Origin of the sequence: Akkermansia muciniphila (genome assembly GCF_030848305.1) — a bacterium.
In the GTDB taxonomy this organism is placed as follows: domain Bacteria; phylum Verrucomicrobiota; class Verrucomicrobiia; order Verrucomicrobiales; family Akkermansiaceae; genus Akkermansia; species Akkermansia muciniphila_A.
In genome coordinates, this window is sequence record NZ_CP114598.1 from 1,898,124 (window position 1) to 2,013,466 (window position 115,343).

Genomic DNA, 115,343 nt, shown 5'->3' on the forward strand with positions numbered 1-115,343 from the left:
CCGCGAAGGAGGAAGCTCCCAAAAAGCTGAGCGAAATTCTGGAAGAGGAACGCAAGAGGGCTGCCAGCCGCAAGATCACGAATCCGATTGACGCTCCGGAGATTCAGGAAAAAATCCGTGAACTTATCAAGCTCGCCAAGGAACAGGGGTATCTGACTTTTGACGACATTAATGACTCCCTTCCCAACGACATCGTTGATCAGCAGGATTACGAGGCCATCATGGACCGCCTGCGCAGCATGGCGTTTGACATCATTGACGCGTCCGACGTGGACAGCTACACGGACCGCACCCGCATCAGCACGGAAGAAGAGGATGAAGAGGAAAAGCTCGAAGCCAAGATGGACATTCTGGATGATCCCGTCCGCATGTACCTGAAGCAAATGGGCCAGGTTTCCCTGCTTACCCGTGAAGAGGAAGTAGCCATTTCCAAGAGAATTGAGGACGCGGAACAGAACGTCCAGCGCTGCGTGCACCGCTTCGGTTTCATTGCGAATGCTTATCTGGACGTAGCCTATCGCCTGCTCGACAATGAGGAACGCTTTGACCGCGTTATCCTTGACAAAAAGATAGACTCCCGCGAGCGCTACATGAAAGGGCTGGCCCAGCTCTGCGCCCAGATACAGCAGACCCATCAGGACGCCTCCGGTTCCTTCCGCAAGCTGTACCGCAGCAAGGAGGCTGCCAAGTCCGTCAAGGCCCGCCAGGCCGAGTTTGACAAGGTTGCCGGCGCTTTGGTGAAGTTTTTCGGCCGCCTGTATTTCAAGCACAAGGTGATTGAGGATTTCTGTTCCATGATTGACGAAGCCCGCGACCGCGTGCTCCGCATGCAGAAGAAGGTTGCCCTGGATCCGGACAACAAGGAACTCAAGGAACATCTGGCAGAGCTGGAGCTTCGCATGTGGATGACTGCGGATGAGATGGGAGAAGCCTACCAGGAACTCCGCAAATGGCTGCGTGAAGCCCGCAGGGCCAAGGATGAAATGGTGGAGGCCAACTTGCGCCTGGTTATTTCCATTGCCAAAAAATATACCAACCGCGGCCTCTCCTTCCTGGATCTCATTCAGGAAGGCAACATGGGCCTGATGAAGGCGGTGGAAAAATTTGAATACCGTCGCGGCTACAAATTCTCCACCTATGCCACCTGGTGGATTCGGCAGGCCATCACCCGTTCCATTGCGGACCAGGCCCGCACCATCCGCATTCCCGTGCACATGATTGAAACCATCAACAAATTGATGCGCGTGCAAAAGCAGCTGGTGCAGGAGTACGGGAGGGAACCCACGCCGGAAGAAATCGCGGAAGAAATCCATCTGCCTGTGGAACGCGTGCGTTCCGTGTTGAAAATGGCCCAGCAGCCTATTTCCCTGCAAGCCCCCGTGGGGGATTCCGACGATACTTCCTTTGGTGACTTTATTGAAGACAAGGCGGCGGAGAATCCCATGGAGGAAGCTTCCTTCTCTTTCCTGAAAGAAAAAATCAAGGATGTTCTGGACACCCTCACGGACCGTGAACGCGAAGTCATTGAACAGCGCTTCGGTCTCCGGGACGGCAGTCCCCGCACTCTGGAGGAAGTGGGCCGCCAGTTTAGCGTCACCCGCGAACGCATTCGCCAGATTGAAGCCAAAGCCCTCCGCAAGCTGCGCCATCCTACGCGCATCAGCAAGATCAAGGGATTCCTGGAAATGACGGAATCCTGACCGGATTTGCGCCGCATGCCGTGCTACGCTTCGTGGTCATGAAGACTTGCGTAGCTGCGGCATGCGGCATGTTTTTGTTACTGGTTTCCTGTTCCGGCAGCAGGGAATTCAAACCGGCGTTCAATCAGCCCCTTCAGCCCGTGATGCAGCCGGGCTTTGTGTATGTGGACCAGGTGGCTCCCCTGGTGAAGACTGATTTGAAATATGCAGGATATGACAATTTTGTAGGGCGTCCGCTGGACGGCTACCACGGCCGGCGCGCCATCCTGCGCATCCAGGCGGCGCAGGCGTTGAAAAAAGTCTCGGAAGATTTGTACAGGCAGGGTTACCTGCTGGAAATTGATGACGCCTACCGTCCCCATACCGCCGTGCTGGACATTTGCAAATGGGGAGCTGACGACGGGGATCAAAAGATGAAGTCCCGGTATTATCCCCATATTGACAAGGCCAAGGTGTTCGGAGACCACTATGTGCGCGATTTCTCGGAACATTCCCGGGGCGTGGCTGTGGATGTCTCCCTACTGTACGCCAGGACTGGCAAACCGGTGGACATGGGCGGCCATCATGACCTGCTGGATCCCAGTTCCGCCACGGACTCCACATTAGTGACTCCGTCCCAGCGCCGGAACAGGATGATTCTGAAAAAAGCTTTTGAAAAACAGGGGTTTGCCAATTATGCCCCGGAATGGTGGCATTACCGCCTGTTGAATGAGCCTGAACCTGCCCTGCATTATTACTTTCCCGTGTGGGACGGCATGGCTTCCGCAGGCCAACCGTAACATTTTCTGTTGCGAATGCGTCTTCCTCCTCTCTCCATTCCGGCGGGAGGAAGAGACTCCATGCGGGAAGATGAATTTCTACTCCTGGAAATAGCAGGGTGTTTTTAATGACAAACCGCCCTGCGGCGTTTCCAGATCAGGAATGCCATGCCGACTATTCCCAAAGAGGCAGAGGCCGGTTCCGGAATGGGGGCAAAGGCTGTTCCCATTTCCAGTGAAACGCCGTAGATGTTGGCATGGGTGGATTCGGAAGAAGTTCTTTTGGCCAACAGGATATCATTCTGGTAGTAATTGCCCAGGGTGGGGGTTCTGTTTTCCCCGATCAGCTGGCCGTCCAGCCATATCTGGAACAGGCCTTTGGAGCCGTCTTCCGTAGCGCCGCTGATGACAATCCTGAGATCATGAATTCCCTGGGTCATGAAGTGGCTGTTAGCGTCATCGTATGCGGCGCCATAAAGCAGAGTGCCGCTGGAGCCGTTGCCCCAGTAGATGCCGTCTTCCCCAATGGCCAGAAGTCCGGCCCCGTACAGTCCGTCTCCTAGGAATACTGTCAGGAAGTTGCTGCCGGGCGTCACTTCATCATGAACCATGCTCAGCTGAATGGAAAGGGTGATGGTTCGCGCTTCTCCGGCCGTATTTGCCGGCAGGGCCAACCGGAGCCAGTCAGAGGTGTTCTGAGGGGAGGAGAAGGAGAGGGTGGAGCCGTTGCTGCTCCACAGGTTGTCTGCTCCGGAGGATGCGTGTGTAAACGTGCCGAGAACGGCGCCAGAGGCGTTCTTGACTACGGGAGACGTTGTGGAGAGATCCGCGTGAAAGGTCAGATTTGCCCCGGAGCGTCTTTCAAGCCCCATGGTGCGTTGCCCCACGCCCAGAACGCGGGCGATGTTGCCGGCTACGATCAATTCCCCCTGCGCATTGGGATGCGCACCCCGGATGGTATCAATCATCGCTCCGTTGCTGGCGTAAAACCCCTGGGAAACGTCCGCGTACTGAACGCTGGATGTTGCGGTGGACCATCCGGAAACGGCTTGTTGAAGAAGGTTGTTATAGTTTGAAACGTTATTTACTCCCGCGCCAAGGGCTCCGTTGTTGCTGCCAACTGGCAGACAACCCATCACCACCACGTTCATATCCGGGTTGTATTCCTGGAGAGTGGTGACGATTCGTTGGATATTTTCCACGATTTGTTCATGAGTCTGGGCATATCCTTTCTGGCTCATGTCATAGAGATCGTTAATGCCTATCATGATGCAGGCGGTGGAAGCTTTGACGTCTCCGTACAGGGACTGGTAAGTGTCTCCCGTGTAGGTAACCAGCGAAGTGCCGTCATAAAACTGTTCGGAGGACTGGGTAAAGGGATTTTCAAGCCCCAGTTTAACAGAGAGCGGCCCCCTGTTTTTTTCAGGCATTACTGTTCCGGGATCCTGCCGGTACATGGCGTTAGCTTCATGGCCCGCGTATTGGTAGGAGCGCCCGCTGGCGGCGGATTCCGAGACATTGGAGAATTGTACGCCCATGTAGTCCGGCGTTTGGGATGAGACGTCCGTTCCCATGGCTGCTCCTTGCGTCGTCCCCATGGGGTTGTAACGGATTCCGTTGTCTACGAAGTTTTTAAACAGGGAATAACGGTAACTGGCGACTTTCCCGGCAAGAAAACTTCCTCCTTGGGTAATGGAATCGCCAATAAAAATGACGCCGCCCGGATCTGCGGCCGCGGCTGTTGAAAATATTCCGGAAGCAATGCAGGAAAGGAGGAAGAGAGAACGTTTCATGGTAAAACTTAAAAGAAAAAGAGAAAAACAGCCTTGGCTGGGCCAAGGCTGGAAATTAAAGATGAAGAGGATTTGTTTCCTTGTCCGGTTTAGGCCCGGCGGCGTCTGTTGAAGCACAGGATACCCAGTCCTAGCAGACCAAGGGTGGCCGTTGCCGGTTCCGGAACAATTTCAGCGTAGAAGTCGGCTACTTCCTCCGCTGTCAGCCTGGTATCATGAAGATACAGATTATGCAGCGTGAAGGAGGTTCCCTGGTTCCCGGAGCTGTTGTTGCCGATGCAGTACTGATTGGTATTCAGGCTCGACCCATAAAGGCCCGAAATAAACGCCTCCTCTTGGCCGTTAATGTAGAGCAATGTTCCATTCTGCCCGTTTTTTGTTCCCATGGTCACCGTCAGGGTGAAGGTCCCTTCCGGAATGCTGATGGCCCGGTTATTCGCGTTGCTCCACTGGACATTGTTCCACATGCCCGTCATTTTTGACTGGTCGCTGGAGCTGAGGCATAATCCCCATGTATTTGACGAAGTAAACAAGGCGTTCAGCGTATTGCCGGAGTTTCCTCCGGGCTGAAGGCCGGAGATGGTCATGGTCAGGGTTTGATTATTGGCAGCGAATGAAGAACCGTCGCTTTTCTTCAGATAAAGAACATCGGCTCCGTTTTGAAAAATGGCAGTGCCGTTTTCAAACAAAGGGTTAACAGCACTGTTGTTCAAGAACGCCCAATCCCCGGATGTCTGAGAGATTCCAGTCAGGGAATCAAAGGAGGCGACGAGCTCCGCATTTGCAACAGTAACCATCACGGCTGAAAATAAGACGGAGAAGATGTTGTTTTTTCTCATAACGGCGCGCTTTGTATCGGATTTAGAATCCGCGGTCAAGCTCTTAGTTTGAAGGGAAAGGATTTAAGAACAAATCCCGATGTTTTCCGAAGGGCTCCATGCCGGAGACGAAAACCTCTCAGCTTTTCATGTGAAGAAGAAGATTCCAGGGGAAGGAAAGAGCCATTTTTGTTATTTGTATCTTTTTGAAATACATAAATAATTTGCTTTCAATAATTTATTATCATCGCATTTATAATGAACGCACATTGCCTTTCAGAGAAGAAACGCTTTCTCCCCTGAAAATTTTTTACTATTAATGAAACCGCGGATTCTAAACCCGCGTAAGAAAAAGGATAAGACGGCTACCACGGCCGGCGCGCCATCCTGCGCATCCAGGCGACGCAGACGTTGAAAAAAGTCTCGGAAGATTTGTACAGGCAGGGTTACCTGCTGGAAATTGATGACGCCTACCGTCCCCATACCGCCGTGCTGGACATTTGCAAATGGGGAGCTGACGACGGGGATCAAAAGATGAAGTCCCGGTATTATCCCCATATTGACAAGGCCAAGGTGTTCGGAGACCACTATGTGCGCGATTTCTCGGAACATTCCCGGGGCGTGGCTGTGGATGTCTCCCTACTGTACGCCAGGACTGGCAAACCGGTGGACATGGGCGGCCATCATGACCTGCTGGATCCCAGTTCCGCCACGGACTCCACATTAGTGACTCCGTCCCAGCGCCGGAACAGGATGATTCTGAAAAAGGCTTTTGAAAAACAGGGTTTTGCCAATTATGCCCCGGAATGGTGGCATTACCGCCTGTTGAATGAGCCTGAACCTGCCCTGCATTATTACTTTCCCGTGTGGGACGGCGTGACTTCCGCGGTCAGGACATAAAAGAATTTTACACATCAATTTTTTTGTAAAAATTTGTTAGTTAGTTGATAGAATGATATTTTTTATATTTTGTGAAGGTTTTGTCCATGAGAATTTTCGTTCCAAGACAGAATGTGCCATTTCAGGGAATGAGCTCATAACGTGATACATTTCTTTGTTGAACGATAGAATGGTCGTATATCTCTGTAACGGGCTGTTCTTCATTTTTTATTAAAATGGGGAAAAGTTTCTGCGTTACAAAAAGTTAAAACATAACATAGAATAATATCATGTCAACTACAGTTGAATCCATTACTATTCCTTTCATTAAAATGAAAGAAAAGGAGGCCAAACCTGTTCCCGGCTATTTCATCTATGAAGATGAAACGGGAAATTCGCTTATGACCGCCCCTGTGCTAATTCCTATCAAGCAAAATGTCGAAGATCGTACTGAAACTTGGAAAGGTTATATTAAAGTAGAGAAATCTGAACGACATTATTTTCGTATCGACGGAGACGATATTTTGACCCTCAACATTCCTCATGCCAATGTTGATATCACAACTGGGGGAGGTTCTCTTTCCACCCAGACGGCAGAAGCCGTGCTGGAACGCGGTTTCTATTATTGCGAGTTGGTTTACCGTAATAATGCCTATACACCGACGGATAAGTCCTATGAAGGCTGCATCGCCATCATGAGTACCACGGGAATGCCGCCGGAAGGCAAGTATGTGAAGTACGATACCACCAAATCCGAACTTGCTTCAGGAACACCTATGACACTTCTGAAACTTGGAGAAGGATGCCGTATTGACTGGCCAGAACAAGCCGTACCTCTCGCTTATCCCATCACATGGTATGAATTGCGGCAAGATTCCAATGCTGTCCGATACCGTTACAATACGGGAACCATTTCTGAAATAACCGTTGATGAATTCAATGCAATGGCGCGAGTCATCTATGCGGAAGCCGATACGAAGGGTGCAGAAATGAAGGCTATTGCATCGGTGATGTTGAATCGTCTCGGCAACACGAAAGGGAATGCCTATCGAAATCCATTGTTGAGTATGTTGACGGAATTTGGCGAAATCAAAGACGGTAAGAATCCTAATTGGGCCTCTGTAACAGATCAGCAATATGCCAAGGTTGAAGGGGAGAAGTACAGGGATATTGACAGGCTGAGCTGTGAAAAACTGGAAGAAGCCAGAAAGGCGCTTCTTGAGGTTCTGAGCGGCGGCGTAACCGTTCCTTATGATGGATTTAGAACGGCAGGTACTACTCCCAAGCCTCATGTTACTATTGGAGGAACTGACTTTTTGACTGAAAAACAGTACCGGACCTGCACCGTCAAACCAGACGGATGGGATAATTTGTCTGTCTGGCCCGGTGGCCCTTTGGATAGATAAATCATTCTGAAGCATCATCAGGCGGATCAGGTGATTGAGACTTGATCCGTCTTTTTGATGAAGTAATATCTGGAAGATGAATGCCTCCTTGAAAACGTTTTTTTTCTCTTGCTGCACGGTTCCCCTTGTTGTGGCTTCTGACGCGCCTTCTCCTCTTGTCGATCATCCTCCGGTGGATGGCGCCGCCTTGCGTTTTCACAAGCAGGAGATGGCTTTTCTGGAAAACTGTTTCCGGGAGAATCCGGATAACAAAGTAATCTGGCAGGCGGACCATGAAGCCGCTTTAGTGTGGAGAACGCCCAGGGGCGCCAATTTCAACAGTTATGAATTTAAAGCCTTTCTGCGCCAGCAGGACGGTTCATTCAGAGAAATAGGAAGATATTCTGTTATGTCCGGTTATGGATATTGGGATGAAAAAAATATCCAGTTTTCCAATGAAGGTTTTAAGATTATTTTAATTGCGGATGGAGGGGCAACCCGTGCAAGCCATCAGTTCCATTATTCCCAACCTGCCGCTGTCTTTGTTTTCCGGTTGGGCCGTGAAGAGGGCAAATGTTCCAGCGAGGACGTGAGGATGAATAATGATTGTTGATTTCCAAACCGGTTTGTCCGTAATATAGGAGAGGAAAAGCGCAGTTTGGTCAATTCCTGGCTATTCCTTGACGAAGAGTTTTTTTGTTGCGGGCGTTTTGGCCGCCCGTATTTTTAATTAAAAGGCCGTTCCGCGGAAAAGGCGGAACGGCCTGAAAAGCGTTTATGCGCAGGAAATGTTAATGAGGCAGGCGGAAGTTGCGGTTGAACGCGGAAACTTCTTCCTTAAGCCGGGAGAAGCCGTCCGGATTCGGGCATACCTGGTCGCCTACGTACAGGGCCAGCGCACGGGCAATGAATTCGGCCACCTGTTCCACGTCTTTTTCCTTCATGCCGCGGGTGGTTACGGCAGGCGTGCCGATGCGGATGCCGGAGGGTTTCATGGGAGAACCCGTGTCAAACGGGATGGCGTTCTTGTTTACGGTGATGCCTACGCGGTCCAGGGCTTCCTGCGCGTCTGCGCCGTTAATGCCCTTGTTGCGGAGATCTACCATGAATACGTGGTTGTCCGTGCCGTTGGAGACGACGCGGAAGCCGAGTTCCGCCATTTTGGCCGCCATGGCCTTGGCGTTTTTGACAACCTGGGCCGCATAGTCCTTGAATTCGGGCTTCAGAGCTTCCCCGAAACAGGCCGCCTTGGCGGCAATGATGTGCATGAGGGGACCGCCCTGCATTCCGGGGAAGACGGCCGCATCCAGTTTTTTGGCGTATTCCTCCTTGCAGATGACGAAGCCGCCGCGGGGGCCGCGCAGGGATTTATGCGTGGTGGAGGAGACGAAGTCCGCATGGGGAACCGGATTCGGGTGCTGCCCCCCGGCCACCAGGCCCGCGATGTGGGCCATGTCCACGAACAGGTAGGCACCGCAGGCCCTGGCAATCTGGCCCATGCGTTCAAAGTCTATTGTGCGTGAGTAGGCGCTTGCTCCCGCCGTGATCATTTGCGGCTTCACCTCCAGAGCCAGTTTTTCCAAAGCGTCATAGTCAATAGCTTCTGTTTCCTGGGATACGCCGTAGTGAACCACATTGTACAGTTTGCCGGAGAAGTTGGCCCTGTGCCCGTGGGTGAGGTGGCCGCCGTGGGAGAGATCCATCGTGAGAATGGTGTCGCCCGGTTTCAGGACAGAGAAGTAAACGGCCATGTTGGCCTGGGAACCGGAGTGGGGCTGCACGTTGGCATGATCCCCGCCGAAAATTTTCAGCACGCGGTCAATGGCGAGCTGTTCCACTTTGTCCACCACCTCGCAGCCGCCATACCAGCGCTTGCCGGGATAGCCTTCCGCGTATTTGTTGGTCAGCAGGGAACCCTGGGCTTCCCGGACGGAGGGGGAAGTGAAGTTTTCGGAGGCAATCAGCTCAATGTTGTTGCTTTCCCGGCGCCCTTCCTCCTGGATGAGGGCCGCCAGTTCCGGATCCGTCCATTGCAGGGGGCTGCCGGAGGATTTAACGACGCGGCGTTCATGGCGTCCGCCTTCAAAGTCAGCATGCAGCCAGGCGTCCAGGACGTCTTCCACACTTTCATTGTCCACATAGGCGGAAGCCAGGCAGAGCAGGTTGGAATCATTGTGCTGGCGGGAGAGGGCCGCAGCAGGGGCCGTGCGGCAGAGGGCGGCGCGGACGCCCACCCAGCGGTTGGCGGCAATGCTCATGCCGATGCCGGACCGGCAGATAAGGATGCCGCGGTCATTGGTGCCGTCAGCAATGCTGCTTGCGACTGCATTGGCGTAGTCGGAATAATCACAGGAATTTTTGGTCATGGTTCCCATGTCGGTCACTTCATGACCCCATGCCTTGAGGAGTTCTGCTACGGTTTCCTTGAGATCGACTCCGGCGTGATCCGCGCCGATGGCAATTTTGTATGTCGTATTCATGGTGGTGCTCATTGCTGACGGGCAAAAATACTGCCTTATTTCCCTCCGGCTGGCAAGCCCCGGATTCATTCCAGGCCGTTCGGAGGGCTCGGCTTCCGGGATTGACCCCGGAAAAAAGAACCCCGGTCCCCTGAATGGGGCCGGGGCGGTAAGGGGGCAAGCGAGGAGCGTGCCGTTATTTTCCGGAGGATTCCAGCTTCAGCATATCCTGGACGATGTTGATGCCTTCCCGGAGTTCCGGATCAAGGCCGGAGGGGTATTCCGGGGAGTCGTCCAGTTCTGCCGTGGGGTCTTCCGCCAGGTGCATGAATTGTTCATTGTCCTTGTCCGGATCTGCCAGAGGCAGCTCCCTGGCGTTGACGTCGTCCAGCGTCAGGCGGTAAATTTTGTATTTGGTAGCGTCTTCCTTGGCCATTTCCGCGAAGCGGATTTTGCGTTCCTTGTTGATGGATTTGCGGCGTTCTTCCAGGGCGGAGTTTTCCTGTTCCCGGGTTTTTTTGTTCAGAGAAAGCTTGTTGTCCTTGATGCGCTGTTTCATCATGGCGATGTCTTCCCTGGCGATCTGGAGGTCGCGGTCTTTTTCCACGCGCTTCGCGCTGGCGTCTTTCAGCGTGGGCAGCATGGCCGCGATGGAGGAGTCCTTTTTGTAGTTGGTGCAGGGCGTGATCTGGTCATAGGGCATCGCGTAGTCCAGAATGTCTTCTCCCAGTTCAAATGCCGTCGTAGCGGTGGGAAGCTGGATGTCGCTTTCCACGCCTTTGAGCTGGGTGGAGCCGCCCGCCACCCGGTAGAATTTCTGGGTGGTGACTTTCAGCAGGCCCGCGCGGTCCCTGGCCGCGAAGAAAGGCAGGTACTGGCCGATGTCCACAGGCTGCTGCACGGACCCCTTCCCGAAGGTGGAGTCATCCCCCACGATTACGGCGCGGCCGTAATCCTGAAGGGCCGCAGCCAGAATTTCAGAGGCGGACGCGCTGAGTTTGTTGATGAGCACCACAATGGGGCCGTTGAAGAGTTTCTGGCGATTGTGGGCGGATTTAATATCCACGTTGCCGCGGGTGTCCTTGATTTGCACCACGGGGCCGTTTCCGGTAAAGAAACCCGTCATCAGGCGCACTTCTTCCAGGGAGCCGCCTCCGTTGCTGCGCAGGTCGATTACCAGGCCGTCCACATTTTCCTTGTTCATCCGTTCCAGGATTTTTTTGACGTCCTTGGCGCAGCGGCGGTCTCCGCCTTCCATGTCTGCATAGAAGGAGGGAAGGCTCAGCACGCCAATGCGGTTCCTGCCTTCCGGAGCTCCGGTAAGTTCAATGATTTCACCTTTGGCAAGTTCATCCTTCAGAGGAACCTTGGAGCGGGTCAAAGTAATGATTTTGGCCTGTCCGGGGGCGTCCGCAGGTTCTACCTTCAGGCGCATCCGGGTATTTTCGGCTCCGCGGATCATATCCACCACCTTGTCCAGCTTCATGAACAGGATATCCACCATTTCTCCGGAGTTGTCGGAGTCAATGGCAACGATACGGTCGTTCAGCTTCAGTTCTCCGGATTTGTCAGCCGGTCCGCCCACGACGATACCGGTAATTTTGGTGGAACCGTCGTCTTCACTTCCCAGCAGGGCGCCGATGCCGGTGAGTTCCGTTCCCATGGAAATCTTGAAGCGGTCCACCTGGCGCGCGCCCATGTAATCCGTATGCGGGTCATACGTCAGGGCTACGGCGCTGAGCAGTGTTTCCGCCACGTCTTCCAGATCCGTTTCCTGAATATTGCGCTGGATGCGTTCATAACGCATAAGCAGTTTTTCCTCCGCGGGCTTTTCATTGGCCAGGGGATCGGGCTTGTTCTGTTCCTTGGCCAGGCGCGCTACGGTTTCACGGCGCAGGATTTCAGACAGGAGCTGTTCTTCCACCATGTCTTTCCAGACCTGCTGCATTTCCGCCTCATTCCTGGGCCAGGAGGCTGTTTTGCGGCGGGAACGTTCGATAGACTTGTCTTTATCAAAGGTGAAGCCTCCCTTTTTCAGCAAATCCCGCGCATAGGAGATGCGCTGCATGGCGCGCTGGCGGTACAGGGCGTGCATGGCCTGGGCCGCATCCATCATCTGGCCGGACATCAGGTAGTCGTCCAGCTCCTTGCCGTATTTTCTTTTGAGGGCGTCTACGTCCTGCTGGGTGAAGAATATTTTGTTGGGGTCTACCTTGCGCAGGTAGGTTTCCAGGAATTTGGCGGATAGTTCATCGCTGAATTCCTTGCGGGAGAAGTGGAAGTTCTGGAGCAGAAGGGACATTTGCTTGCCCACCTGGTTGAAGTCCGTAGCCGCAGAGGCGCAGGAAGTGATGGCTGCTGCGGCCAGGGCCGAGAACGCGGTGAGTCTGATCCAACGGAATGAGTGCATGTTCATAACGGAAAAGGGTGCGTTTTTTCCCATTTGGGGAAAAGCTGGCGCTGGGATGTGAGTGTTACTGATTTGCAGGTGATTGTCTATCTTATAAAACGTCCACATGACGCTATTTTGCTCTCCTTGTTTCCGGAAGGGGGGCAGGAGTAAATGGAACCCGGTTCATCCGTAAATGTCTGACGGCGGCGGGAGCGGCCCTGCGCGGCGCAGGAGAAGGAAAGAAGAGAATTCATGGGTGGATAAATCCACCATAAAGTTTGAAATTTTGCGCGAAAGTCCGGCATTTGTCATATTGGAATTGCATGGAAATGGCTTTTTCCCCGCATGCCTGTCCGCTAATTGTTGTCGGGCGCTTTCGTTTGGTTTTCCGTTGCTGCATCCCTCCCGGAGAGGGAAAGGCGGCGGGATGATTGCTTTCCTGTTCGCGGCGGAAGGGGAGGGAGCGCGGACGTTTTCTGAAGAGCTGCCGCAGGAAAGGAAGCATTTCAGGATTGAGGTTGCAACGGTTTTCTGTACACTTCGCGTGATGATGAGCATACCGAATCGGGACAAGAATTTTTCCGGAAGCAAGATGGGGGTTCTGCTGCAGCGTTCATTCAGCACCGTGGTTTTGCTTGGGTTGCTGGCCGGGGCTCTGTGGTGGGACCGCGAATTTGGATATTACGGTCTGGTTTGCATCTTCTGTATTCTGGCCGCCTGGGAATGGCGGCACATGCTGCTGCGTTCCGGCAAAGCCTCCCAGCCTAACTTGGGCTTTTTTTTCGGGGTGGCGTATCCCGTGTTGCTGTCCTGGTCATGCTGCATCACCAAATTCCGGGAAAGCGCCCTGGCGGAACAGGTTACTTTCCTCATCCCCCTTCCTCTTCTGGTGGCGCTTGCCGCTCCGGTTCTCCTGGTAGTGGTTTCCTTTATCCGTGAGATGAAGCGCCCGGTGGACGGAAGCAGGGCGCTCCGTTCCGTGGGTACGACGCTGCTTTCCTTTATTTATCCCATCTGGCTGTTCTCTTTTGCCATTCTGGCCCTGCATCTGGCATATATGAGGGCGGGGTATGTTTATCCGGCCATTGTCATGTGTGTGCTGTGGGTCATTCTGGTAACGAAGATGGCGGACATTTTTGCCTATGTGAGCGGGTTTTTGTTGGGGGGCCGCATTTTTTCCCGCAGGCTTATTCCCCACATCAGCCCCAAGAAGACGTGGGAGGGCATCCTCGGTTCCTGGGCGCTGACGAATGCGGCGGCCATAGGGCTGGTTTTCCCGATGTTCGGAATTTCCTCCCTGTCCATCAACCAGGTGCTGATGCTGATGGGATGCACTTCCTTCATTTTTCTGCTTTCCGTTTACGGGGATCTGGCCGGCTCCCTGGTTAAACGCAGCCTGGCCATCAAGGATTCCGGTTCCCTGCTGCCGGGGATTGGCGGAATTTTTGATCTGATTGACAGCCCTTCCTTCACCGTGCCGTTTTTCTGGTTCCTGCTGGCCTGCATCGGCTGAATGTCCCCAGCGCGAACGGATTCCCTGTAACCCGGTATGGTTTTTTCTTCTCTCCCCATTGAGGAAATCCGCGGAGAATTGCTGGACGCTTTGCGGGTTCCTTCTCCGCGCATTTTGTTGAAAGCTCCTACCGGCTCCGGCAAGTCCACTGGCGTTCCTCCCATGATGGATGACGCCGGGCTGGGAGAGCGCGGCCTGATTGTCGTTGTGCAGCCCCGGCGGATGGCCGCTCGTCTGCTGGCGCAGCATGTGGCCCGGCTGCGCGGGGTGGAGCTGGGAAAAGAAGTGGGGTATGCGGTGCGTTTTGAACGGCATATTTCCTCCCGCACCCGTATCGCGTATGTGACGGACGGCATGCTGGAGCGCTGGCTGACGGAACGGCCCACCCTGGAAGGTGTGAGCGCCGTGGTGTTTGATGAGTTCCATGAACGGAGCCTTTCCGGGGATTTATCCCTGGGGCGTGTGCTGGATCTGCAGGAAGGGCCGCGCCGGGATCTGGCCGTGGCGGTGATGTCCGCCACACTGGAGATATCCGGCCTGCGGGAATATATGGGAAGTTCCTGCCGGGTTCTGGAAGCGCAAGGCAGGCAGTATCCTGTGGAAATCGTTTACCGGGCCCCCCGCCTGGTCAGTGACGGACGCGGCAGGGTGGCGCCTCCCCCCATATGGGAGCAGGCGGCGGATGTTGTGCGGGAGGCGGTGAGGGAGGACGGCTGCGGGGATGTGCTGGTATTTATGCCGGGCGTGTATGAAATACGGAAAACGGTGGAGCTGCTGGCAGGAAAGCCGTGGATGGGCGGCAGGGACGTTTTCCCCCTTTACGGGGCTCTGACGCCGGAGCAGCAGAATCGCGCCGTGGAGCGGGGGGAGATCCCCCGTGTTATTGTTTCCACCAATGTGGCGGAAACTTCCCTGACGATTGAGGGGGTGCGCACCGTGGTTGATTCCGGGCTGGTGCGCCGGTCCGGCTGGGATCCGTACCGGGGGATGGATACGCTGCATCTGGTGAAGATTTCCAAGGCGTCCGCCGCCCAGCGCGCGGGCCGTGCCGGGCGCGTGGCTCCGGGGCGCTGTTTCCGGCTGTGGAGTGAGGCGGAACAGGCCCGGAAGGAAGATTTTGACCCGCCCGAATGTTTCCGGGTAGATTTGGCCGGGGCCGTTTTGAATTTGGCTGCCTGGGGCGTCAACGTGCCGGAAAATTTCCGTTGGCTGGATGTTCCTGCCCCTCTGGTGATGCAGCGGGCAGTAAATTTGTTGGCTGCCCTGGGCGCTACGGAGGCGGACGGAAGCCTGACGGATACGGGAAAAAGGATGACCGCTTTTCCCCTGCCGCCCCGGCTGGCCCGCCTGATGGTGGCCGGGCAGGATGAGCAGTGCGCCGTGGAACTGGCCGCTATTGCTGCCCTGATGCAGGGAGAAGGTGTTGCGGTGAAGGGTGGGCTGAACGATCATTTGCGCGATTCCGCGGATTACACGGATTTTCAGGCGGAGTGGCGCGCGGTGGAGAAGGCTGTGGAGGCCGCTTTTGGGGCGGGGACGTGTACCCGCTGGGGCATTTCCGCCCGCGGGGCGCGGGAGGCATGGATGGCATACCGGCAGCTTCTGTCCGTCGGCAGCCGGGGAAAAGCCCGGGAAACGCCGGGACCGGATTTTACGGCGGCGCGTCCTGCCGTAGTCCGTGCGATGATTGAGAGTTTTGCGGACCATGTGGGTGTTCGAAATGGCGTGGCCGCCAATACATGCCGTATGGCCGGCGGTGTGGGCGGCAGGCTGGCGGAAGGAAGCGTGGTGTTTCATGGGGAGCATTTCGTGGCCGCAGAGGTGGCGGAATTGTCCGGGAAGGCGGTGGAAACCCGTGTGGGACGCTGTACGCTTGTTGCGCCGGAAGATTTGCGTTCCATTTGGCCGGAACGTTTTTCCTGCGGGGAGGAAGCCGTCTTCGATGCCGCTTTGCGCCGCGTGCGTCTGCGCCGGAGGCTGATGTATGGAGATCTGGTGCTGGAGGATCGTGACCGCGGAGATGCTTCTCCGGATCTGGCCGCCCCGGTTCTGGCGGAAAAGGTAGTGGACGGTACCCTGAAGCTGGTGAAATGGAATGATGCCGTGGAACAGTGGATACGCCGTCTTAATGGTTTGAGCGTTTGGATGCCGGAACTGGAGCTGCCCCGTTTTTCGGAGGAGGACAAGCTGGTCGCCATTTCCCTGGTCTGTGAAGGGGCCGTAGGTTATAAGGACATCAAGGAACGGGAGATTCTTCCCGTGCTGAGGGATTGGCTTTCCGGCTGGCAGGCGAAGGCGCTGGACGATTATGCGCCGGTAAGCCTCACGCTGCCCAACGGCCAGCATGCCAGGGTCAGGTACGGGGAGGATTCCTCCCCGGTGATCAGTCTGACGGTGCAGCGCCTGTTCGGCGTGGCTGTTTCCCCGCGCATTGCCAACGGGGCCGTCCCCGTGATTGTGGAGGTGCTGGCTCCCAGCCAGAGGCCGTGGCAGGTAACGGGTTCTCTGGAAAGTTTTTGGCGGAACGGCTACGGGCAAATGAAAAAGGACCTGGCGGGGCGTTATCCCCGGCACCGCTGGCCCGACCCCGGGGAGCTGGATTTCCTGCCACGCTCCCGTTGATAAGGAGAAAGGATTTTTCTGTAACAAAACAGTAGCAAAATAGACCGTTTCCGTGTAAAGAGGCGGTGGTGCAGCTCGCGGACGCCCTCCGCCCACCATTCACAAGAGACAGTTATGGACTCAATCTACTGGATTATCATCACGGCCCTGCTGCTTCTGGCGGCATTTGACTTGATCAACGGCGTAGCGAATGACGCCGTCAACTTCCTCAATTCCGCCATCGGTTCCAAGGCCGCTCCCGTGCGGGTGATCCTGACCGTAGCTTCCATCGGCGTGCTGGTGGGGGCCTGCTTCTCCGGAGGCATGATGGAAGTGGCCCGCAACGGCATTTTTCACCCGAACATGTTCAGTTATCATGAAGTGATGCTGCTCTTCCTGGGGGTGATGATCAGCGAGGTGATCCTGCTGGATACCTTCAATACGTTCGGATTGCCTACGTCCACCACCGTTTCCCTGGTGTTCGGTATTTTGGGGTCTTCCGTAGCGACGTCCCTGTTCAAGATTTCCAAACTCCGCCTGGTTCAATCCGTGTGGGATTTCATTAATACGGACAAGGCTTTTGAAATTGTCACCAGCATTCTTCTTTCCGTAGCCATCGCCTTTACGGTAGGCACCATCGTCATGTGGATTTCCCGCTTGGCGTTCACGTTTAAATACCAGTCCCGGTTCAAATGGTTCGGCTGCTTCTGGTGCGGCATGGCCATGACGGCGATCGCCTATTTCGCCGTTTTCAAGGGCCTGAAGGAATCTACCCTGATGGAACCCTCGTTTATCCAATACATTGACCAGAATCTGGGCATGGCCCTGCTCACGGCCTTTGGCGGTTTTTCCGTGCTCATGTTCCTGCTCCAGCATTTGTTCATGACGAATATCCTGCGCCTGACCGTTCTGGCGGGCACTTTTTCCCTGGCCCTGGCCTTTGCGGGCAACGACCTGGTGAATTTCATCGGCGTTTTCATGGGCGGCCTGGATTCCTTCCAGTACGCCAGAGGTGTGGCGGCGGCCGGAGGCTCTCCTTCATCCATCCTCTCCATGGAGTGTCTGATGCCGGGGCAGGGCATGCCGGTAAACCATTACATTCTGTTCGCCGCGGGTTGCATGATGATTTTTGCCCTGTGGTTCTCCAAAAAGGCAAAAACGGTGATCGCCACCGGCGTGGAACTTTCCAGACAGGGTGAAGGCGGTATTGAGCGTTTCGGCTCCGTTCCCCCCGCCCGCGCCATTGTTCGCAGCGCTATCGCCCTGGGACGCGGGGTAAAAAGGCTTATTCCCGCCCGCATGCTGGTACGCATGAACCACCAGTGGGATCCCGCCCCCCAGCCTTTGAATCCCAAGGACCGGGTAGCCTTTGACCTGATTCGAGCCACGGTGAACCTGACGGTCGCTTCCCTGCTGATCGCATGGGCTACGGGCAAGCAGCTTCCCCTTTCCACCACGTATGTGACATTCATGGTGGCCATGGGGTCTTCCCTGGCGGACAAGGCATGGGGCAGGGAGAGCGCAGTTTACCGCGTGACCGGCGTGCTGACGGTGATTTCCGGCTGGTTCATGACCGGGCTGGCTGCCTTTACGCTGGCCGCCATCATGGCTACCATCCTGCATTACGGGCAGGTTTACGCCATCTTCGGCCTGCTGTTCCTGGTCGTTGTCATTCTGGTGAAGTCCACTATCATGCACCGCAGGCGGGAGAGTAAGCTTTCCGTAGAGCGTTTTGACCAGATTACGGAAGAAAATATTCTGGATGTATGCAGCCACCAGATTGTGGACAGCACGCTCAAGCTGCGGGAGATTTACAATGACACCGTGGAAAACTTTTTCCAGGGAGACAGGAAGGCCCTGAAGGAACTGGCGGATGCCGCGGAACGGCTGGCCATGACCAGCAGCGAGCATCACAAGTACGATATTCTCCCTATCCTGTACAAGATGCAGTCCCGCTCCCTGGATATGGGTTACCACTTTGTGCAGGCCCTGGAGCATTTGAACGAAGCTACGCAGAGCCTGTCGCAATTTTCCGAGTCCATCTTTACGTACGTGGATAATAACCACACGCCGTTTACGATTGACCAGGTGGACGATCTGAAGGAGGTGCATGCCGCTCTCATCAAGCTGCTGGATGAATATTGCAAAATGCTCCAGACGGGGACGTACATTCAGTTCGATTACACGATGGTGGCCCAGGAACAGCTTCTTCAACTGGTGGCGAAGGCCACCAAGCGCCAGATCAAGCGGGCTCAGCGCAACCAGACGCGCACCCGTTCCTCCCTGCTTTATCTGAACATGCTTAATGAGATGAGGTTCATGGCCGTGCAGGTGCGGGCCCTGACCAATGACGAACGAAACTTTGTAGCGGCCTAACGCGGCGGTTCTCTGTTTTTTTCACGGGAGGTAAAAAATTCTTGAGCGTTTAGTTCATGAGGGTATGTTGAATGAACAGGGATGTTCGATAAGGGAGGAACGAGAGCTTCTCTTATCACCAAGAATAACCCTGATTTCATAGGTAGTTAGTTGGAGCGGCTACGGGAGAAATTCCGTAGCCGCTTTTTTGTTGCCCCAGGGCTTGTGTCATACAAAAGAAGTAATGTTTGAACATATTTGCCGGGCGTTTGTCTTACCCATAACGGTTATGATCCGGATGCAGTGAAAGAGAGAGCGCTTCATCCACTTAAGGACTCGACCGTCTTCATAGGTAGTTAGTTGAACAGCAGCCCCGGCGAAGGGATTCGCCGGGGTTTGTTCATTTCAGGAACATGTGTTCCGGGGACGTAAACAGCTGGGAGGGAGCGGGAAAGAAAAAATAGGCAGCGTTTTGCCACGGGGTTTGATTGACGTGCGGGACGCGTCAGGGCATAGTGGCAGGGTATGAAGAGAGCGTTTTGCGTGATAGCCGGTGCGTGCAGCCTGATTGGATGGGCTCCGGCGGACGAGACGGGCATGAACAGGGTGCTGGAGGATTGGCGGATGAGGCAGTCCGACTGGGAATCCGCATTGAAAACGGCTGAAAGTGCAGAAAAAAGGGCGGAATTAATGGAGAACCGTCCGGATGCCGTTCCGGTGGCTCGGGAATTATGGAGGCAGGCAGGGAGCGACCTTCAGAAGCCTGAAACTCAAAAACCCTGCCTTCTTCCGGCTGTCGTCTGGTTCCTGGATCATCCCCAGGCTGTAGCGCAGGCGTTCCCGAATGGAGATATGGCCAGAAAGATTGTCGTGTTTTGCCTGGATTCCCTGGAAAATACGCTGTTCCGGGAACAAGGGGCGGGGAAGGCTGCGTATGCCCTGAGCAATTCCCGCGACCTGCGCTGCCGCGTTATTCTGGAACAGATCAAGGATTACAACCAGTTCCCGGAGGACCAGGGCCTGGCTTCCCTGGGACTGGCCATGGTGATGAAGGAAACGACAGGGATGCTTCAGGATGACGTCAGGCTGGTGGCGGCCCGCGGAAAATTGCTGAAAGACGCCATTATCAAATGCTATGATTCCAGCTTCGGCCCCATTCCTGTTCAGGATATTGTGAAGGAGGAACTATACGAAATACGTAATCTCAATATCGGGCAGACCGGGCCTGGAATCAGCCTCCCTTCCACCGCGGCGGCCGGAAATGTGACGCTCCCTTCCGGGGATAAGCCCGTGCTGGTAGTTTTTTGGGATCCGCAGGATATGCGTTCCGTTCAGTTTTTGCAAAAAGCCGCGTCTCTCCGGAAAGAGTTTCCCGGTTTGACGGTGATGCCGGTGGCTCCCGGAAAGAGGGAGAACGTGGAAAAGGCCCTGTTGAACTTGAAAATGGATATGCCCTCCCTGGTGGATGAAAAGGCGGCGGCGTTTAAGGATTACCGGGTGAGGCTCACCCCGCGCGTGTATCTGCTGGACCCCGCGGGGAAAATCCTGATGCGCGGCACGCCGGATATGCTGTTTGACGCCAACCTGTACGCAGTCATGGGCAAACTGGAGGGAAAGAAGAAAGAAATGCCGGATGGGAAAAAGGTCCCCTCCACACCTGCTTCCTCCAAGCCTGTTTCTCTGCCGGCCAGGATTAATTCCCCGGATACGCGCGTTCCCTCCGCTTCCCGGCCTGACAGGCTGCGGCCCGCATTCCCTTCCGCCCCCTCCGGTGCGGAGGAAGATTCTCTTTCCGCCCCTCCTTTGAGGCCCATGCCTGAATGATCCGTTTCATGGAGAGGATTCTGTTGAGAAAGGCCGCGGAGGCCGTGGCCCGGGTTCTTTCCGGAGCAGGACACACCGTATATTTTGTGGGCGGCTGTGTCCGGGACAGGTTGCTGGGATATTCCGTGAAGGATATCGATATTGCCACCTCCGCCCGTCCGGATGAGGTGTTGCGCCTGTTTCCGGATGCCTGGGAAGTGGGCGCCGCCTTCGGAGTGGTGCTGGTCCGCCGAGAAGGTTTTTCCTTTGAAGTGGCCACCTTCCGCAGAGACGGCAGCTACAGGGATGGCCGGAGGCCGGAAGCCGTCTGCTTTACGGATGCGGAAGAAGATGCCCGGCGGCGTGATTTTACCATGAACGGCCTTTTTGAAGATCCGTTTTCTTCGCCTCCGGGCCGTGTGGTGGATTATGTAGGCGGCATGGAGGATATCCGGGCCCGCGTGTTGAGGTGCATCGGGGAGCCGGACCGCCGTTTTGAAGAAGATTCCCTGCGGCTGATGCGCGCCGTACGTTTTGCCGTTACCAGGGAAGTTCAGGTGGAGAAGGAAACTTGCTCCTCCATTTTCAGGAACGCGCCGCTGCTGGCCCGGATTGCCCCGGAACGCATCCGGGAGGAACTGGACAGGATTTTATTGTCTCCCGGAAGGAAACGGGGCGTGGAAATGCTGGTGGAAACGGGGTTAATGAAGCATATCATTCCGGAAATATACGATATGATAGGCTGTACGCAGCCTCCCCAATGGCATCCGGAAGGGGATGTATACACCCATACGCTGATGATGCTGGACGCGCTGGGAAGGGACGGTTCCCCCGTGTCTTTGGTGCTGGCCTTGGGGGTTCTGCTGCATGACATCGGAAAGCCCCCCTGCCGCCAGGTGGATGAAACGGGACGCATCCGTTTTTCCGGCCATGACAAGGAAGGCTCTTCCATGGTCAGGGTCATTTTAAGAAGGCTGAAATATTCCAATGCCGTGGTGGATGCGGTGTGTTCCATGGTGGAGCGCCATATGCGCTTCATCAACGTGAGGCAGATGAGGAAATCTACGCTGCGAATGTTCATGAACGCTCCTCATTTCCGGGAGGAACTGGAGCTCCACCGCCTGGATTGTCTTTCCTCCAACGGATTGATGGACAACTGGCAATTTGTCAGGGACTTCATGGATTCCTACCGGAATGCCCCTCTGGTGCCTCCCCCGTTGGTGACCGGGCGTGATCTGGTGAACCTGGGGCTGTCCCCGGGGCCTGGTTTCGGGAAATGGCTGTCCCGTCTGCAGGAGCTTCAGTTGGAGGGAACGCTCCGGACCAGGAAGGAAGCCCTGCTGCAGCTGGGACAAATTGCTCCGGTGGAACAGAATGCGCTTGCAGAATACCTGGAAAAGTTAGCATTATAAGCGTCAATATTTGATCATTTCAACTCATGCGTCCTGTCATTTATCAACTATTTGTTCGTCATTTTTCCAATATGGAGACCCACGGAGTTGACTGGGGGAGCCGGGAAACGAACGGGTGCGGAACTTTTAATGGAGTGACGGATAAAGCATTACGTGAAATAGCGCGGATGGGTTTTACGCACATCTGGCTGACCGGGGTGCTGAGGCACGCTACGCAGACGGCCCATCCCGGGCTGGCCGCTCAGCCGGAATCCATCGTAAAAGGCCTGGCCGGAAGTCCCTATGCGGTGGTGGATTATTTTGACGTGGATCCGGATCTGGCCTCCTCCCCGGAGAAGAGAATGGATGAGTTCAAGGCGCTGGTAAAGCGTTGCCGGACGGTGGGGCTGCTGCCGATGATCGATTTTATTCCCAACCATGTTTCCCGCGCCTACTTGGCGGACTGGGACGGGCATGACGATTTTGGGGAAGGGGATGATCCCCATACGTTTTTTTCTCCGGAGCAGGGGTACTTTTACCTGACCTCCAACAGCCCTGGGGACGGGCCTCCCCTGCGTCTGCCGGACGGCCTGTTTGAAGGGGAAATGACTTTCGGCCGCGTGACGGGCAATAATGCCGTTACATGGAATCCCGGCAAGTACGACTGGTATGAAACGGTCAAGCTCAACTACGGCTATAACTTTATGGCCGGTCTTCCGGCCCTCCGCCTGCTGCCGGGGTGGACCAGCCCCAAGCAGCATGTGCCCAAGACATGGTGCATCATGGACGATATCCTTTCCTTCTGGCAGAGCCTGGGCATTGGCGGGTTCAGGTGCGACATGGCCCAAATGATCCCCATGGCCTTCTGGAAGTGGGCCATTTCCCGTTCCCGGGTGCGTCTGCCGGATGTGTTTTTCATGGCGGAGGCATACAACGACCACATGAAAACCACACCCGGCGATCCTTGCGCCGCCCTTCTGGATGCCGGATTTAATGCCGTTTACGATTCCGACTGCTATCATCTGGCGCTCCATATGTACACGGGAAATAACTGGGCCAATGACTTCGACCGCCTTTTCCGAAGCAATCCCATCTACATGACCCACGGCGTCCGCTACGTGGAGAACCATGATGAAACGCGCGTGTGCTCCCCTCTTTCCTGGGGAGGCGTGGGCCCTGTCGTTCTGCCGGCAATCATGACGCTGGTGTATGCCTCCGGGAGCGGTCCCGTGCTGGTGTACAACGGGCAGGAAGTGGGGGAACGGGCGGAGGGGCCCGGCGGTTTTGGCGGCCATGACGGGCGCACCAGCATTTTTGACTATACCTGCCTCCCCAGGCTCCAGCCCTGGGTGGCGGATGGCCGGTTTGACTCCTCCCTGCTGCCGGAGGAATCCGCAGAGCTGAGAAACTTTCATCGGCGGCTTCTTCCCCTGATGCAGCATCCGGCGCTGGACCGGGGAGATTTCTATGGCCTGAACTGGGCTAATATGAAAAACACCACGTTCGGCAGGGAACCGGCGGAAGACACTTCCGGCCACTGGGTGTATGCCATGCTCCGGCATGATGCCCGCGCCAGGGCTACCGTGCTTGTGGTGGGAAATCTTTCTCCCAGCATTAATTTCTACAATCTGCGCATTTCCATTCCGCAGCATGCTTTCGGCTGGTGCGGCATCCAGACGGATCGTGTGCGCGTCAGAAACCTGATGGACGCGGAGGATGAGGACAGGATTTTTGAGCGGCGGGAATTGATGGACCGCGGGCTGTCTTACCCCCTGAAACCGGGGCATGTGGGCGTGCTGGAACTGTCTGCCGTTTAGAGAAGCATTTCCTCCGGAGGGAAGCTGTTGCCTTTACCGATATTTTTTGCTCTGCTGGGCGTTTTTATAATGACGGGCGGTTTTTAATTCGGTATAGTCCCGGAAATTCCTATGATTAGACGTTTCCCTCACTCCATGTCTGCCATTCAGCAAATTGCCATGGCGCTTGCCGTTGCCGGTATTGGAGCCGGCCAGGGGCTGGCCCAGGAAGGGGCAGGGGCCGCACGCCGGGCTGCAGCCCGGATGGAAGAGCAGGCTCAGGAATCCATGCTGCTGTTGGGTCAGGCGCGTCAGCAATATTCAGAGGGCAAGTACCAGGAAGCCCTGGACAATTACCGCAGAAGCCTGACTGCGCTGCCCAAATCCCCCAACATGGAGAAGCGCCGCCGTTTCCTGGAAACCAGCATCGCGGATGCCAGCGTGGCCGTGGCTCAGGAATATGTCAAAGCGGGGCGTTACGATGAGGCCGTCAAGCTGCTGGAAGATGCCTTGAAAGCCACTCCGGACCATGCCCTGGCCAGACGCACGTTGGAAATAGCCCGCGATCCGGTGCGTACGAATCCGGCCTTGTCCCCGGAACACGTCAAAAATGTGGGGGAAGTCAACCGTCTGCTCCACCTGGCTTTCGGTTATTATGAACTGGGCCAGTACGATGCGGCCCTGAAGGAATTCACGTCCGTCCTTAAGACGGACCCTTACAATACGGCGGCGCGGCGCGGCATGGAACTGGTTAACCGCGCCAGAACCGCTTATTTTGGCGCTGCCAGGGATGAAACCCGCAGCAGCGCCCTGGCGGACGTTTCCAAACAGTGGGAGATGCCCGTTCCTTTGACGGAAACTCCGGAGGAACCCGCTTCATTCTCCCGTCCGTTGGACAACCCGGTGGTGAATGTGGACCAGAAACTGGGTATGATCCGCCTGCCCCGTGTGCAGCTGGACGGCGCGACGGTTCAGGAAGCCGTGGATTATTTGCGCAGCCAGGCCAGGACGCATGATGCCGCTGCCATGACTGAGGCGGAACGCGGCGTGAATATTTCCGTGGATCCCGGCCCAGCAGACAGCGTTTCCGCCAGGGATGCCGCCGCCAAAAGAATTACGCTTAATCTTCAAAATGTACCGCTTCGTGAAGCCCTGGAATACGTGGCGCGCGCATCCGGCCTTATTCTGCGGACCAATGCCTTTGGCGCGGAGCTGGTATCCAGTTCAGACGGAACTTCCTACATGGTCACCAAGTCCATTACCCTTCCGCCGGGCTTCTTCTCCGGATTGTCAGAGGCTTCTGACGCCGACAATTCAGACCCGTTCAGTTCCGGTGATTCCGGTTCTTCCGGCATGACCCTGAAACGGGTGGATCCGCAAAAGGCGCTGGCTTCCATGGGGGTGAAATTCCCGGAAGGCAGCTTTATTAAATACAACTCGGGCAACTCCACTCTTCTTTTTCATGGCACGCCCAGAGATTTGAGCATGCTGGAAGAGCTGGTAGCGTCCAGAACTGCGGAACAGCCTCTCCAGGTGGTGGTCAGCGCGACTTTTCTGGAAGTCAATCAGACGGATTTGGAGGAATTGGGCTTTAACTGGATCGTCAATCTGAACCTGGATCCTACCAAGTGGTTCATGGGCGGCGCGGGAACCGATAAAAATGGCTATAACAATTCCGTGCTGGACAGCGCCGCCAGTGTGGCCGGAGCCGCCGCCCCGGTGGGAGTGGTGGGCGGGCTGCGTTCCGGCAGCCAGGTGTTTACGGAAAATAGCATTGACAGCATGATTGAACGCGGCACTTCCGCCAGAAGTTCTGATGCAACCTATGTTCCCGGCGGAGCTCCCAGTATCGTCACTTTGCGCGGCATGTGGAGCCATGCGGATATCACGATGATTATGCGCGGCCTGAGCCAGAAAAAAGGCACAGACATCATGCAGCATCCTTCCGTGATTGTGCGCCCCGGTGAAAAAGCCTCCTTCTTCAGCGGCAGGGAACTGATTTACCCTACGGAATATGATCCGCCTGAAGTTCCCAACAGCACCGGCAATAATAATGACTGGGGCGACGATGACAATAACGGCGGCGGTATTCCGGTCATGCCCATGACTCCCGCCCACCCCACTGCCTTTGAAACCAGGCAGCTCGGCACGATTTTCAATGTGGAAGTGACCGGCATCAGCGATGACAAATCCATCGTGGAAATGACCGTGGTGCCGGAAATCGTGGATTTTGACGGCTTCATCAACTACGGCACATCGCTTTTCGTTCCCATGGTCTCCCAGGAAAAGGACGCAAAGGAAGATGTCGTCATGGTGAAAACTTCAGACAACTTCATCCTCCAGCCCGTGTTTTCCACGCGGCGCCTGACCGCTCCGGTGCGCATAGCCGCCGGCAATACGCTCGTCATCGGCGCCTTGAAAAAATCCACTTCCATTACGTACGAGGATAAAATTCCCGTTCTGGGGGATATTCCCTGGGTGGGGCGCCTGTTCCGTTCCAAGGGCTCCAAGGAACAGCGCAAGGCCATCATCATCATGGTAAAGGCGGAAGTGGTGGATCCGGGCGGCAAGAAGCTTTACACGCCGGATACTTCCATTCCGGACGAGGAGGCCCCGGCAGGGGCCGCTCCGCTCCCCGCCCTCAGCAATGCTCAGTAACCTTTAACCGGATCAAGACCATTGAAAAACAGCGATTCTGATTTTGAGTCTTCTCCGCCCCAGGGAGCTGACAATATCATGCGTCAGCTGCATGCGTCGGATTCCCAAGGAGTAGAGCGGAGAAGGGAAGTTGTGGTGCGCCCGGATGGCAGCAAGGTGATCCGGGTGGAAAAGCGCCGGCGGACTTACAATGACGACCGGCAGGACTCCAAACAGGCCGTGTTGAAAAACAAGCGTTTTTTAATAGGCCTTTGTATTCTGGTCCTTCTGGTTGCCGGGGCGCTGGCGGGGACATATATGTACCGCCTTTCTTCCTTCAATACGGAGGAATTTGCCGACCGTCTGCAAGCTGATCTTTCCGCTGCCTGGGGCGGAGAAGTGAACATTTCCGGAATGGCGATGGATGGCCTTACCATGAAGGCTTCACGCGTCAGGATATCCTTTCCGGAAGATTCCTGCCTGTCCTTTGTGGCAATGGAAGGCATCTCCGGGGAAATTTCCGCCGTGCCTTTATTCATGGGAAAAATCAGGGGGGAAGGCCTTAATGTGTCCAGGGCTGTTATTGGCCTGCGTCCCGGATTCGTTAAATTTGCCGTGCCCCAGACGAACCGGGAATTGCCGTTCGTTTTCCGGCGGTACACAGCTCCGCGTCTGGAAGTGGGTTATGCCCACGGGACGGAAGAGTTTGCTCTGGAAAGGAATGACGCTCCCCTTTATATGACGGCGGAAGCCTACATCCGCACGTCCGGAAATGGAACTGAACCGGAATACGTGCTGGATCTGTCACAGCAAAAATTGAAAATCAAGGGCTGGCCGCTGATGGGAGTTGATTCCGGTTCCGTCATTCTCAACGGGAGCGGCGTCAAGCAGCTCACTTTTTCCGGTTTTCTGGACAAAGGGCGTCTGCTCAACAAGCCTACGGATCTCAGCCCCTTCATGATTACGGGGAATTTTCCTCTGGGCACGGATTTCCGTCACCAGGCCTGGACGTTGACAGGAAGAAATTTCGATCTCACCTCTCTGCTGGGAGATGATTTCTCTTCCGTTCTCAAGGTGCAGGCGGGAGAGCAGGAAGGGGATGAGAAGCATGAATTGAAACTGGATTTTGCCCTGCCTGTAACAGCTGAACAGAAAAGGCCCTCTCTAAAAGGATACAGCGGTTCCGTGATCAAGGCGACCATGATCAGGCTGCCTGTTTTGCGCCTGCTGGCGGCCATGACTGCCCGGAATACGGAAATAAGGCTGCCGTATTCTTCTCCCGTCTTTACGTCCGGCTCCTTCCTTCTGGAAAGCGATGGAACGGGACGTTCCGCTTCCCTGAAAGAGATTTCCCTGTTTGAGCAGGGCTTTCTGGGGGTGACCGGAGTTTTGTACAGCAACGGTGCTTCCTTGACGGGGAAACTGGTCTTTAAAATCCCTTCCTACATGGTGGACGTCCGGAAACTGCCGTCCGGCGTGACGCAGGAAGGGCATGAAATGATTCTTCCTGTGAAAATTTCCGGCACTCCGGCGTTTCCGCAGGACAACTCCGCGGGAATGCTCCAGGAAAAGGCGCCGGGCACGGACCGTCCGGAAATGCATGCCGTTCCTTCCCGCGGGATATCCCTTCCTGCTCCGTCAAATCCCTCTCCCTCCCGGATTACAGTGGACGGATTCATGTGATATTGCCAAGATTCCATGTTGCTGCTCAATCCCATTGTTCGCAAAACATCTGAAAAGAGGTCCCGCTGGTGGACCCGGCTGGCCGGCTTTGGCCTGTGGTCCGTACTTCAGCCCATCTGCATGAGCCTGAATATCCGTTCCATCAAGGAGGAGCATGACGATGTTTATACGGCGCCTTTTCTTGTAGCCCTCTGGCACAACCGCACGATAGTGCCGGGTTATGCGTGGTCTCTGGCCCAGAAGCCGCTCAGGATGTGTGTGCTTACCAGCGCCAGCAAGGACGGCGCCCTGGTGGAAGCCGTATGCAGGCACTTCGGCTTGGGAGCCGTCCGGGGTTCTTCCGGAAGGCGGGGGGCGTTGGCCTACATGGAAATGATGCGGAAGGTTCAGGAAGGGGATGTCTGTTTCTGCCTCACTCCGGATGGTCCGCGGGGGCCCCTTTACGAAGTGCATCATGGCATTGTCAAGCTGGCCTCCCAGTCAGGGCTGCCCATCGTTCCCGTATGCATCGAATATGAAAGCTGCTGGCGTCTGAACAGAACCTGGGACCGTTACGCCATTCCCAAGCCGTGTTCCAACGTAAATATTCTATGGAAAAAGCGCCTGTTCATTCCCCCGGACGCAACAGATGAGCAGGTGGCGAATTATGCCCGTCTTCTGGCCGGGCTGCTGGGCGAGGGGCTTCCGGACTTCCCGCCTCTTAACCAATCATTATTATGCAAATCATCGATGGAAAGCAAGTAGCCTCCCAGGTGCTGGAAGAGGTTGAAAGAGATATTGCCCGGCTCAGGGAACAGGGAATAACGCCCGGTTTGGCCGTGGTGCTGGTAGGGGATGATCCCGCCTCCCAGGTATATGTAAATTCCAAGGTGAAAAAATGTGCGGAACTGGGGATGAATTCTCGTAAAATAGTTCTCCCCTCCGACGCTTCCCAGGAAGAACTGCTTCAGGTTGTCCGCGACTTGAACGCGGATTCTTCCATTCACGGCATCCTGGTGCAAAGCCCGCCTCCTCCCCACATCGACGAAGCGGCCGTGGTTCTGGAAATAAACCCCGCCAAGGATGTGGACGGCTTCCATCCGGAGAATGTCGCCAAGCTGGTGCTGGAAGATGAGACCGGTTTTGTGCCCTGCACCCCTCTGGGCTGCATGAGGCTGTTAAAAGCCGCCGGTATTGAAACGGCGGGGGCGAAAGCCGTAGTCATTGGCCGCAGCATGATTGTGGGCAAGCCAATGGCGCATCTTTTGATGTCCAAGCAGGCAAACGCCACCGTGACCGTGGCTCATTCCCGCACGAAGAACCTGCCGGAACTTTGTCGCTCCGCAGACATTATTGTGGCGGCCATAGGCCGGCCCGCTTTTGTGACGGCTGATTTTGTGAAAGACGGCGCCGTAGTGGTGGATGTGGGCATCAACCGCGTGGAGGATGCTTCCGCCAAACGCGGCTACCGGATTGTGGGGGACGTGGCCTATGATGAGGTGGCGCCCAAGTGCCGGGCGATTACTCCCGTGCCCGGCGGCGTGGGCCCGATGACTATCGCCATGCTGATGGCCAATACGGTCAAAGCGTGCCGCCAGCAGACGGGAGCCTGACAAAATGCCGTGACGACCGTTTTTCTTGTCAAATGAAGGAAAGTAAGGCAGTATTCATTTACCATTATGTCAAGTAAATTACTCGAAGGCAAAGTTGGTGTCGTAGTCGGCGTGGCGAACAAGCGCAGCATCGCGTTCGCAATTGCCAAGGCGTGGCATGAAGCGGGCGCAAAGCTCATCTTCAATTATCAGGGCGAACGTCTCAAGGATGGCGTTCTCAAGCTGATCCATGAGAACTTCGGCGAGGATGTCCCCGTTTACGATCTGGATGTCAGCAGTGATGAGTCCGTTAACGCTTTCTTTGAAAGGGTCCGCCAGCATACGGATAAAGTAGACTGTCTGCTGCATTCCGTGGCTTTTGCCCCGAAGGAGGCCCTCGGCGGCAGTTTTCTGGAAACGGGCCGCGAGGCATTCAAGATTTCCCTGGATATATCCGCTTATTCCCTGGTAGCCCTTTCCCGCGCCGTGGAACCCATGATGTCCGACAACGGCAGCATTCTGGCCATGTCCTACCTGGGATCCGAAAAAGTGGTTCCCAACTACAATCTGATGGGCGTTTCCAAAGCTGCCCTGGAAGCCTGCACCCGTTATCTGGCTTATGATTTGGGCCGTTCCCGCGGTATCCGTGTCAACTGCATCAGCGCGGGGCCCATGCAGACGCTTGCGGCGCGCGGCGTTTCCGGTTTTAACACCATGTTCAAGGTGTATGAGGAGCATGCCCCTCTGGGCCGTTCCTGCACGGGTGAGGAATTGGGAGCCACCGGCGTTTTCCTGGCCAGTGACGGCGCAGCCGCAATCACCGGGCAGGTGATTTACGTGGACGGCGGTTATCAGATCATGGGCATGTAGTGCGTTCCTTACGGAAGCTTTTTCCTATTCACAGGCCGTACCGGCTTTACCGGTACGGCTTTTTTGCGATTCCATGCGGAGGGAAAAGAGGGTCCTGGTTTCTGTCAAAAAGCCTGTTTTCACGCTGCGTTTCAGGGAACGAACACTTTCAGCGAGCCGAGGCGGGTGATGCGGACCGGGGCGTTTCCTGCATAATCTCCGTCCAGTTCGCAGGAGGCCTGTCCGGCGGAGGTGACGGTTCCCCCCGTCATCCGGATGTATTCAAAATTGCCGCTCCTCCGGGAATGAAAGCCCCCATGAACCGCGGCCGTCAGGCATTCCCCGATGATGGAAGTAATGGAATGCCTGAATACCACTGCATCCAGAAGGCCGTCACTGTTGTCCGCTTCCGCAAAGAAGTTAAGCGGGCCGCCATACTTGCGCCCGTTGCCGAAGATGATGGAGCGGCCTTCCAGTACCCGGCCTTCATCTGTGGTCAGGGTGAGGCGCGGCTGTTTTTCCATACAGACCCGGGCGCCGGCAATTACGTAGGCGAAGGCTTTCCATTTTTTTTTCATTTCCCACGTGGTCAGTTCTACGGCGCGGGCGTCCGCGCCAATGCCCGCCATTTGAAGAAAAACTTGCCCGTTGAATGCGAACAGGTCCACATTTTTGAAACGCCCCGTGTTCAGAATATGCAGGGCGTGGTCGAAATCCGGACGGATTCCTATTTCCCGTGAAAAAACATTCATGGTGCCCGCAGGAAAGGGGGCCAGAGCCGTTTCCGTATTGCAGAGAGCCCTTGCCGCGATTCCCAGCGTGCCGTCCCCTCCCGCCACAGCCACGGCGGGCGCTCCGGAATTCGCCTGGGAAACCAAATGGTTCAACATGTCTTCCCTGCTTTCCGGTTCAATAACGTTAAAAAAATCCCGGTGCTGATCCAGCCAGCGGCGGAATCGACCGGCTCTGGCGCTGCGCGCCGTATTGTTGAAAAACAGGGGAATTTTCATGGAGTGGGCACGAAGAAGTTCAAAATCTGTACCGGAGCTTCCGTGTGTGCCACAGGTTCATGGCGCACGGTTCCGTCAGGCAGCTTGAACTCCAGCATGCCGCGGGAAATGTTGTCCGGCAGGCGTATTTCCAGAAATTTCCTCATGTCGTCGGATGGTCCGGGAGTGATCCCATCCGCCAGAACTTCCCCTTCTTCCGATTTGAGGACGACGTGCAGGGGCAGCCTTCTGACGCCGTTTTCTTTCTTTTCCCTGATGTCCAGCATCAGCCGGCTGCCGGGCACATATTCCGGTTGAGACGCCACCCATTCGCACGCCAGCTTCATGTAGCGGTCCGTGATATTGACGGCGGGGACGGTACGGCTTTCCGGCGGGAAGGCCAGCGCGTGCCGTTTTCCGTCGTAGCGGGCTTCCCATATCATGGGAAAGAATGCTCCTGAAGGTCCCTTTTTCCAGGAGGTGGCATAAATGGCGTTCTCCGGTTTACGGGGATCCAGCATGCTGATGGCGGACATTACCCACGGGGTGTTGAAGTCCTTTTCATTGTATTCCAGCATTTTCCATTCCCCGTCACACCAGGCTTCCACCCAGTTGTGGTTGCCGCGCACGTGGTTCCAGGTAAGAACGCCCGCCATGCGGGCCGGAATGCCCACGGAACGAAGCGCGCAGATGAGCAGGATGCTTTGGCCCGTACAGGAGACTTTGCCGGATTGCAGGGATTCCCTGACTCCCTGGTGAGGGGCTCTTCTCTCTGTGGAATAGCGTACGTTCAGGGTTTTCTGGATGCTGGAGGAGATGGTGAGGGCGGCTTCCCGCCCCGTCTTGCATGAGGAAACAAGCGGCGCGAAGAGGCGATGGAACTGCTCCCTCCATTCGTCGCGCGGTTCGTTGACCACGGCATAAGGGAGAACGTTATTTTCATAAAGCTCCCAGGGAACCTGGGCGGCCCAGGGGAATTGGTCCCGTGCTGCCAGGGCGAGGCGGACTTCCCGGACCAGCCTTTCTTGCGTAACCGTTTCCCTGTCCTGCTCAGGCATGCAGGCACGCAGAAACTCCACCCCGGCCGGAATGGTGTCATGGGCGGCGCAAATAGCGGCGGTCAGTCCCGGGAGAAGGACGAAAGGCAGCAGATTCATGAACGGTGAAATTCATACCTGAATTCCGGGAGGGAGACAAGCTTCCTCTTGCGCAAGGAGGGTATGGAAATGGGCAAAGAGATGCGTGTCTTCCGGCGGAGTGGGAGCAAAAGGTTCGTCGTTATCCAGAATGTCCTCGCAAATGCGCATGAAATCGCGGGCGGTTTTCGCCCTTTTCATATCATGGTCAAAGGTGCCGGGAAGTCCCCGCGCAGTATAAACCAGATATTTTTTCATGCGGTGGATGTGTTTTTCTTCCACGTAATGTTCCTGCATTTCCCGCGTGCGTTCATAAAGGCGGCGAATATAGTGCAGCACGTTCCGGAAGGTGAGGTTCACGGCGGCATGGCCCCGAAAGCGGGCATGAAGCTGGGAAAATATCCATGGATTGCGCAGGGCCGCCCGCCCGATCATCAGCCCTGCCGGCCGGGCCAGCCGCACCCATGCCTCCGCTGTAGCCGCATCCACAATATTGCCGTTGGCGACCACGGGACATTTCAGCATCCCTGCGGCCCATTTCACCCATTCCGGGTGCACCGGGGAGCGGTAGCCTTCACGGACGGTGCGGGCGTGAATGCACACCCTGTCCGGGGAATGGGAGGCAATTATTGGAAGGATCCGTTCAAATTCGTCCGGCGTTTCGTATCCCAGGCGGCATTTGACGGTGAAGGCTCCGGCGGGCAGTACGTCCCGGAGCGCTCCCAGGGCCGCGTCCATGGCCTTCAGGGACCGCAGCATGCCGCCCCCCGCATTTCTCCGGCATACGATGGGGGCGGGGCAGCCCATATTCAGATCCACGCCTGCACAGGCGTGTTCCATCAGGGCCTGTGCATCCCTTGCCAGATATTCCGGTTCATGGCCCACGAGCTGTCCGTAAATGGGGCGGCCCGTGGGATTTTCATCAATGGAACGCAGAATGTATGGCGACATCTTTTTATGATGGGCCACCGTCCGGAAATACTCCGTGATGAAATAATCCGGCAGGGAATTCAAGTCCTTCAATGTGTTGAGGAAAGCCAGATCCGTCACGTCTTTCATGGGGGCCAGGGCCAGGAGCATGGGTCTGTGCATACCGTGAAAAGCTCCGGTTGGCAAGCTGTGATTGTCTTGACGAAAGAAGGAAAGTGTGGAAGCTGGGAGCATGAATCAGGATTCAACCCGCAAAGCCAGAGTGAATGTGAGACGGGCCGAAGTAATGGAGCAGGTGGAGAAGGAAATCCAGCAGCATTACCAGAGTGAATTGATTTCCCATATCCGTTCTGCGGGCAATGTGTACAATCTGGGCCATACGGAATTTTTTCTCGCCCGGGAATTCGGGTTCTGCAACGGCGTACGCCGTGCCATTGATATAGCTTATGCGGCACGCAGAGTGTTTCCGGACCGGCGGATTTTTCTGATCGGGGACATTATCCACAATCCGGAGGTGAACCGGCAGCTGGAGGAGATGGGCATTCAAAAACTTCCCTGGAAGCAACTGGATTCCTCCTATGACCGGATTAACCCGGATGATGTGGTGATTATCCCCGCGTTCGGTGTTCCCACTTCTTTCATGGAGGCGCTGGAAGAGAAGGGAGTGCAGATTGTAGACACGACATGCGGGGACGTGATGAAGGTTTGGAAAAGAGTCAAGAATTACGCAGCCATGGGGATTACCTCCATTATCCACGGGAAGGCCACGCATGAGGAAACCAGCGCTACGGCTTCCCGTGCTCTTGGAGAACGGGGCAGGGGAAAATACCTGGTGGTTTACGATCTGGAGGATGCCCGCATCCTGTGTGACTACATTCTGGGCCGCGGAGACCGCGAGGCGTTTCTGAAACGGTTTGAAGGCTGTTATTCTCCGGGATTCGACCCTGACCGTGATCTGGAGGAAGTGGGTATCGCCAACCAGACTACCATGCTGAAAACGGAGACGCAGACGCTTCAGAAGATGGTGAAGGATGCCGTTGTCCAGAGGGACGGAGATGATGATAATTTCTATGTGTTTGATACTATTTGCGGCGCTACCCAGGATCGTCAGGATGCCCTGTATGAACTGTTGAAGAACTCTCTGGACGTTATGTTTGTGGTGGGCGGCTACAACAGTTCCAACACAACGCACCTGGTGGATATTGCCAGGGAGCATGTGCCCACGTATTTCATTGAATCCGCAGAATGCATCAAGTCCATCCAGTATGTGGATGCTTTTGACACGAAAACGCGGGAAGTGCACCGCATGACTACGGAACCGGTAGTGCAGAATCTGGGCAAGTCCCTGAAAGTGGGAATTACGGCAGGTGCTTCATGCCCGGCCAACCTGATTGAGGCTACCATCCTCCGCATTGCGGATCTGCGCAAGTAGCGAAACGCCTCCGGTTTGGCGGATGAGAAAAAAGAAGCGTTCTTTTCCAACGGCGGTACTGCCGCTTTTTCCGTAGCACGGAGCAGAAACCTGGGCCGTGGAAGAAGACATGGGGAAAACCGCGGGGGCCGTTTTCTAAATTTCCAAATCTTCCGGTGTAACGGAACGTTGTTCCCGGGATGCAAGCAGTACGGCTTGCTCCACAACGTATTCCGTATTGGAGTCAAAACGGTAGGCGTTGCAGTTGGGGCACACGGCCGTAGTCTGGGATACGATGGAGCCGCAGGCTTCGCAAACCTTGAAGTCCCCGGGACGGTCAATAATCAGTTTGGCTTTATCCAGGCGGGATTGCTGCATGGGAGTAGAAAATAAAACAAGCCGCTCAGCAGAACAGAGCGGCTTGCCATAAAGAATCGTCAGAAAACCGAAGTGAAAACTCAGGCGATTTTTGCGATGGCCTTGGCGGCCTTGCTCTTGTAGTTGGCAGCGCGATTGGCGGGGATGGTGCCAACCTTGGCGGCTTTGTCAACGGCTGAGGAGAAAGTGTTGTAGGCAGCGGCAGCGGCTTCCTTGTCGGACGTTTCCACCGCAACGGCAACTTTCTTGCGGAGGGTCTTCAACCTGGAGGTCACGGCGCGGTTGCGGGCGGTGCGGGTTTCTGTCTGGCGGATGCGCTTGAGTGCAGATTTGGTATTGGCCATGTTTAAAAAAGGTTCGGTTTCCGTTTCGAGGTGGCAGAAACATTAGAATAACAGGACAAAATGTCAAGCTCTTGATGTATTTTTTAAGGCATTCCTTTCCCGCGCGGGCTGACTGCGGGCTTTACCGGAAAAGGAGTTTGTGGCATTATATCCCCCCGTTATGAAGAAACGCGTGGATTTGCCTGAAAAAAAATATGAAGGATATATTTTTGATTTGGACGGCACCCTGGTGGACAGCATGCCGCTCCATTACAGGGCATGGCGCGAAGCTTTGGCACGTGCGGGGGCTCCGGACCATGTGTTCCGGGCGGATGAATTCTATTCCTGCGGCGGAAAGTCCGCCAATGATGTGGTGCGTTTTTTAAATGAACGGTACGGCATGCACATGGATGCGGCATCCACGGCTGCGGATAAGCGCCGCATTTATCTGGAAATGCTGGAAAAGGAAGGCATGCAGCCTATCCGGGAAGTGGTGGAGTTCGTGCATTCCCTTGGAGACGCCCCCAAGGCGATAGCCACCGGGAGCGCCATGCCGGGAGCGTCCCGGACTTTGGCTGCCGCCGGGCTTTCAGGCCTTTTTGACGTGATTTTGACGCCGGATGAGGTGGAGCATGGCAAACCTGCGCCGGACATGTTTCTGAAGGCGGCGGAGCTCCTGGGGGTTGCCCCGGACCGTTGCGTGGTTTTTGAGGATGCCGAGCCCGGCATGAAAGCTGCCGAAGCCGCAGGAATGGACTGTGTGCAGGTCCGGCGGCCATCCCTGGACTGATTCCTCTTTCCTGATTTTTTGCGGAAGAGGATTCCGGAATTTTCCTCCTTTCTTCATGCCCTTCTTCCTTTTAAGGAAAAGGCTTCACATTGCGTCCGGAATGCGTTAGAACCTTTTTTCCTATTGAACAAATAAAATATTATTTGCACATGAGCACAAACGACAAAACATCATCCGCCCCGACGAAAACCCGCATGACAGGAGCTGAAGTGCTCGTGGAATGCCTCGTGCGTGAAGGTGTAGACGTCGTCTTTGCCTATCCTGGCGGCGCCAGCATGCCGATTCATCAGGCCCTGAGCCATCAGCCCAAGATACGGACCATCCTGCCCCGTCATGAACAGGGCGGGGCATTCGGCGCGGAAGGTTACGGACGCGTTACGGGCAAGGTGGGCGTTTGTATTTCCACCTCCGGCCCTGGCGCCACCAATATGATTACCTCCATTGCGGACGCTTATCTGGATTCCACGCCTCTGGTGGCGATTACGGCGCAGGTCATGCGCTCCCTGATTGGGCGCGGCGCCTTTCAGGAAACAGACGTATTCGGCATGACCTCCCCTATCGTGAAGCACAGCTATTTGGTGACGGAACCGGAAGAATTGCCCCGCATCATCAAGGAAGCTTTTTACATTGCCTCTACGGGCCGTCCGGGCCCTGTGCTGATTGATATGCCCAAGGACGTGCAGGAGGCTGTGTTTACGCCGGACTTCGACATGGAGATGGATATTCCCGGCTACAATCCCGTGTTGCCCGTTCCTGCGGAAAAGCTGGAAGAACTTATCCCGTTGATTGAAAACGCCCAGCGGCCTGTTATTTATGCCGGCGGCGGCATTATTTCTGCGGAAGCCTCCGGAGACCTTCTGGAATTTGCGGAACGTTCCCAGATTCCTGTGGCGACTACCCTGATGGGCATTGGCGCCATGCCGGAAACCCACCCTCTTTCCCTGCGCTGGCTGGGCATGCACGGAGCCGTGTTTGCGAATAACGCCGTAAATGAAGCGGATCTGGTCATTGCCCTGGGCGCCCGGTTTGACGACCGCGTGACGGGCGCCGTCAATATGTTCTGCCCGGGTTCCACGATCGTTCACATTGACATTGACGCCAGCGAGATCAATAAAAACAAGAAAGTGGCGTATCCCATCCGCGCGAACGTGAAGGATGCCCTCCAGGTGCTCAACTCCGCTCTGGCCGCAAAAGGCTGGGAACGCAGATCCTCCGGCTTCACCCGCACGCCGGAATGGTTCGGCGTGATTGACGGCTGGAAAAAACAGTACCCCTTCTCCTATGAAGACCGCAAGGGGTATATCGCCCCGCAGGCCGTCATTGAAGAGCTCTACCGCCAGACGGCGGACAAGGACCCCATCATCTGCACGGGGGTGGGCCAGCATCAGATGTTTGCCGCCCAATTCTTCAAGTTTGACAAGCCCCGCCGTCTGGCTACTTCCGGCGGTTTGGGAACCATGGGCTATGGGCTTCCGGCCTCCATGGGGGCGTGCCTGGCTTATCCGGACAGACTGGTGGTGAATATCGACGGGGACGGTTCCATGCTCATGAATATTCAGGAGCTGGCCACCATTCATGTGGAGCGTCTGCCCGTCAAATGCATTATCCTGAACAACCAGCACCTGGGCATGGTGGTTCAGTGGGAAGATTTGAAATATGATTCCAACCGGGCACAGACCTTCCTGGCGGACCCGCACGACAATTATGACCCTACCCATAAAACGGAAGACGTCATCTACCCGAACTATCCGCTTATTTGCGCCGGATTCGGCGTCAAGTGCGAGCGTGTGCTTCGCATAGAGGAGCTTCCTGCGGCTATCGCCCGGATGATTGAATCCCCTGAGGCCTATGTCCTGGACGTCATGGTTCCCCATGATGTGCATGTGCTGCCGATGATTCTGGGGGGCATGAGCTACAAGGATGTGATTCTGGAACGTATTGCCGGGGATGGTTCCGCCAAAAAGGCGTCTGAACTGGGCAAGGAAATTCCGACCGCCTTGTAAAGGTGAGGAGAATTTTTCCCATTGAGCCTTAAGCTGGAGCCGTCCGTAAGGGCGGCTCCTGTTTTTCATGGAGGAACATTCCTGTTTCCCGGGAGGTGGATGCCTGGTTTTGTAAGGTATAAGGAAGATGGTTCTGGACGCGGCGGAAAAGAACGGTTAACATCAACGAAACAAATTGAGTGCAAGCTGGCTGGGACGTGAAGAAACTGAGTTTTTCTGAAATGATACCGCTTCGGATGCTGCCTTGCGCCAACCTCAAGCTCACAGAAAATTTCCGGGAATCCGGCGCATGCTGTAAGTGCTTGGGTAATGTATCTTGAAAAAATCTCCTTTGATCAGGCCTGTCTGCATCCGTTTTGTTCATCAGGTTGGCGCAAAATCTTTGTTGCATGTTTGATGCTCAAACTGTATTAGTCTGGCCGTCGCACCCTCACGGGTGTGTGAATTGAAACGTTGGAAAGCGAAAAGAAAGTCGCACCCTCACGGGGGTGTGAATTGAAACTTTCAGTCCGGGAGCCGGAAAAGAGCCGTTCGGCCGTCGCACCCTCACGGGTGCGTGAATGGAACCCCGTGGTTTGAGAGTGCCGTTTACTATTTTTAAAAAGCAAGGTCTGAGTAATACAGAAGAAAGACAGAATGCCCCTTGTTTCTCAGTATTTGAATCCTGAGCGGGACAGGGTGATTTGTACAGAGAGGGCGGTGCGCAGGAGCAAAGCGCCCGTGCTGCGTACTGGAAACAGGAAGCAGGGATATTCTTTCGGCTGGACAAATGGAGAAGCGGAAGACACTCTAAGCGTTCCATGGAGGACATACGCTATTACAACCGTTATACGGGCAGAGTGGAACGGGAGCAGGTACTGGGGGAGAAGTATATGCAATGGATTTACGGCACTGCCTCGGGGAAAGCGGCGCTGCATGTCCTGATTAAACGAGGCGTTTTTTCCCGTCTGCTGGGGTGGTTGAAGAACCGCCCTTCCAGCGCCCGTTCCATTCCCTCTTTTGTGAAGGAGTACGGCATTAATATGGAAGATTCTCTCAAGGGGATGGGAGAGTTCAGGCATTTCAACGATTTTTTCTACCGCCGCCTGAAACCGGGCGCCCGTCCTTTGGCTGGTGGAGAGGATACGGCCGTTTTCCCTGCAGATGCCCGGCACATGGGCTGGGAACGCGCCGACCGAATTAAGAACGTTTTTGTGAAGGGGCAGAGTTTTGACCTGCCTTCCCTGCTGGGGAGCGACACCCTGGCTGAGCGGTATGCGGCAGGCGCCGTCGTCTTGTCGCGCCTGTGCCCTACGGATTACCACCGTTTTCATTTTCCCGTATCCGGGGTGCCCGGTCCGTGGACGAAGCTGGGAGGCCCGTTGGCAAGCGTGTCTCCATATTGCCTGCGCAGCCGTCTGGCATGGCTATGGACTAATAAAAGGAATTTGACCCTGATCCAGTCGGAGTTATGGGGAGAGGTCGCCATGCTGGAGGTGGGGGCTACCGGAGTTGGGCTGATTGAAGAGACGTATGTTCCGGGCGCTTTCTCCGCAAGAGGGGCGGAGAAGGGGTATTTTGCCTTTGGGGGCTCCACGGTAATGTGCTTTTTTGAACCGGGCAGAGTCAGGCTGGCTTCCGATTTGTTGGAAAAGACGGAGGAAGGTTTGGAGCTGTTTGCCCGGCAGGGCGACATGATGGGCACGGCAGCGACATAGCGTTGAGGCTGGTGTGCCTGTCCCGCCATGTTTTGAATAGGGCTTTCCCTTAAAGCCTGATAGCAGGAGGCCGGAGATGGAACTCCGGCGTTTCAGGGCGGATGTTCGGATTTTTGATTTCCCGAAGTGCCAGGCGGGTTATTTCATTTCCGCAATGGCTTGGGCCATATTCGGAGCCTTGAAGGTAGAGGAACCTGCCACCAGCACGTCCGCCCCGGCCAGAGCGCACTGGGCTGCGTTGTTTTTGCCAATTCCTCCGTCCATTTGAATAAGGAAGGAAGCGCGGTTTTCCGTACGCCATTCGACGGCTTTTTCCACCTTGTCCAATACGGAGGGCATGAAGGATTGGCCGCCGAAGCCCGGCACTACGGACATGACCAGCAACAGGTCTATTTCCGCCAGGTAGGGTTCTACGGTTTCAAAGGGAGTGGCCGGGTTGAGAGCCAGGCCGTTTTTTACTCCGGCTTTCCGGATTCGTCCGAGGGTGTTGCGAATGTAGTAAGGGTCGCCCAGTTCCACGTGAAAGCAGATGAGGTTCACGCCTGCCTTGACGAAGCGGTCAAAGTAGTGGTCCGGCCGTTCTATCATCAGGTGAGCATCCAGAAAGCGGTCCGGCCCCACCGCTTTTCTGACGGCGGCGCAGATTTCCGGGCCAAAGGAGATGTTGTCCACAAAGTGGCCGTCCATGATGTCCAGATGCAGCCAGTCGGCTCCGGAGTCAAAGGCGCGGCGCGCTTCCTCCCCGATGCGGGAGAAGTCGGCGGCCAGCAGGGACGGGGAGATCATGGTCATGATGGCAGGGTCTTTCCGGGGTTGTCAGTTGGCTACGATGTTGACCAGGCGGCCGGGCACGACAATTACCTTGCGCACGGTGACGCCGTCCAGGAAAATGTTCACCTTAGCGGAGGCCAGGGCCAGCTTTTCCAGTTCTTCCCGGGAGATGTCCTTGGGCACTTCCAGCTTGTCCCTCAGTTTGCCGTTCACCTGGATGACCATGGGAACGGTATTTTCCTCCAGAAGGGCTTCCTCCCATTCAGGCCAGTTTTTCTGGCAAAGCTGCGTTTGGGCCAGAGCCGGGAAGGCTGTTTGCAGGCGGCTGTGGATTTCTTCCGTAAGGTGGGGGGCAAAGGGATTTAACAGGGTCAGGAAGGCATCATAGTCCTGAACGTCCACCACGTCCGCGGAGGTCATGGCATTGGTGCATTCCATCATTTTCGCAATGGCGGTGTTGAAGGACATGGCATTGATGTCCTCCGTCACTTTTTTAATGGTTTTGTGCAGTTCCTTGCGTACGGCAAGCACCTCGGCTTCCGCAGCGTTCTCCGCCAGTTTGGAGTTGATTTCCCATTCTCCTTCCTGATTTTCCCGGAAGGCCACGCGCCAGACGCGGGCCAGAAAGCGGGAAATGCCTTCCACGCCTTTGGTCGCCCAGGGTTTCACGTCCTTGAGAGGGCCCATGAACATTTCATATAACCGCAGGGAGTCCGCTCCATATTCGCGGACGATGTCGTCCGGATTGACGACGTTGCCGCGGGATTTGGACATTTTCTGGCCGTCTTCCCCCAGGATGAGCCCCTGGTTGACGAGTTTCTGGAAGGGCTCGTTGGTGCTGAGATAGCCGAGGTCAAAGAGGACCTTGTGCCAGAAGCGGGCATAGAGAAGGTGGAGAACGGCGTGTTCCGTGCCGCCTACGTACAGGTCCACGCCTCCGGGGGTTCCGGCGGATCCCATCCAGTATTGTTCCGCTTCCCGGCTGACGAAGCGTTCCGTGTTGGCCGGATCCAGGTAGCGCAGGTAGTACCAGCAGGAGCCGGCCCATTGGGGCATGGTATTCGTTTCCCGGTGGGCCGTGGGCGTGTAGGCTATCCATTCCTCAGCCTTGACCAGAGGGCCGCGGGGGTCTCCCGTGGGGGCGAAGTCGTCCAGATCCGGCTGGAGTACGGGGAGTTCGCTTTCCGGCAGGGCATGGTGGCGGCCGTTTTCCCATACGATGGGGAACGGTTCCCCCCAGTAACGCTGGCGGGAGAAGAGCCAGTCGCGCAGCTTGTAGTTTACTTTGCGGCGTCCCTTGCCGTTTTCTTCCAGCCAGAGGATCATTTTTTCCTTGGCTTCCGGAGTAGGCAGTCCGGTCAGGAAGTCGGAGTTCACGCTGGAACCTTCATAACCGCAGAAGCCGCGCCAGTCCATGTCTTCACTGGGCGGCTGAACTACCTGGAGAACAGGCAGGCCGAAGACTTGGGCAAAGGCGAAGTCGCGTTCATCATGGGCGGGGACGGCCATGATGGCTCCGGTTCCGTAGCCCATCAGCACATAGTCCGCAATCCAGACGGGGATTTTCTTTCCATTGACCGGATTGACGGCATAGGCTCCGGTGAAGACCCCTGTTTTTTCCTTGGAGAGGTCTGTGCGTTCCAGGTCGCTTTTGGAGGCGCATTGGGCGCGGTATTGTTCCACGGCATTTTTCTGTTCCGGCGTGGTGACGGCATCCACCAGCGGGTGTTCCGGGGAAAGAACCATGTAGGTGGCCCCAAAGAGGGTGTCCGGCCTGGTGGTGTAGACAGTGATCGTTTCTCCGTCCAGGGTAAAGTCCACTTCCGCCCCTTCCGATTTGCCTATCCAGTTGCGCTGAAGCAGTTTGATGGATTCCGGCCAGTCCAGGGGCTCCAGCTCGTCAATAAGGCGTTCCGCATAGTCCGTGATGCGCAGCATCCACTGGCGCAGGGGACGGCGTTCCACGCGGTGCCCCTTGGATTTCCATTCCTCCACTTCCTCATTGGCAAGGACGGTTCCCAGGTCCGGAGACCAGTTGACGGCCGCTTCCGCCACGTAAGCCAGCCGGCGCTGGTCGATTTCCTCCCGGCTTAATCCCTGTTCCTCCAGCTCGGAAACGGGGCGCGCCTTTTTCAGTTCCTTGTTGTAGTAGGAGTTGTAAAGGCGGAGGAATATCCACTGGGTCCACCGGACGTATTTATGGTCCGTTGTTGCTATTTCCCGGTCCCAGTCGTAAGAGAACCCCAGCATTTTGAGCTGGCGGCGGAAGTTGTCTATATTCCGGAAGGTAGTGACGGAGGGGTGCTGCCCGGTTTTAATGGCGTATTGCTCCGCCGGAAGGCCGAAGGAGTCCCACCCCATGGGATGGAGCACGTTAAAGCCGTTCATGCGTTTGAAACGCGCTATAATGTCCGTGGCGGTGTATCCTTCCGGATGGCCCACATGCAGCCCCGCTCCGCTGGGGTAGGGGAACATGTCCAGCACGTAGTATTTGGGTTTGGACGCATCAAAGCCCTCTTCCCCCGGGTTGTTTACTTTAAAGGTTTTCCTTTCGTCCCAGATCTGTTGCCATTTAGGTTCAAAAACGTCAAAGGGATATGGTTTCTTACGCTCGGACATGACGGGAGGGAATGTATACTCCGCCCGCGGGTCAATCAAGCCTAAACCCGGCGGAATACAGGCGCTTCCCATGCGCCGGGGGCATGATGCCGTTTTTCGGAGAAAAGAGGAAAGGGCAGAAGGTGTTTGCGCGTATTTTTTAACTGAAAGGTTTTTGTTGACCGTATTAAATGATTGCAACCATGAAGTTTACTTCCTGTATTATATCTGCCGTCTGCGGCGCAAGTTTCCTGTTTGCCGGGGCATCCGCTCAGGGCAACGGTTTCGGCCCTGCTTCCGGAAAGAAGCCCAACATCATCGTTTTCCTGGTAGATGACATGGGCTGGCAGGATACGTCCCTCCCTTTCTGGTCTGACAGCCAGGGCAATCCGAAGAAAACGTTTTTGAACAGGCGCTACCGGACGCCGAATATGGAGAAGCTGGCTTCCCAGGGCATGACGTTTACGGATGCGTATGCCCATCCCCTTTGCACGCCTTCCCGGGTGAGCCTGATGTCCGGCATGAATCCGGCGCGGCACCGCGTGACCTGCTGGGTACGGGAGCAGAACGGGACGACGGACGCCAACAGCAGGAGCCTCCAGCCTCCGGACTGGGCGCTGAACGGTCTTCAGCCGGTTGGCACTTCCGCCAGGGGAACGACGAAACGCCCCATTTCCGGGGAGGATATGCGCTATCATATGACGCGCCCTTTTGTCACAGCGGCCACGCTGCCGGAGATGCTGAAGAAGTGCGGATATGTTACCGTCCATTGCGGGAAAGCCCATTTCGGCACGCAGGGGACTCCGGGCTCCAATCCGTTGAATATGGGATTTGATTATAATATCGCGGGTACGGAGATCGGCCATCCGGCGGATTACCGCGGTTCCAGGCATTACGGAAAGGGGTTCAACCATGTGCGCGGGTTGGATGAGAATAATTATTACCAGGACGATGTATTTTTGACGGAGGCCCTGACGCAGGAGGCCATTAAACGCCTGGAAGCCATCAGGACCAATCCGGAGGAGGCAGGCAAGCCCTTTTATCTGTACATGGCCCATTACGCTTTGCATTCTCCGCTGGATGAGCGCGCTTACGACAAGAGGTTTGCGGATGCCTACAAAAATCCGGAGGACGGCCACACGTGGTCCCGGACGGAGAAGCATTATTCCGGGCTGATCGAGGGGATGGACAAGAGCCTGGGTGATATCATGACGTACCTCCGGGAGCATCACCTGGATAAAAATACCGTACTGGTGTTTATGTCGGATAACGGGGGCTTGTCCATCTCCGGCAGACTGGGCAATGAAGAGGCCAATTATCCTCTTTCCTTCGGCAAGGGGTCGTGCATGGAAGGCGGTATCCGGGAGCCTATGATTGTTTTCTGGCCAGGCGTGACGAAGGGCGGTTCAAGGTGTGCCGTTCCGGTGGTTATTGACGATTTTTTTCCGACTCTTCTGGATATCGCCGGATGCCGGAACGCAAAGGTTCCGCAGAAGCTTGACGGCTTGAGCCTGGTTCCTTTGCTCAAAGGCGGCCGGTTTCCTGAAGACCGCCCCCTTTTGTTCCACCAGCCGAATAATTGGGGGGAGGGCAGCCGGCTGGCGCCGCAGTACACTTCTTCCACCGCATTGCGCCAGGGGGATTGGAAACTGATTTACCGCCACTTGAACCAACGCTTTGAGTTGTATCATTTAAGGAAAGATATCGGCGAAAAGGAAAATCTGGCTTCCAGGGAGCCGCGTAAAACCAGGGAAATGGCTGCCGTCATGGGCAGGTTGCTCCGGGAGAGGAAGGCGCAAATGCCAACCTATAAGAAGGATAACGAGCTGGGCGTTCCTGCCGGGAGTTCCGTCCCGTGGCCCGACCAGGTGAAAGGGCATGGTTTTTGATGCTTCGCCATAACGTTTTTCCAAAGTTTTTTCATGAACCCCGGCAGGATTCGCCTCCGCCGGGCGGGACAGGTTGAGACCGGAAGATCCCTCGCTTCCTTTTCAGGAGTTTTTGCTCCAGTCCGGATCAGGGATGAAGGAACATTTTTTTATTTCCGACTGCAGGATCATCGCTCTTCCGTGAATGAAGACCGTTATCGCTTTTCCCGGAACAGGGGAGGTAAGGAGGGCGGAAACGGGGCCGGGAGGAATAAAAAAACGCCCCGACGGGTATGGCGTCGAGGCGTGGCAGGGTTTAAATAACGAAGTTCCCTGAAAGGGAGGGATTAAAAATCGTCGGTGACGGCGGCATCATCCGTTGCCGCGGCATCTTCGCTTTCAGCAGCGCTGTCTGCGGAGGAAGCTTCCGTATCGTCAGCAGGAGTTTCGTCCGTGGCGCCGGGTTCAGAAGCGGCCGCTGCGGCAGATTTGGCGGCGGGCGCTGCGCCCGGAGCGGTTCCCTTGGGCGGGACAACTACCTTCATGGCCGGAGGGACAGGGACGGGGGTTTCCAGTCCGTCAGCCTTGCGGGTGCTGACGCGGAGGCCATCGGCATAAGCCAGGTTTTTCAGGATGGCGTAACCCAGCGCGGGAGCCCGGTCCGTCGTGTTGACCAGCATCTTGAAGTGGTTGTTGACGGACATCTTGCGGGCGTCCTCGCCATTGCGGAAGGGAATGACGCCCATCATGTTGCCGGCATTGTCAATGCAGATCGCCCAGAAGGAGCGGTCTACCTGGATGAAGTACTGCGGGCGGATGTAGTCCATTGTTTTCCATTCAGCGCCCTTGATGTATTCTTCCATGGCGCGGCGCGCGTTGGCCGGCATGCTGCCCCAGTCGGCGTAAACCCGGGCGGTCAGCGTTTCGCGGCCGTTGTAGCCGTGCACGGATACGTTCTGGGCAGTAGCGAATTGACGGGCATAGCTCTCGGGAGAGGCTGGTTGGCAAGAGCTGGTGAAGAGCGCTGCCCCGGCGGTCAGGATGCAGGCTGCTGCAGTAGTGAAGGGATGAATGTTAGTCATGGCAATCGCAATGGTTACGTTATAAAAGAGGAAAATACCTCCCATTTCAAGGAAAAGAATGCGGGAAGCAGCGATTTGTGGCGTTTTTTGACGTTTCCGTTTGACGCGGGCGGGAGCGGGTGCGACAGGCGGCTCCCACGCATCCGCCTGGGAGGTATGATGGTATATTACTAAAATTTTTCTCGCAAATCGTTCTGAATCGCTTAGGTTGTCGTTGCTTTATGTCCGCCTTTATCGTCAGCCTGCCGGCCCTGGAACGCAACGCTCTTATCCTGAGGGATGTGGCGGATGACGCGGGGTGCCGTATCGTTCTGGCGCTGAAGGGGTTTTCCTGCTGGTCCTGTTTTGAGGCCCTGTCCCCCTGGCTGGACGGCTGCTGCGCTTCCGGCCTGTGGGAAGCGCGGCTGGCCCGGCGCAGGTTCGGGAAGCATGTGCTGACGTATTCTCCCGGTCATGCGCCGGAGGAAATAGCGGAGCTGGCGGAGATTTCCAGCCATCTTGATTTTAACAGCCTGACGCAGTGGGCCCGTTTCCGGGAGGAAGTGATGCGGCATCCCCGCTTTGCTTCCGGTGAATTGAAATGCGGCCTGCGCGTCAATCCCCAATGTTCCACAGGGCATACGCCCATGTATGATCCCTGCGCTCCCGGTTCCCGCCTGGGCGTGACGCCGGACATGATGCAGGGGGCGGATCTGTCCGGCATTTCCGGTCTTCATTTCCATACTTTGTGCGAACAGGGAGCGGATGACCTGGCAGTGACGGTGGATGCGGTGGAGTGCCACTTCGGCCATCTTCTGCGCCGCCCGGAGATTTCCTGGTTGAATATGGGAGGAGGGCATTGGATTACCAAACCCGATTATGACCGGAAGCAGCTGGCGGCGCTTATCCGCCGCATCCGTGAACGCTACGGCGTGGAGGTGTGGCTGGAACCGGGAGAGGCCGCGGCCATTCATACCGGAGTGCTGCGGTGCCGGGTGCTGGATCTTTTTTCCTCGGAGGGGGTGAATCATGCCATTCTGGATGTTTCCGCATCCGCCCATATGCCTGATACGCTGGAAATGCCTTATCGGCCGGATGTGTTCCAGATTGTAAGTGACGCTTCCCCCCGTTCCGAGCAGCAGCCCGCTGTACGGATGGAAGGGGAGAGTTATGCGCTGGCGGGGAAGGCCGGGGAAGGAGCCTATACATACCGGCTGGGCGCACCCACGTGCCTGGCGGGAGACCGGATTGGGGATTATTCCTTCGCGGAGCCTCTGGCGGTGGGAGACGAACTCGTGTTTGACGATATGGCGCATTATACGATGGTGAAGACCACGTTTTTCAACGGCGTGCGCCATCCGGACATCGCCATTCAGAGAAAAGACGGTTCCGTGGAGACGGTGCGCCGTTTTTCCTATGAAGATTTTGAAGCCCGCCTGGGCTAAAACATTTGACCAGACAAATTGACATGGCAGCAGCTAAAGAAGGCATCAAGCAGAAAGTCCGCGGATGGAGTCACCATGATTCCGCAGATTTGTACGGCATTGACGATTGGGGGAACGGTTATTTCCGCATCAGCAAAAAGGGAGAGGTTACCGTACGCCTGAATGACGAGGATGGCGGGAAGAAGGATGTCAGCCTGTGCGATTTGCTGGAGGGTCTGAAGGAGCGCGGGACTACCGTTCCCGTTCTGTTCCGGTTCCGGGATTTGCTGCGCAGCCGTATTGCGGAGCTGAACGACAGTTTCCGGAAAGCAATCAAGGAGGCGGGGTATCAGGGTAAGTACCAGGGCGTTTACCCCATTAAGGTAAACCAGCAGCGCCAGGTGGTGGAGGAGATTGCGGAGTTCGGCACCAAGTATGATTACGGTCTGGAGGCCGGTTCCAAGCCGGAGCTGATAGCCGCCATGGCCCACATGAATAATCCGAATGCCTATCTGATTTGCAACGGGTACAAGGATGACGAGTTCATTGACCTGGCGTTGACGGCCCAGAAGATGGGGCTGAATATTTTTATCGTTCTGGAAATGCCTTCCGAGCTGGACGTTATTCTGGAGCGCGCCAGGAGAATGGATATCCGCCCCAATCTGGGCGTGCGCGTCAAGCTGGCCGCCAAAGGTTCCGGCTTGTGGCAGGAATCCGCGGGGGACAAGTCCGTTTTTGGACTGAACGCGGCTCAGGTGGTGGATGTGGTGGATAAGCTGAAGCAGGTGGATGCGCTGGACTGCCTGAAGCTGCTCCATTATCATCAGGGTTCCCAGATTCCAAATATTTCCGTGGTGCGCGAGGGGCTGACGGAAGCGGTCCGCATTTACGTGGACCTGGTGAAGGAGGGGGCTCCATTGGGCACGCTGGACATGGGCGGCGGCCTGGCCGTGGATTATGACGGTTCCAAGACGAATTTCCATTCTTCCTGCAATTATTCCATTGCGGAGTTTGCCCGTGACGTGGTGGAGGTGGTGGGGGACATGTGTTCCAAGTACGGGGTTCCCCATCCCACGCTGGTGACGGAGTCCGGACGGGCCGTGGTGGCTTATTATTCCGTGCTGGTGTTCAACGTGCTGGATGTGACGAGCGCTCCCGGCGAGGAACCTCCGCCCGAACTTCCGGAAGACGCTCCGGAATTGTTGAAGGCTTTTGCGGATACGGACAGGACGCTGGCCAGGAAGAATATGCAGGAGTGTTATAATGACGCCTGTTATTACCGGGATCAGCTTCGCGCCCAGTTTTTTTACGGGAATGCCACCCTGCGGCAGCGCGGGCTGGGAGAGGCCTATTACTGGCATATCCTGAGCCGCATTTCCCGCATGCTGGCGGAAATGGAGACCATTCCGGAAGATCTCAGGGAACTTTCCTGCTCCATGGTGGACTTTTATTACGGTAATTTTTCACTGTTCCAGTCTCTTCCTGATTCCTGGGCCATACGCCAGCTTTTCCCCGTGATGCCTCTGCACCGTTTGAATGAGCGGCCCACGAATAAGGCCGTCTTGGCGGACATCACGTGCGATTGCGACGGAAAGATAGACCAGTTCATTGACCGTGAGGATGTGGCAACCGCCCTCCCTCTGCATGCCATCAAACCCGGCGAGGACGATTATTACATAGGCGTGTTCCTGGTAGGAGCCTATCAGGAGACCCTGGGGGATTTGCATAACCTGCTGGGAGACACGAATGTGGTTGGCGTGCATCTGGAAGGCGGCCGTCCCGTTTATACCCATGAAGTGGAGGGCGACACGGTGTCCGATGTTCTTTCCTACGTGGAGTATGATCCCAAGGAGTTGATCAACAAGTTCCGCACGTTTGCGGAGCAGGCCGTAGCCGAGGGGAACATATCTCCGTCCGAACGCCGGAGGGCCCTGGAAGTGTTCCGTTCCGGATTGAATGGATACACTTATTACGAGCTGTAGGAAACAGCCTTGTTTTTTTGCTTCGGCAGGGAGCGTTTGTCCCGTTCCGGCGCGTTTTCCTTTGTTGCGGATCAGAAGGCCGCCGGTTCTTCCGGCGGTTTCGTTTCTTCAATGACCTTGGCCGGCGTCAGAGCCCAGAAGCGCGTGGCCGTTTGCGGGGAGATGCCTTTCATGTTCAGGTACCGCGTACGGAGCAGGGAGGAGGAACGATGCCCCATTTCCATTTGCAACAGGTTGTAGTCCTTGAAGTGCTTGGCGTGGTAGCTGGCGTAAGTGTGCCGCAGGCAGTCCGGCATCCATGATTTTTTTCTTCCTCCCCAGCCGGCTTTTTTCCGGATTTTGCGCCACTTGATGGTCCACCCTTTCGGGCAGATGGGGGAACAGGGACCGGGTTTGGTCCTGTCACGGCAGAATTTGAGCCATTTGGCGAGTACGGGCAGGATGGTGACGTGTCTGGCGCCGCCGGTTTTGGTGTGTTTGGAGTTCAGGATGACGCAGCCGTCGCGGATAGCGATGTTTTCCCAGAGCAGGCGTTCCACTTCCTGCGGACGGATGCCTGCAAAGATCATCAGAGCCGCTCCAGCTGCGCAACTCCCGTCAAATTTTTCCATGGACGCTTTGAGAAGCCGGGTAATTTCCTTCAGCGTCAGGGCAGGAATTTCCTGTTCCTGCAGGAAAGGCGTGTCCACGCGGAGGATGGGATTCTCGTCACACCATCCACGTTTGACGGAGAAAGAGAAGATGCCGCTCAGGATGAGCCTGGCCTTATGCCTCTGCCGGGATGTGGTAAAGGTATTCATCAGGATGTTCTGGCATTCCTCCACGTTCAGACTGCGCAGGGAGGTCTGTTCCAGTTCCGGATTGCTCTTTTTGAGCTTGTGGATGATGCTCCTGATATCCGTCAGCGTTCGGGGACGGCGGTGGCTTTTGGAACGCAGGCATTCCACGGCCGCCGTACCGAAGCTGACGGTTTGACGCTTGTTTTTAATGGCATTCAGCCCCAGGGAGACGACTTCCCGGCACCGGGTAATGGTGCAGATTTCATCCCCCAGGGCTTCCTTGATTTCCAATACCAGCCTTGCAGCCTGGATCAGGGTGACTGATTCCCCTTCCAGAAGCGCGGCTCCGACATATTTCAATTTGTTTGTATTCGGTGCTTTTTTCATGTTCATTTCTCGTGTTTGTCCAAACACGGTTTTAATGAAAAAGGCCATTCTTATAATGAGGAAAACTTATGCTTACCACTAGAAAAAGCGTAACCGTCAAGGATATGTTGTTACTTATGTTTTCTTTGAACCGGACGGAAAATCAAAGTTTCTGATGGTACAGGAACCGAAAATGTGAGAAAGCGCGGTATCCTGTGTTGAATGTCAACATGGACGCGGCTTGTCCGGGCCGAGTAGATTTTTTGTGGAAAAGGGGGGGGGAAGAAACGGCTGCATGAAAGTATTTTACCCGGTTGAACGTATATGGAACATACCGCTTTTCTATACCATGAACCTCAGAATTCATTCTTTCAACGTATCGTGTGCCGGCTTTTGCTGCGTGCTGGGAGCTTTTTTAGCGGCGGACGCCCGCGAGGTTTATCCCCTGAACGGTTCCTGGGATTTCAGTTTTAACGGGAAGCCTGCTGAAAAAGTGACGGTGCCCCATACCTGGAACGCGGAGGATGCCGCCAACGGTGCCCAGGGGAAGCGGGAAGACGCCAAATCCGTCAACAGCAACGCTTACCGCCGCGGCCCGGCCGTTTATTCGCGCACGCTTCCGGTGGAGCCCAAGCCGGGCAAGAGGTATTTCATCCGCGGCGGGGGAGCCAGCATCGTTTCCGAGGTTTCCGTCAATGGGAAGCCTGCCGGCAGCCATGAGGGGGCATTTACGGCTTTCTGTTATGAAATCACCCCCCTTTTGAAAAAAGGCTCCAATACGATTTCCGTTCTGGTGGACAACACGCAGCGGAATCATATCGCCCCCCAGCGCGGGGATTTTTCCATGTTCGGTGGCCTGTACCGGCCCATTGAACTGATTGAGACGGACGGCATCTGCATTGACCCTCTTTTTTACGCTTCTCCCGGTATTTTCGTCACAACGAAGTCTCTAAGCGAATCCAAGGCCGTGGTGGAAGTAAAGACTCTTCTCAATTCGGGCGGAAAGGCCGGGGAGGTGGAGGTAGCGGTGGAAATTCTGGACATGAAGGGCAGGAAGGCAGCCGGGAAGACAGTAAAGGCCGCCGCCGGGGAAAAGAATGGACTGGAGGTCCCCGTAACGCTGGAAATCGCCAATCCCGTACTCTGGAACGGAGTGAAGAATCCTTACCTGTACCAGGTGAAAACTTCCATCAGGACGGCGGACGGCCAGACGGATGAGCTGGTGCAGCCGCTGGGGCTGAGGACGGTTTCCGTCAATCCCAAGGAAGGTTTTGTCCTGAACGGAAAGGCCATGCAGATCAAAGGGGTCAGCCGCCATCAGGATATGAAGGGGAAGGGGTGGGCTCTTTCCCCGGAAGATGAGGCGCGGGATATCAGGCTGATTGCGGATATGGGGGCGGACGGGGTTAGAACGGGCCACTATCCCGCATCCGCCAATATTTACGACCTGTGCGACAAGGCGGGGCTGGTTGTCTGGTCCGAGGTTCCCAACGTCAACCTGGTGTGGGATACGCCGGAGTTCCGGGAGAATAACCGCCTCCAGGCCCGGGAGATGATTTTCCAGCATTGGAATCATCCCTCCATTTGCATGTGGGGCATTTTCAATGAGATCGGCCACCAGCCCGAGGCTGCCACCAAGGGTGTGGACATGGAAGCTGAGTTGACGGCGTTGAACAGGTTCGTGAAGGAGACGGATCCTTCACGCATGACCGTGGGGGCCAGCAACCAGCCGGGCCGCAAAAAACTGAATCATATTCCCGACCACATTGCGTTCAATACGTATCCCGGCTGGTATGGAGGAGGCCCCGAAACCATGAAGGGCAATCTGAACGGCTACATCCGCGACTATGGCGGCAAGATGGGCATTGCCGTCAGTGAATACGGCCATGGAGCCAGCGTGGGCATGCATGAGAATCCGGCCCAAAGGCCGTCTCCTGCCGGGTTCTGGCATCCGGAGGAATGGCAGTCCCATGCTCATGAGGTCAATTACAGGTGCATCAGGGAAAGGCCGGAGGTGTGGGGGGCCTTTGTCTGGAACATGTTTGACTTCGGTTCCTCTTCCCGTTTTGAGGGGGAGAGCCCCGGCATGAACGACAAGGGACTGGTGACCTATGACCGCAAGACGCCCAAGGACGCCTATTTTTTCTACAGGGCCAACTGGAGCCCCCGTCCTACCGTGTACATCACATCCCGCAGGTTTGCGGAACGTACGGAAAAAACGGTGCCCGTGAAGGTTTACTGCAATGGTTCCGAGGTGAAGCTGAGCGTCAACGGGAAGACCGTCGGGAGCGTCAAACCGGATGATTTGAAGCGCGCCGTCTGGCCTGAAGTGACTCTCAAGCCCGGCCTCAACACGATTACGGCCACGGCCTCCATAGGAGGGAAAACGTACACGGATTCCTGCAAATGGACGTTGAAACCTGCCGGAGGTGACGGGAAGAAGGATTCAGAGCGTTATCAGGATCCGTCCCTGAAAAAGTATAAGTAAGCAATTCCATATTCATTCCGAGATGAAGACGGTGCGCTTGTTTCTGTTTTCCTTGATGGCTCTGGCTCCGGCTCTTCCCCTGCTGGGGGACGTTCCGGATTGGGAAAATGAAGAGGTGACGGGAATCAATAAGGAGGCTCCCCGAGCCTCCGTTTTTCCGGCATCAGATAAAACGTTGAGCTTGAATGGGGATTGGAAGTTCAAATTTTCCATGACTCCGGACGAGAGGCCTGCCGATTTCTTCAATCCTTCCTATTCCGTTTCCGGATGGGATACGGTCAAGGTTCCTTCCAACTGGCAGCTTTACGGTTATGGAACGGCCATTTACACGAATGTTCCCTATCCATTCAAGCCGAATCCTCCCAAGGTAATGGGGGAACCGCCCAGGAACTGGCCGGCGTACAGGGAGCGTAATTCCGTGGGTTCCTACCGCCGGGATTTCAATTTGCCCGCTTCCTGGCAGGGGGAGCAGGTGATGGTCCGGTTTGACGGAGTGGAGTCCGCCTTTTATGTGTGGGTGAATGGCCATAAGGTCGGCTATTCCGAAGACTCCTATACAGGGGCGGAGTTTGACCTTACTCCCTATGTCAGGCCGGGAAGGAATACGATTGCCGTGGAAGTATACCGCTGGAGCGACGGTTCTTATCTGGAGGATCAGGATTTCCTGCGCCTTTCCGGCATTTTCCGGGACGTGACCCTGTTTGCCCAGCCGCAGGCGCACGTGCGCGACCTGTTCCTGAAGGCCGGACTGGACAGGGAGGATTACACAACCGGGGCGCTGGACGGAACGTTCACCATCCGCAATTCCGGTAAAAAGGATATTCCCGCCGGCATGAAGCTGAATTATTCTATCGACGGGATTTCCACCAACTTGAACTGGGAGGGGCAGAACGGTTCCGGCCGCGTGCAGACGGACAACAGGGGAAGGCTGGATTCCGGAACGCTGGAGGTTCCCTCCATTCTCTCCGGAGGCGAGGTGCAGATTTCCCTGAACAGGAAATTTCCCGGCGTGAAGCCATGGACGGCGGAAACGCCCAACTTGTACAGGGTGACTTATTCTCTGAATGGAAAGGATACCCGTTCCGTCAATATCGGGTTCCGTTCCGTGGAGATTGCGGATAACGGAGCCGTGCTGATCAACGGCAGGGCCGTCAAGTTCAAGGGAGTCAACCGCCATGAAGCCCATCCCGATTACGGCCGCGCCATTCCACGGGAAGTGATGGAAAAGGACGTGCAGATTATCAAGGCGCATAATATCAATACCGTCCGCTGCTCCCACTATCCCAATCATCCTTATTTTTATGAGCTGTGCGACCGCTACGGCCTGTACGTGATGGACGAAGCCAACTGCGAGGCCCACGGCATCCGCAATGGCAGCATGGATATTTCCCGGAAGCCTTCCTGGAAGAAAGCCCATGTGGAGCGCAATATGAGCATGGTGCACCGTTCCAAGAATCACCCATCCATTGTTTTCTGGTCTCTGGGCAATGAGTCCGGCAACGGCCCCAATTTTGAGGCGGCAGCAGCGGCTGTCAGGGCTTATGACGGTACGCGGCCCCTCCATTACTGCGAATTTCCGCACGGCCACAAGGCCGTGGATATGGATTCCGCCATGTATCCGCCCGTGGACCGGGTGGAAAACTGGGGGAAGCAGAAAACTTCCCGCCCCTTTTTCGTGTGCGAGTATGCCCACTCCATGGGGAATGCCCTGGGTAATTTCAAGGAGTACATGGATGCCTTCGAGTCTTCCCCGCGCATGGTGGGCGGGGCCATCTGGGATTTCGCGGACCAGTCCCTCCGCGCTGATCCCGCCGGAAACGGCATTTACAAACCCGCCCCTTTCAAGGGAGTGACGCAGGCTTACGGCGGCATGTTCGGAGACAGGCCTAACCAGGCCAATTTCTGCGACAACGGCATTATTCTCGGCAACCGGAACACCACGGTCAAGACGAAGGAGGTGAAGAAAGTATACCAGTACATGGCTTTTGAGCGCAGGGACGGCTCCCTGTCCGTCCGCAACAAATATTTCCATAAGCCTTTGAAAGGTTATACGCTTTATCTGGTATCCCTGGCTCCCGGCGGCGGCCATGCCGTGGAGCGCATGGTTCTTCCGGAGGTCCCCCCTGGCAAATCCGCAACGGTGAATCTGCCTTCAGCCGCCATGCGGACCGGTTCCCTGATGGTTCTGGCGGATGCCCGGTTCAAGCTCCCGGAAGACGTGAAGGAACTTTCCGCCAGTCAACTGGAACATGTGGTGAATGAGTGCGAAGCTTACGAGTGGTTTCCGGCGTCCGCGGAGAAGGAGGTTCCCGCGCCTCCCCCGGCGGGTTTGCCTGCCGTTTCCGTGCGTCAGGGAGATCCCGTGGTCGTGCAGGGAAAAGGTTTTTCCGCCTCCTTCAAAAACGGGATGCTTTCCTCCCTCCGGTATGGCGGCCGGGATTTGATGTTGCCCGGCTATCCGGTGGAGCTCCAGGCGTACCGCTCTCCGGTGGATAACGACGCCTGGATCAGGAGCAAGGTTGAAGGGGAAATGAAGATGCAGAATATGAAAGCGGAATATTTCGACGTTAACGCTGCCGTCATTTCCCCCGGCGTGGCCCGTATCACGGCGCAGTTCCGGACGAAAGGTTCCGAGCTTGCCTTTTCCGGGGAAGTCGCGTGGACGGTTTTCGGCAACGGCATTATCAATGCTTCCGTCCGAATGTATCCCTCCGCCAGGGGAGAAGAACTCCTCCGGCTGGGCGTTACTTTCGGGATGCCTGCCGCGTATGACCGGGTAGAGTACCTGGGGCTGGGACCGTGGGATAATTACCGGGACCGCCGCACGAGCTGCTGGAAGGACGTTTTCCGCACTTCCGTGGACGATATGTTTTTTGCTTATTCCCGGCCCCAGGATATGGGCAACCGCATGGAGACGGACTGGATAGCCTTGTCCAACCCCCGGGAGGCCCGGGCTCTGTGGGTAGGTTCAGCCTCTCCCGGGGCTCTGCTGGAGGTTTCCGTTCTGCGTTATACGCCGAAGGAGCTTAACGACGCCAGGAGCCTGGACAGGCTGCCGGAGAAAAATAAAGTGATTGTGAATCTGGATGCTTTCCAGATGGGGCTGGGCGGCTCTTCCTGCGGGCCCCGCCCGCTGGCCAGGTACCAGACATTGAGCAAGGCCACAGCTCTGGGGTTTGTGCTGGCGCCCTCGTCCGCCCTGCTGAATCTGGCGCGCACGGGACTGGCTGTTCCCCATTCCCCCGTCATTGAACGGGATGGAAACGGCATGGTCAGTCTGGTTTCCTCCACGCCTGAGGCGGAGATAACGTATTCCGTCAACAAGGGGCCGGAAAAAGCGTACCGGAATCCCTTCAAGCTTCCCGAAGGGGAAGTGAGGGCCTGGGTGAAGTCCGGCAAGGTTCCTTCCACGTCTCCCGGAGAGAGAAAATTCCCCCTCGTCAAGGGGCAGGGCGAATGGAAAATTTTAGGGTCTTATATACTTAAGTTAGGCGCTTTTTAATTGCTTCTAAGAAGCCCCTTTGAGTTTTTTTACAAGTTCTAATGCGTCTTCCATTGTTATGAACATGCGCATGAAATTTGATTGGAAAGACTTGAAATTATACTTTTTATAAAATTTTTCGGAATTATCCCTTTTAATCTTGTTACCCCTCTCCTACTTCGTAGGGAAAGAGAATATAGATATTTGCTGGAAGAGGTTGTGTCGTTTTTGATTTTGTCAAATAATAAGAAATTGGTATTATTTCGAAAAGAAAAGCGCTACCTCACTTTTTCATGAGGTAGTGCTTTTTAACTTGTAAAGAGGAGAGGCTTCCAAAGACGTATGTTACACTATCGTGTAGTTCAAAAGTGCGTGTGTTATACATACTACACGATAGTGTAACATACGTCTTTGGAAGAAACAATATTGAAAAATGTCATTGCCTTTAAAAGCAAGCGATAACGCCTTCAACAATACTTTGTAATTTCGGACAACCGACTGAAATAGTAATGAGAGAAGAAAGAATCACCGAAGCAATCCACAGTAAAGCCTTCAAACCAAATTTAACACAATATTTCCTTTTTGCCCAATTAATATCTGATATTTTAGAATTAATATGGTCGTATAGCTCAGTATATTGATTATAGGCGTCTTCGTATTTTTTCAGAGATTTTGTTTTATCGATTCCTTCTATTTTTTTAGCCTCTCTAACTGAGAAAATAGCTTCATTGTGCAATTTTTTGTAAGTGACGTAAAATTGTCCATTATCTACTACAAATAAATCGACACGCTTAGTCCTTTTCTCAAAATTTTTAACATAATCAGATAAATGAATATTAAGGTATTTATAACAATCCAAAATTATTCTCCAAATATGTCCTTCCGCTTTTGCAATTTCATCTTTAATAGTTTCGGGCTTTAAATCAGGAATATAGCATCTAGCTATATGGTCATGTAAAGCACGAATTTCATTAAAAAGTTCTATAGGAAATTTTTCGTATTTCGCTTCTATATCCGCTATCAATAATTTGATAGTATTATTATATGTCGTATAGAGATTCTCTATACGTGATAAATAATCAGAGGAAAGCATTTTATATTTTAGCTATTTTTTTATCAAGATTAAATCTTAAAAATCTTGAAAGAGCTAAATATACAGAACCTCTTCCAACTAGTGGAAATCTATTGCGTTTTGTGTCTAATTTTAGTTTCTTGCCAATTTTAGACTCTACAGCCGCATCTAATTCAGAGGCATCCATCTCTAATATTCTAGATACAGGCACTCCAACAGAACGAGCAATCGCCTGCTTAGTTTCCTCATTCAAAGATATTTTAGGTAACATGATGCTCTCTACAATAAGTACCTCTTCAAAATGGATTATTCATAAAATATGTCAACTAATATTACACGATATTATCTATATGACGCATATTATCCATTGATTGACGATTTTTCAACCTTCTCCTCCACAGTCCCCAAAATCCATTCCTCCACCGCCAATCCTTCTTTGACGGCCCGCTTGACCATCTCATTTAGAGTAGAATTTTTCATTCGAACGACGATTTGTGATTCCAATTCCGAATTGGGTAATCGACATTCATCAGGTGTACAAGGAGTCTCTCACGTTGAGAGTCTCTAAATACCTAGATAGCCACTCATTTCCGAGCCTTTCTTTCTAATTACACCTATTCCCTTCCACAATTTTCCTCGCCGCCCCTTCTGTGGCCCACACCACAAATTCCTCAACACTCATATCCTTCTGAACCGCCGCTCGAACGGCCAAATTGAGAATTTTGTTAGGGATAGGAACGCTCAGTTGAGAAACAAAGTCATTGTTGGAAGCAGGTTCCCGGCCTTTCATGTACCGGGAAATCAGAATCTGGACGTGTTTAGGGATGTTGCCTTTGGAAAAATAGTTATCAATGGTGCTTCTGGCTAGACCTAGGGAGGAAGCGAGTTCGGTGCGAGACACTTTGTTCTCTTCTAACCACCTTCCCAAAGTCTGAATATCCAGCGGGCGTTTCTCGTCCATGCGGGCAATTTTCTCCTATCAGGAGGGCAAATGGAAGAATCCGGGTTATTTATGATTGACAAAATCCTATTAGGATAATAATAGCTCTTTTATTGGACAATATTACATCTCATTAGGATAATTCTTTGTCCTCTCTAAGGAATCCAAAACCTAAAAACATCATGAACACGAAAACCATCATCGCCAGTTTGGGGCTTCTGAGCCTCTCATGTACCGCACAGGCCGCCTCTAGTGACCCTTGGAACTATTATAGAATGGGAGGGAATTATAGTTCCGCATATTCAACACGGTATGATTCCAATTTTGGAATGAGCATTAGAGGAATGTACGGATTCCATTCGGGGAATGATTATGGAATAGATATGCCAGACCTGTACGGTGCCCAATTAGGACTTCACGCTAACATTCCAGCGGGTTCTGTTTTCCATGAATTATCTTTCAATCTCGGCGCGCTTACAGGTTCTAAAACCTACGAAGGGGAGTTGAAATGGAAACAACAGGTATTCCCATTTACCGCTGGATATTCTTTTAATGTCCCCTTATCTGATTCTGCCACTTTCTATTTAGGCGGCAAAATAGGCCTTCATTATTATAAACAGGAACTCTCTGGAGGTGGAGGAAAAGTATCTGAGTCTGATTCTAGTGGAACTTACTCGGCATTAATCGGTTTCAAATTTGCTGTTACAGAAAAAACAGACATCGTTATTGGATATGAAATAACGAAATACTGGTCAGATGTTGACCCATACCACTTTATCACAGTTGGCTTTAGCTGGTCATTCTAACTTTCGGCGGTGAATTAACTGGCCTCCTTCCTTTCGGGGAAGGGGGCGATTCTTTGATTTGCATGACTTAGGCCGTCGCCTTGCTCGCAAGGTGGCGGTCAATTCTTCAATTCGGCGTAAGTAATTCTCGTCGAAAATGCTTTAGCCATAAGAGAATCCAATCTTACCCATGTGTGGATTTTCACATTTCCCTCATTCAACCGATACGCAAATTCATCTACATATCTCTGTAAATGTTTTGTGCTGAATGAATGGTAGATTCCATAGAATCCTCTCTTCAAAACCGCCCATACGCTCTCGATGCCGTTAGTATGGGCCATTCCGTCAACATACTGCTTGGCACTATGATTCACCACCTGATGATTGAACTGTGATTCTTTGTAAGAAGCATGTTCATCAGTAACCAGAACGGAATCCCGGCTCAAATACTTATTCAAAACTTGGTGAACTGTATCTCTTGAAGTGTCGGGAATAACCCTTGCTAAAACCTTTCCTGCTCTGGCTCTCATTCCTAAAACCGCTGTCTTTCCAACAATTCCGCGCCCAGCCTTCAATTTCTGAGATTCGTGCTTATTGGATTCCTTGCCTCCAATATACACCCCATCAGCTTCAACAATTCCAGATAGAAAGCCGTTATTGTCATCGTCATCATGGTTGGAATTGCATGCTTCCCTAATCCTTTGAAGCATGAACCACGCCGTTTTTTGCGTAACCCCAATTTCCTTGGAAAGTTGCATGGAGCTAATACCCTTTCTGGAAGTCACTACTAGATAGAAAGCAAATATCCACTTATGAAGTGGAACATGGCTTCTTTCAAAGATAGTTCCCGTTCTAACAGTATAAACTTTCCCGCACTCCCCACATTCAAAATACCCTTCAACCCCGTTCCTCTTTACTCTATACTGTTTTTCGCTTTTCCCGCAGAACGGGCAAACTACCTTATCGCCCCACCGTTTTTCCTCTAAATACTTTTTAGCTGATTCCTCATTGGGGAATTTTTCAAAAAGCTCAAAAAGTGAAATGGTTAAGCGGTCGTTCATGGTTGCCTTCTTAGTATGGCTAATTAATAGCATATGGAGAAACCGAAGTCAAGTATATAAGACCCAAATTTTAAGTGCTTCCTCGGAAGAGCCGGATACCGGTTTCGCCCACTTTGCCATTGACGGGAATCCGGATACCTGTTGGCACACGTCGTACACGAACGGCCTGCCGGGTTTTCCCCACTCCATTGCCGTGGATATGGGAACCAGAATGAAGTTTACCGGGTTTATCTATACGCCCAGAATGGACAGGGACAAGGGCCTCATCAGCCAGTACGCGTTTTCCGTTTCCGATGACGGGCGGAACTGGAAGGAAGTGAAGAAAGGCCAGTTCACGTACCATTATATCAGGAAGGACCCCGCGGTTCAGCGCATCGACTTCGGCAGGCCTGTGGAGGCCCGCTACTTCAAGCTGGATGCCCGGTCTCCGGTGAAGGGCGGCGAGCAGAGCGCCACTGTTGCGGAACTGAATATCATCACCCAGTAACGGGGCGGCAGGCGTTTTGCGCTGCTCCCCGGATGGAGAAGTTTTCCAGCCGTGCTCCCTTTCCGGGATGCACGGCTTGTTGTTGCGGGCTTTTCACGGGCGGAAATATTTTTTAACTGAAAGAAAAAGCAGGACGGAATGGTAACATACGCATGCGCAAGATGATGGCCTGCATGCTGGGCGCTGCCCTGTGTTTTTCCATGGCCGGAGCGGAAACAGGCGTTTCCTCTGCGGAAAAAGTTGCATTCCCCTGCGAGAGGATGATCTGGAACCGCAGCTGGGAGTTCCGGCTTGAGGACGAGCCCGGAAAGAGCACCTGGCAGACGGTTCATCTGCCCCATACGTTCAGTCTGCCCTACTTTATGTCCGATTCCTTTTACACGGGGCGAGGCACCTACCGCAAGAAGCTGGTCATGCCGGAGGAATGGCAGGGGAAGAAGGTGTTTCTGGATTGCGGCGCAGCTTTCCAGGTGGCGGAGGTGAAGGTGAACGGGAAGACTGCGGGAAGGCATGAAGGGGGATATACGGCCTTCCGGTCGGATTTGACGCCTTTCCTGAAGCCCGGCGAGAACTGGGTGGAGGTACGGGTGGATAACCGCTGGAGCCCCCGCATGGCGCCGCGGGCGGGGGAGCATACTTTTTCCGGAGGCCTGTACCGGAACGTACATCTGCACGTGTGTTCTCCCGTGTATTTGCCTGCGCACGGAGTATGGGTTCAGACGCCGGAGGTGACGGCGGCCCGCGGGAAGGTCCGGATTTTGACGGAAGTGAAGAATGATACCGGGATTGTGAGGAAAGTGACGGTGCGGCATACTGTGCGGGAGGAGCAAAGCGGCCGCGTGGTGCTGCGGGGAGAGAAGGACGCGGAGCTGGGCGCCGGAGAAGAGTCTCGCGTACAGGCTGACCTGCCTCCGCTGGCCTCTCCAAGGTTGTGGAGCCCTGCAGCCCCCAATATGTACCGCGTGGCGACGGAGTTGCTGGACGAGAAGGGGCAGGTGCTGGACCGGGCGGAAAATCCCCTGGGTTTCCGTACTCTGGAACTGACGGCGGACCGGGGCATGTTGATGAACGGAAAACCTGTTTATCTGCAGGGAGCCAATGTGCACCAGGACCACGCCGGATGGGGGGATGCCGTGACGGACGCCGGGGCCCGCCGTGATGTGCGGCTGATGAAGAACGCCGGGTTTAATTTTATACGCGGCTCCCATTACCCTCATTCCCAGGCGTTTCTGGATGCTTGCGACCGGGAGGGAATGTGCATGCTGAATGAAGGCGTTTTTTGGGGAATGGGCGGGTTCAAGGAGCATGACAGGTACTGGAATTGCGATGCCTATCCAACGGAAAAGAAGGACCGTATTGCGTTTGAGGAAAGCTGCATGCGCCAGGTGAGGGAGATGGTGCTGCAATTCCGCAACCATCCTTCCATCGTCATCTGGAGCATTAGCAATGAACCGTTTTTCACCAGGCATGGGCCGGAGGCCAGGGCCTTGTGCAACAGGCTTATTGCCTTGGTGAAGGAGCTGGACCCGACGCGCCCCGTGTGCGCCGGGGGAGGGCAGCGCGGAAATTTTGACAAGCTGGGGGACATGGCCGCCTTCAACGGGGACGGCTCCCATGTGAAGACGCCCGGCAGGCCCAGCATGGTGACGGAGTACGGTTCCGTGAGCTGCCGGAGGCCGGGGATGTATGCGCCGGGGTGGGGGGATATGAAGAAGGATAAGGAGGCGGGGATTCGCTATCCCTGGCGCGTGGGAGAGGCGGTCTGGTGCGGCTTTGACCACGGCAGCATCTGGCCTTCCGGCGGGCGCATGGGCATTGTGGATTACTTCCGCATTCCCAAGCGGGCCTGGTACTGGTACAGGAATGAGTTGAGGAATATTCCTCCTCCGGAGTGGCCCGTGGAGGGGGCTCCGGCACAGGTGAAGCTGTCCGCGGACAAGAAGGTCATCAGCCCGGCGGACGGCACGGATGACGTGCATGTGACCGTGAAAGTGGCGGATGCCGCCGGAAAGCGGATAGCCAATGCCGTTCCGGTGACGCTTACGGTGGAATCGGGGCCCGGGGAGTTCCCCACCGGCAAGAGCATCACGTTCATGCCCGGAACGGATATTGATTTGATTGACGGCTGTGCGGCGATTGAGTTCCGGTCTTATTATGCCGGGAAGACGGTGATCAGGGCGTCTTCTCCCGGATTGAAGGGGGATAACCTCCAAATCGTTTGCCGGAATGCTCCGGCTTACGCAGCGGGCAGGAGTCTAGAAACGCGGGAAAGGCCCTACAGGCGTTTTACTGCCAAAGAGAGGGATATCCAGCTGGCGCGGTACGGACGGTCCGAACCCGGAGAGAAAGCCAATTTGGCCGTATTGCGGCCCTGTTCCGCTTCCTCCGGGCTTCAGGAGGCGATGAAGGCTTCCGACGGCGACGATGTTTCTGCATGGCGTCCGTCCGTGGAAGACAAAGCGCCGTGGTGGATGCTGGACATGGAGTTTGAATTCCGTCTGGACCGGGTGGAGGTGAAAGCCGCCGGAAGCTGGAAGGGGCCGGCCCCCGCGGTTCAGGTCAGCAGGGACGGAAGTATCTGGAAAGACATTAACGCCGTTTTGCGCAGGGATGGGACGGAGCTGACCGCAATGTGTCCGGAAGGGACCGGCGCCAGGTACGTACGCATCCGCCTGTCTCCGGGGCAGGGCATTGCGGAAGTGGCCGTATGGCCGGCGGATGCGTCATGAAGGCTCCTGCTTTTCCGGAACGGGAGGCTTTTTCCAGTTCCTGCGCGTACCGGAGTTTCCGGCGTCCTCTTCCGCCCGCTGGCGGCGCAGTTTGTTCCAATAGGCCAGGCGTTTGTTGATTTCCCGTTCAAAACCCCGTTCCGGCGGCCTGTAGAACCGGCGGCGGGGCATGTTGTCCGGAAAGTAGTTTTGACCGGAGAATGCGTCCGGCGCGTCATGATCGTAGGCGTAATTTTTTCCATAGCCCAGTTCCTTCATGAGTCTGGTGGGCGCGTTGAGGATGTGTGCCGGGGGCATCAGGGAGCCGTATTCCCGTGCCGCTTTCCGGGCTGCGCTCCACGCGGTGTAGGCGCTGTTGGATTTGGGGGCGCAGCCCAGGTAGATGATCAGTTCCGCAATCGCCAGCTCTCCTTCCGGGGAGCCCAGGCGTTCATAGGTGTCCCACGCGGCAATGGCCATTTGAAGTGCGGCAGGGTCCGCCAGGCTGATATCCTCCATGGCGAAACGGGTCAGGCGGCGCAGGAGGTAGAGAGGGTCCTCGCCGCCCTCGAGCATGCGCGCGGCCCAGTACAGGGCCGCGTCCGTATCCGATCCCCGCAGGGATTTATGCAGGGCGCTGATGAGGTTGTAATGGCCTTCCCGGTCCTTGTCGTAAACCGGGGCGCGTTGCTGGACAATTTTCAGCAGCGCGTCCGTGTCCAGCATTTCATCGGGCTTGCGGAGGTCAAAGACGCTTTCCATCAGGTTAATGAGGTAGCGGCCGTCTCCGTCTGCCAGTTCTGTCAGGGTGGCGCGCGCCTCCGGCGCGAGCGGAAGTTTGCGCTGAAGAAGGGCTTCCGCCCGTTCAATGATGCTTTCCAGAGCCGGGGCGTCCAGGGAGTGCATGACGAAGACCTTGCAGCGCGAGAGAAGGGCGCTGTTTAGTTCAAAGGAAGGGTTTTCCGTAGTGGCCCCCACCAGCGTAACGGTTCCGTTTTCCACATATGGCAGAAAGCCGTCCTGCTGGGCGCGGTTGAACCGATGGATTTCATCCACGAACAGGAGGGTTCCCTGACCGTATTCCCTGCGCCTGGCCGCTTCGTCAAAGGCTTTTCTCAAATCCGCCATGCCGGAGAAGACGGCGGAGAGAGCTGTGAAATGCATGGACGTGCGCGTCGCCAGAATGCGCGCCAGCGTGGTTTTTCCGCAGCCGGGAGGCCCCCACAGAATAAAGCTGGTCATTTTGCCGGAGTCCGCCATGAGCCGGAGAGGGCCTCCTTCCCCCAGCAGGTGGTCCTGGCCCATGATTTCTTCCAGTGCGGTCGGCCTCAGGCGATCCGCCAGAGGGCGGTCTGCAAAGGCGGCGAACAGGCCCGGCGCATCGTCTTTTTTCATGATGCCCATCATACGCCGCCGGTAAAAGGAAGGCAAGGGGAGCATGAAGGCATTTCAGGCGTTCCGGGCAAAACGGCACGTCATGGAGAGGATGTTGCCCCGGCTTTGAGGGGCGGAAGAGAATTAGGGAGGAAAAAGAAAGATGCCTGAGAAAAACAGTGTATAGGGAACATGATCTTCCGGCATGTTTTCCATGTGTTTTCTGTTCTGTTTTCCGGCGTATGCGGCATGTCCGAGAATGCTCAGAATCAGATCATGCCCCGGCCCGTGTCCGTGAAGGTGGAGGCCAGGGAGGCGGCAAAGCCCGTGAAGCTGGATGAAGGAATGCGCATCGTATGCAGAGAGAAGGGCGGGGAGTTCCGGCATTGGGCGCGTTTGTTGCAGCAGTTTTTGTCACGCGGAACCGGATTGGCTCTGGAAGGGGGCGGAGGCACGGTGATCCGCGCCATTCGCCGCCGGGGGAGGAGACGCCCCGGCTGGGTTGACAGTAAGCCCGCTTGTTACTCGGTTGAGGATTCGGGAGAGTTCGTGTCAATGGCTTCCTGGAGGCGCTCCGTCCGCGCCAGCATGTTTTCCAGAATTTTCAGAATATAAGAACGTGTTGTAGCCGAGTGGTCCGCTCCGCGTACGAAGGAAAGCCCCCGGTACCGTCCTACCGTTTCCAGGCGAAGATTCATATTTTCTCCGGACAGGTCTTCCCCGGCAGGATGAGGGTAATTGGAAGCGGGGCCGCTCAGGGACTTCATTTGCATGGTATCCATATTAAGCAGGCAGCTTTGTATTCCGTTGGTGAAGATCAGGCTGCCCTGATGACGCTTGTTTTCCGGCCACAGCCTGTAAATAGTAACGGCGCTTCTTCCCCCGGGATTGATCAGAATGGCAGGGAAAACATATTTGCCGCCTCCCTTTTTCCGGACGGTCACGTCAAAGTCGCATTCTCCGGAAAATCTGGTCGTGACGCGGGAGGAGAGGCGTACGTCAAAAGGCGCTTCCGGCGGCAGGGGAATCATGGTGGCGGCAGACAGGGGCGATCCCGGAGGGAGTTCCGGAATCGGGAAGGGGAGTGTAATGATGTCAATGGCGCAGCTGATGATGCCGATGATTGCGAACAGCAGGATGCCTTTGTTCCGGAGCTGGGCTGAGAGCATTTTTCCATATTCCTCCGGATAATGCCTGCCTGCGGATGGCTCCTGCCGAAGGTAATAGCCGGTCAGGCGTGAAATGACAATCAGAGCTGCCGCCATGGCTGCCAGCCATGCTAGGGCAAAAGCCAGACTTTCCGCTAAGGGAATTGTGGTGAACAAGCCGAATGTCCCAATAATGAAAGCCGTCAGCAGGAGAAAGACGGCCAGGAAGGTGATGCAGCCTAAAGGGGCCGTGGAGACGGGAATCCAGAAACTGCCGCGTTTGCCGAGGGCTCTCAAAATCAGGATGGCAATGCAGAAAGCAAGGATAGCCAGCGTTGAATAAAAATGTTGAAACAGATAATCGAGCATGGCATGCGGGAAAAACTTGGATAGGCAAGCGGGAAGCGATTCCATGCCGGTTTCCTGAAAGATATCCGGAAACAAGCAGTTTTGCGCCGCGAAATGATAGAAGCCGAATGTTGAACTCCTTTATTATTTTAGCCTTTTTCTATCCTTGCCTGCAAGATTTTTCGTTTACCTGTTCCTCCCCATTTGTTTCTGATATATTTGAAAAACATTGTTTCATAAGAAGATATGAAGGAAATCGGCTCCATTCCTATTAAGTAAAAAAGATGCGGTTTTCTATAAGCGGAGGATTCTGAAAAGATAAAACGCACGTTATGGATAAGAGAGAAAGACGGAAGAATCTGTCAGAGAAGAGGCTGGTTTTTCCTGTTGATGAACGAAACTGCTATACCGGCTTTCCTTTCTCATCCCTTTCAGGAGACCGGGAAAGGGGAAGGGCGCCGACCGGATGTTTACCTGAAAAAGCGTGGGGCGGGCAACTCCGGCCGGGGTGATGAGGCAAAACGCTTTCCCGAAGAAACAGCTACTGCTGTTCCGGTTTCGCCAGCACTTTCCTGAGTTTCGCGAAGCGGGGCAGGGAACATTCCTTCCGCATGGCCGTCTCTCCCTGGATCAGAGGAAGAACATAGTCAATGAACGGCTGTTCCACGCCATTGCCGCGGGCGTTGATCCATTCGCGGGGGACAAGTTTTTCCACATTGGCCACTTCTCCCAGACCTATCAATTTAGTCTTGCAGGAATAAATGCCATTCTCCGTAACCCGTTCAAAAGCTACCATTTTATCCGTCTGGCCGGAAACGGCGGCTTCCACGGCGGCTGTTCCCGCCATATACGCTTCATCAATATCCGTCTTGGAGGCGACATGGGAAGCGCAGCGCTGGAGGAGTGAGAGTTCAATGCTTCTGACTTTGGCTCCGGTTTGCCGCTTGACGGATTCCGCAAGCATGGCTCCCAGGCCGCCCAGCTGCGTATGGCCGAAGACGTCCCTGTCTCCGGATTCCGCGACAAAGCGGCCGTCTGCATATTGCACGCCTTCCGAGACGGCGACCATGCAGCTGCCGTTCTGTCTGTAAATCCGGTCCACATCCTGCCAGAATTCCTCCATGCGGAAGGGAACTTCCGGCAGGTAAACCAAGTCCGGCCCAGCTCCCGCATACGTGGCCAGAGCTGCGGAGCCGGCCAGCCAGCCGGCGTGGCGGCCCATGATTTCCACGATGGTGACGCGTCCCTTGTCGTACACGCGGAGATCCTGGTGAACTTCCATGCAGGAGGTCGCGATAAATTTGGCGGCAGAGCCGAAACCGGGGCAGTGGTCCGTGCCGTGAAGGTCATTGTCAATGGTCTTGGGGATTCCGATGACGCGGCATTCGTAACCGGACTGCTGCATGAATTTGGATATCTTGTTGCAGGTATCCATGGAATCGTTGCCCCCGTTGTAGAAAAAGTAGCGTACGTCGTATTTTCGGAAAATTTCCAGCAGACGGCGGTAATCCGTATCGTCCGCGGATGGGTCGGACATCTTGTAGCGGCAGGAACCCAGGGCCGAGGCCGGAGTATATTTGAGCAGCTCCAGTTCTTCGGAATCCTCCCGGGCCATGTCGAACAGGCGTTCCTTGAGCACTCCCTCAATCCCGTTGGCGGCTCCCAGCACGCGCGTGATCTGTTCGCTTTGCAGGGCGGCTTGAATGGCTCCCAGCGCGCTGGCATTAATGACGGCGGTGGGGCCTCCGGACTGGCCGATGATGCATGCTCCTTTCAATGGGTTCATGGGCAATAATGGATGAGAGAGTTCTGTTGAGTCCCCCCCTTCAACAGCGTTGGAGGCAGGGAATGAAATGATAGTCAACCCTATCCGCAGCCCGGAGGGATGTCAAACATTATCGGTTTTCCGGATGGGGCTGCCAGGGCTGGAGAAAGTGAGGAAGAAAAAAGAGCGGTGGGATCAGTTTTTTTGTCTCCATATTTTTTCCAATACGGAGGCAAAGCGTTCTCCCAGAGCCAGAACTCCATGCGTGCCCAGATGGATGGTATCCGTGGGATAGGGGGTGCGGAAGTCCATGCTGCGCAGCTGGAGATCGTCTGCGGGAACATAAACCGCATTGTTGACGGAGAGGGAAGTACGGGATTCTTCCGCTACATCCTTTTGCCCCTGCCGCACTTCTTCCCTGCCTGGAAAACGGGCCGGAGCGGGCACGGGAAGAACGCTGCCGTAGATAAAGGCCAGATCGGGGGCTTCCAGGTCTGCTCTGATGCGTTTAATCAGGTTGTTCAGGTTGGCGCCGTAAGACAGAGAGTTTTTGATGCCGGCAATGTCCCTTGCGTCTCCTTCTCCCTGTTGCCACACCATGGCTTTCAGGACAGGAGTATATCCCTGTTTTTTCAGGGCTTCCATTCCGTTGCGGACGGTACGGATCAGTTTGACGTATTCTTCCCCTTGCTTATCCTGAGAAGTTTGTCCAGGGTTCCATTGCAGGAAAAGGTTGCTTCCGCTCCGGGCGTGCTTGATGAGGACCCATTTTTTTTGCGGGAATTTTTTCTGCAACGCTGTTCCCAGGCTTAATTCCACGCCAAAACGGTCGGGGGATTCGGAGGCCGGGCTCAAGGGAACAAGCTGTTCTGCCGGTTCTACCCCTTTGAGGGAACCGGAATAGTACAGAAGAATCCGTTTATCCGTCTTGAAGCAGGGAGGAATGTTGTTGACGTACCCTTGCCCTGTGGCGTTTGACTGGCCGCCAATGAGGATAACGTTGATTTCATCCGCATGCAGGGAAGGTGCCAGAAAGACCGGCAGGGAACAAAGCAGCCATGAAAAGAGGAAAAAACGTGCAGAGCATGGCAGTATGGAAACAATCATGGCGGGGATATTCCTGATACGTTTCCGGAAAGAAGATTCTGTCTTCTAAAGGAATTTTTCTTTGCCTGTTGCCAATATATTTTTCTGTTGATGCTTTCCTTTCCGGAAAAAGGTATTATACGGATAAGGAGTGCCGGGAAACGGATTGACCGGGGTATATTTCCGGAATGACAGAAATGCTCTTGATATTTTTCCCGGCTGTCAGGGAGCGGAGCATCCGTATGAGTTTGTGAACCGTTTTTGTCTGGTTCTCTTCATAATAGGTGATAGTGGGCAGCAGGCGTTCCATGAAGGGTTCGTACGTCAGGCTTACCAGGCTGAGCTGGTCCGGAATGCTCAGGGAGCGGGCTTCCACCCAGGAAAGGATAGGAACGACCTGATTGCCCCGCGTGGCTACCAGGGCGGACATATCCGGATGTTCTTTAAACGCTTTGGCAAGGTATTCAAAGAAGAGCGGCGTTTCAAACGGGGAGGGAACCAGGACGGGATTCCATCCCTGTTCCGCAAAACTGAAAAAGCCTTTTTGCATGAGCTGGTGGCCCTTCAATGGATCAGGAGGCAGGCACAGGCCTACTGTTCTGTGTCCCTTGTTCCAGAGGTGCTGCGCCGCATGATGCGTGGTGGCCGCCCAGTGGCGGTCCAGATAGGGTAGGTTGCTGCTCTGGTAGGAGGTGCCGCGCACAATGCAGGGAATGCGGTGCTTTTTGAACCAGAGCTGGGTTTGTTCCGAGGAACGGTGAAGTATCCAGCAGACGCATTCGGATTTGGTAACAAGCTTGGCAAGCCTCTTGTCCGGATTATTGCCTAAAATCCAGGGAGCTTCAAAAATGCGGACGCTGATGCCGTCTTCCTCCAGAATTTTGGAGATGGTGTATATCTCCGCCAATACGCTTTGAGCCAGCCTTTTCAGGGGCAGGGGCGTCAGAAAACCGAGAATTTCTCTTTTTTCCTGAACCGGATGGCAAAAGATGTTTTTAACCGTTTCTTCTTCCGTAGTTTTCAGGATGCGCCGCGGAACCTTGATGCGTGCGGGGGCAATCCATGCATCCCTTTCCAGAAGAGTGAGGGCCTTTCTGACAGTCTCCCTGCCTACGGATAACCTGTGTCCGAGTTCCCTTTCTCCGGGCAGGATATTGATCAGGCTGCCGCTGAGAATCATCTGTTTGATTTTATTGGCTACTGTTTCAACCAATGAAGATGCCGGCAACGAAGTCATACTCTTCTATATACGTATTGCATTGCGTGAATTCGAGCCAATTGTAGGGATTGCCTGCCCCTCTAAATCCGAAACGAGTGCAGTGTTGTTGTAAATTGTTGATTATATGATAATTATTTAACAATTTAGGCTCCTGGTCTTTTTTGATGAAGTGAAACAGGCGGATAATGTATATATGATATTTTATTATCAATGCATTACATGTATGCGCAATACAGTCGCCATTGGTTTGTGATTATTAGATAATATATTTAATATAAATACTTTATTGATTATTTTGTTGGATGGTCCATTTCTCATCATCCTTTTTTCATATTCCCCGGCAGGAAATGTGCACGTATTGGCATGGATGATTTTTCTCCCGTTTCCGGCACTAAATCTGCTTGATGAAAGTGAATACCATACCGGGCGCATCCTATGCGCTGACTTGCACGGCTGCGTGTACTGTCCATGCGCTTCTTAGCGACGCTGCCTCCCTGATTGTTCTGGAAACGGAAAATTCCGGACAATATATATTCATAGCTCCCACTGATACAATAGAGGTATCAGACGAACACGCTCTGGTGACACAGACTTTTTAAAAGCGGCCGTTCCGGGATCGTCTGCCTGTGGCGGCATAAGGCCGGGTGTAGATGGCGATCTGGAAAAGCCGACGGTGGCAAAAGCGGCATGAACCATTTCTTTTTCCTGATCATCCGCCATGAAGCGCAGTATCCATGATGCAATCCAGCCAAATACTGTTCGTCAACGGTTTTTCGACAATCGGCAGAGGAGCGGGAACGGAATTTTTCCACCAGATCATTGTCTGGCGTAAACCGGGCGCGGGCCCATCTCCTTCCGTCCTGGTATTACCGCGGGAAGTCTCTATGAGAAATGAAGCGTTACCGGCTGATCATAGAAAACCCTGGGAGCGTTCAGCTACCAGGGTTTATTAATTGGTACCGCCGGTGGGACTCGAACCCACACTCTTTTGGAACTCGATTTTGAGTCGAGCGCGTCTACCATTCCGCCACGACGGCACATGAGGCAAAAGAATTAAGAGGCAAGAGGGCCGGAGAGTCAAGAATTTCCTGTGGAATATAGTGAGCCGCGGAAAAAACGGAGGGAATTTCCCGCGGATTCTCTCCTTCATGTTTCCGATTGGAAATAAGTGTTTGAGATAAGCAGCGCACGGCAGCGTTAATGCTCTGGTTGATCACGTGTTTCCGCTGTTCCTGTCGGTAAAAGGCTCCGGTGTTCCAGGCTTTGGAGATGGCCCGGTTCAGACCGGCGTTGACGATTAAGGTGTGGCGTCCCGGACGTATGCCGGATTCCTCATGTAGTTCCTGCCTGCGCCACGAGTTTCCCGGAAGCGTTTTTCATGGATGATGAAAGCGATGCCAACATGGCACAGGGTGATGATACGCTTCATGTCCGGCATTTTTTTTCCCTGACCAATGGGGCATCGTTCTCCGGGTGGTTCAGCCTTTTTTCACGGTCAGGGGCAGCCCAGCGACCATGAAGTAAACTTCATCCGCGCTTCTGGCAAGGAGTTGGTTGGCAATGCCGAGTCCGTCGCAGTAATGGCGCGTTTCCGCATCTGACTGGCTGATGCCCATGCCGGTTTCAGAAGAAACAAGCACCCATGGCACGGGGGATTGGCGGATGAGTTTTTTCAGAGCTTCTATTTCCTCAATCAGCGCTTCCTGGAATGGTTCGTAGTCCGTGGGGTCCTTCTGCGCGTACAGGGTATTGGAGGCAAGCAGGGTGACGCATTCCAGAATGACGCCGTCCACCTGGTCCAGCAAGCCGGATTCCCTGACGGCGGAAGCTACATGACGGGGACATTCCAGCGTGAGCCAGCTTTCAGGACGGCGTTCCCGGTGCTTGCGCACGCGGTATTCCATGGAGCCGGCCCCGGGCCACACTTCCGCCGTGGCGACGTACAGGATTTTTCCCCCGAATCCGGCGGCTATTTGTTCAGCGTATTGGCTTTTGCCGCTTCTGATGCCGCCCAGGACGAGCGTCATGCGTGCGGTATTGGCGTCAGTGTTTGGTGATGTAGCGTTCATGGGATTCCAGCATGGCCTGGTGGGAGTTCAGAAAGTCGTCCAGGCTGAAGACTTCCAGGGTAATGGGGGGGGAGAATCGGATATCCCACATGGGGTGCAGGATGGCGTCCAGCGTGGCGGGGGGCATGTGGTGCAGGGATTTGTGGTCCCGTTTTTCCAGCCCGTGCAGGTGGCACATGCGTATGTCCGGCAGCCAGAGCGGCAGCAGTTTTTCCGGCCGCAGGCCTTCCTTCCAGACATGGCCTATGTCAAAGCAGCGGGAATGGGGAGTGGCGGAGACCAGGTTGTCCAGGTAGTCGGTCGGGTGGCGTTCCAGATTTTCCAGGGCCAGGCATTCCGGAGCGGGCAAATGGGGCGTTATTTGCTCCAGGCTGCGGAGGATGCGTTCCGTTTCACGCTCCGTAAGGTGGGGGCGCATGTCCGGGCCGGGAATATGATCCGTAACCACGTGCATGACCCACGTGTGGGGTTCCAGTTCCCGTGTCAGGTCAATGGCGCGGATGATGTTTTCCGTATAGCGGCGGCTTGATTCTTCCGTGGCGAAACCGCCGTCCGTGGGCAGGTGGACGTTCCATTTGACCCCGGCATCCGCGGCGATGCCGGCCAGTTCCCGTATTTCCGCAGGAGTAATGAGTTCTTTGCCGCAGTCTCCGGCTTCCAGCAGGAGCAGGGCGACATCATCCGCGTAATGGACGCATTCCCTGATGGCGGGCACGTAGTAGTCCGGGATGATGAAGGAGGTGCAGCCGATGTTGAGGCCAGGAACGCGGCATTTGTGCAGAGTTTTCATAAGGTGCAGAAGGTGAGCAGGACGATCCATTCCGTGCATTCCACGGTACAGCCGAACACATCCCCGGTGACGCCGCCCAGGCGGCGGCGGGCATACAGGAGCAACGCCGTGGAACCGGCCAGGGCGGCGAGCAGGGCGTACAGTCCGTGCCATCCTGCCAGCGCACAGGCAGCCAGGGTGACGGCGGCGGCTATCAGGGCGTGAACGGGGCGCGTCCCCTGCTTGAAAGCTTCCCCCATGCCGCCGGGGCGCGCGCCCGGAAAGCGCATGGCGATGAAGATCTGGCTGCGGGCCAGCAATCCTGCAAGAGCGCACGCCGTGAGCAGAAGTTCCCGGGAACCGCAGGCCGCCAGAGCCGCCAGAGCGGCTCCCTTGAATGCCAGGTTGAAGAACAGAGCCGTACCGCCGAAGGTTCCCAGGCGGGAGTCTTTCATGATTTCCAGCCGGCGTTCCCTCGGCACTTCCACGGGCAGTCCGTCCCCGCAGTCCGCCACTCCGTCCAGATGCAGTCCGCCCGTGACGGCTACCCAGCAGGCGCAGCCGATGACGCCGCAGACCAGGGGGGGGAAGAGCAGGGTGGCCGCCCAGGTCAGGACGCCCGCCAGCCCTCCCACGACGAGTCGACCAGCGGGAGCCATGCGGAGATGCCGTTCAGGTCGTTTTGCAGCGGCCACGGTCCTACCGGAAGCCGGGTCAGAAAGCCGAAGGCGGAGCGGATGGTGGTGATGACAGCCATAAATACGGGGAAGCTGGGGTCAGCGCGGAACGGTAATGTCCAGCTCCGGCAGGGTTTTCATTTCAGACAGCACGCGCGTGGCGGCGTCCAGCAGAGGAAAGAACAGGGCAGCCCCCGTGCCTTCCCCCAGGCAGAGGCCCAGGTCCATGTACATGGTGACGCCGATGTGGTCCATAATGAGCTGATGCCCAGGTTCCGCGGAGTTGTGGGAGCCGATGAAGTATTGCGCCGCTTCCGGGCGGATGCCCTGGGCGATGGCCGCCGCCGCCCCGGCGATGAAGCCGTCAATGACGATGGGGACGCGCAGGGAGGCCGCGCCCAGCATCAGTCCGGCCATGGCTCCTATTTCCGGTCCTCCCACTTTCGCCAGCACATCGATGGCGTCGGAGGGGTCAGGTTTGTTCAAGGCGATACCCTGTTCAATGAGCTCTATTTTTTTGCGGATGACTTCCCCCTTGACGCCGGAACCGCGTCCCGTCACGGTTTCCACCGGGGTTCCCGTGAGCACGGCCACGATGGCGGAGGAGGGCGTCGTATTGCCGATGCCCATTTCTCCGGCGGCCACGATGTCCAGCCCTTTGCTTTTTTCTTCACGGGCCATGTCAATGCCCACTTGCAGGCATTCCATCGCCTGTTCCCTTGTCATGGCCGGTCCCCTGCTGAAGTCGTTGGCGCCGTGCATGACTTTTCTTTTCACCAGCCCCGGCAGATCGCCGAAGTCGTAATTCACGCCCACGTCCACCACGGAGAGACGGGCTCCCGCGTTGCGCGTGAAGGCGTTGATGGTGCCCCCGCCTTGAAGGAAGTTGCGGGTCTGGATGTAAGTGACGTCCGTGGACGTCAGGCTGAGGCCGTGGTCGGCTATGTGGTGGTCCGCGGCGAAGAGGACCACAGCCTTGTCTTTCAGGCGCGGCGCGGGGTTGCCGGTCATGGCGGCAATCCGGATGGCTACGGGTTCCAGCTTCCCCAGGGCGAGGGGGGGCTTGGCCAGTATTTTCTGATGATCCAGGGCGGCTTTTGCAGCCTGTTCGTCCAGCGGGGGAATATGCAGTTTGTTCATAATGGTCAGAAGTAGGGAATAAAGAAGAGGATGAGGGTGAAGAGCACCGTGCCCGCGGCGGCGGTCATCCACATGAGGCGTATGGCCAGGGCCAGGTCGCTGACGGTAGCTTCCGTGCGCCCGGTTCCTATCCACGGGTAGTCCGCAGGAATTCCCTTGTAGGAGACCGGGCCGCCGATGCGGAGGCCCAGCGCGCCCGCGAAAGCCGCCTCGCTCCAGGCGGAATTGGGGCTGGCATGGGCGCGGCGGAAGGCCCAGCCCGTGGTGAGCGCCCTCCGGGCGGAAGTTTTCTTCACGAAGAGGGCCGCCAGGGAAATGCACGGCAGGATGAGGCGGGCGGGTAGGAAATTGAGAGCATCGTCCGTGCGTGCGGCAAAGGTGCCGAAGTGTCTGTACCGGTCGTTCTTTTTTCCCCACATGGCGTCCAGAATATTGAAAACGCGGTGCGTCAGCGCGGCAAAGGCCGCGCCGAAGAAGCCCCCAGCCAAGCTGCCTGCGGCGGCCCAGAACAAGGTGGAAAAGACGCCGTCCGTCAGATTTTCCGCCACGCTTTCAATGGCAGCTCTGGCCATGCCGTGACGGTCCAGCCGTTCCGTATCCCGCCCCACGATCATGGAGACGGAGCGCCGGGCTTCTCCATCATTCCCGCTGCGCAGGGCGTTTTCCACGTTCCGGGCATGCTCGGCCAGGCTGCGCGGGGCCATGCAGATGTAAATGACCAGAACGGACGGAATCCAGGATGCACGGAGGGAGGATAATAAGGAAAAGGGGAGGAAGAGTGCCGCGCATCCGAACCATGCAGGGATACAGGTTGCCAGAGCTGCCGCCATTCCCGCATGAAAAGTTCCTCCCCACCTCTGCCTCGCCAGTGTTTCCATGCGGCGCGCGCACCGGCCGATCAGACAGACGGGATGGCGCCTGTTGGGCGGTTCTCCCGCCAGAATATCCAGCAGGAAGGCCGCAGGCAGGATGAACGGGCACGGGAACATGGGTCAGCGTTTCAGTTGGAGAGCTCGGTAAATGGTTTTCAGGTCCAGATGTTTCCGGACTACCTCCGCCAGACGGTCCAGCGCTCCGTCCAGGTCATAGGCGGTGTGCAGGGCAGGATTGGCCTTCAGCCCCGAATCTTTCCTGACCATGTTGATGAACGCGCGGCGGAATTGGTCTCCGTCCAGCATGCCGTGCAGGTACGTGGCCCAGATGCGGCCTTTGCCGTAGCCGCAGGGGGAACCGTCTTCCCGGAACATGACGGGAGGGCTGGATTCTTTGTGGCTGGTGACGCCGTGGTGGATTTCATAGCCTGCGGCGGGAGGGGCCAGCGGCGTGCTTGCCCGGCGCACGTTGAGCAGGGTTTTGGCGGCGGCGAAGGTGGTGGAAAGTTCCAGCAGCCCCAGCCCCGGCGTGCGCTCCTCCGGGGATTCCATGTGCAGCGGGTCCAGAATGTCCGTTCCCAGCATTTGCAGCCCCCCGCAGACGCCCAGAATCCATTTTCCTTTTCCGGCATGACGGCGGATGAGGTCTTCCAGCCCGGCGGAACGGAGGGAGGCCAGATCCGCCGCCACGCTTTTAGTGCCGGGCAGGATGACCAGGTCCGGATTTCCCCATTCTTCCCGTGTCCGCACCTGGCGGAGCCGGACGTCCGGTTCCGCCGCCAGCGGGGCGAAGTCCGTGAAATTGGAGACGTGGGCGGGCATGACCACGGCCACATCCAGGCAATCCGCATGTTTCCCGTGCTCCCCGTGGCCAGGGGGCAGCGTGGCGCGGTCTTCTTCCGGAATGTTGATGTCCCGCATCATCGGGATGACGCCCAGCACGGGCTTGCCCGTATGGTTCCGCATGTAGCTGTGCGCAGGGGCTAGCAGATCCGGGTCTCCTCGGAATTTGTTGACCACGAACCCCGCCAGCAGTTCTTTTTCCCATGGGGCGAATGTCATCCACGTTCCCAGAAAGGAGGCGTATACGCCGCCCCGGTCAATATCCCCGGCGAGCAGAACCCTGGCACGCGCGTAGCGGGCCATGTTCATGTTGACCACGTCTGCTGATTTCAGGTTGATTTCTCCGGGGCTTCCGGCCCCTTCCAGACAAAGGAGTTCATATTCATCCGCCAGAGAATCGTATGCCTTGCATACGTCCGGCCAGAAGCGTCTTTTGGCCGTGAAGTATTCCCTCGCGTCCATGCTGCCTACGGGCCGCCCCATCACGATCACCTGGGAGCCGGTATTGGAATGGGGCTTGAGAAGAATGGGGTTCATCCTGGCATCCGGATCAACGCGGCAGGCCTGGGCCTGCACTATCTGGGCGCGGCCCATTTCCTCTCCCAGCGCAGTTACGCCGGAGTTGAGGGCCATGTTCTGCGCCTTGAACGGGGCCACCCGGTAGCCGTCCTGAAGGAAAATGCGGCACAGGGCTGCCGTGAGCACGCTTTTTCCTGCATCGGAGCAGGTGCCCTGAATCATCAGGGCCGGTCTGGGCGATTTACGGATAATGGAAGGGCCGTCTCCCGCCAGTTCGGCGCGCAGAGCTTCTGCCAGCAGGGCGTGTTCCTCCGGCGTGCGGATGCCGGAGCGGAACCAGCCGCCCGTTTCCAGTCCCGGATAATTGGAACAGTCGCGCAGCGCGATGCCGTATTTTTTCAGGAGCCGGGCTGCCAGGCCATGAGGCGCCCCCGCCAGGCGGAAGAGCAGGAAGTTGGCCTCAGACGGGAGTACGGCGGCACCCGGCAGGGAGGAAAGCCTGCGGAACAGGTCATCCCGGCGTTCCCGGTTCCGGACGCGTTCCCTGTCCGCCCAGGAAGAGGGATGTTCCAGAGCGGCCCTCACCGCCGCCGCCGCGAAGGCGTTCACGTTCCAGGCGGGCAGGGATTGCCGCAGCCGCTCCGCGAGCGGAGCTGTGCAGATGGAAAAACCGCACCGGACGCCGGCCATGCCGTAAAACTTGGTCAGGGAGCGCAGAACCACCAGGTTGGGCAGGAGGGATGCTTCCCGGAGCAGCGATTCCGTCCCTTCTGCGTAATCCATGAAAGATTCATCAATGATCCAGATGACTTCAGGGCGGCCCTGAACGGTCCTGCGCAGGGCCTCTGCGTCCAGCAGGCCACCGGACGGATTGGCGGGATTCGCCAGAAAAATGGCGCTTCCGTTTGCTGCCTGTTCCGCCAGACGGCGAAGAGACGGGAGGAAGGAATTCCGTTCCTCCGTCCGGATGGAAAGAACATCCGTGCCGTGGCGCAGGCAGGCCAGCCTGTATTCGGAAAAAGCGGGTTCCGGAATGACGGCCTGTTTCAGGTTTAATGCGCGCGGAAGGGCATGAATGAGTTCATTGGCCCCGTTCCCAAATGCAAAGCAGCCGGCTGGAATCCCATAATGAACCGCCGCCAGATCACGCAAATCCGCCATGTTCGGAGAAGGGTAGGGTACCGCGTTTTCCATGGCCTTCCACAGCGCTGAGGCGATGAACTCCGGCATTCCTTCCGGCCTCAGGTTGACGCTGAAGTCCAGAATATCCCGTTCCGGGCGGCAGGCTTCCGCCGCCAGGGATTTTAAGTCTCCGCCATGTGAAAAAACGTTCATGCTACAGTGATTGGAACCGGCGCGCCAAAGGTCTGCCCGTACCGGAGAAAGAAAGGAAACGCCTTGCAAATTCGGAATTCCTCAGAACCGGAGGCTTCGCCGGAAACGGGAAATCTTCCCAGTCCCGGAACAGTGGGAACAAGGCGCGTCATGAGCGCATCATGTCCTGTATACGCCGGGAGTGACAAGACAAAAATGGAACGCCCTGTATGGAAAAGAGGGATGAAAAGAAAGGCGCCGAAACGAGGAAACGTTCTCAAGACGGCGGAATGTTCAAAGAAAAAATTTTTTGTCTTGTCATACCGGTCTCTTTGGTATTTCATCCGTCCCATGAACCCTTATGGGAAGGGTTACAGACCTCAGGGACGCCCGTAGCCGGGCAGGAAATAGATGGGGAATACCGGTGTGAATCCGGAGCGGTACCGCCACTGTAAGCGAGCCTGACTCGCAAGCCAGGAAACCAGCCTGTGAGGTTGTCCAACTGTTCGGCGAGTTACCGAACGTAAGGCACTACAACCATGCTTTATACGAAGAAAGCCCTTCAAATGGGCGCTATTGCTGTTGGCCTTGCCGCATTCGCAGGCCAGTCCTCCCTTGCCGAGTCCGCTAAAAAGGAAGACTCCAAGCTCTCCGTCAAAACGGAAACCATGCAGGTGATGCCGGAACTGACCATGGCGTCTCACTTTGTGGGCGTGCCGTACAATCGCTCCGGAGTGTCCGTTTCCATCATCAAACCGGAAGAATTCCAGAAGGCGGGCATTGAAACCCTGACGGGCGCTCTTTCCCAGACGCCCGGCGTTTTCACGTTGGACGGAGGCGGCACCTGGCAGCGCGGTTCCGTGAGCAACACCGTCATCCGCGGGATGAACAAGGAGACCTACACCCTGACCATGGTTGACGGCATGCGCATCAGTGATGCCAATATGTCCGGCAACAAGCTGCTGGGCATCACCAATCTCTTTACGGTGGGCAATGCGGAAGTGGTGAAAGGCGCGCAGGGCGCCGTTTTCGGTTCCGGCGCCATTGGCGGCGTCGTCGCGATGGATACTCCGGAGGGGGAAGGCGAGCCCGTAACCAGGATTTTTGCGGAGGCCGGTTCCTTCGGCTCTTTCAACAGCTATGTCACTTCATCCGGCAAGATCAAGAAGCTTTCCTATTTTGTAGGCGTTGGGTTTGAAACTACGGAAAACGATCCGTCAATCTATCCGGCTATTTATGACAACAGGACAGGCATGAACGATTTCCGCCAGTGGCAGGAAGCCGTGCGCCTGGGCTATGACGTCAATGACAAGGTGAAGGTGAACTTTACCTATCGCCGCCTGGATTCCTACTTTGAATATCCCACGCCGTATGTGGATTACAGCCAGTGGCCTTCCGTTCCGGATTCCCATCTGTACAATACGGAAGACAAGAACCGTAGCAACCTGGTGACAGGGCGTGTGGATGCGGAGATTTCCAAGCTGTGGTCCACCAGCTTCATGGTGGGGCATTACAACATGGACTATTCCTGCCATACTCCCGGATTTGACTTCCAGCCCAACGTGATGCGCAACCGCCGCTTTCAGATGGAGTGGCGCAACGCACTGACGTGGAACAAGGAATGGAAAACCATCGCCGGCATGGCCTGGGACCGTTCCGACTACATGAGCGAAAACAATTACGTTGCCAAGGATGAATGGCAAAGCACGCTTGCCTTCTTTGCGGAGCAAATGTGGTCCCCCACGGACAGCTTTGACGCCAGCGTGGCCCTGCGCCTGGAACATGATTCCGTCTGGAATAATCATTTTACGTGGCGTTATTCCAATTCCTGGAAAGTGACGGGCAAGGATTCTCCCACCCGTATTTTCGGTTCCGTGGGTTCCGGTTTCCGCGCGCCCACCTATTTTGAGCAATATGCGGCCAATTACGGTTATGTAGGCAATCCTGATCTGGATGTGTCCAAGTCCCTGGGCGGCGATCTGGGGGTGGAACAGCGTCTGGCGGACGGCCATTATGCTTCCGTGACGGGCTTCTGGACCCGTATCGACGATGAAATCGGCACCATGAGCGTAGGCGCCTGGCCTGATTCCTATACCACTTACGCCAACTATTCCCACTGCACTTCCTACGGCGTGGAAGTGGCGTTCAAGGGACAGTTCAAGGACGCGTGGAACAGCGGCTATTATGCCAATTACACCTTCACGATGCCCAAGCGCGATTCCATCGGCAAATATGAAACCATTCAGATGGCCAATACCGCCCGCCACACCATCAACGCAGAGGTTTATACCTCCCCGGTTGAAAAGCTGACGGTCGGCTTCGGCGTGACGGCTGCCATGGGACGCACGGATTACAATTATGCCCGTCTGGACAATTTCTTTACGGCGCGCCTGTTCGCCCGTTACCAGGTAACGGACAATGTGTCCCTCCATGTGCGTCTGGAAAACCTGTTTGACCAGAAATTCATCATGACGAATGATTATAACTCCGGCCCGCGTGAAGCCCGCGGCTTCGGAATCTTCGGCGGTGTGACGGTCGAATTTTAATTCCTTTCACTACTAATTGTTGATTGCTCCCCCATCTTCCGTTTTGCGGGCTGTTTCAGGCGAAGTGAACAGTTCCGCGCGGAAGATGGGCTTTCTGTTTTCCGTAGTTCCCGGAATCGGTTAACATGCGGCAGTCATCTGAGCTGTGTTGTGCTGGATATCCATACTGGGGGCATTGGCCCTTTCCGTCTTTCTGGGAGGTGTCTTCTACTTTTCCCAGCGGGAGGGGGATGTTTGGCATGAGATTTCCGGGCGGATGGACGGCAGGGGAATGCCTGCCGTATTTGACGGTTTTGTGGAACGCTGGAACAGAGCCGTGGAGCGGGAGCTGCGCCGTGAGTTGGCTGAAGGGGAAAGGAAGAAAAAACTTCTGGTCGTTTCCCGAGGGGAAGGGGACGACCGGCGTTTGGCGGAACAGTCCCGTTCCGTGGAACGCATCAGGAAAAGGCTGTTATTGAAAGACCATATCCGCCTTCTTCCTCTGGAAGACGTGCCAGACGGATTGGAATGGCAAACCGGAATGGAAGAGCCGGAGGTGGGCGATCCGCGCGCCGTCAAGGGGGGGAAGGTCCGGTTGTGGGTCAATACTCCGTTTCCCGGAACGTTGCGTGCTTTCGGACCGGGAAGTGAAAATTTTTTCAATTACTCCGCCATTGACAACGTGTGGCTTCCCCTCGTGGGGCTGCATCCGGAAACCTTTCGGCCCATTCCGGGGTTGGCGGACCGCTGGGCCCTGTCCGCAGACGGAAAAACCGTTTTTTATCATCTGGATCCGGAAGCGGCCTATTCGGACGGACGCACCGTGAAAGCGCAGGATTTTCTGTTGAATATTTGCCTCCGCACGTCCGGTTTTGCCCGGGACCCGTTCTGGACTACCCTGTTCCGTTCCATGTATGACCAGATTACGGTATATGGGGATTCCGTCATTGCCCTTACGCTGCCGTCCCGCGGGCCGTTGCTGCCTTACATGGCCTGTGCGGATTTTCATCCGGCCCATCCCGGTTTTTATCATGATTTCAACGCTCTGTTTCTGGAACGCTACCAGTGGAAAGTCCCTCCAAATACGGGAGGCTACATGGCTGTTCCCGCTAAAATCCGGATAGGTGAAAGCATTACCCTGGCCCGCGTGAAAAAATGGTGGGCAAAGGACAGGAAGTATTACCGCCATTCCTGCAATGCGGACCAGGTGGAGCATGTGTTTGTGAACATGGAAAACAGGGCGGTAGAAATGTTCCGCCGCGGAGATCTGGACGTCATGAACGTCCGCAAGCCGGAGGTGTGGGAAACGGGGCTGGAGCAGCCGGAAGTGCACCGGGGCTATATAGATAAATACAGTCAGGAAGCCAATTATGCCTGCCCTCCGTACGGCCTGTATCTGAATTGCTCGGACAAACTGTTGAAAAATCCGGATATCCGCCGCGGGCTGGCGCATTCCGTGAACATGGGCATGGTGATTGATACCCTGTTCCGCGGGAATATGAGAAGGCTCGGTTCCTACATGGAGGGGTACGGAGACCTGACTCTTCCGTTGAAAGCGCCGGAATACAGCAAGAAAAAAGCCATGGAATATTTTGCCCGCGCCGGTTACCGGGAAATGGGGACTGACGGCGTGCTGAAAAATGGACGGGGAGAACGGCTGGTGGTGGAGTTGACATTTGCGGATTCATCCACCCTGATGACTAATGTCTGTTCCATTCTCCGGCAGGAAGCGCTGAAGTGCGGGGTGGACCTGCGTCTGGATTCCCTTACCTACAGTGTCTGTTCCCGTAAGGTTTTTGAAAAACGGTATCAGGCAGCTCTGTGGGCGTGGCCGTTGCAGACGCCGTTCCCCCGGCTGTATGAAACATTCTCTTCCGAGTTGGCGTATGACGCCCGCGGAAATCCCGTAAGCAATACGAATAATATTGTTGCCGTGTCGGACGCTGAACTGGATGCCGCCCTGGATGCGGAACGCAATGCCCCGGATACCGATTCCCTGAAGCAGGCCCTTCACCGTGCCCAGCAGCGCCTTCATGAACTTTGCGTCTGGATTCCCGGCTGGAGGGAGCCCTACACGCATATCGCCTGCTGGCGCTGGATACGCTGGCCGGAATCACCCACGCGGTTCTGTTCCCCCAGAATTTACGATCCTCTGGAGTCGCACCTGTACTGGGTGGATGAGGAAATAAAGAGGGAGACGCTGGAGGCTCGGAGCCGGGGCGTTCCGTTTGAGGAAAAGCATCAAATAATGCATCTTGAAAGAAAGGATGGTTCCGCTCCGTAATAAAACCGGGCCGCCGTTTCTTTTTAAATTGAAAGGAGGAGGTTTTTCATCATAATCCCCATCTCATTTACTGCAATTAATTATTAATTCCATCACCATGAAATTATCCTTTTTTCCCGTTCTTCTTCTGGCAGGGCATCTTGGCGTGGCCGCTCCCATGCCTCTGCCGGAATCCAATGACGGAGCCAAACATGTCTTTTCCACTAATCAGGAAAATTTTTTGATGGACGGAAAGCCCGTCAAAATCATTTCCGGGGAAATGCATTACCCCCGCGTGCCGCGCCAGCACTGGAAAGACAGGTTCCAGCGCATGAAAGCCATGGGCATGAATACCGTCTGCACTTATCTGTTCTGGAACGCTCATGAACCGGAACCGGGCAAATGGGACTTCTCCGGCAATCTGGATTTTGTGGAATTCATCAAGGAAGCCCAACAAGCAGGCCTGTGGGTCATCGTGCGTCCGGGGCCCTATGTGTGCGGGGAATGGGAATTCGGCGGATTTCCCGGCTGGCTGCTGAAAGATGAAGATTTGAAAGTCCGTTCCCAGGACCCCCGCTTTCTGGAACCGGCCATGGCTTATCTTAAAAAAGTCTGTTCCATGCTGGAACCGCTGCAGATCACCAAGGGAGGCCCCATCATCATGGCCCAGGTGGAAAATGAATACGGCTCTTATGGTTCCGACAAGGATTACGTCAAGAAGCATCTGGACGTGATCCGGAAAGAACTTCCGGGCGTGGTTCCCTTCACGTCGGACGGCCCGAACGACTGGATGATCAAGAACGGCACGCTTCCGGGCGTGGTCCCCGCCATGAATTTCGGCGGCGGAGCCAAGGGCGCCTTTGCGAATCTGGAAAAGCACAAAGGCAAAACGCCCCGCATCAACGGCGAATTTTGGGTGGGATGGTTTGACCACTGGGGCAAGCCCAAGAATGGCGGCAGTACGGAGGGTTTCAACCGCGACCTGAAGTGGATGCTGGAAAATAATGTTTCCCCCAACCTTTTCATGGCGCATGGAGGGACCTCCTTCGGTTTCATGAACGGGGCGAACTGGGAAGGCGCCTACACGCCGGACGTCACCAATTACGACTACGGCTCCCCCATTTCCGAAAACGGAACCCTGACGGACCGCTACCGCACGTTCCGCCAGACCATTCAGGATTATTACGGTGATACGTACAAGCTTCCCGAACCTCCCGCCCAGCCGGAAATGATGGAGCTGCCCCCCATCACGTTTACGGAAACGGCCGGCATGTTCTCCCGCCTTCCTCAGCCCGCCATCCGCAAGGATCCCGTCCACATGGAAGCCCTGGGGCAAAGCCTGGGCTTCATCCTGTACCGGACAAAGGTGCAAGGCCCGGTGAAAGGAGAACTGAAGATGAACAACATGCAGGACCGCGCCATCGTTTACGTGGACGGCAAGAGGCAGGGGGCGGCGGATCGCCGTTACAAGCAGGATTCCTGTGACGTGGTGATTCCTTCCGGACTTCACACGGTGGACATCTTTGTGGAAAACATGGGCCGCATCAACTTCGGCGGTCAGATCCAGGGCGAGCGCAAGGGCATCCGGGGGCCCATCACGCTGGACGGCAAAAAGCTGGAAAACTTCCTTATCTACAACTTCCCGTGCAAGGGAGTGGAGCTTCTTCCCTTCTCCGGCAAGAAGCCGGCGGGCGACCAGCCCGTGTTCCACCGCGGATATTTCAACGTTTCCAATCCCAAGGATACCTACCTGGATATGCGGGACGGCTGGAAGAAAGGCGTCGTGTGGGTGAACGGCCGCAATCTGGGCCGCTTCTGGTTTATCGGCTCCCAGCAGGCTCTTTATTGCCCCGGAGAATACCTGAAGCCTGGGAAAAATGAAATCGTGGTGTTGGACGTGGACGGAGGTTCCGGCACGGTAAAGGGTGTGAAGGAAGCCATTTATGAAGTCAACAGAGACCCCGCCATGGCGGATGTCTTCCGCGTGGGCAAACCTGTGGCTCCCGCTGCCGGCCAGCTGGTGCATAAGGGGACCTTCGTCAAGGGGGCGGATCAGCAGGAAATCAAATTCCGCGCTCCCGTCCAGGCCCGTTACATCGCCATTGTCAGTAAAAACGCCCATGACAACGGCCCCCATGCCGCTATTGCGGAGCTGAACTTCCTGGATGCCTCCGGCAACCTGCTTCCCCGCGAACAGTGGTCCGTGGTTTATGCGGATTCCCATGAAACGACGGGGGAAGCCGCCCAGGCGGGCCTGGTGATGGACAACCAGCCCACCACCTACTGGCATACCAAGTGGCAGGGGGACAACCCCCAGCACCCGCACATGATCGTGCTGGATCTGGGCAAGGTGCAGAAACTTTCAGGATTCCGCTACCTGCCGCGTCAGAACCGGGAAAACGGCCGCATCAAGGACTATGAAGTCTATGCGTCTCCCAAACCGTTCAAGCCTGCCAGGTAAGATCCACTGAATTGCTGAACTTTCCAGGGCCGCTCCCTCTTGAATGAGGGGCGGCCTTGTTGCGTCCGGACATCCCGGAAGAAACAGTCCTCCTTTTTCCGGGTAAGCGCCGTTCCGGTTTAAAGATACGTATCAGCTTTCCGTTCCCTTGTTTTCCGCTGTTGTGCGTGCCGGCATTTCATACGCAAAAAAGGCGGCTCCGCAGTGTAACGGAGCCGCCGGAAGGCAGTAAAAACTGATAGCTGGTTTGTTAGAAGTTCCAGGAGAAGCCCAGCTTGATGGTGTGGTAGCCGGGATCATTGTAACCCTGAATCTGGTAGTATTCGTAGCCGATCAGGAAGTCCGCGCTGTTGGAGATGCTGAACTTGAAGCCGGCCTGGGCAGCCCAGGAAAACTTGGTGGAGGAAATGGTGCGGGAACGGCTGCCGTCTTCCAGGCCATGAATGGTGGTCTTCACGTCGCCGTAAGTGGCGCCGATTTTGCCGCCCAGATAGAACATGGTGTAGTCGCCGATGGGAAGGTTCAGCGTGTAACCGGCCATCATCGGAATATAGGTGGAACGGAGGCTGGCGGTATAAGGACCGCTGATGCCCAGGTCCTGCACGCTGGGATGGTGGGAACCGGCCAGGATACCGCCGTTCAGGGAAATTTGATGAACAATGCTGCCGGTTTCAATATAGTTGAAAATGCTCAGATTGCCGCCGGCCACGTTGGGCATGGCGTCTTTGGTGGCGATTCCGTAAGTCCCTTCCAGGGACATGCCGAACTGGCCGTCGTATTTATCGGCATGATAGGCGCTGGCGGAAGACACGGAGGCCGCAATGGCCAAACCTAACAGTATAGTTTTGTTCATATGGAGATAAATGGTGAATTTAACTGTAATACATTCTTGGCAGTTTTCTCTTTTGAAGTCAAACATGAAATATCAAATGGACGCGAAATCCCCAAACCCGGGGAGATGAAGTTGCCAGAACGCTCCCGGTGGGGTACATTCTGCTTCATGGAACAACAAGCGTGTGATTTGCTGGTGACCGCTTCCCGTATTCTGGGCGGGGCGGAACAGTCCGGCGCTCCCGGAGATGCGGCCGTCGCCGTCCGGGACGGGAAGATTCTGGAAACGGGGGGCGTTGCAGAGCTGGAAGCCAGGTGGACGCCCGCCGTCCGCAGGGATCTGGGAAATGTGCTGCTGATGCCGGGGCTGATTAATGCCCATACGCATGTCCCCATGACTTTTATGCGCGGTTTTGCGGATGACTTGCCGCTGATGGAATGGCTGACCGGGCATATTTTCCCGGTGGAAGCCCGGCTGACGGATAAAATCGTCTCCCTGGGGGCCCGGCTGGGCATGTATGAAATGATGCGGACGGGCACCACGGCGTTTGTAGATTCCTACCTATTGGAGGCCAATGTCCTCCAGGAAGCGGAACGCATGGGAATGCGCTGTGTTGGCGGGGAAGTCGTTTTTGCTTTTCCCTCTCCGGCATACGGGGGGTGGGATGGTGCGGAAGCCCTGTACCGGGAGCAGGCGGAACGCTTTTCCGGCCGCGGCAGAGTGCAGGTGGCCCTGATGCCGCACAGCGTGTACACTACCAGTGACGAAGTGCTCCGGAGTTCCATGAAGCTGGCGGAGGAACTGGATCTGATGCTGCATATCCATCTGTCCGAATCCGCCGGGGAAGTGGAGCAGTGCCGTTCCCTGCACGGGGGAAGGCGCCCCGTGGGCTATGCCCGCGATATGGGGCTGCTGAATGAACGCGCCGTGCTGGCTCATATGGTGGACGTGACGGATGAGGAACTGGAGCTGGTTGCCGCTTCCGGGGCGGCGGTTGTCCATAACCCGGTCAGCAACCTGAAACTGGCATCCGGCTTCGCCCGCGTGCGGGATATGGTGCGGGCCGGCGTTCCCGTCTCTCTGGGAACGGACGGAGCGTGCAGCAACAACAGTCTGGACATGTTTGAAACGATGAAGCTGGCCGCTATTCTTGCCAAGGGGTACAGCGGTGACGCTACTGCGCTTCCCGCCATGCAGGCGTTGAAGATGGCTACGGCGGAGGGCGCCCGCATTTTCCGGACGCCGGGGCTGGGAACACTGGTTCCGGGAGCTCCTGCGGATATGATCGCCATGAATTTGGATGAACCGAATTTGTGCCCGATTTTCAACGAGACGTCCCATGCCGTTTATGCATCTTCCGGCAAGGATTGCGTGTTCACCATGGTGGAAGGGAAAATTTTGTATGACCATGGAATTTACACGGATGGCCTGTATGAGGATACCGCCGCGGAAATGCGGGATCTGGTAAAGTGGGTGAAAAACAGTGATTAAGTATTGGAAATGAGCGAATAAAGGCAGGTTTTCGACACATGCTTTAATCACCGGTCCCTTACTTCTGCTATCTGTCGGCCTCCTGAGTCGGCGCATGCTCATATTCCTTCTTTACCCGCAAGGGGGGATGCCTTTATAGTAATTTCATGCAATATGATCTCATCGTCATTGGTGGAGGCCCTGCCGGCTATGTGGGCGCCATCCGCGCCGCCCAGCTGGGGAAATCCGTGGTGTGCGTGGAACGCGAGCGGGTAGGGGGCACCTGTCTGAACTGGGGTTGCATCCCCACCAAGGCGCTTCTGAAAAACGCTGAGGCCTACCTGACTGTAACGGCCCGTGCCAGGGAATTCGGCATGACGGTGGAAGGCGTCAGCGTGGATTGGAGCGAAGTGATCGGCCGTTCCCGTAAGGTCAGCGACCGCCTGGCCGGCGGCGTGGGGTTCCTGTTCAAGAAAAACAAGGTGGATTCCGTTACGGGGGAAGCCTCCATCATTTCTCCCGGCAGGGTGGAAGTAAAGGCCGCCGACGGGACGGTGAATGTTCTGGAGGGAAAGAATATCCTGGTCTGTACCGGCTGCGTCACCCGCACGGTTCCCAGCCTCCCCCTGAACGGTACTACCGTCATCGGCTCCAGGGAAGCCATGGTGCTGGAAAAGCGGCCTGAAAGCATGATCATCATCGGTTCCGGAGCCATCGGCACGGAATTTGCCTACATTTACAATTCATTCGGCACCAGAGTGACGCTTATTGAAGCGCTTCCCCGGATGCTTCCCAATGAAGACGACGACTCCTGCATGACGCTGGAACGGGCATTCAAGAAGCAGGGCATCAAAGTGATGACGGGAGCTTCCGTAGAATCCGTTGCGGAAACCTGTGACGGACAGGTCAAGGCCAGCGTGAAAAACAGCAGGGGACAGGAAGAGGAAATCACGGCGGATGTCTGCCTGGTGGCCATCGGCGTGAAGCCGGTTGTTCCCGCCGCGCCCGGCCTGGACCTGGAGCTGACGGAAAAGGGATTCATCAAGGTGAATGACCGTTATGCAACTTCCATTCCCGGCGTGTATGCGGCAGGCGATGTGATCGGCGGCGTGCTGCTGGCGCATACGGCTTCTTTTGAAGCTGTGCAGGCAGTAGAAGGCATGTTTAATCCGGACTATCAGCCCAGACAGGTGGGCTTTTTCCCGAGCTGCACATATTGCTACCCGCAAGTGGCTTCCGTAGGTAAAACGGAACGCGCTCTCAAAGAGGCGGGCGTGGAATACAAGGTGGGGAAATTCCCCTTCCAGGCCATTGGCAAGGCTGTAGCCGCCGGAGAACCGGACGGTTTCGTAAAAACCCTGTACGGCGCCAAAAACGGAGAACTCCTGGGCGCCCACATCGTGGGGCCGGAAGCCACGGAACTGATTGCCGCGCTGGGCATCAGCATTCAGGCGGAACTGACGGACGAGGACATCCACGCCACCATTTTCGCCCATCCCACGCTGTCTGAGGCCATCCATGAATCCATGCTGGCTTCCGAGGGAATCGCCATCCACATGTAACGGTTTTCAATGGAAGAGCCCCATCCGGGGTTCTTCCATTCATTCCTTTGTCATGCAAACGGGTGAATGACAATCTGCGTTGAAAAAAGACGTTCAAGGATAAGCTTGTTGATGAGGGCGGCAGCGTCAACAATTCCCGTAAGTTTATCAGACAGGCTCTAAGCAGGATTGATAGTCAATGTAGTAGATTGACTGCAAGTTTTGGAAAGTCGCGGTTTGCTTGTTTATATCATCAAGGAACGGGGATAACCTGGAAACCACAGGCAACAGGGCCATTTGCGGCACGAGTGGGCAGACAACCGCGAAAACGGAGCGGGAGTAATCCAAAACGGCTCATGCCGCATTGAAGTACGGAAAAGAAAGGGCAAGAAGATTTTGGAAACAGTTCCGAAACAGTTCCGCTTCAGCCTCTGTTTTCGTTTTTTGTTTGCGTGATGAATGGGAAGTTGTTTGACACTAATTTATGGGGAAAATATATTTATAACGTATAGATAACTCCTCGCATTTATTTCTTCTCCAATATTTTCTGTTTTCTCTTTACCGGGTGTCTGATGACAGTTTTCAGTTTGCCCACATCACATTTGCGTGGATCGGAAAGATAAATTTCGTGATGATAACGAGTATCGGTAATATCGATCTCATATCCATTGGCATTTGCGTATTCTTCCATCTGGCGGATGGTTTCGGGTTCGTTATCATAAGAGCCGAGGTGCAATGCATTGAACGCAATCGCCTTCTTCATAGGTAAGAAAATCCACCGTTGAAAAGTCCTTCTTTTTCTTTTTGGTTGCTTCCTCGATTGCCCACTCAAGATCTTCCTTAGTCACAAAGTCTGGTAAACGGATAATAGAAATAAATTTAAAATTTTCTTTATGGCCATAGTCCATTCCATCGCTACCATTTTGCCACCAAAAGCCTTCAAGAGGCGGGACAATATACTCAAAAAAGCCTTTAATCTTGCGAGAACTCTTATAGCTCATTTTGATAGTATAGGCAATTCCGTAAAGTAGTTCAATGGAGCGTTGGTATTCTCCACCCTCATCATTGGGATTTCCCTTGCCACGAACTGCTATGTAATTCATTTTAGGAATAGTAACTATTGCCGGTTTGTTCTTCGGCATGTAAAATTCCTTGTATTCTTTCTTATAATCAAAAACCATGCTTAACACTCATTGAAATTATTTTTTCTTATTATGCCATTTATGAATTTTTAGAATCATAAAGGGAAAAGCGGAAGTAAATAAAAGACTGGGCGCAACAGGCGAAATTTTTTGAAAATACAGCGGTTTTAGAGTGATTGATTTTTTAATTGCGATTTGCTGATTAGTTCAATCGATTCAAATATGGCACATTTCTCTGTTACAAATAATCCGTATTTTATATATGCTTCAACTATCCAGTTCGTCAAGCGGAGGGTGTATTTTTTATAAAGAGCTTGAAGAATCCCCCTCCCTAAAAATTTTCCCCTTCCCTTGAAAAGCGCCTCTTGACAAAAGACCTGGGGGATTCATTTCCTGAATACTTGGAAAATTAAAAAAGATATTTGTTTTTTTCTTCTTGTTATTTAGACTTTTTCCCTGCGGCTCCTCATAACTCGAATACTGGATTTTCCACGGCGTTTTTGACGGCAACGAGAAATTGCACGGCCTGCTTGCCGTCCACCAGGCGGTGGTCGTAGGAAAGGGCCAGGTACATCATGGGCCGGACGACGATTTGGCCGTCCCGGACCACGGGGCGTTCCTGAATGGTGTGCATGCCCAGAATGCCGCTTTGGGGAGGGTTCAGAATCGGGGTGGAAAGAAGCGATCCATACGTGCCGCCGTTGGAAATGGTAAAGCATCCGCCTTGCAGGTCCTGCATGGACAGGTTTCCGCTACGTGCTTTTTCCGTCAGGACGGCGAGTTCCTGTTCCAGCTCCGGAAACGTTTTCCGGTCACAGTCCCGCAGCACGGGGACGACGAGACCCTTGTCCGTGCCAATGGCTACAGAGATGTCATAGTACAGGTTTTCCACGATGTCCGCGCCGTCAATTCTGGCGTTGACCTGGGGCACTTCCTGCAAGGCCTTGACTACTGCCTTGATAAAGAAGCTCATGAAACCAAGCTTGGTTCCGTGCCGTTCCCGGAATTCTGCATGGAATTGTTTGCGGAGTTCCATCACGGAGGACATGTCGCATTCGTTGAACGTGGTGAGGATGGCCGCCTGGCGCTGGGCCTCCATCAGACGGGCCGCGATGGTGCGGCGCAGCGGACTCATGGGTTTTCTGATGAAGCGCGGAGCAATTTCCTTTTCTGCCTCCCTGTCCTCTCCGGCAGGAATCTGTTCCGGGAGGGGGACTTTCCCGTGTGGCTTTTGTCCCGGAAATTCCGCAGCTGGGGCGGAAGGCGCGGAAACGGGGGCCTTCCGTGTTTCCGGCGAGGTCGTTTTTTTCGGCTCAAGCGGTATGAGCGGAGCTTCCCTTTCCGGTGCGGCTGCGGTTCCGTCAGCGGAAGAAATGCGGCCAAGAACTGCGCCGATAAGGGCTTCTTCCCCTTCCGGAACGAGGATTTCCAGTACGCCGCTTTCTTCCGCCTCCAGATCCGTGGAAACCTTGTCCGTTTCCAGCGTCACCAGCGTATCGCCTTTGGCTACCGGATCGCCGGCGTTCTTGTGCCACGCGGCTACGGTGGCGGAGGTGACGGATTCTCCAAAGTTGGGAGTCAGGATGTCGCTCATGGGAAGAAGATGGGTTCAGGATTGCGCCCGCGGCCCGAAGGCAGCGGCGAGAAGTCTTTTTTGCGCGGCGGCGTGCAGGGCCTTGGCTCCTTCCGCAGGGCAGGCCATGGGCGGCCGTCCCGCATAGCGGAAGGAGGTGGCGAAGAGGCGCCCCAGCCTGTTCCGCAGGTGGCCCCAGGCCCCCATGTTGGAGGGTTCCTCCTGGCACCAGACGAAGTCGCGCACTTTCTGGTAGGGTGCCAGCAGGAAGGTGAGCTGTTCCCGGGCCAGAGGATAGATTTGTTCCAGACGGATGATTACCGTGTCTGCAATATTCCGTTCCTTCCGGTAGGCGGCCAGGTCATAATAAACTTTCCCGGTGCAAAAGACGGCGCGCGTCACCTGATCCGGCGCGGGAGCGTCCGGGTCCGGGAGCACTTCGCGGAAACGGGAGGGGGCCAGAAATTCCCGGTGCGGGGAGACGGCCTCCGGACGGGAGAGCAGACTTTTGGGCGTGAAGACGATCAGGGGCTTGTGCAGATTTCGGTGCACCTGGCGGCGCAGGGCGTGGAAGTATTGGGCCGGGGTGGTGGGGTTGATGACCTGCATGTTGTCGTCCGCGCAAAGCTGGAGATAGCGTTCCATGCGGGCGCTGGAGTGTTCCGAGCCCGCCCCTTCATAGCCGTGGGGCAGCAGCAGCACCATGCGGTTTTTCTGGCGCCATTTGGCCTCCGCGGCCGCAATGAACTGGTCCACAATAACCTGTGCTCCGTTGGCGAAGTCCCCGAACTGGGCCTCCCACATGACCAGAGCGTCCGGGCTGTCCAGCGCGTAGCCGTATTCAAAGCCCAGCACGGAGGCTTCCGACAGAGAGGAGTTGTAAATGCGGAACGCGGTAGTGCCGTGGTTCAGCTTTTCCAGAGGAGTGTACAGGGAGCCGTCATTGAAGTCATGCAGGACGGCGTGCCGCTGGGAGAAGGTGCCGCGCTGGCAGTCTTGGCCGGACAGGCGCACGGTGTGGTTTTCCGCGAGCAGGCTGCCCCAGGCCAGGGATTCCGCCATGGCCCAGTCCAGCGGTTCGCCTTCCCGGAAGGCCTCCCTGCGGCGAGCCAGGAAGCGTTTTTCCAGCGTGGGGTGAGGCGTGAAGCCGTCCGGCAGTTCCGTAAGGATATTTCCGATGCGCTGGAACAACTCCGGGCTGATTCCCGTCCGTATGCTGGTACGCGGGATGGGCGTTTCATCCGCATCCTGCGCGGTGGCGGGCAGGAGATAGTCCGCGGAATTTTCCTTCATTTGCAGGTAGGCCTGTTCCATGCCCTCCCAAAGGTCTTTCCTGATGTCCCGCTCCTGCTGTTCCGTCAATTCCCCGCGTTCCCTGAGCGCCGTTCCGTACAGGGCTGCGGCGGTGGGACGCGCCTCAATCCGCTTGGTCTGCATGGGCGCGGTAAAGGCGGCCTGATCCGTTTCATTGTGGCCCAGACGGCGGTAACAGTACATGTCCAGAATGATGTCCCTTCCGAATTTCTGGCGGAACTGGAGCGCGAAGTCCGCCGCCCATACCAGGTCTTCCGGGCTTTCTCCGTTGATATGCAGGATGGGGGACTGGAGCATCTGGGCCACGTCCGTAGCGTAGCGAGAGGAGCGGGCTTCGTCCGGGCCGGTGGTGAAGCCGATCTGGTTGTTGATGACGAGATGCACGGTGCCGCCCGTGCGGTAGCCTTTCAGCAGGGAAAGATTGAGCACTTCCGCCACGATTCCCTGCCCAGAGAAAGCGGCGTCTCCGTGCAGGACGAGCGGCAGCACATGCTTGCGTTCCGCGTCTTGCAGGTTGTGCTGCATGGCCCTGGCTCTGCCTTCCACCACGGGATACACGGCTTCCAGATGGCTGGGGTTGGAGGAGAGGCGGATGTGGAGGTCATGCCCGTCCACGTGGCGCGTGGCGGCGTAGCCGAGGTGGTATTTGACGTCGCTCCTGCCGATGGGGGATTCCGGCAGGTAGTCCGGCGTGAATTCGTGGAAGATGGTTTTCAGCGGTTTGTGGAGGATGTTGGCCAGCACATTCAGCCTTCCGCGGTGGGCCATGCCCATTTCAATGTGGGATACTCCGGCGACGGGGCAGCGCTTGATCATGGCGTCCAGCAGGACGATGGCTCCTTCCCCTCCTTCCAGGGAGAAGCGTTTTTTCCCCATGAAGCGCTTGCCCAGGAATTCCTCAAACAGTTCCGCCCTGCAGAGATGGAAGAAGGCTTCTCTCCGGACTTCCGGGCCATAATCCACGCCGTTTGCCCGGAGCTGGATTTTTTCTTCAATCCAGGAGCGGATTTCCAGATTGTCTATGTGGTGGTATTCAAATCCGATGGCTCCACAATAGATTTTTTGCAGCCGATTGATGATTTCACGGAGAGTGAACGTTCCTCCGTCCATGAAGGTGCCGATGTTGACGGGCTGGTCCAGATCCTCTTCTCGGAATCCCATATCTTCCGGATTGACAGGGGAACGGGGCCGGTCCGGCGGCTCCAGCGGATTGAAGCGGGCGCATTGGTGTCCCATGACCCGGTAGGCCCGGATGAGCAGGCTGATGCGCCCGCGGCCTTCCGCGCTTTCCGGAGGAACGGTATAAAGGGACGTGTCCGCATCGGTCCCTGTGTTTTCTTTTTTTCCGAGGGCTTCTCCGCTCCCCAGTTCGTAGCCCTCGAACCAGGCTGCCCAGAGAGGATCTACGGACAGGGGATCGTTTTTCCATGATTGATGGAGCGCCGTAATTTCCTCCGGAGGGAGTTTGGAGAAGATGGAGGCATGCATGCGGCAGAGCGGATGGTACGGGGCGTTTTCAGTTCTCTGATCGCTATTTTTGCCCGCAGGGCGTCAATAACTGTGTTCGTTGAGCTGAACTTTTCCACGGAAGACCCAGTAAATGGCGGCGGAATAAGCCAGAACGAGCGGCACGCCCATGATGGCTATGTATGTCATCACGACCAGGCTTTCCCGCGTGGATGAGCCGTTGGCGAGCGTCAGGGAGTGTTCCGGGTTGGGCATGGAGTAAAGCAGGTTGGGGAACATCGCTGTCCCGAAGAGAGCCATCATGCAGCCCATGGTGGAGCAGGAGGCGACGAAGGCCCAGCCCGGACGGTTTCTGTGGATGAAGAGCCAGATGGACGCGATGGAAATGACCGCCAGGGCGGCGATGCCGTAAATCCAGGGGGAGCGTTCCAGGGCCGCCGCTACGTGCGGAACATACAGCAGGGTGGCAGCCCCGTGCAGGATGATCAGGACAGTGAAGATGATGACGCAGGGTCTGAGCAGTTTCCTGATTTGTTCCTGAAGGCTGCCCTGGGTTTTCATTAGCAGGTAGATTCCCCCGTGCATGGAGAACAGGGCGACCGTCGTCAGCCCCAGAAGAACGGAATAAGGATTCAGCAGGCTGAGGAATGTTCCGGTGAAGTTTCCCTGCTCATCCAGAGGAATGCCTTTGGTAACGTTCCCCATGGCTACGCCGATGAGCAGGGCCGCCAGAAGACTGCTGATGGAGAAGGTGGTATCCCATCCCCTGCGCCACCATTTCATGGGCTGCTTGCTTCTGAATTCAATGGACACGGCGCGGAAGATAAGGGTGAGGAGCAAGAGCATGAAGGCCAGGTAAAACCCGGAGAAGACGGAGGCGTACACGTATGGAAAGGCGGCGAAGAGGGCGCCTCCGCCCGTGATGAGCCAGACTTCGTTTCCGTCCCATACGGGGCCCACGGCATTTAGTGTGAGTCTTCTGTTTTCATCGCCCTTGATGAAAAGCTGAAGGGCGCCGGTTCCCAGGTCAAAGCCGTCCAGAATGGCGTATCCGGAGAAAAGCACGCCGACGAGGATGAACCAGATGATTTGCAGGTCTGCGAGAGTGAGATTGTCCAACATGGTTTTAAAAGAGGGGTGAAGATTAGTCTTTGACAAAAGGAACCTGGAGTTTGCCTTCCCCGGCGCCGTCGTCTTCCTCAGTTTCCTGATCCGGACCTTTGTGAATTTTATGGGTGATTTGATAGAGGAAGAGGGCCAGCAGCAGGGCATAAATGATAAAGAACATACCCAGGGAGGAAAGGGCTTCCGCCGCGGTGAGGGTGGGGGATACGGCGTGTTCCGTTCTCAGGATGCCGTACACAATCCATGGCTGGCGCCCCAGTTCCGCTACGGCCCAGCCCGCCTGGTTGGCTATTTGCGGGCCCAGTACGGAGAAAACGAAGCACCAGAGCAGCCAGCTCTTCTGGAAGAGCCAGCCCTTTTTCCAGCCCCACAGGCCCACCAGAAACAGGGCCGCCAGGGCGCAGCCGATCAGGATCATGAGATGGAAGGAGTAAAAGACGGGCAGGATGGGAGGGCGTTCGTCCTGCGGGATGCCGTTCATGCCGGTGATGGCCGTGTCCAGGTCATGATGGGTCAGGAGGGTGAGCAAGTATGGGATGGAGATGCCCGTCACTTCATGGGTGGACGGGTTCATCCAGCCGATGAGATGGAGAGCCTGGGGAGCGCCGGATTCCATGACGCCTTCCATGGCTGCGAATTTGGCGGGTTGATGGATGGAGACTTCTCGTGCGCTGGAATCTCCCGTGATGCCCATGCCGGCCACGCCGATGAGACCGATGACCAATGCCACCTTAAAACTTTTTTCTGACCCTCCGGTGAAGCGTTTTTTCAAAATATACCAGGCGGAGACGCTGAGGACGAGAGTGGCTCCCGCCAGCCAGCAGCCGGAGAGCGCGTGCGTCAGGCGGTCCACGGTGGATGGATTGAAAACAACGTCATAGAAGCTGGTGATATGGGCCTGGATTTTTCCGTTTACTTCCACCAGCTTGTATCCGGCGGGCGTCTGCATCCAGGAGTTGGCCACAATGATCCAGATGGCGCTGAAATGGGCGCCGAGAGCGACCATGCAGGAGGAAAGAAAGTGCATTTTGGGACCCACCTTGTCCCAGCCGAAAAGCAGGATGGCCAGAAAGCCTGATTCCAGGAAGAAGGCGAAAATGCCTTCTGCCGCCAGAGGACTGCCGAAGATGTCGCCTACGCAGCGGGAATAATCCGCCCAGTTGGTGCCGAACTGGAATTCCATCACGATGCCGGAGGCTACGCCAAGGGCAAAGATAATGCCGAAGATTCTGGTCCAGAATTTGGCCTGCTTGTGGTAGAGGTCATTTTTCGTTTTCAGCCAGAGGCCTTCCAAGGCGACCAGAACCACCCCCAGGCCGATGGTCATCGGCGGGAAGATGTAGTGGAACATGATCGTAATGGCGAATTGGAGACGGGATAATAAGACCGGATCGTCCATGATTGATTGGGGATGAGTGGATGTTTATGGAACAGGAAGACGGCAGCCAAATACCGATACCTTCATACTTTATACATCCCAAGAGAGCCTTTGTTCAATTATTTTCCTTTTCCGCGAATAACTTTTTTAGATTGTGTCTAAAAAAGAACGGATTAACATTGAATGAACACGTCCATTCCTTCTTCCGCCAGAGCAAAAAGCGCCAGCATATCCCTGGGGGAAAGGCGTATGCAGCCATGGGAAGCCGGGGTGCCCAGCAGTTCCGTATCGTTGGTGCCGTGGATGTAAATATAACGGCTCCGGGTATTGGCGTTGTGCGGTTCCAGTCCATCCAGCCACAGAATGCGGGTCAGGATGAAGTCGGAATGTTCATCCATACTTTTCGGGATGGCGGAGGGATAGCGGCCTGCCGGAAGGCGTGAGATGAAAATAGTATCCTCCGGTTCTCCGTCCCCGATTTTTTTGCAGATGCGGAGATGTCCTGTGGGGGTTTTCCCGGAACCTTCTTCATAGCCTGCACCCGCTTTCCCGCTGGAGACGGGGCAGCGGAGCAGGATTTTTCCGGATTTTTCCAGCACCAGTTCCTGGCAGGACAGATTAATGTGTATGGAAGAGGGAGCCATGACAGGGAGGAAGGAGTCAAAGAGGAGTTACTCCTGTTGTGCCATCCGGGTGATGATGGCCTGAATGGCTGTGGTCAGTTGCTGCGCTACCTTGTTGTAGGCCGCCTGTCCGCAGCCGATGGGATCGGCGATGCCGCGGCTGTCCGTGTAGCAGGTGACCAGCCTGACTTTATCCGCATATTCGGGGAAATTGGCAAGCAGGGCAGCCAGGTGGCTCTCCGTCATGGCATAGACATCTGTGGCGTTTTTCATCAGTTCATCCGTAACAGGACGGCTTTCATGGCTGGAAAGGTTGACGCCATGTTCCCGAAGGACGTGAAGCGTCTCCGGGCTGGCCTCCTGACCGGGCCATGCGGCAGTTCCAGCGGAACCGGCTTGCCATTCCGGATGGCGCGAGGAAAGTTTTCGGAACAGGCCTTCCGCCATGGGGCTGCGGCAGGTGTTGCCGGTGCAGACGAAGAGGATATGCTTACGCTGTGTCATGAGTCGGAGCGTTCTCTTTTGGAGTGATGGGGAATAGGTACTTCGTTGGGTTCCTGGTACAGGTTGTCCTGGGGCAGTACATGGCCGGCGCCGCTGCCTGCCGACGATGGAGTGCCGTCGTCTTCCTCGTCTTCATCCTCAGCATCGCGGGAGGGGGAGGAGAGCTGGGGGAACAGGCTGCACGCCAAGGCTACGCACAGTATCGCCGTTACGGGAGTCATGACCGGGAACCATAGATCATGAGCGGAAAACAGATACCATGCGATGAAGGGAACGAACAGGATACAGAGACTCCAGGTGATGAAGCGCCCTCTGCGTTGAAAACGCAAAGCCCATACTGACAGAAGCAGGACGTCCAGCACGATGATCCACTGTACCCAGGCGGGGGCTACGGGTATCAGAATGGCAGGGGCAGGGGCAAGCGCTCCCATGATGCTGCGGACAGTCTGAGCCGCCAGAAGGGATTGCGCGTCCGGCGTGTCGGAAAGGGCGGAGGGTTCGGAAACGAGTACCGCGTCCGCAGAGGAAAGCAGTTTTCTGACGGCAGTGGTATCCGGCGGACGCAGGCCGGACATGACGGGGACGATCACTTCCTTGGTGTCCAGAATGGTGGGGCTGCTGTTTGCTGCCAGAGGGATGCGGCCGTATTTATCTAATGGAATGGAGCGTTTGCCGCCTAGAAAAAGAGTGTCCCCAGGAATGATTCTGATGTCACCGGGTTTCAGATCCAGCGCATTCAGAGCGGCGACCAGGGGAAGAGTGGGAATGATATCTCCCCCCCAGCGGATGAACAGAGGCGGGGAGACCCTGTTTTCCGGAGAAGGGGAAAACAGCTCGTTATTTTCCACAACGCTTCCCAGGAAGGGGGCTGACGCGGTTATTTGCGGAGGTTCCCCTACGAACCTGTCCGCGCGCGGGAACTGGTCCGTCTTTCCTGCGATGTTAGGGGCGGGAATAACCAGGTCTTTCCAATTCGGCGGGAGAGGGGCATGGCGGGAGGACTCGCTCATCTGCCGTCCCAGAGCCTTGTGGCGGAAGCGGTCCAGTTCATATCCCACGGCGGCTTTGACGATGTTGTCCGGCTTTTCTTCCCAGGTCATGGGTGACATCACGTAAACATTCCTGGCTCCCTGTTCATACAGGTGCCGGAACAGCACCGTGTAATCCATGGGATTGGGAGGATAGGCGGCAAAACTGTTCAGTGATGATTCCCGGTGCAGGGAAACCACGGGGAGCTGGGATGTCTGCCCTTTGTTGAAATAATCGTAGGGCTGGAGGACGATGCTGCTTTCCGTGTTCAGACCTTCCGGGCGAACGGTTTGGTATTCCCCTGCCAGCAAACGTTCCGCCGCCTGTTCATAACAGAAAATGGTAGGAGAAAGAAGCGCATACCCCAGAATCCAGCCCAGCCCCAGGGAAATCTGGAACAGGGACAGGACAAGCAGGAATTTGGGGGGAAGCTTCATCAGAAGGGCTGGGAAAAATCATGCTAGCATAGCAGCCAGCGGTTCTGCAAGCGTGGAGCCTGGCAGAAGCCTCCGCAGGTGTCCCAGCCCGGCGGGAATCTGATCCAGATACCAGGTTTTCCCCTGGTTGTGGCCGATATTGGCGTAAGCGCCCAGCATCTGCATAATCCGCTGGAGGGCGCAGGCGCGGAAAATGCGGTGATCTATGGAGTGAGCGGAGATATTTTCCCACTCCCTGAGCAATTCATCCGTTTGTTCCGGTTCCAGACGGGCGTAGCCGTCATAGACCAGGGAAGCCAGATCATATTCCGGACGTCCGCCGCGCATGCCTTGAAAATCAATCAGCCATGTTTTTCCTGCGTGGATATGCACGTTCTGGGACTGGCTGTCCCGGTGGACGGGGCATTCCGGAAGGTCAGCCAGAAACTGCGCCTGCTCTTTCAGGGCGGGATGGTTCAGGAAAGAAGCCGTTTCCAGCCCCAGATGGGCGCCTAGGAAATGTTCGGCGAAATAGGACTGTTCCCAGAGGTACAGAGCCTCGTCAAAAGCGGGCTGGAGGGGGAATTCCTCCGGAAACGGGCAGGAGTGAAGCAGATGGAATTGTTCCATAGCCCGGATGTAACGCAGGCGCAGGGAAGGCCAGGGTTCTTTCCGGAAAGCCAGCAGGTTGGCGTCTCCCAGGTCTTCCACCAAGGCAACTCCGCAGCCGGGGTCGAGAGGTTCGTAATCGTAAATTTCCGGAACGTTGACACCGTGGGCGTGCAGATGCCGGGCTGCGGGAATGAAGGAATCATTGTCCGCACGGTCATTTCCCCACTGGATGCCGATGCATGTGCGGCCGCCAACATGGATGCGGACGATCGTACGGCCGGAGGCCCCCAAAACCAGGGGGCGGAAATCTTCCTGACGTGGAATAATGTGAAAACTCCGGTGAACCAGACGGGACAATTCTTTCATGAAAAGAAGGCGTGGAGGCGGTAAGAGCCTGGCGGATGAAGGATGACAGCGTCCTTCATCCGCCGAAAATGGGGAAAGGCAGGCAATCAGGAGGGGAACTGGCGGTCTTCCCCATAACCGTAATGCTCTACGACGTAATCCACATCCTTGTCTCCGCGTCCGGAGCAGTTTACCAGAATGGCGCCGCCTCTGTTTTCCCGGGCCCACTTCATGGCATACGCGATAGCGTGGGAGCTTTCCAGAGCGGGAATGATCCCTTCGTAACGGGAAAGTTTGAAGAAGGCGTCCACGGCTTCCTCGTCTGTGGCGGTGACATAGTTAACGCGACCGATGTCGTGCAGATAGGCATGCTCCGGCCCTACGGAAGGATAATCCAGACCGCTGGCTACGGAATGGACCGGTCCCGGATTGCCGTCTTCATCCTGAAGCATGATGCTCTCAAAACCGTGCAGTACTCCCTTGCTTCCATAGGAGATGGAGGCGGAATGATCCCCAAGCCTGGGGCCTTTGCCGAGGGGTTCTACGCCATAAATATCCAGCGGATCTCCCAGGAAGGCGGTAAACATGCCCATGGAATTGCTGCCGCCGCCCACGCAGGCGCAGACAGCGTCCGGCAGAAGCCCCGTCATTTCCAGGAATTGTTCCCGGGCTTCCACGCCGATGCACATTTGGAAATCACGCACCATTTGAGGGAAGGGATGGGGGCCAACCACGGAACCGATGCAGTAAATGGAATCCTGGTAACTGTTCAGGTAAGATTCAAAAGCGGAATCCACGGCTTCCTTCAGGCTTTGGAGGCCGTGCGTGACAGGCACCACCTTGGCGCCCAGAATTTTCATGCGGGTGACGTTCGGAGCCTGTTTGGCGATATCTACCGCACCCATGTGGATTTCACATTCCAGGCCGAAGAAGGCGGCGGCCGTAGCCAGCGCCACGCCGTGCTGGCCGGCGCCCGTCTCCGCGATAATGCGCTTCTTGCCCATGTATTTGGCCAGGAGGCCTTCCCCCATGCAATGGTTGAGCTTGTGGGCGCCTGTATGGTTCAGGTCTTCTCTCTTCAGGTAAATTTGAGCGGTGCCCAGATGGCGGGAAAGGCGCTCGCAGTGGTAAACCGGGGTGGGGCGCCCCTGAAACTGTTTACGGATGCGCCGCAGTTCATTAATGAACTGGGCGGAGTGGGCTATCGTCTGGTAGGCTTCCGTAATTTCTTCAAAGGCGGGAACCAGCTCGTCCGGCAGGTAAACGCCGCCGTATTCGCCAAAGCGGCCCTGGGCGTCTGGAAAATTGCGTAAATAGGTATGGAGATCCATGGTCTGTTGCATTCGTGACGGCCAGTATTTAACACGATGCTACAGTTCAGGCAAAAACAATCTCCCCAGAAACCTTTTTAAAAAAAGGAAAAGAAAAAGGCTTTTCCCGGAACAGAGGAACGGTTTTTTCGTAAGGGCTGGGAAAGGAAACAATCGGAAATCAGGCCAAACGGCGCTTTCTGATGGATTTTCCGGTATCGGCAAGCGTCTGGCGTGCGTCCGGATCCGCTCCAGCCATCAGGGCGGCCAGATCCCGAACGATATTCTGGCGCATGCGTCCCACCAGGTCGCGCCCTTCCTGAGTGATGGCGACCATGATTTTGCGGCGGTCTTTGGCCGCGCTCATGCGTTTCAGGTAGCCCATTTCCTGTAATTTATCCACCATCCCGGTAGCGGCCGCGGTAGAATGCCCCATTTTCAGGGCAATGCTGGACATGCTCAGAAAATCTTCGCTGGCCAGATAAGTCAGCAGGAAAAACTGGGGGTAGGAAACCTTGCCCTCATTCAATTCTGAAGAAAGATTCAGAATGCAGGAACGTTGCGTGAACAGGATGAAATCCGCCAGCTTGTTTGCTTCTTCAGAAATGGAACTCATGATTGTTGTGAATGTATGGGAGGATTGATAGCGATACCCGCCCGGAGACTCGCCGGCGGTTCGGCCAACCTACCGCCGCGTCCTTCTGCGGGCAAGTCAAAAATATAAATTTTTATTAAAATTTTACATTTGCGGATAATAAGCATTTTGATGGTATTTGGAATACAATATGTTGACTGTTAATAGAATGGATATATTTTGAATATAGAATGTGAATAACATGTTGAAAATAGATGTAAACTATTGATAAACGGTAGTTTTTATAAAACTTCCGGGAATCCGAAGCAAATCTGGCATAAAGAGGCGTTGCGGCATGACAAGCCTGGATTGGAGAGAGCTCTTGTGCAGAGGATTTTCATGGGAAATAAAGGCTTGCCGGAAGAAAATTTTATACAGCAGGAAGCAATATTTTCCTGTCCTTGAGGCAGGCTTGGAACCTCTGCGTGCCTACCGGAAGATTAGGGAAAGGAAGTTTGCCGTCGAAACCTTCCTTTCATGGTCTCCTTCCTGCCGCAGGGGGGGCTTTGCGGTGATATTGACCTATGACGCGCGTTGGCGCGTAAAGACATGATAAAACCTTTTTAAACGGTCTTGAAGGGGGAGAAAAGGTCAAATGGAAATACCCAAAGCCGCACTGATGGAACAAGCGCTGTCACGGGGCCAGCTTGAGTGTTATGCTCCGCTTTTGAGAGAGAAAAATGCTTCTTCCCCAAAAGTCAAAGGCTGGCGGAAGTAATAGGGGAAGTGTTCAGGGAGACGAAAAAAGACTGCCGGGTTTCTAAGAGATTACCTGAAAGGCTCCTATTATCTGGAACGGCCTATTTTTGAAAACGGAGCAGTAGAAATGAAAGGTCCGGGCACATCACCCGCACTCGTTAATGCGCTATTACAAAGGACGCAGCATTTTCTACCGGAACGGTGCGTAAAAGGCCAGCTACGCCGTCCATGTTCATATTCTGGACATTCCTCATGATTCCGCACAACGGAAAATTGTGTGATCCGCTGGTCTATTTCCTGAAAAAGAAAGACGGCGCTGCTTGCCGTTTTTCAGCCCGGCAATACAGCAACACCGGCTGCTTGCATCATTGCAGGCAGAAAATCATGGAATAAAGCATTATTACCGGCAACATCATTGCATGCCGCCAATCTTATGCCTGTATCCGCAAGGTATTTTATTTCTCCGCCATTCTCCGGCAAGTTCTCTCTGGAACTCTTTTTCAGAGAATGGGCGGAGTCGGAGAACAATAGTAATGATTAGTTGGCGGGAGGCGGCGTAAAGGTGCGGGCTGACAGGTCTTTGTCCAGAAGCAGCATTCCCTGTCCTTCTCCCTTGATCATGCGCAATTTGCTGATGATGTCCTTGACGGTTTCTTCCTCTTCCACCTGTTCGGTGACAAACCATTGCAGGAAAATATCCGTGGCGAAATCCCGCTCTTCTTTGGCAAGGTGCACCAGTTGGTTGATGCGGCGCGTGACCTCCTGTTCGTGGGACAGCGTTTCTTCAAAAATTTCAAGAATATTGGACCAGTTCGCATCCGGCGCGTCTATGGAAAGCATTGTAACCTGACCTCCGCGGGAAAGAAGGAAATCATAAAATTTCAGCGCATGAGCGGTTTCTTCCTGATATTGAATGCGCATCCAGTGGGAAAAACCCGTCAAACCGGCATCCTGAAGATAGGCGGACATGGCCAGGTAAAGGTTGGCTGAATACATTTCCCATTTGATTTGCTCATTAAGAGCAGCTGCCATTGTTGTACTGATCATATTATAAAATCCTGTTGATTTTTCCCACTTCTACAAAACAAAGTCCGCAGAATCAAGATAATCCTGCGGACTGTATGACGGGAAGGGAGATATAAGGGAAGGCGTCAGGCTTTTGCGGAAACCTCCTCCGGAATATTATCTTCAGGGAGTTCTTCCGTCGGAACAGGGGGCAGCTCTTCAGGTTCCATAATCACGCTGTTTTTTTCAGATGCTTCCTCCTGGGCGGGCATTTCCCCGGAAGGAGAGGCAGCCGTCTGTTTTTCTGGTGCAGCGGAGTCCGTTGCCGGCGCGTCCTGTCCCTTCTCTTCCGGTTTCCGTTTTTCCTTGGGGGTCTTCTTGGGAGAAGTCGCCTGGGCGGAAACAGTTTTTGGGCGGCTGACGGTGTTATTGGAGAAAACTAGGATATAGCCCTGTTCAGACAGCCAGAGCAGGTCGCGGACCAAATTCTGCTGTTTTTCCATGGCCTGGGCTACTTCCTCTTCCGTGGCCTTTTCCTGTTCCGGGACGGGGGCCAGCTCTTTAAGCATGACGTCGACGCCTTTGCCGGGATTATTGGCCGCCCAGGTGGCAATGGACATCAGGGAATCTGATAAGACGGTGCCTTCTTCCATGGCCTTGGGGCGCGCCGGGCCGGTGTAATGGTTGCCTTTCCACTTGAAAATAGGCATATGATGCCGGGCTAACCCGTGGCAAAGGTTTGGAATCAGCATGCTGGGATGGCGGCGGGTGGTGCCGGATAATTGGATCAGGTGCGCCCACAGACCGGGGGAGAGGTGGTTTTTCTTCACGGCGCCGTTGACGAACACCTTATCCGTAACGTCATAGCATTCGTCAAAATGGTTGGATTCGAAATCCTGTTCTACCGCGGCAGGGGATTCCAGAAGCGCCTCGGAGGCTCCTTCCCGAAGGGGCTTCCAGGCGGTGCGTTTGGAAACGGATGCCTGCCATGCTTGGACAGCTTCTTCGCTCTTGTCCGTCACAATCTTGGAACGGAAAGCCTCAAAAGGCATATTGGCAAATTTGGTGCGATGCAGATTCATCAGGGCGGACTGGTAGCCGTGCCAGTTGACGGGGCCTACCAGCTCGTTGTTCAGGGAACATTTGGCAATGGCTTTGAAATCTCCTTTTGGAGCTTCCACTTCCTGTTCTACGGATTCGTAATACTTGGGCATCCAAGAGGACTGCCAGAGGTGTTTGACGGCCTCCTGCCGGGAAATAAAGCAAGCGCCGTCTCCATGCTTGCAATGATACAGATCCGGGCCGTTTTCCTGCTTCATGAATACCAGGTCATAACGGTCGTAGGAGCCCATGACAACCTTGGCAAGATCCAGCAGGGAAATGGTGCGGCGGTGTTTCTGTACTTCCTGGTGCAAGGCGGCCAGCCCGGAATCCACGGGGCGCAGCTCCACGCGCAGACCTTCCGTCGGTTCCGCCACGGCGGAGCGGGGCGTCTGATCGCGGCGGTTGCGGAAGGAGCCGCGCGTGCGGTCTTCCCGGTTAAACCTTCTTTCGCCGCTTTGGCCGTCAACACGACGTTCCCCCCGGGGCTGGCGTCCTTCGCGGCTGTCGCGCCGCGGGCGGCGGTCGCCTCCCTGCCTGTCACCGAATCTGCGTTCCGTGTAGGATGCAGGCCGTTCCTGACGGGCTCCAGGTCTCGCCCAGGCCGGACCAAATTGAAAGTCGGCCAAGCCGGAAAGATCCGGAATCTGCTGCTTGGGGTCTGTGAAGGGAGTTTCGTCGGTCATCATGTACGGGTTGTTTCAATAGCAACTAAATGAGGGGGATGGCAATCATTTTACGTGCAAACAGACCGAAAATTGTTCAAAATGTCATGAAAGGCATCTGGAAATGCAAATATTTCCGGTGTATCCTTTCAATTCAACTTCTGTCAAATGCTCTATATGGATAAAATACGTCAACGACTTTCCGACCTTGGGTACGCCATTTACGATGCTCCCGCTCCCGTAGGCTCCTATGTGCAATGCGTACGCACGGGCAACCTGCTTCACCTCTCCGGCGGCATTTCCGTGAACGGGGACGACAAATACTTTGGCAAAGTAGGGCAGGATTTGACGGTGGAAGAAGGGCAGGCCGCTGCGCGCGCCGCTATGTTGAACCGTCTGGCCGTCATCGTGCAGGCGGTGGGTTCTCTGGAAAAAGTATCCAGAATCGTGGCCGTGAACGGATTTGTGAATGCCGGACCGGATTTTTATGACCATCCCAAGGTGCTGAATGGCGCGTCCGACCTGCTGGTGGAAGCCTTTGGAGAAATTGGCCGCCACAGCCGCACGGCGGTAGGCGTATCCGCTCTGCCGCTCAATGTAGCGGTGGAAATCAGCATGGTGGTGGAAGTCCGTGATTAATATTTAAAAATCGGAAGGGATTCGTGCTTGAATCCCGGCGGCATTCCTGTAGAGTGCCGTCCGGTCAATGCCCTCGTGGCGGAATGGTAGACGCTGCAGACTTAAAATCTGTTGTCCGCAAGGACGTACCGGTTCGAGTCCGGTCGGGGGTACTTTGCCGGGAGTAAATGCACATAAATAAAAAGCCCGCTGTTTGCGGGCCTTTTTTGTTTGGCTCCAATCATTATTTGCTGGCTGAAATGGAAATACGGAGTATGAAGTTGTTGGGTATCTTCCGGTCGGGAAAATCAGATGGTTCATGGTTCCCTGGAAAAAAGGGAATGCTGTTGGCGTTGAAAATAGCAGGAGGCATTCTTGCGGCAGCGGTTGTGATGTGCGTTGTCGCGGAATGGTACATTGATTCCGTTTCAGGGGGCAGGATTGTTGAGCATTCCAGGGATGTCCCCGTTCGTGCTCCTGTTCTTGTGTTAGGATGCTCCCCGACATTCATGGGCGCCCCTAACGGGTATTTCCATAACAGGATGGATACGGCCTCGGAACTTTGGAAGAACGGAAAGGCAACGGTTTTCATTGTTTCCGGAGATAATAGTTCTCATGCTTACAATGAACCGGAATGGATGAAACAGGCACTGGTGGATCGTGGCGTCCCAGAGGAGCGAATTGTATGTGATTTTGCTGGGTTGCGGACTCTGGATTCTGTCGTGAGGATGAAGGAAATTTTTGGTGTTTCGGCGATGATTGTTGTTTCTCAGGAATTTCACAATGAACGCGCCCTGGCAATCGCGGCGCATGAGGGGATGGATGCCTGGGCCGTCAGCGCGCCGGATGTTCCCAACCGCCGTTCCCGTATGAAAAGCTGGTTCAGGGAGCGTGCGGCCCGCGTATGGATGATGCTGGACTTGTGGGTTTGGAGTCGTGAACCTCGTTTTTTGGGTGAACCTGTGGTTTTGCCGGAAATAAAAGAGGAAAAATGAACAACACCTTAGCGGCAGGGCGCACCATAAAATGTCTTTTGATGCGGTACGATCACCCGGAAGGAGAGAATGCCCGCGCCTTGAATTATTAAATGCTGAATGGCCTGCTCATGTTGGTTACGTGGGATGATTGCCATGAAGGTGGGAAAGGAGCCAGAAGGGCTGAGTGAACAATTCGTCATGAAAGACGGCAGGGGGATGGAATGGGAGAGGTTAAGACGGACGATTTTTCAGGGAAGCAATGTACTGCCAGTGAAAAAATGTTGCTGTTTGCAGTCCATGCCGTGTGTCTGGAGGTCATGAACCAGTTCGTGCGCAAAAATACGGTCAAAATTCAGGAGAGAGGCGGGGCTGGCAGTGGAGGCCGTGCGCTTTATTGTCCTTCATAGAAAAAACAGGCGCAATCCTTCCCCTTATCTTATGCGTATGGGCGGGCAACGGTGAAAAGGGACAGTATAGTTGAAATAGGGTGAATTAGGGGTGAAATAGCCTGAAAGCTAGCAATGGCGTGGGATTACGGCGATGGAAAGAAGAGACGGGTAGTTGCGATGAAGGAACATGAAACTACCGAAGCGGGACAGGTTGTTGCGATATGAAAAGCCCCTCCGAAGAGGGGCTGTTAATATTACGATGCCAAAGCAAGGCCAAGCCGATTACAGGCGATCCGATAATATTCCGGAGATAGTTCAATCCCGGTTGCGGCATGTCCCAAATTTTGCGCCGCTGCCAGCGTAGAACCTGACCCGGCGAACGGGTCAAGAATCTTGGATTGCGCAGGCAGAACCGTCATGAGATGTTCCATTAGAGCAACGGGCTTGCCCGTCATGTGATGCCTATTTTTTCGAGATGGAATAGAAGCGCGGAAAATACCAGTAGGGAAACAACGTGGCCCAGGCATGCGGCTGCCATTGGTGGCATATAATATATACTCACACTGTTGACGGAACATACCGGGATTAGGGCGGCATCCCTCCGTTTTATCCCATACGACAACCCCGCGCCAGGTCCACCCAGTTAATTGCATGGCATCACTGACAAGTGGGAGCTGTCGCCAATCAGAAAAGAGCATCAGCCATCCACCGGGACGTGTGATCCGAAGTGCAAGAGAAAGCCAGTGAATCGTCCAAAGCATGTGAATACGCTGATCATGTGAATCATTACGGAATGAAGGAAAAGCCTGACTTAGATTGTATTTGTCTCTTGGATCAGACTTGCTGTTCATTACCGAATTGCCGCTAGAATAAGGGGGATCGGTGATAATGGCATCAAAAGCCGCATCCGGCATACCCATCATAAGGTCCAGGCAATCCCCTTGAATCATTGTTTGAGTGTTGGTCATAGGGGCATAAGCATAGCTTATGCACGGCTCTTTTTAAGGAGCGCAAGGAATTTTTTTTGAGATGGGATAGAGGAGTGGCAAATTTAGCCGAGAAACAATGAAGATCAACAGAGGAGGAAGAAATGTGTAAGGGAACTATTGTTTCTTTTCAGGAGATGATGTCCCAAAAGGATCATCAGGATCAATGTAATCAGGGTCATTAGGATTAAAATATTTAGTTTCATTTTTTTTTGTAATTATAATTACAGAGTCTTCCGTCTCACATAGGGTTCCTACATACTCTTCATCGTGCATAAACTCAGAAAGAAAACTATGAAGGTTGTCCATAGCGGTCGTAAAATCAAGTTTTCCACTTCTGGCTATATCAAGCGCCTCTTTCAAAGCTTTTTGTTCAGACAATTCAGATTTTGGAATACTTTTCCAACAGTATTCACGATAAGTTACTTTTCTCTTTTTATTATCCACTGATTTTGTGGATGTTTTTTCGGCTTTGTGCTGACTTAAGATATAGGTGTTCCATGCTTGTAGGGAAACCATGCATCCAACAAAACCCATAAGCGTATATATTTGCCACGTCTTCATCGTTTTTTCTCAATGATGCTATTTACTGACATTATTGACCAATAGTTTAAGAGCATCTCTCAGCTTCACAAGCTCTTGCTCTGCTTGCAAATATTTATTGCGCCAATAATCAACATTTTTGTTCATTTCTTCCTCAGTGGCCCCCATAAGCCAATCCATAGATACACCCAGTATTCTCGAAATGCGGTATAATTCGGAACTGCTGGGTAAATGGTGGCCCCTGCTGTAGCGGGATATGGCATTAGGTTCTACTCCTAATTTCATTGCTAAGTCTTTCTTCTTTATACCTTTACTCTTGAGAATAGAATTTAGCCTCTCAGAAAAAGAACAACATTGTTCATTTTTTTCTTGCATGAAATGAGCACTATTGGTTATTTTCATGTAACGAGTAACACGGTTACGCGTTACACAACGCAACCTAACATCATGAATGAGGTAAAACAAGAAACTATAAACAAGCAATGGCTTTATGGACAAGGGTGGACTATTCAGGAGGCAGCCAATTATCTGGGGGTGCACCGAGTACATCTTAATTTGGTTCTCTCTGGAGAGAGGTCCAGCAAGCGGCTGATGGCAAAGGTTGTCAAGCTACCACACAAAAAACTGGAGCTTAGGAAAAATATAAAAAAATGATCGTCTTGTTTCACATCGTCAAAGTCGTCCTGACCCGATTGCTGGAAATTGCCGTGCTAGCGGCGATGGCCGGAGTGGCAGCCTGGTGCGGGGTTTACTGCCTGGACGATGAAGCCCGGCAAGTAAGGGAAGGAAGAAAAGACCCCCGAACGGCTGTTTTGCCCGTATTACCCGATGAAGGATGAAAAATTGACGCCCCTTGAAAAAAACGTGGTGCTGGCATTGCTTAGCCGTCCCCAGTTCCGCCGCTGGGCGGGGCTGCCGGAAAAGGGGCCGCTGACGCTGCAACAAATAGCCGATTGTCTGGACGTGTCCCCGCAGACCATCCAGGGGATTGAAGCCCGCGCAAGACTGAAACTGAAAGAAGCCCTATTGAAAGAATTTGCGGACCATGAAAAAATGTGAATTGAGCATCCCGGAAGCAACCCGGATTGCCCTGGGGGTGAGTGAGGCGAACCGCCTGCACCAGTACGCCACCGCCCAGGCGGAAATGGCCGTTGTGGCTGGAAAGAATGCCGTGCTGGCCGTGCTGCGGCTTGGCAGGCTGTTGAAAGATTTGAAGGCCGCTACCGTTCACGGTGAGTGGGGACAACTGTTTAAGAAAGAAAACAACACGAAATCGGACACATGTGTCCGATTTGGAGAACAAGCACATTTAGATTTCACAGAAAGGACTGCTCGCCGCTACATGCGCTGCTACCAGGAAGCAGCGGCACGACTGGGGCAGGACGAACGGCCTGCGCTGGACATGGGCCTGGACGGCGAAGCTGTGGAAACCCTGCCGGAACTGGTGAAAAAAGCCACCGGGAACGCCGTTACCCCCCGGCAAATGATGCTGAATCTGCAAGTGGTGAAAGACGGCAGCAAGAGCGCCGCCCAAGCCGCGCGTCTGGCCCAGCACGAAACCATCTTGAAAAACCGGGGGAAAGGCCGTGCCTCCTCCCCCGTAAGCCCGGAACAGGCCATGATGGCCGCGGTGGCAGCCGTGCAGCCGGAAGAAGAATTGAGGGAACAGAAGAAGCAGGTGGCCGTCAAGGACGCCCACCACATTGCAACGCTGATGGCTGAATTCCTGGAAGCGGATTTGCACAGGTATTTGCCCGGAAACGACCGGGAGGCATTTTGTATCCTGTTGAGTGATTTTCAGAAAGTTATCAAGGAAGGAAAATGAACGAATTGTCCACCATTGAAGGGCTGCCCGGCTGGGACGCCCTGCCCACGGAAGAGCGGCTGAAGGTGCGCAAGCTGCATGCAGCCTGCCGTGAAATCGCCGCGGCTCCAAACAAGATGGCCGCTTACAAGCTGGCGGCCCAGGCGATGGCCGATGCCGGACATCCCATGTCCTGGCAGTCCGTCCAACGCAAATTCCTGGCGTGGCAAACAAGCGGCAGTCTGCTGGCCCTTGCCGATTTGAGGATGGCCGGGATGCGTCCCACCCGGGCACGGGTGAAGCATCCGGGATTTGTCGCTTACTGGACGGAACTGCAAACGCGCTGCCAACGCAACGGCGGCCAGGCTTACCCGCTGCTGCTGGACATCTGGCGCAAAAAATCCGAAGTCATTCCTGGGTACGAAGGCTGGCCCGGCCATCCTCAAATCCCCGTTGGCTGGTCCAAAAAAAACCTGATGCGAATTAAACCAGCTGCCCTGGAAGCCAGGGTGATGCGGGAAGGCATCAAGGCAGCGGCCCCTCTGCTGCCGATGGTGCTGACTACCCGCGTAGGCATGGAGGCCGGGGAATACTACGTGTCCGACGATAACTGGGTGGATGCGCACGTTATCTGCGGCAAGCAGATTGTGCGCCCCTTGCAGCTGGGATGCCTGGATATTGCCACCGGAAAAATGGTGCACTGGGGCATGATGCCCCGGATGATGCGCCAGGACGGGACGCACGCCGGATTGACGGAACGCTACATGCGCATGTTTGTGGCGGGGCTGCTGGCAAATGTCGGCATCAATACGTCCCGGGGAACCATCCTTGTGGTGGAAAACGGAACGGCAGCCATCCGGGCGCACATGGAGCAGGTCTTGCTGGACCTGTTTGACGGCGCGGTGAAGGTCCACCGCTCCGGCATGGAAGGGAAAACCCAGGCATTGCTCCGGGGGTATGAAGGCCGCCAGGGCGGCAATCCCCGCGGCAAGGCGCACCTGGAATCCGTGTGGAACCTGACGGCCAATATATGGAGTTCCTGCCTGCCCGCTCCGTCCGGCCATGACCGGACAGAGCCGGAATGGCTGGCTGGCCTGATGAAGGAGCAAAAGGCGCTGCTGAAAAAGCAGGGCTATCTGGAAATCAGGGATCCGGACCGGGCCGCCACGCTGCGGCATCTGATGCCAACCTTTGAACAACTTACAACCGATATAGCCTGGCGCGTGTACGATGCCTTTAACGATCGGACCGACCACGCCCTGGAAGGATGGGAACGGATGGGGCTGGTGGTGCCGATGGTGCGCCTGTCCACGGACGGCGACTGGATCACGCTGACGGACAGCATACCGGAAGCGGACCGCCACACGCTGCTGAACATGGCCGCCCGCGATCCGGAAAGGCTGGTCAGTTCCCGCCGCCTTTCCCCCGCGGAAGCCTGGAACCTGAAACTACAGCACCAGCCTCCGCTGCGGAAAGCGACGCAATGGGAAATCGTGGATTTGCTATCCCGTGACCTGGCCGTGAAAACGGTGGTGAAAGGATCCTACATCGTCCTGCAAAACAAGGCGGTAAGCATGGACCGCCTGTACTACCCGGCCAGCATCGTCACGCCGGAAGGGTATCAGCGCATCCTGCCCAGCGGCATGGATGTATGGGTGATGCTCAACATGTTTGACGATCAGCACTTGTACATCATTGATGGAAAAGGGCGCTGTCTTGGTATGAGCACGTTACAGCAACGTGTCCCCTATTATGACGAGGACCAGGTGCGGGCGGCTATGGGAAGGAAGAAGAAAGCCACGGCGGCAGCCTTGCAGGAAACGCGCGTCCACCACGCCCGGAAAGAAGCGGCCATCGTCGGAACACGCCTGTACAACCGCCAGGTGGCGAAGGGGGCGCCCATTACGGTGCAAGGGCTGCTGAACGCCGAAGGCACGGATGCCGCCGCCCTGGCCGCCGTGAAAAAACTGCCCGGTATCAGCCTGTTGCCGGAAACGGAAATACCGGAAACGGCATCCCCCCAAAAAGAAAGCCATCCGAAAATTTCATTTTTATAAATACTATGGACAGAATAACATATACAAAAAACGACAGCGACCCGCGGCGCTTTTTTCCCGCCGTTACCAGCGGGCCATACCCCCAGGAAACGAAGCAGACACTAGCCTGGCTTATCTCCTACGCCGCAGAACACAACTGGACCCTGGGCGATATGGCAGCCCAGGCCGGAGTGTCTGCCAAGACGATGCGCTCCATACTAAAAGGCACCTACGAAGCCAATGCGGAACCGCATCTGCTGGCCCTGGCCGCACTCCGCGCCCGGCTAACTGTAGATCAGGCGGGCGAAGATTTGCCATTTGTGGAAACAAAACTTGCCCGTTATACGATGGATCTTGCCGAATTTACACGGCGCTACCATTACGCGGCGGTGATGATCGGACCGACGCAGTGGGGCAAGACCGAAGCCGTGAAGGAGTACGCCCGGAGGCATCCGGACAAGGTGGTGCTGGTGCGCTGCCCCGTGTCAGCCAGTCCTACGCGGCTGCTCTACCGGATTGCCAAGCAGATCGGAGCGGGAACGACGCTGAAACCGGAAGATATGATCGACCGCATCCTGCGCTACCTGACCCCTGATCATTTACTAATCATCGACGAAATTCACCATGTTTTGCGCAGCGACAAGATGGGAATGAAAGGCGTGGAGCAGGTGCGGGAACTGCGGGACATGTCCGGCTGCGGACTGCTGCTGACGGCCACCCCCGAATTTGAGGCGGCAATGGAAGAAAGCCCGGTCTGGTCCGACATGCTGAAACAGCTGTCCAAACGCAACGCCTGCCGGGTGTACCGCCTCCCCTCCGCCATCAGCACGGAAGACTTGCGCCAGGTATGGGAATTTTACGGATTCCCGGAACCGGACGCGGGCCTGCGGGCCTCCGTCGAA

90 protein-coding genes, 2 tRNA genes, 2 pseudogenes and 1 riboswitch (2 of these 95 cut by a window edge) are annotated in these 115,343 nt (G+C 55.3%); of the genes and pseudogenes, 42 read left to right on the plus strand and 52 right to left on the minus strand.

Annotation, left to right across the window (positions count from 1 at the left end):
- Together rpoD and O4G22_RS08260 are read left to right on the plus strand one after the other, a co-directional pair.
- Positions 1-1,700 carry the 3' portion of an RNA polymerase sigma factor RpoD gene (gene rpoD, locus O4G22_RS08255; RefSeq protein ID WP_306701502.1) on the plus strand. Its footprint begins 367 nt before the window's first position, so the window shows 1,700 of its 2,067 coding nt (coding positions 368-2,067); the start codon falls outside the window, past its left edge; it ends in the stop codon at positions 1,698-1,700.
- Between the two features lie 38 nt (positions 1,701-1,738).
- Complete coding sequence (locus tag O4G22_RS08260) at positions 1,739-2,479, plus strand: M15 family metallopeptidase (RefSeq protein ID WP_297407198.1); 741 nt, start codon at positions 1,739-1,741, stop codon at positions 2,477-2,479.
- Between the two features lie 104 nt (positions 2,480-2,583).
- Here O4G22_RS08260 and O4G22_RS08265 read toward each other — a convergent pair whose 3' ends face one another.
- Together O4G22_RS08265 and O4G22_RS08270 are read right to left on the minus strand one after the other, a co-directional pair.
- The gene (locus tag O4G22_RS08265) at positions 2,584-4,251 is read right to left on the minus strand and encodes an SGNH/GDSL hydrolase family protein (protein ID WP_306701503.1); all 1,668 of its coding nucleotides are present in this window, start codon (positions 4,249-4,251) and stop codon (positions 2,584-2,586) included.
- Positions 4,252-4,340: 89 nt separating this feature from the next.
- Positions 4,341-5,048, minus strand: coding sequence for a LamG-like jellyroll fold domain-containing protein (locus O4G22_RS08270; protein WP_306713977.1), 708 nt, complete (start codon positions 5,046-5,048; stop codon positions 4,341-4,343).
- Between the two features lie 396 nt (positions 5,049-5,444).
- Here O4G22_RS08270 and O4G22_RS08275 point away from each other — a divergent pair.
- Both O4G22_RS08275 and O4G22_RS08280 read left to right on the plus strand, forming a co-directional pair.
- A pseudogene (locus tag O4G22_RS08275) lies at positions 5,445-5,969 on the plus strand (M15 family metallopeptidase); the annotation flags it as partial.
- 269 nt (positions 5,970-6,238) lie between these two features.
- Positions 6,239-7,354 carry a hypothetical protein gene (locus O4G22_RS08280; protein WP_295978149.1) on the plus strand — a complete coding sequence of 372 codons (1,116 nt, stop codon included), beginning with the start codon at positions 6,239-6,241 and terminating at the stop codon, positions 7,352-7,354.
- A 1-nt stretch (position 7,355) separates the two neighbouring features.
- On the opposite strand, the gene O4G22_RS08285 is transcribed toward O4G22_RS08280, so the two are convergent.
- Entirely contained in the window at positions 7,356-7,628 is a 273-nt protein-coding gene (locus tag O4G22_RS08285) for a hypothetical protein (protein ID WP_306701505.1), read from the minus strand.
- Between the two features lie 12 nt (positions 7,629-7,640).
- Here O4G22_RS08285 and O4G22_RS08290 point away from each other — a divergent pair, with 12 nt between their 5' ends.
- On the plus strand, positions 7,641-7,946 hold the full coding sequence (locus O4G22_RS08290; protein WP_297544935.1) for a hypothetical protein: 306 nt from the start codon (positions 7,641-7,643) through the stop codon (positions 7,944-7,946).
- 178 nt (positions 7,947-8,124) lie between these two features.
- On the opposite strand, the gene rpiB is transcribed toward O4G22_RS08290, so the two are convergent.
- Together rpiB and O4G22_RS08300 are read right to left on the minus strand one after the other, a co-directional pair.
- Positions 8,125-9,813, minus strand: a complete 1,689-nt coding sequence (gene rpiB / locus O4G22_RS08295) for a ribose 5-phosphate isomerase B (RefSeq protein ID WP_295978151.1) — start codon at positions 9,811-9,813, stop codon at positions 8,125-8,127.
- Between the two features lie 175 nt (positions 9,814-9,988).
- On the minus strand, positions 9,989-12,208 hold the full coding sequence (locus O4G22_RS08300) for a carboxy terminal-processing peptidase (RefSeq protein ID WP_290492074.1): 2,220 nt from the start codon (positions 12,206-12,208) through the stop codon (positions 9,989-9,991).
- Between the two features lie 523 nt (positions 12,209-12,731).
- Here O4G22_RS08300 and O4G22_RS08305 point away from each other — a divergent pair.
- The 11 genes from O4G22_RS08305 (at position 12,732) to O4G22_RS08355 (ending at position 30,404) form a co-directional block, all read left to right on the plus strand.
- Complete coding sequence (locus tag O4G22_RS08305) at positions 12,732-13,697, plus strand: phosphatidate cytidylyltransferase (RefSeq protein ID WP_306701506.1); 966 nt, start codon at positions 12,732-12,734, stop codon at positions 13,695-13,697.
- Positions 13,698-13,733: 36 nt separating this feature from the next.
- Positions 13,734-16,319 (plus strand): ATP-dependent helicase HrpB, encoded by a 2,586-nt coding sequence (gene hrpB, locus O4G22_RS08310; RefSeq protein ID WP_306701507.1) that lies wholly within the window; start codon positions 13,734-13,736, stop codon positions 16,317-16,319.
- Between the two features lie 114 nt (positions 16,320-16,433).
- Positions 16,434-18,674: an inorganic phosphate transporter gene (locus O4G22_RS08315; RefSeq protein WP_306701508.1), complete on the plus strand. Its 2,241-nt coding sequence runs from the start codon at positions 16,434-16,436 to the stop codon at positions 18,672-18,674.
- A gap of 504 nt (positions 18,675-19,178) precedes the next feature.
- Entirely contained in the window at positions 19,179-20,477 is a 1,299-nt protein-coding gene (locus O4G22_RS08320; RefSeq protein WP_306701509.1) for a TlpA family protein disulfide reductase, read from the plus strand.
- Between the two features lie 8 nt (positions 20,478-20,485).
- On the plus strand, positions 20,486-21,868 hold the full coding sequence (locus tag O4G22_RS08325) for a CCA tRNA nucleotidyltransferase (RefSeq protein WP_306701510.1): 1,383 nt from the start codon (positions 20,486-20,488) through the stop codon (positions 21,866-21,868).
- Between the two features lie 71 nt (positions 21,869-21,939).
- Positions 21,940-23,664, plus strand: coding sequence for an alpha-amylase family glycosyl hydrolase (locus O4G22_RS08330; RefSeq protein ID WP_306701511.1), 1,725 nt, complete (start codon positions 21,940-21,942; stop codon positions 23,662-23,664).
- Between the two features lie 135 nt (positions 23,665-23,799).
- Complete coding sequence (locus O4G22_RS08335) at positions 23,800-26,301, plus strand: Amuc_1098 family type IV pilus outer membrane protein (RefSeq protein ID WP_306701512.1); 2,502 nt, start codon at positions 23,800-23,802, stop codon at positions 26,299-26,301.
- A gap of 78 nt (positions 26,302-26,379) precedes the next feature.
- Entirely contained in the window at positions 26,380-27,963 is a 1,584-nt protein-coding gene (locus O4G22_RS08340) for a hypothetical protein (protein WP_306701513.1), read from the plus strand.
- Between the two features lie 15 nt (positions 27,964-27,978).
- On the plus strand, positions 27,979-28,707 hold the full coding sequence (locus tag O4G22_RS08345; RefSeq protein ID WP_300771418.1) for a lysophospholipid acyltransferase family protein: 729 nt from the start codon (positions 27,979-27,981) through the stop codon (positions 28,705-28,707).
- Positions 28,680-29,555 carry a bifunctional methylenetetrahydrofolate dehydrogenase/methenyltetrahydrofolate cyclohydrolase FolD gene (folD, locus tag O4G22_RS08350; RefSeq protein ID WP_094136459.1) on the plus strand — a complete coding sequence of 292 codons (876 nt, stop codon included), beginning with the start codon at positions 28,680-28,682 and terminating at the stop codon, positions 29,553-29,555. Before O4G22_RS08345 ends, folD begins: the two co-directional genes overlap by 28 nt.
- Before the next feature lie 66 nt (positions 29,556-29,621).
- Complete coding sequence (locus O4G22_RS08355) at positions 29,622-30,404, plus strand: enoyl-ACP reductase FabI (protein WP_012420677.1); 783 nt, start codon at positions 29,622-29,624, stop codon at positions 30,402-30,404.
- Positions 30,405-30,535: 131 nt separating this feature from the next.
- Here the strand turns inward: O4G22_RS08355 and O4G22_RS08360 are convergent, their stop codons facing one another.
- From O4G22_RS08360 to O4G22_RS08370, 3 genes are read right to left on the minus strand one after another with little or no spacing between them, the layout of a single operon-like run.
- Positions 30,536-31,393, minus strand: a complete 858-nt coding sequence (locus tag O4G22_RS08360) for a diacylglycerol/lipid kinase family protein (RefSeq protein ID WP_295979436.1) — start codon at positions 31,391-31,393, stop codon at positions 30,536-30,538.
- Positions 31,390-32,529: a transglutaminase-like domain-containing protein gene (locus tag O4G22_RS08365; RefSeq protein WP_306701514.1), complete on the minus strand. Its 1,140-nt coding sequence runs from the start codon at positions 32,527-32,529 to the stop codon at positions 31,390-31,392. The genes O4G22_RS08360 and O4G22_RS08365 overlap by 4 nt, the downstream gene beginning before the upstream one ends.
- Positions 32,530-32,541: 12 nt before the next feature.
- The gene (locus O4G22_RS08370; protein ID WP_306701516.1) at positions 32,542-33,600 is read right to left on the minus strand and encodes a tRNA dihydrouridine synthase; all 1,059 of its coding nucleotides are present in this window, start codon (positions 33,598-33,600) and stop codon (positions 32,542-32,544) included.
- 70 nt (positions 33,601-33,670) lie between these two features.
- Between O4G22_RS08370 and O4G22_RS08375 the strand changes: the two genes are divergently transcribed.
- The gene (locus O4G22_RS08375) at positions 33,671-34,870 is read left to right on the plus strand and encodes a 4-hydroxy-3-methylbut-2-enyl diphosphate reductase (protein ID WP_306701517.1); all 1,200 of its coding nucleotides are present in this window, start codon (positions 33,671-33,673) and stop codon (positions 34,868-34,870) included.
- 135 nt (positions 34,871-35,005) lie between these two features.
- Here the strand turns inward: O4G22_RS08375 and O4G22_RS08380 are convergent, their stop codons facing one another.
- Together O4G22_RS08380 and rpsT are read right to left on the minus strand one after the other, a co-directional pair.
- Positions 35,006-35,227: a hypothetical protein gene (locus O4G22_RS08380; protein ID WP_094136454.1), complete on the minus strand. Its 222-nt coding sequence runs from the start codon at positions 35,225-35,227 to the stop codon at positions 35,006-35,008.
- 80 nt (positions 35,228-35,307) lie between these two features.
- On the minus strand, positions 35,308-35,571 hold the full coding sequence (gene rpsT / locus O4G22_RS08385) for a 30S ribosomal protein S20 (protein WP_306701518.1): 264 nt from the start codon (positions 35,569-35,571) through the stop codon (positions 35,308-35,310).
- Between the two features lie 160 nt (positions 35,572-35,731).
- Between rpsT and O4G22_RS08390 the strand changes: the two genes are divergently transcribed.
- Both O4G22_RS08390 and ilvB read left to right on the plus strand, forming a co-directional pair.
- A complete protein-coding gene (locus tag O4G22_RS08390; protein ID WP_094136452.1) occupies positions 35,732-36,340 on the plus strand; it encodes an HAD family hydrolase in 609 nt (202 codons plus the stop codon).
- 149 nt (positions 36,341-36,489) lie between these two features.
- Positions 36,490-38,343, plus strand: a complete 1,854-nt coding sequence (ilvB, locus tag O4G22_RS08395) for a biosynthetic-type acetolactate synthase large subunit (RefSeq protein WP_295979449.1) — start codon at positions 36,490-36,492, stop codon at positions 38,341-38,343.
- A gap of 28 nt (positions 38,344-38,371) precedes the next feature.
- Here ilvB and O4G22_RS08400 read toward each other — a convergent pair whose 3' ends face one another.
- Positions 38,372-38,734, minus strand: a complete 363-nt coding sequence (locus tag O4G22_RS08400; RefSeq protein WP_306701519.1) for a hypothetical protein — start codon at positions 38,732-38,734, stop codon at positions 38,372-38,374.
- Positions 38,735-39,143: 409 nt separating this feature from the next.
- Between O4G22_RS08400 and O4G22_RS08405 the strand changes: the two genes are divergently transcribed.
- Positions 39,144-40,040, plus strand: coding sequence for a phosphatidylserine decarboxylase (locus O4G22_RS08405; RefSeq protein ID WP_306701520.1), 897 nt, complete (start codon positions 39,144-39,146; stop codon positions 40,038-40,040).
- Between the two features lie 138 nt (positions 40,041-40,178).
- Here the strand turns inward: O4G22_RS08405 and rpe are convergent, their stop codons facing one another.
- Complete coding sequence (gene rpe, locus O4G22_RS08410) at positions 40,179-40,826, minus strand: ribulose-phosphate 3-epimerase (RefSeq protein ID WP_306713857.1); 648 nt, start codon at positions 40,824-40,826, stop codon at positions 40,179-40,181.
- Positions 40,827-40,856: 30 nt separating this feature from the next.
- Positions 40,857-43,430, minus strand: coding sequence for a leucine--tRNA ligase (gene leuS, locus O4G22_RS08415; RefSeq protein WP_306701522.1), 2,574 nt, complete (start codon positions 43,428-43,430; stop codon positions 40,857-40,859).
- Positions 43,431-43,612: 182 nt separating this feature from the next.
- Here leuS and O4G22_RS08420 point away from each other — a divergent pair, with 182 nt between their 5' ends.
- The gene (locus tag O4G22_RS08420) at positions 43,613-45,298 is read left to right on the plus strand and encodes a sulfatase (protein ID WP_306701523.1); all 1,686 of its coding nucleotides are present in this window, start codon (positions 43,613-43,615) and stop codon (positions 45,296-45,298) included.
- A gap of 326 nt (positions 45,299-45,624) precedes the next feature.
- On the opposite strand, the gene O4G22_RS08425 is transcribed toward O4G22_RS08420, so the two are convergent.
- Positions 45,625-46,359 (minus strand): hypothetical protein, encoded by a 735-nt coding sequence (locus tag O4G22_RS08425; protein ID WP_143245621.1) that lies wholly within the window; start codon positions 46,357-46,359, stop codon positions 45,625-45,627.
- 221 nt (positions 46,360-46,580) lie between these two features.
- Here O4G22_RS08425 and nspC point away from each other — a divergent pair, with 221 nt between their 5' ends.
- Both nspC and speA read left to right on the plus strand, forming a co-directional pair.
- On the plus strand, positions 46,581-47,783 hold the full coding sequence (gene nspC, locus O4G22_RS08430) for a carboxynorspermidine decarboxylase (protein WP_306701524.1): 1,203 nt from the start codon (positions 46,581-46,583) through the stop codon (positions 47,781-47,783).
- Positions 47,784-47,806: 23 nt separating this feature from the next.
- Positions 47,807-49,744: a biosynthetic arginine decarboxylase gene (speA, locus tag O4G22_RS08435; RefSeq protein ID WP_094136506.1), complete on the plus strand. Its 1,938-nt coding sequence runs from the start codon at positions 47,807-47,809 to the stop codon at positions 49,742-49,744.
- Between the two features lie 71 nt (positions 49,745-49,815).
- Here the strand turns inward: speA and O4G22_RS08440 are convergent, their stop codons facing one another.
- The gene (locus O4G22_RS08440) at positions 49,816-50,910 is read right to left on the minus strand and encodes a tyrosine-type recombinase/integrase (protein ID WP_306701525.1); all 1,095 of its coding nucleotides are present in this window, start codon (positions 50,908-50,910) and stop codon (positions 49,816-49,818) included.
- A gap of 328 nt (positions 50,911-51,238) precedes the next feature.
- Here O4G22_RS08440 and O4G22_RS08445 point away from each other — a divergent pair, with 328 nt between their 5' ends.
- Both O4G22_RS08445 and O4G22_RS08450 read left to right on the plus strand, forming a co-directional pair.
- Positions 51,239-53,377 carry a glycoside hydrolase family 2 protein gene (locus O4G22_RS08445; protein WP_306701526.1) on the plus strand — a complete coding sequence of 713 codons (2,139 nt, stop codon included), beginning with the start codon at positions 51,239-51,241 and terminating at the stop codon, positions 53,375-53,377.
- A 22-nt stretch (positions 53,378-53,399) separates the two neighbouring features.
- Positions 53,400-56,879, plus strand: coding sequence for a glycoside hydrolase family 2 TIM barrel-domain containing protein (locus O4G22_RS08450; protein WP_306701527.1), 3,480 nt, complete (start codon positions 53,400-53,402; stop codon positions 56,877-56,879).
- A gap of 424 nt (positions 56,880-57,303) precedes the next feature.
- Here the strand turns inward: O4G22_RS08450 and O4G22_RS08455 are convergent, their stop codons facing one another.
- The 3 genes from O4G22_RS08455 to O4G22_RS08465 form a co-directional block, all read right to left on the minus strand.
- A complete protein-coding gene (locus O4G22_RS08455; RefSeq protein WP_012420694.1) occupies positions 57,304-57,951 on the minus strand; it encodes a hypothetical protein in 648 nt (215 codons plus the stop codon).
- Position 57,952: 1 nt separating this feature from the next.
- Positions 57,953-58,201, minus strand: coding sequence for a hypothetical protein (locus O4G22_RS08460; RefSeq protein WP_143245852.1), 249 nt, complete (start codon positions 58,199-58,201; stop codon positions 57,953-57,955).
- 333 nt (positions 58,202-58,534) lie between these two features.
- Complete coding sequence (locus tag O4G22_RS08465; protein WP_306701528.1) at positions 58,535-58,891, minus strand: hypothetical protein; 357 nt, start codon at positions 58,889-58,891, stop codon at positions 58,535-58,537.
- 161 nt (positions 58,892-59,052) lie between these two features.
- On the opposite strand from O4G22_RS08465, the gene O4G22_RS08470 reads away from it, so the two are divergent.
- Entirely contained in the window at positions 59,053-59,676 is a 624-nt protein-coding gene (locus O4G22_RS08470; RefSeq protein WP_306701529.1) for a porin family protein, read from the plus strand.
- 98 nt (positions 59,677-59,774) lie between these two features.
- On the opposite strand, the gene O4G22_RS08475 is transcribed toward O4G22_RS08470, so the two are convergent.
- Positions 59,775-60,716 (minus strand): IS1595-like element ISAmu1 family transposase, encoded by a 942-nt coding sequence (locus O4G22_RS08475; protein ID WP_012420698.1) that lies wholly within the window; start codon positions 60,714-60,716, stop codon positions 59,775-59,777.
- On the opposite strand from O4G22_RS08475, the gene O4G22_RS08480 reads away from it, so the two are divergent.
- Together O4G22_RS08480 and O4G22_RS08485 are read left to right on the plus strand one after the other, a co-directional pair.
- A complete protein-coding gene (locus O4G22_RS08480; RefSeq protein ID WP_306701530.1) occupies positions 60,715-61,203 on the plus strand; it encodes a discoidin domain-containing protein in 489 nt (162 codons plus the stop codon). The genes O4G22_RS08475 and O4G22_RS08480 overlap by 2 nt on opposite strands.
- Positions 61,204-61,355: 152 nt before the next feature.
- A complete protein-coding gene (locus tag O4G22_RS08485) occupies positions 61,356-63,932 on the plus strand; it encodes a glycoside hydrolase family 2 protein (protein ID WP_306701531.1) in 2,577 nt (858 codons plus the stop codon).
- On the opposite strand, the gene O4G22_RS08490 is transcribed toward O4G22_RS08485, so the two are convergent.
- From O4G22_RS08490 to O4G22_RS08555, 14 genes are all read right to left on the minus strand, one after another.
- Positions 63,927-65,306: a replication-associated recombination protein A gene (locus O4G22_RS08490; protein ID WP_306713858.1), complete on the minus strand. Its 1,380-nt coding sequence runs from the start codon at positions 65,304-65,306 to the stop codon at positions 63,927-63,929. The genes O4G22_RS08485 and O4G22_RS08490 overlap by 6 nt on opposite strands.
- Before the next feature lie 248 nt (positions 65,307-65,554).
- Positions 65,555-65,755, minus strand: coding sequence for a hypothetical protein (locus O4G22_RS08495; protein WP_306701553.1), 201 nt, complete (start codon positions 65,753-65,755; stop codon positions 65,555-65,557).
- A gap of 51 nt (positions 65,756-65,806) precedes the next feature.
- Positions 65,807-66,802: a hypothetical protein gene (locus O4G22_RS08500; RefSeq protein WP_306701554.1), complete on the minus strand. Its 996-nt coding sequence runs from the start codon at positions 66,800-66,802 to the stop codon at positions 65,807-65,809.
- Positions 66,803-67,322: 520 nt separating this feature from the next.
- Positions 67,323-68,567 carry a 6-phosphofructokinase gene (locus O4G22_RS08505; protein WP_306701555.1) on the minus strand — a complete coding sequence of 415 codons (1,245 nt, stop codon included), beginning with the start codon at positions 68,565-68,567 and terminating at the stop codon, positions 67,323-67,325.
- Positions 68,568-68,741: 174 nt separating this feature from the next.
- Positions 68,742-69,653, minus strand: a complete 912-nt coding sequence (locus O4G22_RS08510) for a sialate O-acetylesterase (protein ID WP_306701556.1) — start codon at positions 69,651-69,653, stop codon at positions 68,742-68,744.
- A 115-nt stretch (positions 69,654-69,768) separates the two neighbouring features.
- Complete coding sequence (locus tag O4G22_RS08515; RefSeq protein WP_306701557.1) at positions 69,769-70,869, minus strand: substrate-binding domain-containing protein; 1,101 nt, start codon at positions 70,867-70,869, stop codon at positions 69,769-69,771.
- Positions 70,870-71,805: 936 nt separating this feature from the next.
- Positions 71,806-71,888, minus strand: a tRNA-Leu gene (locus tag O4G22_RS08520).
- Positions 71,889-72,148: 260 nt separating this feature from the next.
- Positions 72,149-72,280, minus strand: a complete 132-nt coding sequence (locus O4G22_RS08525) for a hypothetical protein (RefSeq protein WP_306713859.1) — start codon at positions 72,278-72,280, stop codon at positions 72,149-72,151.
- A 49-nt stretch (positions 72,281-72,329) separates the two neighbouring features.
- On the minus strand, positions 72,330-72,920 hold the full coding sequence (locus O4G22_RS08530; protein WP_295979489.1) for a bifunctional adenosylcobinamide kinase/adenosylcobinamide-phosphate guanylyltransferase: 591 nt from the start codon (positions 72,918-72,920) through the stop codon (positions 72,330-72,332).
- Positions 72,895-73,710 carry a cobamide remodeling phosphodiesterase CbiR gene (gene cbiR, locus O4G22_RS08535; protein ID WP_297667878.1) on the minus strand — a complete coding sequence of 272 codons (816 nt, stop codon included), beginning with the start codon at positions 73,708-73,710 and terminating at the stop codon, positions 72,895-72,897. Before cbiR ends, O4G22_RS08530 begins: the two co-directional genes overlap by 26 nt.
- Complete coding sequence (cobS, locus tag O4G22_RS08540) at positions 73,707-74,348, minus strand: adenosylcobinamide-GDP ribazoletransferase (RefSeq protein WP_306713860.1); 642 nt, start codon at positions 74,346-74,348, stop codon at positions 73,707-73,709. The genes cbiR and cobS overlap by 4 nt, the downstream gene beginning before the upstream one ends.
- A 117-nt stretch (positions 74,349-74,465) precedes the next feature.
- Positions 74,466-75,506, minus strand: coding sequence for a nicotinate-nucleotide--dimethylbenzimidazole phosphoribosyltransferase (cobT, locus tag O4G22_RS08545; RefSeq protein WP_290488001.1), 1,041 nt, complete (start codon positions 75,504-75,506; stop codon positions 74,466-74,468).
- Between the two features lie 5 nt (positions 75,507-75,511).
- On the minus strand, positions 75,512-76,495 hold the full coding sequence (cbiB, locus tag O4G22_RS08550) for an adenosylcobinamide-phosphate synthase CbiB (RefSeq protein WP_306701560.1): 984 nt from the start codon (positions 76,493-76,495) through the stop codon (positions 75,512-75,514).
- 3 nt (positions 76,496-76,498) lie between these two features.
- Complete coding sequence (locus tag O4G22_RS08555) at positions 76,499-79,075, minus strand: cobyric acid synthase (RefSeq protein WP_306701561.1); 2,577 nt, start codon at positions 79,073-79,075, stop codon at positions 76,499-76,501.
- 346 nt (positions 79,076-79,421) lie between these two features.
- Positions 79,422-79,558, plus strand: a riboswitch (cobalamin riboswitch).
- A 35-nt stretch (positions 79,559-79,593) separates the two neighbouring features.
- Between O4G22_RS08555 and O4G22_RS08560 the strand changes: the two genes are divergently transcribed.
- The 3 genes from O4G22_RS08560 (at position 79,594) to O4G22_RS08570 (ending at position 86,303) form a co-directional block, all read left to right on the plus strand.
- A complete protein-coding gene (locus O4G22_RS08560; protein ID WP_306701562.1) occupies positions 79,594-81,600 on the plus strand; it encodes a TonB-dependent receptor plug domain-containing protein in 2,007 nt (668 codons plus the stop codon).
- A gap of 175 nt (positions 81,601-81,775) precedes the next feature.
- Positions 81,776-83,863, plus strand: a complete 2,088-nt coding sequence (locus O4G22_RS08565) for an extracellular solute-binding protein (RefSeq protein ID WP_306713861.1) — start codon at positions 81,776-81,778, stop codon at positions 83,861-83,863.
- Positions 83,864-83,960: 97 nt separating this feature from the next.
- Positions 83,961-86,303, plus strand: a complete 2,343-nt coding sequence (locus O4G22_RS08570) for a beta-galactosidase (RefSeq protein ID WP_306701564.1) — start codon at positions 83,961-83,963, stop codon at positions 86,301-86,303.
- 250 nt (positions 86,304-86,553) lie between these two features.
- On the opposite strand, the gene O4G22_RS08575 is transcribed toward O4G22_RS08570, so the two are convergent.
- Positions 86,554-87,156 (minus strand): porin family protein, encoded by a 603-nt coding sequence (locus tag O4G22_RS08575; RefSeq protein ID WP_306701565.1) that lies wholly within the window; start codon positions 87,154-87,156, stop codon positions 86,554-86,556.
- Between the two features lie 147 nt (positions 87,157-87,303).
- Here O4G22_RS08575 and O4G22_RS08580 point away from each other — a divergent pair, with 147 nt between their 5' ends.
- Together O4G22_RS08580 and lpdA are read left to right on the plus strand one after the other, a co-directional pair.
- Positions 87,304-88,626, plus strand: coding sequence for an amidohydrolase family protein (locus O4G22_RS08580; protein ID WP_306701566.1), 1,323 nt, complete (start codon positions 87,304-87,306; stop codon positions 88,624-88,626).
- 146 nt (positions 88,627-88,772) lie between these two features.
- Positions 88,773-90,167, plus strand: coding sequence for a dihydrolipoyl dehydrogenase (lpdA, locus tag O4G22_RS08585; RefSeq protein WP_306701567.1), 1,395 nt, complete (start codon positions 88,773-88,775; stop codon positions 90,165-90,167).
- 505 nt (positions 90,168-90,672) lie between these two features.
- On the opposite strand, the pseudogene O4G22_RS08595 reads toward lpdA, so the two are convergent.
- From O4G22_RS08595 to O4G22_RS08660, 14 genes and pseudogenes are all read right to left on the minus strand, one after another.
- Positions 90,673-91,327: pseudogene (locus tag O4G22_RS08595) on the minus strand (GyrI-like domain-containing protein).
- A 427-nt stretch (positions 91,328-91,754) separates the two neighbouring features.
- Complete coding sequence (gene sucB, locus O4G22_RS08600) at positions 91,755-92,882, minus strand: dihydrolipoyllysine-residue succinyltransferase (RefSeq protein ID WP_306701570.1); 1,128 nt, start codon at positions 92,880-92,882, stop codon at positions 91,755-91,757.
- Positions 92,883-92,897: 15 nt separating this feature from the next.
- On the minus strand, positions 92,898-95,663 hold the full coding sequence (locus O4G22_RS08605) for a 2-oxoglutarate dehydrogenase E1 component (RefSeq protein WP_306701571.1): 2,766 nt from the start codon (positions 95,661-95,663) through the stop codon (positions 92,898-92,900).
- 63 nt (positions 95,664-95,726) lie between these two features.
- On the minus strand, positions 95,727-96,764 hold the full coding sequence (cydB, locus tag O4G22_RS08610) for a cytochrome d ubiquinol oxidase subunit II (RefSeq protein ID WP_306701572.1): 1,038 nt from the start codon (positions 96,762-96,764) through the stop codon (positions 95,727-95,729).
- A 22-nt stretch (positions 96,765-96,786) separates the two neighbouring features.
- The gene (locus O4G22_RS08615; RefSeq protein WP_306701573.1) at positions 96,787-98,166 is read right to left on the minus strand and encodes a cytochrome ubiquinol oxidase subunit I; all 1,380 of its coding nucleotides are present in this window, start codon (positions 98,164-98,166) and stop codon (positions 96,787-96,789) included.
- A gap of 152 nt (positions 98,167-98,318) precedes the next feature.
- A complete protein-coding gene (locus tag O4G22_RS08620) occupies positions 98,319-98,789 on the minus strand; it encodes a L,D-transpeptidase (protein ID WP_306701574.1) in 471 nt (156 codons plus the stop codon).
- A 27-nt stretch (positions 98,790-98,816) separates the two neighbouring features.
- Positions 98,817-99,272 (minus strand): low molecular weight protein arginine phosphatase, encoded by a 456-nt coding sequence (locus O4G22_RS08625; protein ID WP_306701575.1) that lies wholly within the window; start codon positions 99,270-99,272, stop codon positions 98,817-98,819.
- On the minus strand, positions 99,269-100,738 hold the full coding sequence (locus O4G22_RS08630; protein ID WP_306713862.1) for a hypothetical protein: 1,470 nt from the start codon (positions 100,736-100,738) through the stop codon (positions 99,269-99,271). Before O4G22_RS08630 ends, O4G22_RS08625 begins: the two co-directional genes overlap by 4 nt.
- 18 nt (positions 100,739-100,756) lie before the next feature.
- Positions 100,757-101,695, minus strand: a complete 939-nt coding sequence (locus tag O4G22_RS08635; protein WP_306701577.1) for a phosphotransferase — start codon at positions 101,693-101,695, stop codon at positions 100,757-100,759.
- A gap of 86 nt (positions 101,696-101,781) precedes the next feature.
- Complete coding sequence (gene trpB / locus O4G22_RS08640; protein ID WP_306713863.1) at positions 101,782-103,005, minus strand: tryptophan synthase subunit beta; 1,224 nt, start codon at positions 103,003-103,005, stop codon at positions 101,782-101,784.
- Positions 103,006-103,165: 160 nt separating this feature from the next.
- Positions 103,166-103,600, minus strand: a complete 435-nt coding sequence (locus O4G22_RS08645; RefSeq protein WP_094136382.1) for a MarR family winged helix-turn-helix transcriptional regulator — start codon at positions 103,598-103,600, stop codon at positions 103,166-103,168.
- Positions 103,601-104,647: 1,047 nt separating this feature from the next.
- Positions 104,648-104,845: a hypothetical protein gene (locus tag O4G22_RS08650; RefSeq protein WP_306701579.1), complete on the minus strand. Its 198-nt coding sequence runs from the start codon at positions 104,843-104,845 to the stop codon at positions 104,648-104,650.
- A 9-nt stretch (positions 104,846-104,854) separates the two neighbouring features.
- Positions 104,855-105,364: a ferritin gene (locus O4G22_RS08655; protein WP_306701580.1), complete on the minus strand. Its 510-nt coding sequence runs from the start codon at positions 105,362-105,364 to the stop codon at positions 104,855-104,857.
- A gap of 104 nt (positions 105,365-105,468) precedes the next feature.
- Positions 105,469-107,112: a hypothetical protein gene (locus tag O4G22_RS08660; RefSeq protein ID WP_306701581.1), complete on the minus strand. Its 1,644-nt coding sequence runs from the start codon at positions 107,110-107,112 to the stop codon at positions 105,469-105,471.
- A gap of 144 nt (positions 107,113-107,256) precedes the next feature.
- Here O4G22_RS08660 and O4G22_RS08665 point away from each other — a divergent pair, with 144 nt between their 5' ends.
- From O4G22_RS08665 to O4G22_RS08675, 3 genes are all read left to right on the plus strand, one after another.
- Positions 107,257-107,727 (plus strand): RidA family protein, encoded by a 471-nt coding sequence (locus O4G22_RS08665; protein WP_343125184.1) that lies wholly within the window; start codon positions 107,257-107,259, stop codon positions 107,725-107,727.
- A 69-nt stretch (positions 107,728-107,796) separates the two neighbouring features.
- A tRNA-Leu gene (locus O4G22_RS08670) sits at positions 107,797-107,879 on the plus strand.
- A 15-nt stretch (positions 107,880-107,894) separates the two neighbouring features.
- Complete coding sequence (locus tag O4G22_RS08675; RefSeq protein WP_306713864.1) at positions 107,895-108,701, plus strand: SanA/YdcF family protein; 807 nt, start codon at positions 107,895-107,897, stop codon at positions 108,699-108,701.
- An 8-nt stretch (positions 108,702-108,709) separates the two neighbouring features.
- Here O4G22_RS08675 and O4G22_RS08680 read toward each other — a convergent pair whose 3' ends face one another.
- From O4G22_RS08680 to O4G22_RS08695, 4 genes are all read right to left on the minus strand, one after another.
- Positions 108,710-108,838, minus strand: coding sequence for a hypothetical protein (locus O4G22_RS08680; RefSeq protein WP_306701583.1), 129 nt, complete (start codon positions 108,836-108,838; stop codon positions 108,710-108,712).
- A 488-nt stretch (positions 108,839-109,326) separates the two neighbouring features.
- Complete coding sequence (locus O4G22_RS08685; protein WP_249851694.1) at positions 109,327-110,040, minus strand: DNA-methyltransferase; 714 nt, start codon at positions 110,038-110,040, stop codon at positions 109,327-109,329.
- A 135-nt stretch (positions 110,041-110,175) separates the two neighbouring features.
- Complete coding sequence (locus O4G22_RS08690) at positions 110,176-110,622, minus strand: hypothetical protein (protein WP_249851695.1); 447 nt, start codon at positions 110,620-110,622, stop codon at positions 110,176-110,178.
- 18 nt (positions 110,623-110,640) lie between these two features.
- A complete protein-coding gene (locus O4G22_RS08695) occupies positions 110,641-111,003 on the minus strand; it encodes a helix-turn-helix domain-containing protein (protein ID WP_249851696.1) in 363 nt (120 codons plus the stop codon).
- A gap of 45 nt (positions 111,004-111,048) precedes the next feature.
- Between O4G22_RS08695 and O4G22_RS08700 the strand changes: the two genes are divergently transcribed.
- The 6 genes in view from O4G22_RS08700 to O4G22_RS08725 are tightly spaced (at most 5 nt apart) and all read left to right on the plus strand, a layout consistent with a single transcriptional unit that may run on beyond the window.
- Complete coding sequence (locus tag O4G22_RS08700; protein ID WP_306701585.1) at positions 111,049-111,255, plus strand: hypothetical protein; 207 nt, start codon at positions 111,049-111,051, stop codon at positions 111,253-111,255.
- A complete protein-coding gene (locus tag O4G22_RS08705) occupies positions 111,252-111,440 on the plus strand; it encodes a hypothetical protein (RefSeq protein WP_249851697.1) in 189 nt (62 codons plus the stop codon). The genes O4G22_RS08700 and O4G22_RS08705 overlap by 4 nt, the downstream gene beginning before the upstream one ends.
- Entirely contained in the window at positions 111,430-111,660 is a 231-nt protein-coding gene (locus O4G22_RS08710) for a sigma factor-like helix-turn-helix DNA-binding protein (protein ID WP_249851698.1), read from the plus strand. Before O4G22_RS08705 ends, O4G22_RS08710 begins: the two co-directional genes overlap by 11 nt.
- On the plus strand, positions 111,647-112,426 hold the full coding sequence (locus tag O4G22_RS08715) for a DUF3102 domain-containing protein (protein ID WP_249851699.1): 780 nt from the start codon (positions 111,647-111,649) through the stop codon (positions 112,424-112,426). Before O4G22_RS08710 ends, O4G22_RS08715 begins: the two co-directional genes overlap by 14 nt.
- Complete coding sequence (locus tag O4G22_RS08720) at positions 112,423-114,462, plus strand: hypothetical protein (protein ID WP_249851700.1); 2,040 nt, start codon at positions 112,423-112,425, stop codon at positions 114,460-114,462. Before O4G22_RS08715 ends, O4G22_RS08720 begins: the two co-directional genes overlap by 4 nt.
- Positions 114,463-114,467: 5 nt before the next feature.
- A protein-coding gene (locus O4G22_RS08725) for an ATP-binding protein (RefSeq protein WP_249851701.1) crosses the window boundary here: on the plus strand, positions 114,468-115,343 show its 5' portion. 162 nt of this gene lie beyond the right edge of the window; the window shows 876 of its 1,038 coding nt (coding positions 1-876); the start codon lies at positions 114,468-114,470; its stop codon lies off the right edge, out of view.

Bases quoted from the DNA above. Each gene is read 5' to 3' on its own strand.
- O4G22_RS08260 (WP_297407198.1), top strand. From the start codon at position 1,739: ATGAAGACTTGCGTAGCTGCGGCATGCGGCATGTTTTTGTTACTGGTT.
- O4G22_RS08265 (WP_306701503.1), bottom strand. From the start codon at position 4,251: ATGAAACGTTCTCTCTTCCTCCTTTCCTGCATTGCTTCCGGAATATTT.
- O4G22_RS08270 (WP_306713977.1), bottom strand. From the start codon at position 5,048: ATGGTTACTGTTGCAAATGCGGAGCTCGTCGCCTCCTTTGATTCCCTG.
- O4G22_RS08280 (WP_295978149.1), top strand. From the start codon at position 6,239: ATGTCAACTACAGTTGAATCCATTACTATTCCTTTCATTAAAATGAAA.
- O4G22_RS08285 (WP_306701505.1), bottom strand. From the start codon at position 7,628: ATGGTCCGCCTGCCAGATTACTTTGTTATCCGGATTCTCCCGGAAACA.
- rpiB (WP_295978151.1), bottom strand. From the start codon at position 9,813: ATGAATACGACATACAAAATTGCCATCGGCGCGGATCACGCCGGAGTC.
- O4G22_RS08300 (WP_290492074.1), bottom strand. From the start codon at position 12,208: ATGAACATGCACTCATTCCGTTGGATCAGACTCACCGCGTTCTCGGCC.
- O4G22_RS08305 (WP_306701506.1), top strand. From the start codon at position 12,732: ATGATGAGCATACCGAATCGGGACAAGAATTTTTCCGGAAGCAAGATG.
- hrpB (WP_306701507.1), top strand. From the start codon at position 13,734: ATGGTTTTTTCTTCTCTCCCCATTGAGGAAATCCGCGGAGAATTGCTG.
- O4G22_RS08315 (WP_306701508.1), top strand. From the start codon at position 16,434: ATGGACTCAATCTACTGGATTATCATCACGGCCCTGCTGCTTCTGGCG.
- O4G22_RS08320 (WP_306701509.1), top strand. From the start codon at position 19,179: ATGAAGAGAGCGTTTTGCGTGATAGCCGGTGCGTGCAGCCTGATTGGA.
- O4G22_RS08325 (WP_306701510.1), top strand. From the start codon at position 20,486: ATGGAGAGGATTCTGTTGAGAAAGGCCGCGGAGGCCGTGGCCCGGGTT.
- O4G22_RS08330 (WP_306701511.1), top strand. From the start codon at position 21,940: ATGGAGACCCACGGAGTTGACTGGGGGAGCCGGGAAACGAACGGGTGC.
- O4G22_RS08335 (WP_306701512.1), top strand. From the start codon at position 23,800: ATGTCTGCCATTCAGCAAATTGCCATGGCGCTTGCCGTTGCCGGTATT.
- O4G22_RS08340 (WP_306701513.1), top strand. From the start codon at position 26,380: ATGCGTCAGCTGCATGCGTCGGATTCCCAAGGAGTAGAGCGGAGAAGG.
- O4G22_RS08345 (WP_300771418.1), top strand. From the start codon at position 27,979: ATGTTGCTGCTCAATCCCATTGTTCGCAAAACATCTGAAAAGAGGTCC.
- folD (WP_094136459.1), top strand. From the start codon at position 28,680: ATGCAAATCATCGATGGAAAGCAAGTAGCCTCCCAGGTGCTGGAAGAG.
- O4G22_RS08355 (WP_012420677.1), top strand. From the start codon at position 29,622: ATGTCAAGTAAATTACTCGAAGGCAAAGTTGGTGTCGTAGTCGGCGTG.
- O4G22_RS08360 (WP_295979436.1), bottom strand. From the start codon at position 31,393: ATGAAAATTCCCCTGTTTTTCAACAATACGGCGCGCAGCGCCAGAGCC.
- O4G22_RS08365 (WP_306701514.1), bottom strand. From the start codon at position 32,529: ATGAATCTGCTGCCTTTCGTCCTTCTCCCGGGACTGACCGCCGCTATT.
- O4G22_RS08370 (WP_306701516.1), bottom strand. From the start codon at position 33,600: ATGCACAGACCCATGCTCCTGGCCCTGGCCCCCATGAAAGACGTGACG.
- O4G22_RS08375 (WP_306701517.1), top strand. From the start codon at position 33,671: ATGAATCAGGATTCAACCCGCAAAGCCAGAGTGAATGTGAGACGGGCC.
- O4G22_RS08380 (WP_094136454.1), bottom strand. From the start codon at position 35,227: ATGCAGCAATCCCGCCTGGATAAAGCCAAACTGATTATTGACCGTCCC.
- rpsT (WP_306701518.1), bottom strand. From the start codon at position 35,571: ATGGCCAATACCAAATCTGCACTCAAGCGCATCCGCCAGACAGAAACC.
- O4G22_RS08390 (WP_094136452.1), top strand. From the start codon at position 35,732: ATGAAGAAACGCGTGGATTTGCCTGAAAAAAAATATGAAGGATATATT.
- ilvB (WP_295979449.1), top strand. From the start codon at position 36,490: ATGAGCACAAACGACAAAACATCATCCGCCCCGACGAAAACCCGCATG.
- O4G22_RS08400 (WP_306701519.1), bottom strand. From the start codon at position 38,734: ATGCAACAAAGATTTTGCGCCAACCTGATGAACAAAACGGATGCAGAC.
- O4G22_RS08405 (WP_306701520.1), top strand. From the start codon at position 39,144: ATGGAGGACATACGCTATTACAACCGTTATACGGGCAGAGTGGAACGG.
- rpe (WP_306713857.1), bottom strand. From the start codon at position 40,826: ATGATCTCCCCGTCCCTGCTGGCCGCCGACTTCTCCCGCATCGGGGAG.
- leuS (WP_306701522.1), bottom strand. From the start codon at position 43,430: ATGTCCGAGCGTAAGAAACCATATCCCTTTGACGTTTTTGAACCTAAA.
- O4G22_RS08420 (WP_306701523.1), top strand. From the start codon at position 43,613: ATGAAGTTTACTTCCTGTATTATATCTGCCGTCTGCGGCGCAAGTTTC.
- O4G22_RS08425 (WP_143245621.1), bottom strand. From the start codon at position 46,359: ATGACTAACATTCATCCCTTCACTACTGCAGCAGCCTGCATCCTGACC.
- nspC (WP_306701524.1), top strand. From the start codon at position 46,581: ATGTCCGCCTTTATCGTCAGCCTGCCGGCCCTGGAACGCAACGCTCTT.
- speA (WP_094136506.1), top strand. From the start codon at position 47,807: ATGGCAGCAGCTAAAGAAGGCATCAAGCAGAAAGTCCGCGGATGGAGT.
- O4G22_RS08440 (WP_306701525.1), bottom strand. From the start codon at position 50,910: ATGAAAAAAGCACCGAATACAAACAAATTGAAATATGTCGGAGCCGCG.
- O4G22_RS08445 (WP_306701526.1), top strand. From the start codon at position 51,239: ATGAACCTCAGAATTCATTCTTTCAACGTATCGTGTGCCGGCTTTTGC.
- O4G22_RS08450 (WP_306701527.1), top strand. From the start codon at position 53,400: ATGAAGACGGTGCGCTTGTTTCTGTTTTCCTTGATGGCTCTGGCTCCG.
- O4G22_RS08455 (WP_012420694.1), bottom strand. From the start codon at position 57,951: ATGCTTTCCTCTGATTATTTATCACGTATAGAGAATCTCTATACGACA.
- O4G22_RS08460 (WP_143245852.1), bottom strand. From the start codon at position 58,201: ATGTTACCTAAAATATCTTTGAATGAGGAAACTAAGCAGGCGATTGCT.
- O4G22_RS08465 (WP_306701528.1), bottom strand. From the start codon at position 58,891: ATGGACGAGAAACGCCCGCTGGATATTCAGACTTTGGGAAGGTGGTTA.
- O4G22_RS08470 (WP_306701529.1), top strand. From the start codon at position 59,053: ATGAACACGAAAACCATCATCGCCAGTTTGGGGCTTCTGAGCCTCTCA.
- O4G22_RS08480 (WP_306701530.1), top strand. From the start codon at position 60,715: ATGGTTGCCTTCTTAGTATGGCTAATTAATAGCATATGGAGAAACCGA.
- O4G22_RS08475 (WP_012420698.1), bottom strand. From the start codon at position 60,716: ATGAACGACCGCTTAACCATTTCACTTTTTGAGCTTTTTGAAAAATTC.
- O4G22_RS08485 (WP_306701531.1), top strand. From the start codon at position 61,356: ATGCGCAAGATGATGGCCTGCATGCTGGGCGCTGCCCTGTGTTTTTCC.
- O4G22_RS08490 (WP_306713858.1), bottom strand. From the start codon at position 65,306: ATGAAAAAAGACGATGCGCCGGGCCTGTTCGCCGCCTTTGCAGACCGC.
- O4G22_RS08495 (WP_306701553.1), bottom strand. From the start codon at position 65,755: ATGGCGCGGATCACCGTGCCTCCGCCCCCTTCCAGAGCCAATCCGGTT.
- O4G22_RS08500 (WP_306701554.1), bottom strand. From the start codon at position 66,802: ATGCTCGATTATCTGTTTCAACATTTTTATTCAACGCTGGCTATCCTT.
- O4G22_RS08505 (WP_306701555.1), bottom strand. From the start codon at position 68,567: ATGAACCCATTGAAAGGAGCATGCATCATCGGCCAGTCCGGAGGCCCC.
- O4G22_RS08510 (WP_306701556.1), bottom strand. From the start codon at position 69,653: ATGATTGTTTCCATACTGCCATGCTCTGCACGTTTTTTCCTCTTTTCA.
- O4G22_RS08515 (WP_306701557.1), bottom strand. From the start codon at position 70,869: ATGACTTCGTTGCCGGCATCTTCATTGGTTGAAACAGTAGCCAATAAA.
- O4G22_RS08525 (WP_306713859.1), bottom strand. From the start codon at position 72,280: ATGAAGCGTATCATCACCCTGTGCCATGTTGGCATCGCTTTCATCATC.
- O4G22_RS08530 (WP_295979489.1), bottom strand. From the start codon at position 72,920: ATGAACGCTACATCACCAAACACTGACGCCAATACCGCACGCATGACG.
- cbiR (WP_297667878.1), bottom strand. From the start codon at position 73,710: ATGAAAACTCTGCACAAATGCCGCGTTCCTGGCCTCAACATCGGCTGC.
- cobS (WP_306713860.1), bottom strand. From the start codon at position 74,348: ATGGCTCCCGCTGGTCGACTCGTCGTGGGAGGGCTGGCGGGCGTCCTG.
- cobT (WP_290488001.1), bottom strand. From the start codon at position 75,506: ATGAACAAACTGCATATTCCCCCGCTGGACGAACAGGCTGCAAAAGCC.
- cbiB (WP_306701560.1), bottom strand. From the start codon at position 76,495: ATGTTCCCGTGCCCGTTCATCCTGCCTGCGGCCTTCCTGCTGGATATT.
- O4G22_RS08555 (WP_306701561.1), bottom strand. From the start codon at position 79,075: ATGAACGTTTTTTCACATGGCGGAGACTTAAAATCCCTGGCGGCGGAA.
- O4G22_RS08560 (WP_306701562.1), top strand. From the start codon at position 79,594: ATGCTTTATACGAAGAAAGCCCTTCAAATGGGCGCTATTGCTGTTGGC.
- O4G22_RS08570 (WP_306701564.1), top strand. From the start codon at position 83,961: ATGAAATTATCCTTTTTTCCCGTTCTTCTTCTGGCAGGGCATCTTGGC.
- O4G22_RS08575 (WP_306701565.1), bottom strand. From the start codon at position 87,156: ATGAACAAAACTATACTGTTAGGTTTGGCCATTGCGGCCTCCGTGTCT.
- O4G22_RS08580 (WP_306701566.1), top strand. From the start codon at position 87,304: ATGGAACAACAAGCGTGTGATTTGCTGGTGACCGCTTCCCGTATTCTG.
- lpdA (WP_306701567.1), top strand. From the start codon at position 88,773: ATGCAATATGATCTCATCGTCATTGGTGGAGGCCCTGCCGGCTATGTG.
- sucB (WP_306701570.1), bottom strand. From the start codon at position 92,882: ATGAGCGACATCCTGACTCCCAACTTTGGAGAATCCGTCACCTCCGCC.
- O4G22_RS08605 (WP_306701571.1), bottom strand. From the start codon at position 95,663: ATGCATGCCTCCATCTTCTCCAAACTCCCTCCGGAGGAAATTACGGCG.
- cydB (WP_306701572.1), bottom strand. From the start codon at position 96,764: ATGTTGGACAATCTCACTCTCGCAGACCTGCAAATCATCTGGTTCATC.
- O4G22_RS08615 (WP_306701573.1), bottom strand. From the start codon at position 98,166: ATGGACGATCCGGTCTTATTATCCCGTCTCCAATTCGCCATTACGATC.
- O4G22_RS08620 (WP_306701574.1), bottom strand. From the start codon at position 98,789: ATGGCTCCCTCTTCCATACACATTAATCTGTCCTGCCAGGAACTGGTG.
- O4G22_RS08625 (WP_306701575.1), bottom strand. From the start codon at position 99,272: ATGACACAGCGTAAGCATATCCTCTTCGTCTGCACCGGCAACACCTGC.
- O4G22_RS08630 (WP_306713862.1), bottom strand. From the start codon at position 100,738: ATGAAGCTTCCCCCCAAATTCCTGCTTGTCCTGTCCCTGTTCCAGATT.
- O4G22_RS08635 (WP_306701577.1), bottom strand. From the start codon at position 101,695: ATGAAAGAATTGTCCCGTCTGGTTCACCGGAGTTTTCACATTATTCCA.
- trpB (WP_306713863.1), bottom strand. From the start codon at position 103,005: ATGGATCTCCATACCTATTTACGCAATTTTCCAGACGCCCAGGGCCGC.
- O4G22_RS08645 (WP_094136382.1), bottom strand. From the start codon at position 103,600: ATGAGTTCCATTTCTGAAGAAGCAAACAAGCTGGCGGATTTCATCCTG.
- O4G22_RS08655 (WP_306701580.1), bottom strand. From the start codon at position 105,364: ATGATCAGTACAACAATGGCAGCTGCTCTTAATGAGCAAATCAAATGG.
- O4G22_RS08660 (WP_306701581.1), bottom strand. From the start codon at position 107,112: ATGATGACCGACGAAACTCCCTTCACAGACCCCAAGCAGCAGATTCCG.
- O4G22_RS08665 (WP_343125184.1), top strand. From the start codon at position 107,257: ATGCTCTATATGGATAAAATACGTCAACGACTTTCCGACCTTGGGTAC.
- O4G22_RS08675 (WP_306713864.1), top strand. From the start codon at position 107,895: ATGCACATAAATAAAAAGCCCGCTGTTTGCGGGCCTTTTTTGTTTGGC.
- O4G22_RS08680 (WP_306701583.1), bottom strand. From the start codon at position 108,838: ATGGCAATCATCCCACGTAACCAACATGAGCAGGCCATTCAGCATTTA.
- O4G22_RS08685 (WP_249851694.1), bottom strand. From the start codon at position 110,040: ATGACCAACACTCAAACAATGATTCAAGGGGATTGCCTGGACCTTATG.
- O4G22_RS08690 (WP_249851695.1), bottom strand. From the start codon at position 110,622: ATGAAGACGTGGCAAATATATACGCTTATGGGTTTTGTTGGATGCATG.
- O4G22_RS08695 (WP_249851696.1), bottom strand. From the start codon at position 111,003: ATGAAAATAACCAATAGTGCTCATTTCATGCAAGAAAAAAATGAACAA.
- O4G22_RS08700 (WP_306701585.1), top strand. From the start codon at position 111,049: ATGAATGAGGTAAAACAAGAAACTATAAACAAGCAATGGCTTTATGGA.
- O4G22_RS08705 (WP_249851697.1), top strand. From the start codon at position 111,252: ATGATCGTCTTGTTTCACATCGTCAAAGTCGTCCTGACCCGATTGCTG.
- O4G22_RS08710 (WP_249851698.1), top strand. From the start codon at position 111,430: ATGAAGGATGAAAAATTGACGCCCCTTGAAAAAAACGTGGTGCTGGCA.
- O4G22_RS08715 (WP_249851699.1), top strand. From the start codon at position 111,647: ATGAAAAAATGTGAATTGAGCATCCCGGAAGCAACCCGGATTGCCCTG.
- O4G22_RS08720 (WP_249851700.1), top strand. From the start codon at position 112,423: ATGAACGAATTGTCCACCATTGAAGGGCTGCCCGGCTGGGACGCCCTG.